109 protein-coding genes, 2 tRNA genes, 4 pseudogenes and 1 riboswitch (2 of these 116 cut by a window edge) are annotated in these 107,402 nt (G+C 71.6%); of the genes and pseudogenes, 38 read left to right on the top strand and 77 right to left on the bottom strand.

Going from position 1 to position 107,402, the window contains the following annotated elements; genetic code table 11:
* A protein-coding gene (locus ACH4S9_RS01210) for a glycoside hydrolase family 5 protein (RefSeq protein WP_385350443.1) crosses the window boundary here: on the top strand, positions 1-758 show its 3' portion. Its footprint begins 316 nt before the window's first position; only the last 758 of its 1,074 coding nucleotides appear in the window; its start codon lies beyond the left edge, outside the window; its stop codon occupies positions 756-758.
* A gap of 79 nt (positions 759-837) precedes the next feature.
* Here ACH4S9_RS01210 and ACH4S9_RS01205 read toward each other — a convergent pair whose 3' ends face one another.
* Both ACH4S9_RS01205 and ACH4S9_RS01200 read right to left on the bottom strand, forming a co-directional pair.
* A complete protein-coding gene (locus ACH4S9_RS01205; RefSeq protein ID WP_398369041.1) occupies positions 838-1,038 on the bottom strand; it encodes a hypothetical protein in 201 nt (66 codons plus the stop codon).
* A 129-nt stretch (positions 1,039-1,167) separates the two neighbouring features.
* Positions 1,168-3,108 carry a serine hydrolase domain-containing protein gene (locus ACH4S9_RS01200; RefSeq protein WP_398369039.1) on the bottom strand — a complete coding sequence of 647 codons (1,941 nt, stop codon included), beginning with the start codon at positions 3,106-3,108 and terminating at the stop codon, positions 1,168-1,170.
* Positions 3,109-3,324: 216 nt separating this feature from the next.
* Here ACH4S9_RS01200 and ACH4S9_RS01195 point away from each other — a divergent pair, with 216 nt between their 5' ends.
* Both ACH4S9_RS01195 and ACH4S9_RS01190 read left to right on the top strand, forming a co-directional pair.
* Positions 3,325-4,641, top strand: coding sequence for a sensor histidine kinase (locus ACH4S9_RS01195; protein WP_398369037.1), 1,317 nt, complete (start codon positions 3,325-3,327; stop codon positions 4,639-4,641).
* On the top strand, positions 4,605-5,252 hold the full coding sequence (locus ACH4S9_RS01190) for a response regulator transcription factor (RefSeq protein ID WP_311730774.1): 648 nt from the start codon (positions 4,605-4,607) through the stop codon (positions 5,250-5,252). Before ACH4S9_RS01195 ends, ACH4S9_RS01190 begins: the two co-directional genes overlap by 37 nt.
* Before the next feature lie 24 nt (positions 5,253-5,276).
* Here the strand turns inward: ACH4S9_RS01190 and ACH4S9_RS01185 are convergent.
* Together ACH4S9_RS01185 and ACH4S9_RS01180 are read right to left on the bottom strand one after the other, a co-directional pair.
* A pseudogene (locus ACH4S9_RS01185) lies at positions 5,277-5,664 on the bottom strand (alpha/beta fold hydrolase); the annotation flags it as partial.
* A 24-nt stretch (positions 5,665-5,688) separates the two neighbouring features.
* Positions 5,689-6,522, bottom strand: coding sequence for a 4'-phosphopantetheinyl transferase family protein (locus ACH4S9_RS01180; RefSeq protein WP_398369034.1), 834 nt, complete (start codon positions 6,520-6,522; stop codon positions 5,689-5,691).
* 181 nt (positions 6,523-6,703) lie between these two features.
* Here ACH4S9_RS01180 and ACH4S9_RS01175 point away from each other — a divergent pair, with 181 nt between their 5' ends.
* Entirely contained in the window at positions 6,704-7,615 is a 912-nt protein-coding gene (locus tag ACH4S9_RS01175; RefSeq protein ID WP_358847414.1) for an alpha/beta fold hydrolase, read from the top strand.
* Between the two features lie 303 nt (positions 7,616-7,918).
* On the opposite strand, the gene ACH4S9_RS01170 is transcribed toward ACH4S9_RS01175, so the two are convergent.
* The 22 genes and pseudogenes from ACH4S9_RS01170 to ACH4S9_RS01065 form a co-directional block, all read right to left on the bottom strand.
* On the bottom strand, positions 7,919-9,679 hold the full coding sequence (locus ACH4S9_RS01170; protein WP_398369032.1) for an acetyl/propionyl/methylcrotonyl-CoA carboxylase subunit alpha: 1,761 nt from the start codon (positions 9,677-9,679) through the stop codon (positions 7,919-7,921).
* Positions 9,680-9,729: 50 nt separating this feature from the next.
* Positions 9,730-10,659 carry an alpha/beta fold hydrolase gene (locus tag ACH4S9_RS01165; protein WP_361194111.1) on the bottom strand — a complete coding sequence of 310 codons (930 nt, stop codon included), beginning with the start codon at positions 10,657-10,659 and terminating at the stop codon, positions 9,730-9,732.
* 119 nt (positions 10,660-10,778) lie between these two features.
* On the bottom strand, positions 10,779-11,513 hold the full coding sequence (locus tag ACH4S9_RS01160) for a 2-hydroxychromene-2-carboxylate isomerase (RefSeq protein ID WP_398369029.1): 735 nt from the start codon (positions 11,511-11,513) through the stop codon (positions 10,779-10,781).
* A gap of 26 nt (positions 11,514-11,539) precedes the next feature.
* The gene (fabG, locus tag ACH4S9_RS01155) at positions 11,540-12,274 is read right to left on the bottom strand and encodes a 3-oxoacyl-[acyl-carrier-protein] reductase (protein WP_361194105.1); all 735 of its coding nucleotides are present in this window, start codon (positions 12,272-12,274) and stop codon (positions 11,540-11,542) included.
* A 31-nt stretch (positions 12,275-12,305) separates the two neighbouring features.
* Positions 12,306-13,307, bottom strand: a complete 1,002-nt coding sequence (locus ACH4S9_RS01150) for a 3-hydroxyacyl-ACP dehydratase FabZ family protein (RefSeq protein ID WP_398369027.1) — start codon at positions 13,305-13,307, stop codon at positions 12,306-12,308.
* Position 13,308: 1 nt separating this feature from the next.
* On the bottom strand, positions 13,309-13,563 hold the full coding sequence (locus ACH4S9_RS01145) for an acyl carrier protein (protein ID WP_311727235.1): 255 nt from the start codon (positions 13,561-13,563) through the stop codon (positions 13,309-13,311).
* Positions 13,564-13,599: 36 nt separating this feature from the next.
* A complete protein-coding gene (locus tag ACH4S9_RS01140) occupies positions 13,600-14,559 on the bottom strand; it encodes an ACP S-malonyltransferase (protein WP_398369026.1) in 960 nt (319 codons plus the stop codon).
* Positions 14,560-14,593: 34 nt separating this feature from the next.
* A complete protein-coding gene (locus ACH4S9_RS01135; protein ID WP_398369025.1) occupies positions 14,594-15,724 on the bottom strand; it encodes a beta-ketoacyl synthase N-terminal-like domain-containing protein in 1,131 nt (376 codons plus the stop codon).
* 131 nt (positions 15,725-15,855) lie between these two features.
* Positions 15,856-16,257, bottom strand: coding sequence for a hypothetical protein (locus ACH4S9_RS01130; RefSeq protein ID WP_352134308.1), 402 nt, complete (start codon positions 16,255-16,257; stop codon positions 15,856-15,858).
* Between the two features lie 2 nt (positions 16,258-16,259).
* Positions 16,260-16,667 carry a hypothetical protein gene (locus ACH4S9_RS01125; protein WP_352134307.1) on the bottom strand — a complete coding sequence of 136 codons (408 nt, stop codon included), beginning with the start codon at positions 16,665-16,667 and terminating at the stop codon, positions 16,260-16,262.
* Positions 16,667-16,993, bottom strand: coding sequence for a hypothetical protein (locus ACH4S9_RS01120; RefSeq protein WP_352134306.1), 327 nt, complete (start codon positions 16,991-16,993; stop codon positions 16,667-16,669). Before ACH4S9_RS01120 ends, ACH4S9_RS01125 begins: the two co-directional genes overlap by 1 nt.
* Positions 16,990-17,955 carry an alpha/beta fold hydrolase gene (locus ACH4S9_RS01115; protein WP_361194094.1) on the bottom strand — a complete coding sequence of 322 codons (966 nt, stop codon included), beginning with the start codon at positions 17,953-17,955 and terminating at the stop codon, positions 16,990-16,992. Before ACH4S9_RS01115 ends, ACH4S9_RS01120 begins: the two co-directional genes overlap by 4 nt.
* 36 nt (positions 17,956-17,991) lie before the next feature.
* Positions 17,992-18,783, bottom strand: a complete 792-nt coding sequence (locus ACH4S9_RS01110) for an SDR family oxidoreductase (protein WP_311727243.1) — start codon at positions 18,781-18,783, stop codon at positions 17,992-17,994.
* A gap of 7 nt (positions 18,784-18,790) precedes the next feature.
* Positions 18,791-19,852, bottom strand: a complete 1,062-nt coding sequence (locus ACH4S9_RS01105; protein WP_398369021.1) for a beta-ketoacyl synthase N-terminal-like domain-containing protein — start codon at positions 19,850-19,852, stop codon at positions 18,791-18,793.
* Positions 19,849-21,072, bottom strand: coding sequence for a beta-ketoacyl-[acyl-carrier-protein] synthase family protein (locus tag ACH4S9_RS01100; RefSeq protein ID WP_398369019.1), 1,224 nt, complete (start codon positions 21,070-21,072; stop codon positions 19,849-19,851). Before ACH4S9_RS01100 ends, ACH4S9_RS01105 begins: the two co-directional genes overlap by 4 nt.
* Positions 21,072-22,082 carry a hypothetical protein gene (locus ACH4S9_RS01095; RefSeq protein WP_398370476.1) on the bottom strand — a complete coding sequence of 337 codons (1,011 nt, stop codon included), beginning with the start codon at positions 22,080-22,082 and terminating at the stop codon, positions 21,072-21,074. Before ACH4S9_RS01095 ends, ACH4S9_RS01100 begins: the two co-directional genes overlap by 1 nt.
* 183 nt (positions 22,083-22,265) lie before the next feature.
* Positions 22,266-22,931 (bottom strand): annotated as a pseudogene (locus ACH4S9_RS01090) (alpha/beta fold hydrolase); the annotation flags it as partial.
* A 41-nt stretch (positions 22,932-22,972) separates the two neighbouring features.
* Complete coding sequence (locus ACH4S9_RS01085; protein WP_398369017.1) at positions 22,973-24,112, bottom strand: beta-ketoacyl synthase N-terminal-like domain-containing protein; 1,140 nt, start codon at positions 24,110-24,112, stop codon at positions 22,973-22,975.
* Positions 24,109-25,347 carry a beta-ketoacyl synthase N-terminal-like domain-containing protein gene (locus ACH4S9_RS01080; RefSeq protein ID WP_398369015.1) on the bottom strand — a complete coding sequence of 413 codons (1,239 nt, stop codon included), beginning with the start codon at positions 25,345-25,347 and terminating at the stop codon, positions 24,109-24,111. Before ACH4S9_RS01080 ends, ACH4S9_RS01085 begins: the two co-directional genes overlap by 4 nt.
* Positions 25,344-26,579, bottom strand: a complete 1,236-nt coding sequence (locus ACH4S9_RS01075; protein ID WP_352134299.1) for a beta-ketoacyl-[acyl-carrier-protein] synthase family protein — start codon at positions 26,577-26,579, stop codon at positions 25,344-25,346. Before ACH4S9_RS01075 ends, ACH4S9_RS01080 begins: the two co-directional genes overlap by 4 nt.
* 37 nt (positions 26,580-26,616) lie before the next feature.
* Positions 26,617-26,868, bottom strand: coding sequence for an acyl carrier protein (locus ACH4S9_RS01070; RefSeq protein ID WP_311727250.1), 252 nt, complete (start codon positions 26,866-26,868; stop codon positions 26,617-26,619).
* A gap of 343 nt (positions 26,869-27,211) precedes the next feature.
* Positions 27,212-27,871 carry a helix-turn-helix transcriptional regulator gene (locus ACH4S9_RS01065; protein ID WP_361188012.1) on the bottom strand — a complete coding sequence of 220 codons (660 nt, stop codon included), beginning with the start codon at positions 27,869-27,871 and terminating at the stop codon, positions 27,212-27,214.
* 452 nt (positions 27,872-28,323) lie between these two features.
* Between ACH4S9_RS01065 and ACH4S9_RS01060 the strand changes: the two genes are divergently transcribed.
* Positions 28,324-29,868 carry an MFS transporter gene (locus tag ACH4S9_RS01060; protein WP_398369012.1) on the top strand — a complete coding sequence of 515 codons (1,545 nt, stop codon included), beginning with the start codon at positions 28,324-28,326 and terminating at the stop codon, positions 29,866-29,868.
* Positions 29,869-30,031: 163 nt separating this feature from the next.
* Positions 30,032-31,534 carry a family 43 glycosylhydrolase gene (locus tag ACH4S9_RS01055; RefSeq protein WP_398369010.1) on the top strand — a complete coding sequence of 501 codons (1,503 nt, stop codon included), beginning with the start codon at positions 30,032-30,034 and terminating at the stop codon, positions 31,532-31,534.
* Positions 31,535-31,549: 15 nt separating this feature from the next.
* Here the strand turns inward: ACH4S9_RS01055 and ACH4S9_RS01050 are convergent, their stop codons facing one another.
* Complete coding sequence (locus tag ACH4S9_RS01050) at positions 31,550-32,032, bottom strand: Lrp/AsnC family transcriptional regulator (RefSeq protein ID WP_358844639.1); 483 nt, start codon at positions 32,030-32,032, stop codon at positions 31,550-31,552.
* Positions 32,033-32,125: 93 nt separating this feature from the next.
* Here ACH4S9_RS01050 and ACH4S9_RS01045 point away from each other — a divergent pair, with 93 nt between their 5' ends.
* Genes ACH4S9_RS01045 through ACH4S9_RS01035 form a run of 3 tightly spaced genes read left to right on the top strand, consistent with a single transcriptional unit; the run spans position 32,126 to position 33,919 of the window.
* A complete protein-coding gene (locus tag ACH4S9_RS01045) occupies positions 32,126-32,599 on the top strand; it encodes a rhodanese-like domain-containing protein (protein WP_358844638.1) in 474 nt (157 codons plus the stop codon).
* Between the two features lie 37 nt (positions 32,600-32,636).
* Entirely contained in the window at positions 32,637-33,749 is a 1,113-nt protein-coding gene (locus tag ACH4S9_RS01040; protein WP_398369007.1) for an ABC transporter substrate-binding protein, read from the top strand.
* Positions 33,746-33,919, top strand: coding sequence for a DUF6058 family natural product biosynthesis protein (locus ACH4S9_RS01035; RefSeq protein WP_385340438.1), 174 nt, complete (start codon positions 33,746-33,748; stop codon positions 33,917-33,919). Before ACH4S9_RS01040 ends, ACH4S9_RS01035 begins: the two co-directional genes overlap by 4 nt.
* Here the strand turns inward: ACH4S9_RS01035 and ACH4S9_RS01030 are convergent.
* From ACH4S9_RS01030 to ACH4S9_RS01020, 3 genes are all read right to left on the bottom strand, one after another.
* A complete protein-coding gene (locus ACH4S9_RS01030; protein WP_398369005.1) occupies positions 33,909-34,199 on the bottom strand; it encodes a hypothetical protein in 291 nt (96 codons plus the stop codon). The genes ACH4S9_RS01035 and ACH4S9_RS01030 overlap by 11 nt on opposite strands.
* A gap of 184 nt (positions 34,200-34,383) precedes the next feature.
* Positions 34,384-34,650 carry a hypothetical protein gene (locus tag ACH4S9_RS01025; RefSeq protein WP_385340399.1) on the bottom strand — a complete coding sequence of 89 codons (267 nt, stop codon included), beginning with the start codon at positions 34,648-34,650 and terminating at the stop codon, positions 34,384-34,386.
* Positions 34,651-34,802: 152 nt separating this feature from the next.
* Positions 34,803-35,123 carry a hypothetical protein gene (locus ACH4S9_RS01020; protein ID WP_385340394.1) on the bottom strand — a complete coding sequence of 107 codons (321 nt, stop codon included), beginning with the start codon at positions 35,121-35,123 and terminating at the stop codon, positions 34,803-34,805.
* Positions 35,124-35,355: 232 nt separating this feature from the next.
* Between ACH4S9_RS01020 and ACH4S9_RS01015 the strand changes: the two genes are divergently transcribed.
* The 5 genes from ACH4S9_RS01015 to ACH4S9_RS00995 all read left to right on the top strand — a co-directional run bounded on the left by ACH4S9_RS01015 (position 35,356) and on the right by ACH4S9_RS00995 (position 39,727).
* Positions 35,356-36,195 (top strand): Scr1 family TA system antitoxin-like transcriptional regulator, encoded by an 840-nt coding sequence (locus ACH4S9_RS01015; RefSeq protein WP_385340392.1) that lies wholly within the window; start codon positions 35,356-35,358, stop codon positions 36,193-36,195.
* Positions 36,192-36,413 carry a DUF397 domain-containing protein gene (locus ACH4S9_RS01010; RefSeq protein ID WP_385340390.1) on the top strand — a complete coding sequence of 74 codons (222 nt, stop codon included), beginning with the start codon at positions 36,192-36,194 and terminating at the stop codon, positions 36,411-36,413. Before ACH4S9_RS01015 ends, ACH4S9_RS01010 begins: the two co-directional genes overlap by 4 nt.
* A 113-nt stretch (positions 36,414-36,526) precedes the next feature.
* A complete protein-coding gene (locus ACH4S9_RS01005) occupies positions 36,527-37,543 on the top strand; it encodes a zinc-binding dehydrogenase (protein WP_398369002.1) in 1,017 nt (338 codons plus the stop codon).
* 106 nt (positions 37,544-37,649) lie between these two features.
* Complete coding sequence (locus ACH4S9_RS01000) at positions 37,650-38,453, top strand: LLM class F420-dependent oxidoreductase (protein ID WP_358844624.1); 804 nt, start codon at positions 37,650-37,652, stop codon at positions 38,451-38,453.
* Positions 38,450-39,727 (top strand): MFS transporter, encoded by a 1,278-nt coding sequence (locus ACH4S9_RS00995; protein WP_398368999.1) that lies wholly within the window; start codon positions 38,450-38,452, stop codon positions 39,725-39,727. Before ACH4S9_RS01000 ends, ACH4S9_RS00995 begins: the two co-directional genes overlap by 4 nt.
* A 29-nt stretch (positions 39,728-39,756) precedes the next feature.
* On the opposite strand, the gene ACH4S9_RS00990 is transcribed toward ACH4S9_RS00995, so the two are convergent.
* From ACH4S9_RS00990 to ACH4S9_RS00965, 6 genes are all read right to left on the bottom strand, one after another.
* Complete coding sequence (locus ACH4S9_RS00990) at positions 39,757-40,758, bottom strand: ABC transporter substrate-binding protein (protein ID WP_311727266.1); 1,002 nt, start codon at positions 40,756-40,758, stop codon at positions 39,757-39,759.
* A 79-nt stretch (positions 40,759-40,837) separates the two neighbouring features.
* Positions 40,838-41,398, bottom strand: coding sequence for an ABC transporter permease subunit (locus tag ACH4S9_RS00985; protein ID WP_311727467.1), 561 nt, complete (start codon positions 41,396-41,398; stop codon positions 40,838-40,840).
* Between the two features lie 627 nt (positions 41,399-42,025).
* Positions 42,026-42,796 (bottom strand): DNA-binding response regulator, encoded by a 771-nt coding sequence (locus ACH4S9_RS00980; RefSeq protein ID WP_311727267.1) that lies wholly within the window; start codon positions 42,794-42,796, stop codon positions 42,026-42,028.
* 56 nt (positions 42,797-42,852) lie between these two features.
* Entirely contained in the window at positions 42,853-43,665 is an 813-nt protein-coding gene (locus tag ACH4S9_RS00975) for a hypothetical protein (RefSeq protein WP_311727268.1), read from the bottom strand.
* 481 nt (positions 43,666-44,146) lie between these two features.
* Positions 44,147-44,575, bottom strand: a complete 429-nt coding sequence (locus tag ACH4S9_RS00970; RefSeq protein WP_358844620.1) for a hypothetical protein — start codon at positions 44,573-44,575, stop codon at positions 44,147-44,149.
* A 62-nt stretch (positions 44,576-44,637) separates the two neighbouring features.
* Positions 44,638-45,066 carry an ATP-binding protein gene (locus ACH4S9_RS00965; RefSeq protein ID WP_311727270.1) on the bottom strand — a complete coding sequence of 143 codons (429 nt, stop codon included), beginning with the start codon at positions 45,064-45,066 and terminating at the stop codon, positions 44,638-44,640.
* 152 nt (positions 45,067-45,218) lie between these two features.
* Between ACH4S9_RS00965 and ACH4S9_RS00960 the strand changes: the two genes are divergently transcribed.
* Together ACH4S9_RS00960 and ACH4S9_RS00955 are read left to right on the top strand one after the other, a co-directional pair.
* Positions 45,219-46,154, top strand: a complete 936-nt coding sequence (locus tag ACH4S9_RS00960) for a helix-turn-helix transcriptional regulator (RefSeq protein WP_311727271.1) — start codon at positions 45,219-45,221, stop codon at positions 46,152-46,154.
* Positions 46,120-46,371, top strand: a complete 252-nt coding sequence (locus tag ACH4S9_RS00955; RefSeq protein WP_398368995.1) for a DUF397 domain-containing protein — start codon at positions 46,120-46,122, stop codon at positions 46,369-46,371. Before ACH4S9_RS00960 ends, ACH4S9_RS00955 begins: the two co-directional genes overlap by 35 nt.
* Positions 46,372-46,443: 72 nt before the next feature.
* On the opposite strand, the gene ACH4S9_RS00950 is transcribed toward ACH4S9_RS00955, so the two are convergent.
* Positions 46,444-47,037, bottom strand: coding sequence for a lytic polysaccharide monooxygenase (locus ACH4S9_RS00950; protein ID WP_398368993.1), 594 nt, complete (start codon positions 47,035-47,037; stop codon positions 46,444-46,446).
* A gap of 183 nt (positions 47,038-47,220) precedes the next feature.
* On the opposite strand from ACH4S9_RS00950, the gene ACH4S9_RS00945 reads away from it, so the two are divergent.
* Positions 47,221-47,294, top strand: a tRNA-Lys gene (locus ACH4S9_RS00945).
* Here the strand turns inward: ACH4S9_RS00945 and ACH4S9_RS00940 are convergent.
* Together ACH4S9_RS00940 and ACH4S9_RS00935 are read right to left on the bottom strand one after the other, a co-directional pair.
* A complete protein-coding gene (locus ACH4S9_RS00940) occupies positions 47,256-48,710 on the bottom strand; it encodes a purine-cytosine permease family protein (RefSeq protein ID WP_398370474.1) in 1,455 nt (484 codons plus the stop codon). The genes ACH4S9_RS00945 and ACH4S9_RS00940 overlap by 39 nt on opposite strands.
* Positions 48,707-51,883 (bottom strand): SpoIIE family protein phosphatase, encoded by a 3,177-nt coding sequence (locus ACH4S9_RS00935; protein ID WP_398368991.1) that lies wholly within the window; start codon positions 51,881-51,883, stop codon positions 48,707-48,709. The genes ACH4S9_RS00940 and ACH4S9_RS00935 overlap by 4 nt, the downstream gene beginning before the upstream one ends.
* 236 nt (positions 51,884-52,119) lie before the next feature.
* Here ACH4S9_RS00935 and ACH4S9_RS00930 point away from each other — a divergent pair, with 236 nt between their 5' ends.
* The 3 genes from ACH4S9_RS00930 (at position 52,120) to ACH4S9_RS00920 (ending at position 56,855) form a co-directional block, all read left to right on the top strand.
* Entirely contained in the window at positions 52,120-52,800 is a 681-nt protein-coding gene (locus tag ACH4S9_RS00930) for a FadR/GntR family transcriptional regulator (RefSeq protein ID WP_358844614.1), read from the top strand.
* A gap of 212 nt (positions 52,801-53,012) precedes the next feature.
* Positions 53,013-54,893: a glycosyltransferase family 2 protein gene (locus tag ACH4S9_RS00925; RefSeq protein WP_398368989.1), complete on the top strand. Its 1,881-nt coding sequence runs from the start codon at positions 53,013-53,015 to the stop codon at positions 54,891-54,893.
* Positions 54,894-54,896: 3 nt separating this feature from the next.
* Positions 54,897-56,855, top strand: coding sequence for a galactose oxidase-like domain-containing protein (locus ACH4S9_RS00920; RefSeq protein ID WP_398368987.1), 1,959 nt, complete (start codon positions 54,897-54,899; stop codon positions 56,853-56,855).
* Between the two features lie 247 nt (positions 56,856-57,102).
* Here ACH4S9_RS00920 and ACH4S9_RS00915 read toward each other — a convergent pair whose 3' ends face one another.
* Positions 57,103-58,155 (bottom strand): glycoside hydrolase family 6 protein, encoded by a 1,053-nt coding sequence (locus tag ACH4S9_RS00915; protein WP_361187950.1) that lies wholly within the window; start codon positions 58,153-58,155, stop codon positions 57,103-57,105.
* A 205-nt stretch (positions 58,156-58,360) separates the two neighbouring features.
* Positions 58,361-58,497: riboswitch (cobalamin riboswitch) on the top strand.
* 36 nt (positions 58,498-58,533) lie between these two features.
* Here ACH4S9_RS00915 and ACH4S9_RS00910 point away from each other — a divergent pair.
* Both ACH4S9_RS00910 and ACH4S9_RS00905 read left to right on the top strand, forming a co-directional pair.
* On the top strand, positions 58,534-58,752 hold the full coding sequence (locus ACH4S9_RS00910; RefSeq protein ID WP_361187947.1) for a CbtB-domain containing protein: 219 nt from the start codon (positions 58,534-58,536) through the stop codon (positions 58,750-58,752).
* A gap of 15 nt (positions 58,753-58,767) precedes the next feature.
* Positions 58,768-59,559: a CbtA family protein gene (locus ACH4S9_RS00905; RefSeq protein WP_311727281.1), complete on the top strand. Its 792-nt coding sequence runs from the start codon at positions 58,768-58,770 to the stop codon at positions 59,557-59,559.
* Positions 59,560-59,589: 30 nt separating this feature from the next.
* Here ACH4S9_RS00905 and ACH4S9_RS00900 read toward each other — a convergent pair whose 3' ends face one another.
* From ACH4S9_RS00900 to ACH4S9_RS00890, 3 genes are all read right to left on the bottom strand, one after another.
* Positions 59,590-60,180, bottom strand: a complete 591-nt coding sequence (locus ACH4S9_RS00900) for a sortase domain-bontaining protein (protein WP_398368983.1) — start codon at positions 60,178-60,180, stop codon at positions 59,590-59,592.
* 5 nt (positions 60,181-60,185) lie between these two features.
* Complete coding sequence (locus ACH4S9_RS00895; protein WP_398368981.1) at positions 60,186-60,467, bottom strand: hypothetical protein; 282 nt, start codon at positions 60,465-60,467, stop codon at positions 60,186-60,188.
* Between the two features lie 123 nt (positions 60,468-60,590).
* The gene (locus tag ACH4S9_RS00890; protein ID WP_311727285.1) at positions 60,591-61,370 is read right to left on the bottom strand and encodes an HAD-IIA family hydrolase; all 780 of its coding nucleotides are present in this window, start codon (positions 61,368-61,370) and stop codon (positions 60,591-60,593) included.
* A 256-nt stretch (positions 61,371-61,626) separates the two neighbouring features.
* Here ACH4S9_RS00890 and ACH4S9_RS00885 point away from each other — a divergent pair, with 256 nt between their 5' ends.
* A complete protein-coding gene (locus ACH4S9_RS00885; RefSeq protein ID WP_311727286.1) occupies positions 61,627-61,791 on the top strand; it encodes an antitoxin in 165 nt (54 codons plus the stop codon).
* A gap of 15 nt (positions 61,792-61,806) precedes the next feature.
* Here ACH4S9_RS00885 and ACH4S9_RS00880 read toward each other — a convergent pair whose 3' ends face one another.
* Both ACH4S9_RS00880 and ACH4S9_RS00875 read right to left on the bottom strand, forming a co-directional pair.
* Positions 61,807-62,742: a hypothetical protein gene (locus ACH4S9_RS00880; RefSeq protein ID WP_385340365.1), complete on the bottom strand. Its 936-nt coding sequence runs from the start codon at positions 62,740-62,742 to the stop codon at positions 61,807-61,809.
* Between the two features lie 154 nt (positions 62,743-62,896).
* Entirely contained in the window at positions 62,897-64,123 is a 1,227-nt protein-coding gene (locus ACH4S9_RS00875; RefSeq protein ID WP_398370472.1) for an ROK family protein, read from the bottom strand.
* A gap of 67 nt (positions 64,124-64,190) precedes the next feature.
* Between ACH4S9_RS00875 and ACH4S9_RS00870 the strand changes: the two genes are divergently transcribed.
* Entirely contained in the window at positions 64,191-65,297 is a 1,107-nt protein-coding gene (locus tag ACH4S9_RS00870) for a Gfo/Idh/MocA family oxidoreductase (protein ID WP_398368978.1), read from the top strand.
* On the opposite strand, the gene ACH4S9_RS00865 is transcribed toward ACH4S9_RS00870, so the two are convergent.
* From ACH4S9_RS00865 to ACH4S9_RS00845, 5 genes are all read right to left on the bottom strand, one after another.
* A complete protein-coding gene (locus ACH4S9_RS00865; protein ID WP_358844603.1) occupies positions 65,284-66,141 on the bottom strand; it encodes a fumarylacetoacetate hydrolase family protein in 858 nt (285 codons plus the stop codon). The two genes, ACH4S9_RS00870 and ACH4S9_RS00865, sit on opposite strands and share 14 nt — an antisense overlap.
* A gap of 109 nt (positions 66,142-66,250) precedes the next feature.
* Positions 66,251-66,976 (bottom strand): YidC/Oxa1 family membrane protein insertase, encoded by a 726-nt coding sequence (locus tag ACH4S9_RS00860; protein WP_385340361.1) that lies wholly within the window; start codon positions 66,974-66,976, stop codon positions 66,251-66,253.
* 86 nt (positions 66,977-67,062) lie between these two features.
* The gene (locus ACH4S9_RS00855) at positions 67,063-67,389 is read right to left on the bottom strand and encodes a DUF6412 domain-containing protein (RefSeq protein ID WP_311727293.1); all 327 of its coding nucleotides are present in this window, start codon (positions 67,387-67,389) and stop codon (positions 67,063-67,065) included.
* A gap of 40 nt (positions 67,390-67,429) precedes the next feature.
* The gene (locus ACH4S9_RS00850; RefSeq protein WP_311727294.1) at positions 67,430-68,257 is read right to left on the bottom strand and encodes a class E sortase; all 828 of its coding nucleotides are present in this window, start codon (positions 68,255-68,257) and stop codon (positions 67,430-67,432) included.
* A gap of 85 nt (positions 68,258-68,342) precedes the next feature.
* Complete coding sequence (locus ACH4S9_RS00845; RefSeq protein ID WP_311727295.1) at positions 68,343-69,656, bottom strand: DUF445 domain-containing protein; 1,314 nt, start codon at positions 69,654-69,656, stop codon at positions 68,343-68,345.
* Between the two features lie 362 nt (positions 69,657-70,018).
* Here ACH4S9_RS00845 and ACH4S9_RS00840 point away from each other — a divergent pair, with 362 nt between their 5' ends.
* Entirely contained in the window at positions 70,019-71,326 is a 1,308-nt protein-coding gene (locus ACH4S9_RS00840) for a GDSL-type esterase/lipase family protein (protein ID WP_361187923.1), read from the top strand.
* Between the two features lie 24 nt (positions 71,327-71,350).
* On the opposite strand, the gene ACH4S9_RS00835 is transcribed toward ACH4S9_RS00840, so the two are convergent.
* The 4 genes from ACH4S9_RS00835 to ACH4S9_RS00820 all read right to left on the bottom strand — a co-directional run bounded on the left by ACH4S9_RS00835 (position 71,351) and on the right by ACH4S9_RS00820 (position 74,906).
* Complete coding sequence (locus tag ACH4S9_RS00835; RefSeq protein WP_358844599.1) at positions 71,351-72,016, bottom strand: DUF1707 domain-containing protein; 666 nt, start codon at positions 72,014-72,016, stop codon at positions 71,351-71,353.
* Between the two features lie 81 nt (positions 72,017-72,097).
* Complete coding sequence (locus ACH4S9_RS00830; protein ID WP_398368974.1) at positions 72,098-73,177, bottom strand: ATP-binding cassette domain-containing protein; 1,080 nt, start codon at positions 73,175-73,177, stop codon at positions 72,098-72,100.
* A gap of 45 nt (positions 73,178-73,222) precedes the next feature.
* Entirely contained in the window at positions 73,223-73,987 is a 765-nt protein-coding gene (locus ACH4S9_RS00825; protein ID WP_311727469.1) for an ABC transporter permease, read from the bottom strand.
* A 118-nt stretch (positions 73,988-74,105) separates the two neighbouring features.
* A complete protein-coding gene (locus tag ACH4S9_RS00820) occupies positions 74,106-74,906 on the bottom strand; it encodes an ABC transporter permease (protein WP_398368972.1) in 801 nt (266 codons plus the stop codon).
* Between the two features lie 299 nt (positions 74,907-75,205).
* On the opposite strand from ACH4S9_RS00820, the gene ACH4S9_RS00815 reads away from it, so the two are divergent.
* Complete coding sequence (locus tag ACH4S9_RS00815) at positions 75,206-77,494, top strand: transglycosylase domain-containing protein (RefSeq protein WP_398368970.1); 2,289 nt, start codon at positions 75,206-75,208, stop codon at positions 77,492-77,494.
* A gap of 60 nt (positions 77,495-77,554) precedes the next feature.
* Here ACH4S9_RS00815 and ACH4S9_RS00810 read toward each other — a convergent pair whose 3' ends face one another.
* Together ACH4S9_RS00810 and ACH4S9_RS00805 are read right to left on the bottom strand one after the other, a co-directional pair.
* Positions 77,555-77,857: a co-chaperone GroES gene (locus ACH4S9_RS00810; RefSeq protein ID WP_048831771.1), complete on the bottom strand. Its 303-nt coding sequence runs from the start codon at positions 77,855-77,857 to the stop codon at positions 77,555-77,557.
* A 146-nt stretch (positions 77,858-78,003) separates the two neighbouring features.
* Entirely contained in the window at positions 78,004-78,324 is a 321-nt protein-coding gene (locus tag ACH4S9_RS00805) for a DUF3618 domain-containing protein (protein ID WP_311727302.1), read from the bottom strand.
* Positions 78,325-78,476: 152 nt separating this feature from the next.
* Here ACH4S9_RS00805 and bcp point away from each other — a divergent pair, with 152 nt between their 5' ends.
* The 3 genes from bcp to ACH4S9_RS00790 all read left to right on the top strand — a co-directional run bounded on the left by bcp (position 78,477) and on the right by ACH4S9_RS00790 (position 80,247).
* Positions 78,477-78,944 carry a thioredoxin-dependent thiol peroxidase gene (gene bcp, locus ACH4S9_RS00800; RefSeq protein ID WP_311727303.1) on the top strand — a complete coding sequence of 156 codons (468 nt, stop codon included), beginning with the start codon at positions 78,477-78,479 and terminating at the stop codon, positions 78,942-78,944.
* A 151-nt stretch (positions 78,945-79,095) separates the two neighbouring features.
* Entirely contained in the window at positions 79,096-80,109 is a 1,014-nt protein-coding gene (locus ACH4S9_RS00795; RefSeq protein ID WP_398368967.1) for an HNH endonuclease signature motif containing protein, read from the top strand.
* Positions 80,110-80,162: 53 nt separating this feature from the next.
* Positions 80,163-80,247 (top strand) — tRNA-Leu (locus ACH4S9_RS00790).
* A 50-nt stretch (positions 80,248-80,297) separates the two neighbouring features.
* Here the strand turns inward: ACH4S9_RS00790 and rdgB are convergent.
* From rdgB to ACH4S9_RS00770, 4 genes and pseudogenes are all read right to left on the bottom strand, one after another.
* On the bottom strand, positions 80,298-80,900 hold the full coding sequence (gene rdgB / locus ACH4S9_RS00785) for an RdgB/HAM1 family non-canonical purine NTP pyrophosphatase (RefSeq protein WP_398368965.1): 603 nt from the start codon (positions 80,898-80,900) through the stop codon (positions 80,298-80,300).
* A 39-nt stretch (positions 80,901-80,939) separates the two neighbouring features.
* A complete protein-coding gene (locus ACH4S9_RS00780) occupies positions 80,940-81,401 on the bottom strand; it encodes a hypothetical protein (RefSeq protein WP_398368963.1) in 462 nt (153 codons plus the stop codon).
* 90 nt (positions 81,402-81,491) lie between these two features.
* Positions 81,492-82,223: a ribonuclease PH gene (gene rph, locus ACH4S9_RS00775; protein WP_311727308.1), complete on the bottom strand. Its 732-nt coding sequence runs from the start codon at positions 82,221-82,223 to the stop codon at positions 81,492-81,494.
* Positions 82,224-82,293: 70 nt separating this feature from the next.
* A pseudogene (locus ACH4S9_RS00770) lies at positions 82,294-82,551 on the bottom strand (glucose PTS transporter subunit EIIB); the annotation flags it as partial.
* Between the two features lie 314 nt (positions 82,552-82,865).
* On the opposite strand from ACH4S9_RS00770, the gene ACH4S9_RS00765 reads away from it, so the two are divergent.
* A complete protein-coding gene (locus ACH4S9_RS00765; RefSeq protein WP_398368960.1) occupies positions 82,866-84,116 on the top strand; it encodes a PTS transporter subunit EIIC in 1,251 nt (416 codons plus the stop codon).
* A gap of 94 nt (positions 84,117-84,210) precedes the next feature.
* Here the strand turns inward: ACH4S9_RS00765 and ACH4S9_RS00760 are convergent, their stop codons facing one another.
* The 8 genes from ACH4S9_RS00760 to clpS all read right to left on the bottom strand — a co-directional run bounded on the left by ACH4S9_RS00760 (position 84,211) and on the right by clpS (position 89,834).
* A complete protein-coding gene (locus tag ACH4S9_RS00760) occupies positions 84,211-84,963 on the bottom strand; it encodes an MBL fold metallo-hydrolase (protein ID WP_311727311.1) in 753 nt (250 codons plus the stop codon).
* 218 nt (positions 84,964-85,181) lie between these two features.
* Complete coding sequence (locus ACH4S9_RS00755) at positions 85,182-86,132, bottom strand: cysteine synthase (RefSeq protein WP_311727312.1); 951 nt, start codon at positions 86,130-86,132, stop codon at positions 85,182-85,184.
* Entirely contained in the window at positions 86,132-86,410 is a 279-nt protein-coding gene (locus ACH4S9_RS00750; RefSeq protein WP_311727313.1) for a MoaD/ThiS family protein, read from the bottom strand. The genes ACH4S9_RS00755 and ACH4S9_RS00750 overlap by 1 nt, the downstream gene beginning before the upstream one ends.
* Positions 86,411-86,519: 109 nt before the next feature.
* Positions 86,520-86,633, bottom strand: coding sequence for a putative leader peptide (locus tag ACH4S9_RS00745; protein WP_311727314.1), 114 nt, complete (start codon positions 86,631-86,633; stop codon positions 86,520-86,522).
* Positions 86,634-86,724: 91 nt separating this feature from the next.
* Positions 86,725-87,150 (bottom strand): Mov34/MPN/PAD-1 family protein, encoded by a 426-nt coding sequence (locus ACH4S9_RS00740; protein ID WP_398368957.1) that lies wholly within the window; start codon positions 87,148-87,150, stop codon positions 86,725-86,727.
* An 88-nt stretch (positions 87,151-87,238) separates the two neighbouring features.
* A complete protein-coding gene (locus ACH4S9_RS00735; RefSeq protein WP_311727317.1) occupies positions 87,239-88,696 on the bottom strand; it encodes an amino acid permease in 1,458 nt (485 codons plus the stop codon).
* A gap of 197 nt (positions 88,697-88,893) precedes the next feature.
* Positions 88,894-89,523 (bottom strand): DUF2017 domain-containing protein, encoded by a 630-nt coding sequence (locus ACH4S9_RS00730; protein WP_398368954.1) that lies wholly within the window; start codon positions 89,521-89,523, stop codon positions 88,894-88,896.
* Positions 89,523-89,834, bottom strand: coding sequence for an ATP-dependent Clp protease adapter ClpS (gene clpS / locus ACH4S9_RS00725; protein ID WP_311727319.1), 312 nt, complete (start codon positions 89,832-89,834; stop codon positions 89,523-89,525). The genes ACH4S9_RS00730 and clpS overlap by 1 nt, the downstream gene beginning before the upstream one ends.
* Before the next feature lie 107 nt (positions 89,835-89,941).
* Between clpS and ACH4S9_RS00720 the strand changes: the two genes are divergently transcribed.
* Together ACH4S9_RS00720 and ACH4S9_RS00715 are read left to right on the top strand one after the other, a co-directional pair.
* Positions 89,942-91,276: a nicotinate phosphoribosyltransferase gene (locus ACH4S9_RS00720; RefSeq protein ID WP_398368952.1), complete on the top strand. Its 1,335-nt coding sequence runs from the start codon at positions 89,942-89,944 to the stop codon at positions 91,274-91,276.
* Positions 91,277-91,626: 350 nt separating this feature from the next.
* On the top strand, positions 91,627-92,211 hold the full coding sequence (locus ACH4S9_RS00715; protein ID WP_311727321.1) for a nicotinamidase: 585 nt from the start codon (positions 91,627-91,629) through the stop codon (positions 92,209-92,211).
* 20 nt (positions 92,212-92,231) lie between these two features.
* On the opposite strand, the gene ACH4S9_RS00710 is transcribed toward ACH4S9_RS00715, so the two are convergent.
* Positions 92,232-92,543, bottom strand: coding sequence for a hypothetical protein (locus ACH4S9_RS00710; RefSeq protein WP_089512381.1), 312 nt, complete (start codon positions 92,541-92,543; stop codon positions 92,232-92,234).
* Between the two features lie 131 nt (positions 92,544-92,674).
* Positions 92,675-95,068 (bottom strand): immune inhibitor A domain-containing protein, encoded by a 2,394-nt coding sequence (locus ACH4S9_RS00705; RefSeq protein ID WP_385340337.1) that lies wholly within the window; start codon positions 95,066-95,068, stop codon positions 92,675-92,677.
* A gap of 331 nt (positions 95,069-95,399) precedes the next feature.
* Between ACH4S9_RS00705 and ACH4S9_RS00700 the strand changes: the two genes are divergently transcribed.
* The gene (locus tag ACH4S9_RS00700) at positions 95,400-95,702 is read left to right on the top strand and encodes a hypothetical protein (RefSeq protein WP_311727323.1); all 303 of its coding nucleotides are present in this window, start codon (positions 95,400-95,402) and stop codon (positions 95,700-95,702) included.
* A gap of 25 nt (positions 95,703-95,727) precedes the next feature.
* On the opposite strand, the gene ACH4S9_RS00695 is transcribed toward ACH4S9_RS00700, so the two are convergent.
* From ACH4S9_RS00695 to ACH4S9_RS00685, 3 genes are all read right to left on the bottom strand, one after another.
* A complete protein-coding gene (locus tag ACH4S9_RS00695) occupies positions 95,728-96,228 on the bottom strand; it encodes an RDD family protein (protein ID WP_311727325.1) in 501 nt (166 codons plus the stop codon).
* A gap of 67 nt (positions 96,229-96,295) precedes the next feature.
* A complete protein-coding gene (locus tag ACH4S9_RS00690) occupies positions 96,296-97,075 on the bottom strand; it encodes an RDD family protein (protein WP_398368949.1) in 780 nt (259 codons plus the stop codon).
* Positions 97,076-97,207: 132 nt separating this feature from the next.
* The gene (locus ACH4S9_RS00685) at positions 97,208-99,028 is read right to left on the bottom strand and encodes an RDD family protein (RefSeq protein WP_398368947.1); all 1,821 of its coding nucleotides are present in this window, start codon (positions 99,026-99,028) and stop codon (positions 97,208-97,210) included.
* A 425-nt stretch (positions 99,029-99,453) separates the two neighbouring features.
* Between ACH4S9_RS00685 and ACH4S9_RS00680 the strand changes: the two genes are divergently transcribed.
* From ACH4S9_RS00680 to ACH4S9_RS00670, 3 genes are all read left to right on the top strand, one after another.
* Entirely contained in the window at positions 99,454-100,416 is a 963-nt protein-coding gene (locus ACH4S9_RS00680) for a helix-turn-helix transcriptional regulator (RefSeq protein WP_385340330.1), read from the top strand.
* Between the two features lies 1 nt (position 100,417).
* Positions 100,418-101,467, top strand: a complete 1,050-nt coding sequence (locus ACH4S9_RS00675) for an NAD(P)-dependent alcohol dehydrogenase (protein ID WP_398368945.1) — start codon at positions 100,418-100,420, stop codon at positions 101,465-101,467.
* A 95-nt stretch (positions 101,468-101,562) separates the two neighbouring features.
* Positions 101,563-102,735 (top strand): abortive phage infection protein, encoded by a 1,173-nt coding sequence (locus ACH4S9_RS00670; RefSeq protein ID WP_385340326.1) that lies wholly within the window; start codon positions 101,563-101,565, stop codon positions 102,733-102,735.
* 28 nt (positions 102,736-102,763) lie between these two features.
* On the opposite strand, the gene ACH4S9_RS00665 is transcribed toward ACH4S9_RS00670, so the two are convergent.
* Positions 102,764-103,162 carry an SseB family protein gene (locus tag ACH4S9_RS00665; RefSeq protein WP_311727331.1) on the bottom strand — a complete coding sequence of 133 codons (399 nt, stop codon included), beginning with the start codon at positions 103,160-103,162 and terminating at the stop codon, positions 102,764-102,766.
* Between the two features lie 175 nt (positions 103,163-103,337).
* Here ACH4S9_RS00665 and ACH4S9_RS00660 point away from each other — a divergent pair, with 175 nt between their 5' ends.
* A complete protein-coding gene (locus ACH4S9_RS00660) occupies positions 103,338-103,862 on the top strand; it encodes an AAA family ATPase (RefSeq protein WP_311727332.1) in 525 nt (174 codons plus the stop codon).
* An 8-nt stretch (positions 103,863-103,870) separates the two neighbouring features.
* Positions 103,871-104,489, top strand: a pseudogene (locus ACH4S9_RS00655) (zinc-binding dehydrogenase); the annotation flags it as partial.
* Between the two features lie 32 nt (positions 104,490-104,521).
* Here the strand turns inward: ACH4S9_RS00655 and ACH4S9_RS00650 are convergent.
* From ACH4S9_RS00650 to ACH4S9_RS00640, 3 genes are all read right to left on the bottom strand, one after another.
* Entirely contained in the window at positions 104,522-105,709 is a 1,188-nt protein-coding gene (locus ACH4S9_RS00650) for an epoxide hydrolase family protein (protein WP_398368942.1), read from the bottom strand.
* A 96-nt stretch (positions 105,710-105,805) separates the two neighbouring features.
* Positions 105,806-107,176: an FAD-binding oxidoreductase gene (locus ACH4S9_RS00645; protein WP_398368940.1), complete on the bottom strand. Its 1,371-nt coding sequence runs from the start codon at positions 107,174-107,176 to the stop codon at positions 105,806-105,808.
* Between the two features lie 95 nt (positions 107,177-107,271).
* Positions 107,272-107,402: the 3' portion of a hypothetical protein gene (locus tag ACH4S9_RS00640; RefSeq protein ID WP_398368938.1), read on the bottom strand. It continues 79 nt past the right edge of the window; 131 of the gene's 210 nt are visible here — the last part of the coding sequence; its start codon lies beyond the right edge, outside the window — the gene reads right to left on this strand; it ends in the stop codon at positions 107,272-107,274.

Genomic DNA, 107,402 nt, shown 5'->3' with positions numbered 1-107,402 from the left:
TGCCCATCAACCCGTACACCGTCAACGGCGCGTACTGGAAGTCGTACCGCGGGGTCATCGACGCGGCCTCGGACAAGGGCTTCAAGGTCATCCTGTCCTACTGGGAGGGCACGGGCCCCCGCAAGGACGGCTTCATCGACGACCCCGCCACCTTCTGGCCCATGTGGAACACCGTGGTCGACGCGTACAAGGACAACAAGCGCGTCTACTTCGAGCCGATGAACGAGCCCCACGGCTACACCGACACCGAGTGGGCCGACATCGCCGCGAAGTGGCTGTCCACCTACCCCTCGGTGCCGCGCAACCAGGTGATCGTCAGCGGCGCCGGTTACAACGACCACGTGACCTCGGTCTGCGCCGACCCGCGCCTGGACGGCACCTATCTGTCGCTGCACCACTACGGGTTCTGGAAGAACTACGCCACGTATGACGAGTGGGTGGCCGACCTCAAGGTGCGCATCGGGGACTGCGCCAACCGGACCATCGCCGACGAGTTCGGCGCCCCGATGACCACCGGCCTGAACTACAACAAGCCGGCTCCGTCCAACAACTACATCAACTACGTCCAGGCCGTCACGGACACCTTCCGCGAGCTCAAGATGGGGTCCGTCTACTGGCCCGGCCTGCGCACCGACGACACCTACACGCTCCAGACCCTGACCGGCGACCCCGCCCGGCCCTCGCTGGCCACCACCAACCAGTCCGGCGCCGATCGGCTCGCCTGGGGCTGGGGACGCGGCAAGCCCGTCCGGCCCTGACAAGGTCTTCGGCGCGGACGGCGGTACCGGCCCCCCGCCGGTACCGCCGTCCGCGTCAAGCGTCCGAAAGGACGCTGCCTCAGCAGCAGTACACGTCGCCTGCCACTTTGGCTGCCGTGCCGGGCAGCCCGGTGAGCCAGGCGCCCTCCAGCTGACCGGCCGCCGTTCCGGTCTGCGAGGCAGCTGCCGTCGACGACGAGGCGGCGGCGGGAACGACCGCTGCGCTCAGGACCAGGACGCTTCCCGCGACAGTCGCGGCGATCTTTGCTGTGATGCTCATGGATGTGTCCCCCCTTATCAAGGGCTGTTCGGGGCTTCGGCATCCAGGGTGCCGAGAGCGTCCGCACCCGGCCTTGTCAGTCCGCGCAGGGGTGTTGTCGATTCGCGCACCCTTTTGACGCGACGGGCTTCAGCCCAGCAGGTGGTAGTTGCCCGCGACCGTCAGGAAGAGCACCGCGGCCAGCGCCACCGCGCTGTAGTGGATCCGGGCCGCCCAGCCCCACCAGCGGCGCCACCAGGCGATGACCGCGCACACCAGCACGGCCGCCGTGGTGGCCAGCGCCGCCTTCGCCAGGACCGGGACCAGCGTCAGCATGGGCGAGTCGCCGAGGAAGACCGTCTGGTTGAGGGCGTTGGGGTCGGCGACCAGGAGGGCGAAGCAGACGGTGGCGACGGCGAGGAGGGCGCCGGTGGTCCAGGCGAGCAGGCGGGCCAGCCGGGCGCCGGCGGGGGCGGGGGGGGCGGCGGAGCCGCGGCGGCGGGCGATGAGGGCGGCGATGGGCCAGGCGGCGACGGACAGCAGCAGGACGCCCAGGGAGCCGATGAGCAGCTGCTGGTGCAGGACCGGGGATTCGTACCAGGGCACCCGCTCGTAGCCCACGGTCGGGTCGGAGGCGAGGAAGAGCTTGCCGTCCTTGAAGGCGAGCCGCTCCTGGCCGCCCTTCTCCTGGAACAGCCCGTCGCCGATGCGCACCCAGTGCTGCTCGGTGACGTCCGGGTCGCGGCTGAGCGGGCCGGTGGTGGTGAGGGTGGAGTCCGGTCCGGCGGTGACCCGTACGGAGCTGGTGAGCGCGGCGGCGCGGGTGAGGTCGGAGTGGCTGGTGCGGGTGGAGCGGTAGAAGCCGGTGAACCTGCCGGTCTCGCCCATGCGGGCGGCGGCCGCGCGGCGCGGGGTGCCGAAGGTGTGGTCGGCCACGCGATTGACGAGTTCCTGGCCGGCCCAGGAGGCGCGGCCGTCCTCGCCGTCGCCGTTGTACGCGACGTAGACGCCGGTGTCCCGGTCGGGGAGCAGCGCGAGGTTGTCGTGGAAGCCGGGGATGTCGCCGTCCTTGACGAGCATGCGGATTCCGTCCCGACCACGCTCCTCCAGGATGTAGCCGATGCCGGGCAGCCTGGGGTCGTTGGCGAACTGGCGGCGCTGCATGGCCCGGGTCAGGGTCTCGCCGAGCACCCGGTGGCCGTCCAGCGCGCCGCCCGCGAGCTGGGCGAGCATCAGCCGCCCCATGTCGGTGGCGGTGGTGACGGCCGCGGCGCCGGTGGGGGTCCAGGCGCCGTACTGGCCCTCGGCGCGCACCTGCCGCTTGCCGTCGGGGCGGTAGCCCTCGGCGCGCGCGGTGGCGATCGCGGCGGGGTGCGGCTGGGCGAAGGAGGTGCGGGTCATCCCGAGGGGCCGCAGGATGTGGCGTTCGACGTACGCGGCGAAGGGCTCGCCCGAGGCCAGCTCGACCAGGTATCCGGCCAGCGCCACACCGTAGTTGTCGTAGCTGGACACCTCGCCCGGCGGGCGCACCCGGGGCGGCTGGTGTTCGGCCAGGCTGTCGCCGAGCCGCTCGGCGTCCTCGGGGCGGGCGGTGGCGCGGCCGATGATGCTGTTGTCGAAGCCGGCGGTGTGCGTCAGCAGGTCGCGGACGGTGACCGGGCGCCCCGGATAGCTGTCCTTGATGGTGAAGCCGGCCTTGTGGCGGGTGAGATACCGGTTGACGTCGGCCTTCAGATCCAGCCTCCCCCGCTCGACCTGCTGGAGCACGGCCATCGCGGTGAACACCTTGGCGTCCGAGCCCATGAAGAAACCCGTACGGCCGGCGTCCACCCGGGTGCCGCGGTCGATGTCCGCCACGCCGTACCCCTTGGCCAGCACCTGCCGTCCGCCGGAGACCACGACCACCGCGGCGCCCGGGATCCGGTACTCGTCGAGCTGCCTCTGGACGATGCCGTCGACCAGGGCCTCCAGGCTGCGCGGCCGCTGCGGGGAGCCGGGCGCGGCGGTGGCCGAGGCGGCCGTCACCAGCACGGTCATGAGGACGGCGAGCAGCAGGGACACCGCCGCGGTAACGCTGCGTCGAGTACTCATTTGCCGGCTCCTTCGCTCACAGAGGGCTCTCGCGTCGTATGACCACAAGTCAACTCAGCGCGCGGCGGCGCGCCGAGGGCCCTGTGTGGCGTCTTGTGGGGGACCTGACTACACCCCCCGAAACGCCACCGGAGTCCAGTGCTCCCAAGGGGTCGCCACGGGCAGACTGAAGGGCACACAGCGGCGGAAGGGCCGCCCCGAGGAGGGGGTTAGGACATGAGCATCGTGAGCGATGAGAGGACCGGCGGACGCCGGATCGGCGACGACGGCCCCTGGCCCGTCCGTGGAGTGCGCGCCATGGGCCGCGGCCTGGTACTGGCCGCCCTCGCCCCCTGGGAAGTGGTGCTCTTCTGTCTGATGGTGACCGCGATCTCCCTGCTGGGGATCGGCCTCGGGGTGTTCCTGGTGCCCGCCCTGGCGGTGGCCCTGCGGGGGACCACGGCGATCACCCGGCGGCTGGCCGGGCAGTGGTCGGGGGTCGGGATCGAGGACCCGTACCGGCCGCGGCCGGCCGCCGAGCCGGGCTTCAAGGGATTGGTACAGCGCAACCAGTGGATCCTCACCGACCCGGCGACCTGGCGGGACCTGGCCTGGACCCTGGTGAACCCGGTGGTCGGGCTGGCGATCGCGATCCTGCCGCTGGCGCTGGTCGGCTACGGCGTCTTCGGCCTGATCATGCCCCTGATCTGGGAGGACATCGCCGACGCGGGCGGCAACAACTGGTACGCGATGGTCAAGGTGACCGGTGACGGCTCCGCCCTGATGGCCGCCGCCCTCGGCATCCCCATCGCGCTGGGCGGCCTGGCCGCGGGCCCGCACCTGCTCCGGGTGCACGCCCAGTTCGCCAAGTCGCTGCTGGCCCCCACCGAGATGTCCCGCCAGGTGCGCCACCTCACCGAGACCCGCAGCGACGCCGTCAACACCTCGGCCGCCGAGCTGCGCCGCATCGAGCGCGATCTGCACGACGGCGCGCAGGCCCGGCTGGTCGCGATGGGCATGAACCTGGGCGTGGCCGAGCGGCTGCTGGCCAAGGACCCGGAGGCGGCCCGCGCCATCCTCGCCGACACCCGTCAGGCCTCCGCCACCGCCCTCAACGAGCTGCGCGACCTGGTCCGCGGCATCCACCCACCGGTGCTCGCCGACCGCGGCCTGGCCGACGCGGTCCGCGCCCTGGGCATGGACAGCCCCCTGGAGGTCGAGGTCAACGCCGAGCTGCCCGGCCGCCCCGAGGCCCCGGTCGAGTCCGCCATGTACTTCGCGATCTCCGAGGCCCTCACCAACGCGGCCAAGCACGGCGAGGCCCAGCGGGTCACGGTCGACCTGTGGTACGAGACGGGCCGGCTGCGCGCCCAGGTCAACGACGACGGCGTGGGCGGCGCGGACCCCTCCCGTGGCACGGGACTGCGCGGAATGGAGCGCAGGCTTGCTACTTTCGACGGTGTTCTTGCCGTGACCAGCCCCCAGGGCGGTCCGACGACACTGACCATGGAGCTGCCGTGCGTGTTGTCCTCGCCGAAGACCTCTTCCTCCTGAGGGACGGGTTGGTCAGGCTTCTGGAGGCTTACGACTTCGAGATCGTCGCCGCTGTGGACACCGGCCCCGACCTCCTTCAGGCCCTCGTCGAGAAACGTCCGGACGTGGCAGTCGTCGATGTACGACTCCCCCCGACGTTCACCGACGAGGGCCTTCAGGCTGCTTTGGAGGCCCGCCGGCAGATCCCCGGCCTCCCGGTCCTGGTCCTCTCCCAGTACGTGGAGCAGCTGTACGCCAAGGAGTTGCTGGCCGACGGCACCGGCGGCATCGGCTATCTGCTCAAGGACCGCGTGTTCGACCCGGACGAGTTCGTGGACGCGGTCCGCCGGGTGGCCGCCGGGGGCACCGCCATGGACCCCGAGGTCATCGCCCGGCTGTTCTCCAGCACCGCCTCCTCCGCCGCGGATCCGCTGGCCCGGCTGACCGCCCGGGAGCGCGAAGTCCTCGGCATCATGGCCGAGGGCCGCTCCAACGCCGCGATCGCCGAGCGGCTGGTCATCACCGAACGGGCCGTCATCAAGCACACCTCCAACATCTTCGCCAAGCTGGACCTGCCGGTCTCGGACGACGACAACCGGCGGGTCCTGGCCGTTCTGGCGTATGTGAAGTGACGGCTCGCGGGCCCGGACACCCTGCTACCCCGACGAGCCGTCCAGCACGAACTCACGCATCAGCTCGGCCAGTCGCTCCGGCTGGTCCTCGGGGATGAGGGTGTAGCTGTCGGCGATCTCCACATGGCGGGCGTGGGGCAGCAGCTCCGCCAGCCGGCGGCCGTGCTCGGGCGGCATGACCTTGTCCTCGGCCGCCCAGGCCACCAGCGCCGGGCGGTCGAAGCAGCGCAGCGCCTCGGCCCAGCGCAGCAGTTCGGCCCTGGGCGGCACCCCGAGGACGTACGTGCGCAGGTCGCGGCGGATCTCGGGGGAGGTCCACAGCGGCCGGAACCAGCCGTCCATCACCTCCGGCAATACCTGGCTCCAATGCCCATTGACTTGTGGTGAGTTTGAGACGGCGACACGCCGGGCGTCACGGCGTGTCGCGGTCTCAAACTCACCACAAACGCAATGCGCCGACCACCGGGCGCACGGCCGGCGTGTCGTCGGCGCGGAGCGCGACCGCGGCGGCGTAGCCGGGCGGGGCGGGTACGTCGGCGAGGGTCCAGCCGGGCGGGGTGGTGGAGCCGGGCGGGGCGAGATGGTCGGCGAGGCCGACGTGGTGGGCGCGGAGGCCGCCGGGCAGGCCGGTGCCGATGCCCTTGAGGTAGGCCTCCTTGCGCACCCAGCAGCTGAGGAACGCCTCTTCGTGCAGCGACTCGGGCAGCGCCTCGATGGCCGCGCGCTCGTCGGGGTGGAGCTGCCGGATGAGGCCGGTCAGCACCGTGCCGGTGCGCCGCGCGTTCCGGGCCTCGATGTCGGCGCCGACGGCCGCGTCGGCGAAGGCGTACAGCGCGGCGTCCTCGGCGTGGGACAGGGAGAACGAGAGCCGGGGCTCGCCCGCCACGGCGGGGCGGCCGTGCGGCTTGTCGCAGTCCGGCATGCCGCACTTCTCGCGGATCAGCTCGACTTCGGCGGGGGCGATGCCGAGATACGCGCCGAGGAGCGTCCGCAGGCCCACGTGGGAGGCGACATAGCGCTCCCGCAGGGTGTCGTCGCGGAATCTCGCGGCCCGCTCGCGCTCCCGGTCGTCCAGCATTCCGGCGCGCTCGGCGGCGGCAGCGGCGGACGGCGGGATGCGCAGCAGCCATACGGCCACCTCGGCGCCGGAGGGGCGGTCCGCGGGGCGGGGCAGCGCGCGGTCCGGGCCCCAGGCCGACTCGCCCGCCCTGTCGCCCGCCGTGTCTCCTGCGGTGTCGACGGCGGGATCCGCCGGGCCGGTGTACGACACGATTCCCTGTCTCCCCCCGCAGCGCTGAGCCTGACTCAACATCCTTGCCCCGGGTAGGCGTTGCGGCACGGGCGACACCCGGTGACTTAGGACACGTTCCCCTACCGGCGGGTACGATCACCTGGCGGCACCACTACGATCAAGCACAGTCCGTGCACTTTCCGTAATGGGGGTTTGCGACATGGCGACGGGATTCTGGGCGAAGGCGGCCTCCGCGCTCGCGCTCCCGGTGGCTCCGCTGTACGGCGCCTTCCTCTCGTATTTCATCTATCACCCACCCCGCAGGCCGTATCACAAGAAGCCCGCGGACGTGGGGCTGTCCACCACCGATGTCACCGTGCCACTGGACGGCGTGCGGCGCGGGCTGCATGTGTGGCTGTGCCCGGGCGACCCGGACCGGGTGGTGGTGCTCGGGCACGGCCTGGGGCTGAGCAAGTCCGCGAGCCTGGCGCAGGCCCGGATGCTCAACGAGGCGGGCTATACGGTCGCGATGTTCGACCACCGCAACCACGGCAAGAGCGGCGCGGACCGGGCCTGCTGGGGCATGAGCGACCGGCACACCGACGATGTGGAGGCGGTGGTCAGGCATCTGCGCGGGACGGCGGAGCACGCCTCGGCGCGCATCGCGGTCTACGGCTTCTCCATCTCCACCTTCCCCTCCTTCTACATGCTCAGGAGGGACGGGGAGAGCCCGGTGGACGCGATGGTCTTCGACAGCGGCCCGGCGCTGGAACTGCGGTCGCTGTTCGCCAACTTCGTCGCGTCCGGCGGGCTGCCCGTCCCCGGCCCAATGCGGAAGGGGCCGTCCCGGAAGGCCCTGGAGAAGGTGGCTTCCACGGCGGCCGTGGCGATGCTGCGGGTGCAGTGGCCGCCCGCGGCCAAGGGCGCGTACGAGCGCACGCCGATGCTCTTCCTGACCGGCGAGAGCGACACGATGATCCCGGCGGCGGGGGTACGGGCGCTGGCCGAGCGGTATCCGCTGGCGGAGGTGCACACCCTGCCGGACACCGAGCATCTCCAGGGCGTCAAAACCCACCCGGAGCTCTACGCGGAGACGGTCCTGGGGTTCCTGGAGCGCACGATGAAGAAGTGATGCCCGTTTCGGGCACGCCCACCGCCGGATCAACGGCGACTCGGGCGTGGGAAATTGGTCTCCCCCGCCCCCGTTACGCGGGGGAGACCAAGTTCACCGGTGATTCCACCAGTGCGGAATCACCGGCTCCATGGTCTGTCACGTGGACTTCGCGTCCCAGACCCATGGCACGAAGATGCCATATGGATTAACGGGCCCCCGTATCCGGCGCGGCCGGTGAGACGGGGGCCCGTTGGGCTGGGCGCGGCCGCACTCGGGCGTCGGCGGGCCCGGGGTGTCAGTCCTTGGTCTCAGCCCTTGGTCTCAGTCCTTGATTTCGCAGATGACGGCGCCGGCGGTGAGGGCGGCGCCGACCTCGGCGGCCAGGCCCTTCACGGTGCCCGCGCGGTGGGCGTTGAGGGGCTGTTCCATCTTCATCGCCTCCAGGACCACGACCAGATCGCCCTCGGCGACCTGGTCCCCCTCGGCGACGGCGACCTTGACGATGGTGCCCTGCATCGGCGACGCCAGCGCATCACCCGAGGCGGACGATCCGGACTTCTTCACGGGCTTGCGCTTGGGCTTCTTCGCCCCGCCCGCGTCCCCGGCGGCAGGCGCGGCGGCCACGGACAGGAACGCCGGGAGGGAGACCTCCAGCCGCTTGCCCCCGACCTCGACCACCACCGTCTCCCGCGCCACCGACTCTTCTGTCTCGTCGCTGGTGGTGGGGGTGTAGGGGGTGATGGTGTTGGTGAACTCGGTTTCGATCCACCGGGTGTGGATGGTGAAGGGGTCGGCGGTGAAGGCGGGGTCGGTGACCACGGCGCGGTGGAACGGGATCGCCGTGGCCATTCCCTCGACCTGGAACTCCGCGAGCGCGCGGGCGGCGCGCTGGAGGGCCTGGGTGCGGGTGGCGCCGGTGACGATCAGCTTGGCCAGGAGGGAGTCCCACGCCGGGCCGATCACACTGCCCGACTCCACACCGGCGTCCAGACGGACGCCGGGGCCGGTGGGCGGGGCGAAGGTGGTGACGGTGCCGGGGGCGGGCAGGAAGTTGCGGCCCGGGTCCTCGCCGTTGATGCGGAACTCGAAGGAGTGGCCGCGCACGGGCGGGTCGTCGTAGCCGATCGGCTCCCCGTCCGCGATCCGGAACATCTCCCGCACCAGGTCGATCCCGGTGACCTCCTCCGTGACCGGGTGCTCGACCTGGAGGCGGGTGTTGACCTCCAGGAAGGAGACCGTGCCATCGGTCCCTACGAGGAATTCGACGGTGCCCGCACCGACGTACCCGGCCTCCTTGAGGATGGCCTTCGACGCGCGGTAGAGCTCGGCGTTCTGCTCCGGCGTGAGGAACGGGGCGGGGGCTTCTTCGACGAGTTTTTGGTGGCGTCGTTGGAGGGAGCAGTCGCGGGTGGAGACGACGACGACGTTGCCGTGGGTGTCGGCGAGGCACTGGGTTTCGACGTGGCGGGGCTTGTCGAGGTAGCGCTCGACGAAGCATTCGCCGCGGCCGAAGGCGGCGACGGCCTCGCGGACTGCGGAGTCGTAGAGTTCGGGGACCTCGTCCAGGGTGCGGGCGACTTTCAGGCCGCGTCCGCCGCCGCCGAAGGCGGCTTTGATGGCGATGGGGAGGCCGTGTTCGCGGGCGAAGGCGAGGACTTCGTCGGCGCCGGAGACGGGGTCGGGGGTGCCGGCGACCAGGGGGGCTCCGGCGCGCTGGGCGATGTGGCGGGCGGCGACCTTGTCGCCCAGGTCGCGGATCGCTGCGGGCGGGGGGCCGATCCAGGTCAGGCCGGCGTCGAGGACGGCCTGGGCGAACTCGGCGTTCTCGGAGAGGAAGCCGTAGCCGGGGTGGATGGCGTCCGCGCCGGACTCGGCGGCGGCGGCCAGGACCTTGGCCTGGTCGAGATAGCTGGCGGCGGGGGTGTCACCGCCCAGCGCGTACGCTTCGTCGGCCGCGCGCACATGTACCGCGTCCCGGTCCGGATCGGCGTAGACCGCAACACTCGCGATCCCCGCGTCCCGACAGGCACGGGCAACCCGGACCGCGATTTCGCCACGATTGGCGATGAGCACCTTCTGCATGCTCTCTCATCCCTCTGTCAGAAGAACCGTCCGTCAGGGACGGTCGGTGGCTACCCCAGGGCCCGCTTGAGGAAATCCAGTACGACCTTCGCGTATGCCTCGGGATTGGTCTCCAGCCCGAGCAGATGCTCGGCCTTGGGCAGGACATGCGTCTCGGCCTGGGCATAACGCTCGGCGAGCGCGTCCACCGAGGAGGGCGGCACGATGGCGTCCCGCTCTCCCGACATGAACAGCAGCGGTATCTCGGCGAACTTCCCCGTCGCGGGCGGCGGCCACTGCGCCCGCACCAGGGCGGGAGCCAGCGAGCACAGCACCCCCGTCACCACCGACAGGGACGGCTCCCCGCTCAGCAGCCGCGGCACGGGCAGCATCCCGGCCTCCAGGTACTTGCGCAGCAGCGGCGGTACGTCATGGCCGGGGCCGCTGTCGCACACCAGCGCGTCCACGGAGAAGCCCTCGTGCGTCAGCGCCCACATGGACGAGAAGCAGGAGAAGGAGAAGCCGTAGACGGCTATTCGGGCCCGGCCGTAGCCCTGCCCGCCGCGCAGATGGGAGACGACGGCCGTGACATCGCTGGCGAACCGGTCGCCGAGGCCGAGCAGCGCCCGGTCGACGCTGCTGGCCCCGTGGTTGCGGTGGTCGAACAGGCAGACGGTGTAGCCCGCGTCGTGCAGGAACTTGGCGTGCCCGAGGCTGCGCGTCTTGCTCATCCCCATGCTGTGCCCGAGGACCACGACCTTCTGCCCGGACCCGGGGCACAGCCAGGCGTGGACGTACTTCCGGCCGGTGAAGGGGATCTTCAGCTCCGTGACGGGCAGGCCATAGTCGCTCGGATGCCCGTGCTGTGCCCGGCGGCGCGGGTGGAAGGCCCGATAGGCGAGCGAGGCCCCGTACAGCGGGGCCAGCGGCAGCGCCGCGGCCGACACGACGCGGGACTTCAGCGCGGGATTCCGTACCGGCGTCTGCCGTGGCTCGGACATCAGCGTCCTCCGTGCGGGGATGGGGGGTCCGTCGGGAATCAGAGCGGTCTCGTCTCGGTCGTCTCGGGCGGGTCGGGCGGGTCGAACAGGAGTGGAACAGGTCGGGCTGCGGCTCGGGGTCAGCCGCAGCCCCCGGCATGGCCCTGGTCGCCGGAGCGGGCCGCGGCAGGGGGCACCGCCCAGCGGTGGCCGGCGGAGTCCGCGCCGGGCTCGGGCGGGCGGGCGCGGACGGACTCGACGAAGGCGGGCAGCCGGTCCACCCCCCAGAACTTGTCGTAGCCGTGGAGGAAGAACGGCACGCCGAACGCCCCGTCCCGGCCCAGCGCGAGCAGCGCCGCGAGCCCCGGCCCCTCGCGCAGCTGCCGGTCCTCGGCCGCCCGCGCCAGCCGGTCGGCCGGCAGCCCCAGCTCCTCGGCGATGCCCGCGACCGTCGCCGGGTCGCAGATGTCGCGGCCTTCCTGCCAGCGCGCCCGGTAGACGAGCTCGATGTACCGGGGGCCGAGCCCGGCCTCCAGAGCCGGGAAGTACGCGAGGTGCGGCACCTCCCACACCGGGTCCTCGTCCAACGGCCAGGTGACGTCGAGGCCGCGGGCGCGGGCGAGCCGCCGTACGTCCTGGAGGATGTAGAGGTGCTTCTCGCGGGACATCGGGGTGTACGGGAACGTCTCGCCGTGCTCGTTCATCAGGCGCTCGCCGTCCGCGTCCGGCTCCCACCAAGGGTGCCACTGCACCGCTTGTGCGACATCCGGATAGCGGTCCATCAGATCACGGTAGGCGATCCAGCTGTACGGACTGCGGAAATTGAAATAGAAGCGCGGCGCCTTGCTCTTGCGGCGTTCGCGGACCATCGCCATCCCCCCTCCCTCTCCTTCCGGACGGCTCAGATGACGATGCCGCCGTCGACCTCGAAGACCGCGCCCGTCACGTACTCCGCCCCGATCAGGTACGCCACCATGTCGGCGACCTCCTCCGGGCGGCCGAAGCGGCCGAGCGGGATGCTCTTGCGCGCCTCCTTCTGCGTACTTTCCGACAGCGAGGAGGTCATATCCGTATCGATGAAGCCCGGCGCCACCACATTGGCCCGGATGCCGTAGCGGCCGACCTCTTTGGCGAGCGACTTGGTGAATCCGATGATCCCCGCCTTGGACGCCGCGTAGTTGCTCTGGGTGGCGTTGCCGTGGACCCCGGCCACCGAGGAGATGTTGACGATGCAGCCGGACTTGCGCTTCATCATCTCGAAGACCACCGAGCGGCACACGTGGTACGTGCCGTCCAGGTTGACGCCGAGCACCGCCCGCCACTCCTCGTCCTTCATCAGCAGCAGCGGATTGTCCTGCGTGATGCCCGCCGAGGTCACCGCCACATCGATGGCGCCGAGCCGCTCCTGGGCGAAGGCCACCAGCTCGCGCACCGAGTCGGCGTCGGAGACGTCCGCCTGTTTGCCGATCACCCGCCCGCCGCCCAGCTCCTCGGCCTCCTTCTCCAGCGTGCGGGCCGCGTCCGGGCTGGACCGGTAGCAGAACGCGACGTCGAAGCCGTCCCGGGCCAGCCTCAGCACGGTGGCGCGGCCGATGCCGCGCGAGCCGCCGGAGACCAGCGCGACACGCTTGGTCATGGGCTCGGTCCCGTTCGTGTGGGGCATCCGGTCACTCACCTCCCTTGGGGGCCGCGTCCGTCAGGTCCGCGGCGGGGCGCATCGTCATCACCAGCCGGCCGACCGTCAGGGCGGTCTCGTCCCCGACCCGGCTCTCGCCCTCGAACATGAAGGTCTCGCCGATCTGGCGGGTCAGCCGTACGCGGTGCTCGACGAGGTCGCCGGGGACGGCGGGGCGCAGCGGCGTGGCGTCGGTGATGCCGCCGAGCAGCATGACCTGGCCGCTGAGCACATCCGGATTGGGCCTGTCGTGGGCGACCAGCACCCCGGCGACATGGCACCAGGACTCGATCAGGGCCGTCCACGGGTAGTGGTAGTCCGCCTCGGCGGCGTCGGCGGCCTTGTCGGGGATTCCCTCGTACCAGGGCTCGTTGCAGGTCACCGCCTTCAGGCCGGTGGCGCGCTCGCCGGGCACCAGCTCGGTGACCCGGTCGATCAGCAGCATGGGGTAGCGGTGCGGCAGCACCCGCCTGATCTCACCGGCCGTGATCACCGTACGGTGCGGCGCCGGATCCCCGGCTAAGGAGGCGGCGCCGTCGGCCTGCGGGGCCTCCCGCTGCGCGCAGCGCCCGCCGTCGCGGGCGTAGCGCAGCCGGACGAGCGCGACGGGCCCCCGCCCGGTGGCCACGGCCACCCGGCAGCGCCAGGCCCCGGCGTCCCGCGCCCCGGTGTCCCGGGACCCGGTGTCCCGTGCCCAGGTGATGTCGCAGCTCAGCCGGTCGCCGGGGAACACCGGGCTGGTGAACCGGGACGACTCGACGGCCAGCAGGGTCCAGCGCTCGCCCGGCTCGGGCAGCGTGGCCAGCGCGCCGCGGTGGGCGTACTCGACGACGCACACCCCGGGGAAGACGGGGAATCCGGGGAAGTGCCCGGCGAACACCCGCTCCGCCGGGTCGATGAGGACCGTGGTCCGGGCCGGGCGGCCGCCCGGGGCCCCGGGGTCGACGACCTCCACCGTGCCGTCGACCGGTCCGCATGTTCTTGTGGTCGGCACCTCACTTCTCCAGCTTCGAGGCGAGCAGGTCATAGACCTTCCGAAGACAGGTGATCTCCTTCATCTCCTGCTCCTTCAGCTTCACCGAGTACTTCTTCTCCAGGACGACCATGACCTCCAGGGCCATGAGCGAGTCGACGCCCAGCTCCTTCACGAAGTCGGCGTCGTCGGTGACGTCTTCCTCCTCCACATCGAGGACGTCGGCGACGAAGGCGCGCAGCTCCTCCAGGTCCAGGGCGGCGGCGGTGTCGGCCATGCGGGTTCTCCTCGCGCTTCTCAAGGGGGGTTGGGTTCAGCCGGGGTCGGGGGTGTGGGTCAGTTTGGCCAGGGCGGCGGACGAGTCGACCGCGACGGTCGCCGCGCCCTTGGCGATGCGGCGGATCATCCCGGTCAGCTGGCGGCCGGGGCCGAGCTCCACGAACCGGGTGCAGCCGAGCTCGCCGGCCAGGGTCCGTACGCTCTGCTCCCAGCGGACGGGGCTGGTGAGCTGGCGCAGCTCCAGGTCGCGCCATGTGTCGCCGCCGGTGTGCGGGCGGGCGTCCACGTTGGCCACGACGGGCATGTGCTCGGCGGCGAACTCCACGGCGGCCAGCGCCGCCTCGAGCTCGGCCGCCGCGGCCGCCATGCGCGGGCTGTGGAAGGCGCCGCCGACCGCGAGCGGGATCACCTTGCCACCGCTCTCGACGGCCGATTCGCCGAGCCGGGCCACTCCGTCGGCGGTGCCCGAGACGACGATGGCGCCGGGCGCGTTGGTGTTGGCGACCCACAGCTCCTCGCCCGCCTCCCGGACCGCCTCGGCCAGCCCCTCCACGGTCTCCGCGTCGAGCCGGACCACCGCGGCCATGGTGCCGGGCGAGCGTTCGGCGCACCCGCGCATGGCCCGGCCACGGGCGGCGACCAGGCGCGCGGTATCGGCGAGCGGCAGCGCCCCCGCCGCGTACAGCGCGGTGTACTCGCCCAGGCTGTGCCCCGCGCACGCAACCACCTCGCCCAGTACGCCGGCGGCGGCCGCCTCGCGGTGGGCGAGGACCTCGGTGGTGAACACGGCGATCTGGGCCAGGTCGGTGCGGCGCAGCGTCTCGTCGTCGGCCTTCAGCAGCAGGTCCTCGACGTCGACCCCGGTGTGCTCGGAGATCCCGGCCACCAGCGACCAGGACCCGGTCTCCCGCCATGCCTCGCCCATGCCCTGCTTCTGGGCGCCCTGGCCCGGGAAGACCAGGGCGGTGCGCACCGCTGTGCTGTCGTCCGTCATCTCAACCAGCTCCTCGGGGTGGTCGCGCACGCGGTCACGTGGTCGCCTGCGGCCGGGTCCGCAGCAGGGCCGCGCCGACCACGCCGTCCCGGTCGACCGAGGTGATCAGGGCCAGGCTGCCGGGGGCGGTGTCCGGACGCTCGGCGAGCGCGAGCACGGCGGCGATCTGGAAGGCCGCCGAGGCGGCGTAGGTGTCGCCGATGGAGTCGGCGGCCGAGACGCGCAGCGGCTCATGGCCGCCGAGCACGTCCGCGAGGGCGGCGCGCTCCGCCTCCCCCTCCGCGCCCGGGGCCTGCGAGTCGGCGACGGCCCAGATCCGGCCGGGCTCCGCGCCCGTACGGTCGAGCAGCCGCCGCACCACGTCGGCGACCACCGTGCGGGCCCGCCCGGTGCCGCCCCCGGGGTCCGCGGCGAAGCCGAACTCCAGCCCCGCGACCTCGACCAGACCGCCCCGGCCGTGCTCGCGCGCGGACCCGTCCGGCTCCAGCAGCCACACCGCCGCGCCCTCGCCGAGCACGGCGGCGGTGTCGCCGTCGGCGCGGGAGTGCCACTCCAGCCAGGCGCGGGCGGAGGAGAACTCCTCGACGGCCCCGCACAGCACGGTGGTGGCCCGCCCGGCGCGCTGGAGCCGCAGCGCGTACTGGAGGGTGAGCAGCCCGGTGGCGCGGCCGCCCGCGATGGTGGTGTTGGGGCCCTTGAGCCCGTGCCAGATGGCGGTCTGGCCGGCCGCGCAGTTCATGACGGTGTTGGGGAACCGGGCCGGGTCCACGAAGAAGGGCCGCTCGCCGACCAGGGAGTCACGGGTGAAGTCCATGATGGACTGGGCGCTTCCGGTGCTGGTGCCCAGCGCCACGCCGGTGTTCTCGCCCACGCCGGGCAGGCGCTCGTCGGTGAGCAGCCGGCCGATGGCGGTCACGGCCATTCCGGTGGTCCGGTCCATGGAGCGGGTGCCCTTGCGGCCCAGGATCTGCTTGATGTGGAAGTCGGGCACGAGGCAGGCCTTGTCGAAGGGCACGGACCACTCCTCGGGGTCCAGCGGCTTCCCGGCCCGGCGGCCGGAGCGCAGCCCGGTGGCGAAGTCCGCGCCGTGCAGGCCCAGCGGAGATACGGCGGCCCAGGCGGAGATGACCGGGCCGCCGGTGGCAGTGGCGGTGGCGAAGACCATGGATCCGTGTACTCCTTCGGTAGAGGCTGGGGAGGTGTGCGGGCGGCCGGCGGGCGCGCTCTCGTACGCGGGCGCTGTCTCCCGCGCGGGCGCGCGTCCGTACGCGGGCCCCGTCTCGTACGCGGGCCCGGTCACAGGAACCACACCTGTTCGTACGACGCCCAGCGGGCCGCGAGCCCGCCTCCCTCGACGACGCGCACGCCGGGCAGCAGCCGGTCGGCGGCGGTGCGGCCGAGCGCGGTGAGGTCGGGCTCCTCGACCAGCACGGCCACCCCGGCGGCCACGATGTCCCGCACGGTGGCGCGCGGGTCGGGGAGGGTGTCGAGGGTGCGGCCGCCGATGCGGACCGCCGGTTCGTAGTCGGTGTCGAGGGCGTAGCTGACGGCGAGGCCGCGCAGCGCCAGGTCGGTGCCGCCGCTCTGCCGGTGCAACTCGGTGATCAGGGACAGTACGTCGGCGAACTGCCGCTCGACCGCGCCCCGGTAGGCCCGTTCGATCATCACCAGCCAGCGCGCCGCCGTCGCCTCGGGCATGGTCAGTGCACCCCCAGGGAGAGACATGTGCCGGCCACGGCCACATGCTCGGCGTACTTGAACATGGGGCGCCTGCGCACCTGCGGGATCTGGTCGGAGGTGCCGCGCTCCTCGGCGCAGAAGGCGCAGACGTACCAGTGCAGCCGGTCCGGGTGGTCGGTCAGCAGCTCGCGCACGACGCGGAGGGCGGAGGGGTACTCCCGCTCCCAGTCGCCGTAGTTGCGCGGCTTGGTGTCGCCGAGGCCCGTCCAGGTGAGCCGGGTGGCGTCGCCGCAGGCCCAGATCTGGACCCGGGCGCCCTTGGCGAGCAGCGCGGTCGTCAGCCGCAGGGCGGAGCTGACCAGTTCGGTCTGGTGGGGCGCGCCGAGGAGCTGGAGCAGGACATCGGTGGGCGGCGGCTTCCAGGCCATCAGTGCCACACCGCCCGCAGGCCGGGTGCCAGCAGCCGGTCCGCCACCTCGTCCATGCCGGCGAGGCGGGATCCGGGCAGCAGGTCCTCGGCGGGGAGGGCGCGCTGGGCGGCCGAGAAGCCGTCCACCCACAGCTCGCCGCCGCCGCGCAGAAAGGCCGCGACGCCGTGCGAGGCGCCGGGCAGCGCGGCGGTCACCCCGTTCTCGACGAGGAACAGCACCACGTGGTGGCCGTCCTGGAGCAGCCGTACGGCGTCGCCGACGAACCGTTCGCAGGGGGCCCCGGACTCGGGCCCGCCGCTCTCGACGAGCAGATGGTCAGTCATGAGTCACCCACCTCCGCGGCCTTCTCGGACGCGTCGAACGCCTCGGCCAGGAAGCCGAGGACCCGCTTCTCGTACTCCGCCGCGTCGAACCGCACCCCCCTCATGTGCGGGGCCCCGGCCGCCGTCCAGTACTCGGCGCCGGGGTAGTGGCGGGCGGTCCGCTCGACGGCCTCGGGGCGGACGAAGGTGTCCTCCGCGCTGCCGATGAACATCAGCCGGGTGTCGTACGCCGACAGGTCCGGCGGCCAGTCGGCGAGGCCGAGCATGCGCATCGCGAAGAACTCGAAGGCGCGCCCCTGGACGGCGAGCGTGAGCGGCCCGCGCAGCCAGCGCCGCATGGTCCGCCCGCGCAGCGCCGCGAAGTGGCGCAGCCCGGCCGGGACGTCGTACGCCGGGCCGCTGTCCGCGATGACGGCGGCCACCGGCACCCGGGAGCGGGGCACCACCTGGAGGGCGGGCCAGGTCGAGAAGGAGAAGCCGTACAGGGCGATGGCGCCGCCGCGCAGCCGGGGGTCGGCGGCGGTGGCGTAGAGCACGTCCCGCAGATCGCTGATGTAGCGCTCCGCCATGCGGCCGAGCGCCCGGTCGGCGCCGCTGTCCCCGTGGTTGCGCATGTCGTACGCGACGACGTGGTGGCCCGCCCGGTGGAGCAGTGCGATGTGGCCGAGCGTCATGGACCTGGTGCGGCCCATGCCGTGGCACACGACCACGGTGTGCGGCCCCGCGCCCGGCACCACCCACGCCCGCAGCGGGACGCCGTCGTAGGAGGCCACCACGGTCTTGTGGTGCGTGGGCAGCCCCTTGTCCGCCGGGGTGCGCGCGGGCCCGGCGGGGCGCGGGGGGTGGTAGAGCTGATACGCGTGCTTGGCCGCGGCGGCGAGGCCCAGCAGCGGCGCCACGGCGGCGCGCAGGGCGCCGCCCGGCCGCCGCGGCGGGGCGCCGCCGGTCTTCGCACTGGTCATCGTCGGTCCTCGGGCCACGGGATCACATCAGGCCGGTCAGGTCAGGATCTCGCCGCCGTCGACTCCGATCACATTGCCGGTGATCCAGGAGGAGTCGGTGCGGGAGAGCAGGGAGATGGCTTCGGCGACGTCCTCGGGCCGGGTCAGCCTGCGGTGCGGATTGAGCCCGCGGGCGTACTCGGCGAGCCGGCCGCTGTTCGGGATGCGCTCCATGGACGGGGTCGGCGTCACCCCGGCGCGGAGCGCGTTGACGGCGATGCCGGAGGGGGCGAGCTCCAGGGCGAGCTGGCGGACGTGGGACTCCAGGGCCGACTTGGCCGCGGACACGGCGCCGTAGCTGGGCATCACGCGCGCGCCGCCCGCGCTGGTCATCGCGTACACCTTCGCGCCCTCGCGCAGCAGGCCCGCGGTGAACAGGTCCTGCGTCCAGTAGACGAGGGAGTGGGCCATGACGTCGAGCGTCATGTTCATCTGGCGGGAGGTCACACCGGGCTCGCCCTCGGGTGCGACGAAGGGCAGCAGGGTGCCGAAGGCGAGGGAGTGCACCAGGATCCTGATCCCGGATCCGCCGGTCAGCTCGGCGAATCTGGGCAGCAGTTCTTCCCGGGTTCTGGCGGAGGCGGCGTTGGCGTTGAAGAAGTGCGCCTGGACGCCGTGGGCGCGCAACTCCTCCCCCGCGACGGCGGCCTTCTCCTGCCCCTCCGCGGTGTCGAAATGCACGCCCAGGATGTTGACGCCCTCGCGCGCCAGCTCCTGGGCCGTGGCCAGGCCCATACCGCTGGAGGCGCCCAGGATCAGGCACCAGGAACCCTCGAGTGATGTGATCATCAGCCGCTCACCCTCCGCCTTCTTCCGCTTGTGCTTCGGTACGCGTCGTTTCGGCTTGTGTCTCGGCTCGTGTTCGGGTTTGTGCTCCGGTGCTTGTTCCGGCCTGTGTTCCGGCCTGTGTTCCGGCCTGTGTTCCGGCCTGTGTTCCGGGGTCGCCCGGGGTGACCAGGCACACCGCGGCGTTCCCCTGCGCCGCCGCGGTGACGACCACCCGCGCCGGGCCCGCCCCCTCCGCCAGGGCGGCGGCGACCCGCGCCACCGGCTCCAGACAGCCGGCGCCCGCGGGCACGTACTCGGCCCGCTCCCCCAGCGCCGCCGCGACGGCCTCGCCGACCGGGGAGCCGTCGAGCACGGCCGTGACCGGAAGCGGGCCATCCGGCCCCAGGCCCCGGTGGCCGAGGGCCTGGAGCGCGCCGTCGATCAGCGCCCGGGCGTGCTCGGCGCCGCTCCCGGCGGCGGCCAGGGCCGGCGGCAGGAAGAACGAGCGGACCGCCACCCGGCCGTACGCCCGCCCGCCGCGCGCCGCGACGGCGGCCGCCGGCTCCAGCACCAGGGCGACCGCCCCGGCCTCGGAGGTCTCCGCCCCCGGCTCGCCCTCGGCCAGCACCTGCTCGGTGGCCCCGGCCAGCAGCCAGTGGGCCCGGCCGGCGGCCAGCGCGCGCCGGCCGCTCTCGATGGCTTCCAGACCGGCGACCCGGGGGCTGGCGAAGGTGAGGTTGAAGCCCTTCAGCTCGTGCTCGGTGGCCAGGCGGCTGCCGAAGAGGTTGATGGAGAAGTACGGGGCGGTGACCGGGCTCAGATCCTCGGCGCCGGTCTCCATGACCGTACGGTCCATCGCGTCGTGCAGCGCGGCGGCGGCGCTGTTGGTGCCGACCGCGGCGCCGCGGCGCTCGGCTTCCACACCGTCCAGGGCGTCCGGCCCGATCCCGGCCAGGGCCCGCTTGGCGGCGGCGAGGAAGTACTGGGAAGCGGTGGGCAGGTACTTGTAGCCGCGGGGGCCGAGCGCGGTCTTGAAGTCGAACCCCTCGGGGCGCACCGTGCCGACGCCCGACACCACCAGTTCGGTCATGCGCCCGCCTCCCGGAGCACGAGCGAGACGTTGTTGCCGCCGAAGGCATAGGCGTTGACCAGGCCGTAGGGCGCGGTCATGGGGGTCGGCCCGGTGGGCAGCGGCACCTCGCACCCGGGGTCCTGCCTGCCCACGGGCACGTTCGGCGGAAGCGTCCTGTGGTGCAGCACCAGGACGGCGGCCAGCGCCGCGAACGCGCCCGCCGCGCCGCCGGTGTGGCCGAGGAGCGCCTTGACGCTGTAGAGCGGGGTCCGCGGCGCGGCCTCGCCGAGCACCCCGGCCAGCGCCCGGGCCTCCACGACGTCGTTGAGCTCGGTGCCGGTGCCGTGCGGGACGACGAAGCCGAGCCCGCCCGCCCCGGGCGCCGCCTCCAGGGCCGGGTCCGTCTCCCGCAGGGCCTCGCGCATGGCGCGCTCGATCTGTTCGCCGCCGGGCTCGGGGGCGGTCGCGTGGTGGGCGTCGCAGCTCCAGCCGGCGCCCGCCAGGCGCGCGTAGACCGTCTTCGCGCCCCGCTCGCGCGCATGCGCCGCCGACTCCAGGACCAGCACGGCGGCGCCCTCGCCGAAGATCGTGCCGCGCCGGTCGGCGGCGAACGGGCGGCAGCGCTCGGGGTCGATCGCGCCCAGCCGGTTGAAGCAGGCCAGCGCGACCCGGGAGTACGCCTCGGTGCCGCCCGCGACGACCACGTCCGCCTCGCCGGAGCGGATCAGGTCGGCGGCGACGGACAGCGCGTAGCCGCTGGCGGCGCAGGCGTTGGTGAGGCTGGTGTTGGGGCCCTGGGCGCCGAGCCATCCGCCGACGGCCGAGGCCACCGGGAACGCGGGCGCCCAGCCGTCGTGGTTCGCGGGCTCGCCGGCCCGCCGCCGCTCGTGCAGATCGGAGTCGCCCATGCCGCTGCTGATCGAGACGGCCACCCGGCGCGGGTCCACCCCGGCCAGGCCGGTGAGCCCCGCGCTGTCGACGGCCTCGCGGGCCGCCGCGATGGCGAATTGGGATCCGCGCCCCAGCGGCAGCCCGTCCTGCTCCTCGGGCCCCGTCGGCAGATCGGCGTCGGGCACCAGATACATGTGCGGGTGGTCCATGTGCGCCAGCGGGTCGGGCACCTTCGTCGGCGCGCTGCGCGCGGTGTGCATGCCTCGCCACAGGGCCTCGGTGCCCGAGCCCAGACAGCTCAGCGCGCCCAGCCCGGTGACCAGTACGTCGGTCGCGCCGCCGGACATCAGCTGCCGCTTCCGGGTTGGCCGGCGAGCGCGCCGAGCACCCGCTGGTCGAAGGGGACCAGATGCCAGTCGCGGCGGTTCTCGATCACCGCGTAGCCGTGCACGATCCGGCCGGTCGCGGTGAGCGTGAGCCTGCCGTCGCGGACGACGTAACAGTCCATGCGGGAGGTGTAGGTGAAGTCCTTGAAGATCTCCTCCACGGTGTAGACCGTGTAGAGGTCCTCCTCCATCAGAGCCTCGTCGACGATCCGGAGGGCGGAGCGCGGCACGACCGGGATCCATTTGCGGTCGTCCAGCAGGGTCTTGATGGAGATGCCGCGGTCCAGCACGAAGCGGTCCTTGGCCTCTTCCATGAGCCGCAGATAGCCGGACATCTGGAGCCGCTCGGTGAAGTGGCAGTAGGGGTAGGTGATGTTCCACTTCCAGGCGTAGGCGTTGCGGCCCTCGGTGAGGGCGCCCAGCACCGCCGCCTCGTCGCCGCCCGCCGCGAGCACCGCGTCCGCCGCCACGCAGGCCCCGGCCTCCTCCGCCGCCCCCTCGTGGGTGCCGAGGCGCGCGACGGTGAAGCGGGCCAGCTCGGCGGGGGCCTCGGTGGGCAGGTCCAGATAGCTGTCCGTGCGCAGCGAGACCCGCACCTTGGAGGTGACGGCCTTCAGGGTGGAGCCGTCCCGGTCGACGCGGACGGTCACCCGGAAGCCGAGGGTGCCGTCCTCGGCCGAGGTGTCCGGCACCACCTCGGCCTCGGCCTCGTCGTCCATGTGGAACGCGTGCAGGATGCGGGTGTCCAGGCCGACGACGTCCAGGCCGAGGCCGTACTCCTCGTACAGCTGCCGGGCCGGCACCCCGCTCTGCGCGAAGTGGATCAGCACGGCCTCTTCCACCAGGTAATTGACGTGCTTGAACCCGATCCAGGTGCAGATATTGGAGCCCTCGTAGCGGGGTCGCAGCCGCACGGTGGTGGTGTCGGCGAGCAGGGCCTTGGTCAATGTCGGCTCTACCGCAGCTGTCATCAGGTGTACTCCATCGGGGGAAACATCAAGGGGGAAACCGTCAGCGAAACGGTCAACGAAACGGGGTCCGCCCGGCCGGGGGCGCCGGACGGTGATCGTGCGAAGGAAGCCGTTGACCGCTTCCGAGAACTCGGCCACGCGCTCGACCATCGGGAAGTGGCCGACGTCGGTGACGACGCGCACGTCGGCGTGGGGCAGCGACCGGCCGAGCGCCTCGGCCTCGGCGGCCGGGGCGGCCCCGTCCCGCTCCCCGCCGACGATCAGGAACGGGGTGCGCAGGCGCTCCACGGGCAGCCGCGGGGTCTCCAGATACATCCCGAAGAAGCGCATCCAGCCGTACGGGCCGACGTGTTCGCGGACCTTGAGCGCCATCTGGTGCCGTACGTCGGCGGCCAGCCGGTGCCCGGCGCTGACCGTCAGACCCTCTTCGATGATCCGGTCGAAGCTGTTGACGTAGTGCGACAGCGTGGCCCAGTCGAAGTCGTGCCGGCTCGGCCGGTAGAACGGGGAGACGAGGACGGCTCCGGCGGGGCGGGGCGCGCTGCGCGGTCCGGGCCCGGCGAGCCAGGCGAGCAGCGCGTTGGCCCCGAAGGAGTGACCGGCGATCACATCGGGGCCGCCGGGCACCCCGGCCACGGCGCGGTCCACCCAGTCGGTGACGGGGCGGTCCGGCCACCCGGGGCGCGAGAAGCCGCTCCAGGGCAGATCGGCCGCCCACACCTCCCAGTCCGGGTCGGCCAGTTCGGCGAAGCCTTCCCACACGGAGGCACCGCCGGCCAGCCCGTGCAACAGCAGCAGCCGGGCCGGGGCGGGGTCTTCGGTGGCGGCCGGGCGGATCAGCCGCACCATGCGGCTCGGTTCGGCGCCTTGAACCGGCGCGTCCGCGGTGTTCACGCGGCGGCTCCGCCGGGCTGCCGGGGGTCGGCGGAGGGCCGCCCGGGAGGGCCGAGCAGCAGCGCGGCCACGGCGTCCGCGGCGTCGTCGCCGCTGGTGACCAGCGCTTCGGCCCCCGCCCCAGCCCCAGCCCCGGCCCCGGTCCCGGCCTCGCCCAGCCAGCCGACCGCGGCGGCGCACTGGAGCACGCCGAGCGCGCCGGAAGCGCGGCCGAAGGCGGCGGTGAGGTCATGGCGGGGTACGGTTTCAGGGAGGGGGGTGGGGACGCCCCGGCACCCGGCTTCCGCGTCGCGGGGCGTGCCGTAGCCCTCGGGGGTGAACCAGACGCCCGGGGTACGGTCCCCCGGCACCAACGCCTCTACACACGCGGCGAGTTCGGCCCGGCGTTCGTAGCGGCCCAGGACGGCCGCGGGCGCGGCGCCGCGGTCGCGGGCCCAGGCGGCGCCCTCGACGACGAGCGCGGCCGCGCCGTCCAGCAGCGGCTCCTCGGCGGAGCTGTCCGCCAGGCCGTCCGCCAGGCCGTCGGACGAGCCGTGCAGCAGCCCCTCCACCACGGGGTTGCGCGTCTCGACCCCGATCACCAGCGCGCGGCGCACCCGCCCGGCGGTCACCAGCGTCGCGGCCCAGTGGACGGCGTCCAGCCCGGAGGTGGCGCCGTTGCACAGCATCAGGTTGGGGCCGCGCAGCCCGAAGTGGATCGCCGCCCAGGAGGCGATCACATTGCTGGAGGCGTTCGGCAGGCCCATGGGGCTGAGGCCGGCCACCGACTCCTTGGCGATGGCGGCGGCGGTGAGGCACGCCGTGTCCAGGTTGCCCAGGTTGGAGCTGGCGACCACGCCCACCGTCACGCCCGGCACGGTCAGCTCCCTGCCGTCGCCGCCGTCGCCGCGGATCAGGTCGGCGTCGCGCAGCGCGCCGAGCGCGGCGCACAGCGCCAGTTGGGTCGCGCGGTCCTTGTAGCGGTGGCCTCGGCGGCCGATGCGGGCGCCCGTGTCGTACGGCTCGAGCGGCGCGCGGGGCGTGCGGGGCGTGTCGGCGGGGCGCAGCAGCTCCCGGGGCGTGTCGGCGCCGGGCAGGGCCAGCCCTACACCCGTGACGACGACCTCCTGGGAAGTCCGCTGCGTCCGGGGGGTCATCTGCCCGTCCTCCCGCCCGCGCCGGCCGGAGATGCGGGAGATGGTTCCGCCCGCTCCACGATCGCCACCGCGTTGACGCCCCCGAACCCGAAGGCGTCGATCTGCGCGACGTTCAGCTCGGCGCCCTCCACCCGCTCCCGTACGAAGCGGAAGCCCGCCGCCTCCGCCACCGGCTCGGTCAGCCCCAGGGTCGGCGGCACCTGTCCGGTGGACAGCGACTTGAGCGCGACGATCAGGCTCAACAGCCCCGAACTCCCGGAGGTGTGGCCGGTCATGGACTTGATGGCGGTCATCAGGGGCACCCCGACGTCATGGCCGAAAACCTCGGCGATGGCCGTCGCCTCGGCCTCGTCGTTGAGCAGGGTGCCGGTGCCGTGCAGCAGGACCAGGTCGATCTCGCCGGGCTTGACCCCGGCCCGCCACTGCGCCTCGGTCACGGCCTCGGCGATCCCCCTGGGGTCGGGGGCGGTGACATGGCGGGCGTCGCAGTTCATGCTGACGGCCCGCAGCACCCCCAGCGGCGCGCCGGCGACCCCTGCCCGAGGCGGCTCTCCCCGCGGCACACCCTCCCGCTGCGGCTCTCCCCGCTGCGGCTCCTCCCGCCGCAGCACCACCGCCGCCGCGCCGTCGCCCATCAGCACCCCGCGCCGCGCGCGGTCGAAGGGCTGGACGCGCTCGGGCGGTTCGGCGTGCACCCGGTCCAGGAGGCCGAACATGGACTCGGTGAGGGTGTCGACCCCGGCCACCACGACGGTGTCCTCCGCGCCGGTGGCCAGCAGGTCGGCGGCCAGGGCGAGCGCGTACAGGGAGGCCGAGCAGGCGCCCGAGAAGGTGTAGCTGCGCTCCGCGCCGAAGCGCTCGCGCAGCGCGGGGCCGAAGTGCAGCCGGTCGGGGTCGAGGGGGGTGCCCTCGCACCACGCCAGCTCGGCCGAGCGCAGCTCCCGCAGTCCGGTGCCGACCAGGACCGGCACCCCGCTCAGGTCGTCGCCGAGGCCGGCCTGGGCGGCGGCCTCGGCGACGGCGCGCAGCAGCCACGCGGTGGCGCGGCCGGGGATGTCGCCGCCCTCGGCGGGGCGGTCGTCGATCTCGTACGCGTGGCGCGCCCGGTACCGGTCCCGGTCGAAGCCGCGCAGTTCGCCACGTCCGCTGGTGCCCGCGCACAGCGCCCGGAAGACCTCGTCGACGCCCTCGCCCACGCTCGCCACGGCGCCCGCGCCGGTCACCAGCTGAGTCATGACCAGTCCGCGTCGCGCTTGCCGAAGATCACGACCGCGTTGTTGCCGCCGAAGGCCAGGCCGTTGTTCTGCACGATCTTCACGTCGGCGTCGATGGCCCGGTTCGGCACGACATCGAGCCCGCACTCGGGGTCGGTCTCGGTGTGGTTGATGGTCGGCGGGATGAAGCCCTCGGTGAGCGCGAGGGAGCAGGCGATGGCGGCGAGCGCGCTGGCGGCCCCCATGGTGTGGCCGACCATCGACTTGACGGACACGGTGCGGGGTGGATCATCTTCGCCGAAAACCTGACGGATGGCGCGCGCCTCGGTCACGTCGTTGGCCTTGGTGCCGGTGCCGTGCGCGGAGATGAAGTCGACTTCCTCCGGCTTGACTTCGGCATTGTCCAGGGCGATCCGCATACAGCGGGCCACGCTGTCCTGGTGGGGTGCGACGGGGTGGTGCGCATCGCAGTTGAGGCCGTATCCGAGGACTTCCGCGTAGATACGGGCGCCGCGGGCGAGCGCCGATTCCAGGCTCTCCATCAGCAATATGCCCGCGCCCTCGCCGGTGAGGATTCCCTTGCGGTCCTTGTCGAAAGGCTGGCAGCGCTCGGGGGCGATGGTGCCCAGCCGGTAGAAACCGGTGAACGTCTTGCGGCACAGGGCGTCGGCGCCGCCGCACAGGGCGAAGTCCACATCTCCGCCGCGTATGGCGTCGAAGCCGTACCCGATCGCGTAGTTGCCCGCCGCGCAGGCGGTGGGCAGGGTGACGGCCTCCACCCGGGTGAGCCCCAGCTCCTGGGCGACCGCGGCGGAGAGCCGGCCCGCCGGGACGCGCCGGGCGATGACGCCGTCCATCTGCTCGGGCCCCTGGTCGACCTCCACCTCCACCAGGTGGTCGAGGTCCCTGGACTCCCCGTCGGTGGTGCCGACCGAGATCAGCGTGGGGACGTCCCGCAGGTCGTCCTCGGTCAGCCCGGCGTCGGCCACCGCCATCCGCGCCGCCGACACGGAGAACTGGCTGGCCCGGCCGAGGGTCCGGACGTCGAGGTGCCGGATCCACTCGCCGGGGTCGAAGTCGGTGATCTCGCACGCCGTGGCGTGGTCGAACCCCTCGGTGTCGAAAGCGGTGATCGGCTTCGCGGCGCTCTTCCCTGACCGCAGTCCGGCGAGGAACTCGGCGGTGCCGACGCCGATGCCGGACACCGTGCCGAGACCCGTAATCACGACCCTGCGGGCCGGCTCACCCTGCATATCGCCCTGCCTTCGCTTGAGTCCGCCACGGGGTCCGTTACCAGCCGGCCGCTTCGGAGACGACCTCGTAGACGCCGTCGAGGTTCACCATGCGGCTGAGCTGCGCCTGCGGGATGACGACGTTGAACTCCTTTTCGAGGGCCGCCAGAATCTCGATGGCCCGCAGCGAATCCGCGTCGTGCTCTTCCTTGAAGAGGCTGGTCTCCGTGACCTCGTCCGGGTCTATCTCCAGGATATCCGTGACGATTTCCTTGATTGTTTCCTGGCGCTCTTCGACGATGGCGGCCATTACCGCGCACCTCCATTTTTGGGCATGGGCAAAGCAAGCGAGGAACGTGCCCATGACGCTAAGCGCCGGTTCAGACCGCGACAACCCCGGAGTCCACTAGCTGTCATGTGCCCGGTCTCAGGTGACCGATTGGTAACCCCGGCTGTCATATACCTGCCGCGCCCGGCGCGGTCACAGGTGTTGCGCCCGGTTAATCGGCAGCAAGCTGCCAGTCGCCGCCAGTTAAGGAGGCGGTTCTAGGGACACCACTAGAGGCGGCCGCAAACCACCGGACGTCATGAAACCCGCGAGATCGAGCCAGCGGCCGAACCGCGGGTCCCCATGTCGGCCGCCAGTCGGGCCGTCAATCGGGGTATGACTCCATGAGCCCCGCGCGCGCGGCCCACACACCGGCCTGGAATCGGGATTCGACCCTCAGGTCCCGCATGATGTCGGCCACATAGCGCCGGTAAGTACGCACCGAAAGCCCCAGTTTCCGGGCCGCCGCGTCGTCCTTGTACCCCTCGGCCATCAGGATCAGGACCTCGCGCAGCACCCGCCCCCGCGCCCCGCCCTCGAAGGACAGCGGCCGCGAGGGGCGCTGCGCCGCGTCCCACATGCCGCACAGCAGCCGGTACAGCATGTCGGCCACGGTCGAGTTCTGGATCATCGAGGCCCGGGACCCGCCCGGCTCCCCAGGTGCGGCGTCGGGGGCGATGACCGCCGCGCCGTCCACCACCACCAGTTCCTGGCGCACCGCGCCGGACAGCCGCACGTCCACCCGGGGCCCCAGCTCCCCGATGGTCCGGTGCCAGCGGGCGCCCCTGATCACCGGCTGCGGGCAGAGCAGCCTGACCCTGACGCCCTTGTCCAGGAGCTGGGCGAGCGTCTGGGCGGTCAGGTTGGCGTGCTCGTCGGAGGCGATCTCGGGCAGCGCCCAGATCACGTCCTGTTCGGCCCGCAGCACCAGCCGGCCCACCCACCCGGCCACGGCCTCGCCGTCCACCGGCAGATCGGCCGTCACGGAGACGAGCGTTGCGCGTCGGTGGTGATGCACGGCGGACTCGAGCAGGCGCAATGCCTGCCCAAGAGTGTCTTCGAGGCTGTCGGCCCCCGTCTGCGGCTCCGCCCGAATCGCCCCCCTCACGCCCACTTCCCCCGCAATTCCTTCAATGGGCGTACCGTCGTCTGGTTGAATTCGAAATTGGCTCAAAGGACACCCCCCGGTTCCTTTTTCGGCACAGTAACGAGGGTCCACACCCAACCGCAAGGCATACCCCTGAGGGTATATAGGGCCAATCTTCGGCAGGAAAATGCCAGCGGTCAGGGTTCACTCAGGCCGAGATATGCCTTCCCGTGTGCTCAAGAGGCTGCGGCCCCGGCCCCCCATTGATAACTTCGCTTGAAGCCAGCACGAGTCCCTTGCCGTACGACGGCGGACCCATCTACCCCCGGGTCCCGAAAGGCGCCGCACACATGGCTGCACAGAACACCGCGACGACCGCCGCCGCGCCGGCCGACCCTTCCCGGTCGCCGACCGGCCGCCAATGGCTCGCTCTGTCGGTGCTCGTCCTGTCCCAACTGGCGGTGTGGCTGGACAACACCGTGCTCAACGTCGCGCTCACGACGTTGGCCGACCCGGACGACGGACTCGGCGCCAGCCCCAAACAGCTTCAGTGGAGCATCAGTTCCTACACGCTGATCTTCGCGGTGCTGCTGTTCACCGGCGGGGTGCTCGCCGACCGGTACGGCCACCGCAGGCTGCTGCTGACCGGCATGCTGATCTTCGGCGCCGCCTCCGTGTGGGCCGCCTACGCCCGCTCGGCCGAGGAACTCATCGTCGCCCGCGGCGTGATGGGCCTGGGCAGCGCGCTGATCATGCCCGCGACCCTGGCACTCATCGCCCAGGTCTTCGACGAGCGGCACCGCGCCATGGCCATCGCCATCTGGTCCGGCTCCAGCGGCATCGCCATCGCCACCGGCCCGATGATCAGCGGCGCGATCCTGGACCACTTCTGGTGGGGCGCGATCTTCCTGGTGAACGTGCCGATCGTGGTGCTGTGCGCGGTGGGCTCGTTCGTCTACCTCCCCGGTGCGGTCGCCAAGGTCCGCAAGAAGTTCGACCCGCTCGGCGTGCTGTTCTCCACCGCCGGCCTGTTCGCCGTCGTCTGGGGCGTGATCGAGGGCGGTCACCGCAACGACTGGACCGGCCCGGCCGTCCTCGGCTCGCTGGCCGGCGGGGCGCTCCTGGTCGTCGTCTTCGTCCTGGTCGAACTCCGCGTGTCGAGCCCCGGATTCGACGTCCGGTTGTTCCGCAACCTCCGGTTCACCGGCGCGAGCGTCGCGGTCATGCTGACCTTCTTCGGGGTGAACGGCTCGATGTACTACACGAGCTTCTATCTCCAGGGCGTCCACGGCCAGACCCCCCTGGAGTGCGGCCTCTCCATCGCCCCGGTCGCCCTCGGTGTGCTGTTCGGCGCCCCGCTGTCGGCCCGGCTGGTCCGCCTCCACGGCGCGCGGTCCGTGGTGACCTGCGCCATGCTGATCGCCACGGTGGGCTTCTTCGGCTATGTCTTCCTCGACGAGCACAGCGGCCTCGGGCTGTTCTGGGTCTTCCTCGTCCTCCAGGGCCTGGGCATGGGCGCCGCCGTCGCCCCCACCACCGAGGCCATCATGGCCGTCCTCCCCGCCGACCGGACCGGCGCGGGTTCCGCCGTCAACAACTCGATGCGGCAGATCGGCGGGGTGCTCGGGGTCGCGGTCCTCGGCTCCGTCCTGGCCGGGGTCTACCGGAACGAGATCACCCCGAAGCTGGACGACCTGCCTCCGGCCGCGGCCGGCGCCGCCGCGGAGTCACCGGAGGCCACCCGGGCGCTCGCCGACCGGCTCTCCATGCCCAGGCTGTCCGACTTCGCGGACGAGGGCTTCGTCCACGCCATGCATGTCGCGGCCATCGTCGGCGCAGCGGCGGCCGTGGTGGGCGCCGCGATCATCTGGTGGACCTTCCGCCGGCCCGCCTAGCTCCCATACACGGCGCCGAGCGCGGCTGACGGTACGCACTCGGGCCGTCGTCACCGAACGCGTCCGTTCTCTTGACGCCCGTCCGGCGCCGCCTCTACCTCCTGGCCGAAGTCACGTACAGCGTTCGTAATTTCGAACAGGCCGCCGCTGGAAGGGACTTGCCGTGCTCCGCACCCGCACCCACCGCTGGTTGATCCTCGGGGCCGCGCTCCTGGCCCTGCTCGCGCCCTTGGTCACCGTCCAGTCCGCGCAGGCCGCCGCCGCGGCCGACGGCAGGCCGTACACCAACCCGGTCAAGGCGCAGAAGGGCGCCGACCCCTGGCTGGAGTACTACAACGGCAGCTACTACCTGGTGACGACCTCGTTCACCGGCGAGCTCACCATGCGCAAGTCGCCCACGCTGGCCGGCCTTTCCACCGCGCCGAGCGTCCAGGTGTGGTCCGACTCCACCTCGGGCCGCAACTCCAACTTCTGGGCACCCGAGATCCACTTCCTCGACGGCAAGTGGTACCTGTACTACTCCGCGGGCAACCGAGGCTCCGCCTGCTGTGACACCCAGCGCACCCATGTGCTGGAGAGCGCGGGCTCCGACCCCATGGGCCCGTACACCTACAAGAACAGCCTCACCGGATCCAACCTCACCCCCGGCGGCTGGCTCATCGACGCCAGCGTGCTCTGGCACGGCGGCAAGCTGTACCTGGTGGGCAGCGGCTTCATCAACGGCAGCGCGCAGAGCCTGGTCATCGCGCCGATGAGCAACCCGTACACGCTCGCCGACTCCACCTTCACCATCATCTCCAGCCCCACCCTGAGCTGGGAGACCTCCGGCAGCCCGGTCAACGAGGGCCCCGAGCCGCTCTACCGCGGCGGCCGCACCTTCCTGACCTTCTCCGCCAGCTCCTGCCAGACCCCCGACTACAAGCTGGGCCAGTTGGAGCTCACCGGCGCCGACCCGCTGAACCCCGCCGCCTGGACCAAGAAGCAGACGCCGGTCTTCCAGCGCGATGACGCGGCCGGCGTCTACGGCCCCGGCCACAACGGGTTCTTCACCTCCCCCGACGGCACCGAGAACTGGATCGTCTACCACGGCAACAACACGGCCGGCGGCGGCTGCGGCAACGGCCGCACGACCCGGGCGCAGAAGTTCACCTGGAACGCGGACGGCACCCCGAACTTCGGCACCCCCGTCGCCCTGGGCACCACCCTGCCCGGCCCGTCCGGCGAGACGGCGACCACCCCGACCGCGTACACCCTGGTCAACCGCAACAGCGGCAAGTGCCTGGACGTATCGGGCGGCAACACCGCCGACGGCACCAACATCTTCCAGTGGACCTGCACCGGCGGCGCCAACCAGAAGTGGCGCGTCGAGGACATGGGCGACGACACCAGCCGCCTGGTGAACGTGGCCACCGGCAAGGTCATGGACACCGCCGACTGCTCCACCGCCGACGGCGCCGACATCCGCCAGTGGTCGTGGCTGAACAACAACTGCCAGAAGTCCCGGCTCGTCTACACCGGCGGCGACCACGTCCGGATCACCAACGCCAACAGCGGCAAGGTCGCCGACGTCGCCGACTGCTCCACGGCGGACGGCGCGGACGTACGCCAGTGGACCTGGCTGAACAACAACTGCCAGCAGTGGCGGCTCGTCCCCACGACCGCCTGACGCGGGTCCGGTGGGTCAGTCGCCGGACCCGCCGGACGGTACCCGGGCCACGACCGTCGTCACCGACCGGCTCGGAAGAGGGCTGGAGTAGACGACGCTCGTGGTGACGGAGCCCAGGGCGGCGATGCGGCCCGTGGTGCGTTCCAGGTCGCGCATCGATCGGGCGACGACCTTGAGGACGAAGCAGTCCTCGCCCGTCACATGGTGGGCCTCCACGATCTCGGGAGTGGTGTCGAGCAGGTCGTGGAACGGCTTGTAGTTGCCAGTGGGGTAGCGAAGACGGACGAAAGCCAGGATGTCGAGCCCCAGGGCCTCGGAGCTCACGATGGCCGAGTAGCCGGAGATGGCGCCGCTCTCCTCCAGCCGTCGGACGCGTTCCGTGACGGCGCTCGGCGACATGGAGACGCTACGGGCCAGCTCGGCGTAGCTGGCGCGGCCGTTGCGTTGCAGGGCTTCCAGGATGCGTATATCGGTTGTGTCAAGGGAATCAGCGGCCATAGCCGATGGATACCACGAATTGCACGGCGCGGTGCGGGCCGGACCGTTGATCTTGAGTTCTGGGGAATGGGCGGGGAGCCTAGCGTTGAGGACATGTCCAAGACCCTGATCAGCGCGGCCCTGCGGGTGCCGCCGACGGCACCCGCAGAGGCGGCCGCCTTTTTCGCCGCACGCCTTGCCTTCCAGGCCGATGTGTCCGATGTCCGCGCCTCACTGGAGTCCGGTGACCCGGGCTTCGTGCTCATCGACTCACGCGGGGACGAGGCGTGGGCGCAGGGGCATGTCCCCGGTGCGGTACATCTGCCGACCGCCGAGATACCGGCGCGCGCCGCGAACCTGCTGAACCCTGCCGTTCCGGTCATCACCTACTGCTGGGGGCCCGGCTGCGACGGCGCGACCCGTGCCGCGCTCGCCCTCGCCCGGCTCGGCTACCAGGTCAAGGAAATGATCGGCGGCATCGAGTACTGGATCCGTGAGGGTTTCCCGGTCGAGGGCCCGAACGGTGTGGTGCGGCGCGCGGCCGACCCGTTGACGGCGCCGGTCGGATCCGCTCACTGCGCTTGCTGATGCTGCTACCGAATCGTCGCTCAGGAGACGCCCACGCATGAACACGCCACCATCGCCACCTGGCTCGGAGCGGACCGACGGATCAGCCGTCCGGATCGGCGCTCTCGTTCCGCTGACCCGGCCCGGCTGGGTCGAGGCGGGCCGACACCTGCTCGCCGGCCTCGAGCTGTCCGTTCGCGAGGTCAATGACGCCGGCGGGATCGCCGGACGACCACTCGAGCTGGTGGTCCGGGACACCGCGGCCGATCCACAGAGGGCCGCGGCGGCCGTGGACGAACTGGCTCACCTCGGCGTGGCCGCGTTGGCGGGCGAGTATCACAGCGTCGTCGCTCGCGCCGCCGCCGCCAGGGCAGACGCCCTCGGCCTGCCGTTCCTCTGCTCGTCCGCGGTTCTCGACACGCTCACCGAACAGCCCACGGAATGGGTCGCACGCCTCGCCCCGGCGCAATCCCACGGCTGGCAGATCTACGCGGACTTCGTCCTCGGCGCGGGCCACAGCCGAATCGCCGTAGCAGCCGAGCCGAGCGTCTACTGGGCATCCGGGGCCCGCATTCTGCGGGACCACCTCGCTCCACGCGGCGGCACCCTCATCGAACTCGACATGCGCGCGCTCACCCCCGAGGCGGTGTGCGACGAACTCGTCGGCCATCGCGCGACAGCCCTCCTTCTTCTGGTCGGCCACCCGGAACCGGCCGTGCCGATCGTCAAGTCCGTCCGCCGCGACCAGCGCCTTGCCGAGATCTTGATCGGCGCTCCGGCCGGGCAACCGGAGTTCGCCGAATGGGCGCAGCTGCTGGGCGACGACGGAGCCGCGATCCCGTTCCTGCGCTACCTGCCCGAGCACCTCAGCCCACTCGGCGCACGGGTCGAGACGGCCCTCCGCGAGCGGCTGGCCGAAGCGCCCTCCTTCGTCGCCTTCGAGGGCTACGACACGGTCGCCGTCCTCACCGATGTGCTGCGCTCCCACGGCACGGACCGGGCGCGCATCGCGGAATCCTGGCCGCGCGTCGCAGTCGAAGGCACGCGCGGGCAGATCCGGTTCTCCCGCACGCCAGGCATCAACGTCTGGCAATGGGCTTGGGCGCCAGTCCAGGTGGTTGACCGAGATCCGGCGGAACCCGATCGCTTTCGGATCCTCCACATCGGCTGAGTACGTCGGAGGCGATCAGCGCGGCGTATCCCGTTTCAAACGAGCCGGATGCCGGTTCAGCGCCGTGGTCTGAGCGGCTGCACTCACTGATCGACGAACTCGATGCGCTGGAACCGGCGTTCACCACGTACGACCGTCTCCGGTTCGACAGCCTGGTCGCTACGGCGTGAATCGGATGGTTACGTGCGCCCAGCCGTCCGGGCTCACGTACTGCCATGCGCCGACTTCGTCCGCGGACAGCATGGCCTCGGAGTACAGGGCCCCGACCAGGAGTTTCCAGGGCTCGGCTCGCTCGCCGGATTCCTCGTGCGACCGGTCCCGTATCGACTCGTCGGCGGCCTTGAATACGGTCGTGCGGAGGTCCACGTACCGTGGCGTGTGTGCAGTACCTGTGGTGACCCCGATTTCGCTGATGAACGTCCATTCGGCGTGCCAGGGTCCATGTGGCATGGGTTGATCGTCCGCTCTGGCGAGGTGTTCGGTGAGTTCTGTCTGCGCGGGCCCCGAGTTTGCGGTGAGTATCGGACAGCGACACGCCATGGCGTCGGCGTGTCGCTGTCCGATACTCACCGCAAATTCAGCCGCCGAGCCCGCGCCCCTGCCGGGGTGTTTCCGTGGGGGACGGAAACGGTGGTCACCCGGCAGAGGGCGGCGTCCGCGCGGAGGCGATGCCTCGTTGACGCTGGGCGTGCAGCCGGGCGATGGCGCGTAGCTGCCGCCGTTCGTACGTGGTGGCGGGGCGTACGGATGCCTGGGGCGAGCGCCAGGTGAGGCCGGTTGGGCGGGTGAGGCATACGAACGGCCCGACGAAGTCGGTGATGGTCGCGGGCATGTCGTAATGCCGGTCGTAGACCACCATGCCGACCGCGAGGCTGGGCTGAATGCCGGTCCTCTTCGTCACTTCGGCCCCCGCCCCAGATGCTGGGCAATCTGTTCACTCAGGGCGGTGGACTGCTGCCACAGTTCTTCAAGAGTGGGGCGATCGTCGCCGCCCTGCCCCTGCGGTCCGTCGTCCTGCCCCTGCTGCGGTGGGGGCGTTGCCGGAGTGGTCATCTACGCCACCACCCTCACGCCATGGATGACGCGCGGGCCGATGTCGATTCCGTGCACAGCCAGCCATAGCGTCCGCCGCAGCCGACGCGCAGCGCGCTCCTCGCGTTGCGCGTGCGCGAGGACGTACGGCCGGACCATGGCGGGAGCGGGGTCGTCCGGCAGCTCGGAGAGGACGGGCTGTGCGGGTACGTGGGGCACTCGGGCCGGACGCGGCAGCGTCGGCGTGTGCTGGTGCGGCGCGGCGCGGTGACGGCCCGACGGCGGCAGCAGTAGACGTAGCAGCGCTTCGAAGATCCACGCGATAGCCTCTGACACGCTCATCAACCTCCCAGGGGTTGTGGGCCACGCCCCCGGGCCGCGGTGCATGCGGTTGCGGGGGTCTTGCGTGTGGCCGGTGGTGTGGCGACTGACTGCCCCGGATGCGCACCGGGCGTAGTCCATCGGTCACCAAGAGAACACGACGTCCCATAGACTTGGGGGACTTCAGCGCCGGGTCCAAAGTCTGCTGCGCGCGGTACCCCCGGTCGTGACTCCGTAACGGGAGGTCAGAGTGGTGGACGAGACCACCCCGTCCGAAGACTTCAGTCAGCCGCCCAACGCTCTTCAGCGCTTCGGAGCGGATGTGAGGCGCGTACGCCTCGGACGCAAACTCACGCAGAAGCAGTTAGGTAAAGCGACGGGCTACTCGGAGGCCTACGTCAGCACTGTGGAGTCGGGGAAGCAGATGCCCAGCGAGAAGTTCGCGAGAGGCTGCGACCTGGCGTTCGGAACAAACGGGCTGTTCGCTGGGCTGCTGAAGCGGATTGACGAGGGGGACCACCCCTTGTGGTTCGTCCCGTACCTCAACTTGGAGCAGAAGGCCTCGCGGATACTGGACTACTCCGCGAACCTCGTGATGGGCATCCTCCAGACCGAGGACTACGCGCGGGCCATCTTCCGTGCATCCCACCCTCGGGAGAAAGCGGAGGTGATTGAGGGCAGGGTTGCCGCACGACTGCGGCGTCGCGAGGTGTTCGAACGGGAAACTCCGCCGCTCCTGTGGGTCATCCTTCATGAGGCATGCTTGCGAACGGTCGTAGGTGACGCCAAAGTCATGGCGCGGCAGCTTGAGTACTTGCTGACGGCAGTCGCGTCACAGCAGGTAGACCTCCAGGTCATGCCGTTCTCGGCAGGAGCCCCTGCCACGAACGCCATGATGCCGTTCACGTTGCTGATGTTCGCTGACTCACCCACCGTGCTTTACTCGGACGGGCCGCAAGGAGGCAGGCTGTACGACTCGGCCAGGACGGTTGAGGCGGCCTTGGATAACTACGATCGGCTGAGGGCACATGCGTTGTCCCCGGGCGAATCGCTAGCCCTTATCAGGACCCTGTTGAAGGAGCACGGATCATGAGCGCTGACCTCGATTTCACCGTCGCCGAGTGGGTCAAGTCCTCCTACAGCGGGGGCGATGGGGGGCAGTGCGTGGAGTTCTCCCCCACCTTCGCCACGTCCGGTGTGATACCGGTCCGGGACTCCAAGGCCCCGAACGGTCCGGCACTCGTCTTCCCGGCGGACGGCTGGACGGCGTTCGTCACCGCCATACGGTGCGGGGAGTTCCCCGCCACCTGATCCGCCCGACAACTCCCTTCCGACGCACACGGCTTGTGATCTTTTCCTTGCCTCGGTCCCCGGCCCAGGCATAGCCTCCGGGCACAACGACCGTAATTCGGAAGGCAGTTCCCATGCGTACAGCTGTCATCACCGCGCCAGAACAGGTGGAAATCAGAGAGATACCTGTACCGGACGTGGGCGACTCCGAGGTGCTCGTACGCATCGCCGCGTGCGGGGTGTGCACCATGGAGGCCAACCTGTACGCCGGACGCATGACCGTCTACCCCGCCGCCGCCGGCCATGAGATCGCCGGGTGGGTCGAGAAGGTGGGCGACAAGGCCACCGGGCTCGACGACATGCCGGCCGTCGGCGACCTCGTCACCATCGACGGGCTCCCGCGCTGTGGCACCTGCCGCAGCTGCCGGGCCGGCCAGTCCGCCATCTGCGTCGCCCTCCAGGGCCACAAGCGCGAGGACGGCGCGATCACCATGGGCGCGGGGCTCGCGGACTACATCAAGGTGGACGCCTCGCGGGTGTGGTCCGTGGGCGACACCGACCCGGCCGTCGCCGCCATGGGCGAGCCGCTCGCCTGCGTGGTCCACTCGCTGCGCCGCGGCTCCTTTGGGGCCGGTGACCGGGTCACCGTGATCGGCGCCGGCTACATGGGCCATCTGCACCTCGCCGTGACCAAGGCGCTTCAGGCGCGCAGCGTGGCCGTGGTGGAGCGGGACGAGCAGCGCCTGGCCGCCATCGCGGCGGCCGGCGCGGACGCGGCCGTCACCCCCGACGACCTCGGCGAACTGCCCGCCGCCGACGTGGTGTTCGTGACCATCGCCTCCAAGGACGCCATCGCCGCCGCGCTGGCCGCGGTCGGCGACGGCGGCCGCATCGTGCTCTTCGGCGGCTCCCCCGGCGGGCCGCCCGCCGAGCTGCCCGGCTACGAGGTGCACCGCCGCCAGCTGACGGTCACCGGCTCCTTCAGCCATGAGCCGGAGGACTGGCGCGCGGCGGCGGAGCTGTTGCGCGGGGGCGCGCTGACGGGGCGGCTGGAGACGCTGGTCACGGCGCGGTATGCGCTGGACGAGGTCGAGAAGGCGCTGAAGCAGGCCGCGGAGACGCCGGTTTACCGGGTCGTCGTGACCCCGTAGCCCTGCGGACGGCTCTGGGGCTCCGCCCCAGACCCCGCTCCTCAATCGCCGGAGGGGCTGGATTTGGGGGCGCGGGGAGCAAAACCCACTTACCGAGAGGAACACCGTGCCGCAGAGAACCCTGCGCGTGGGCGTGCAGCTGCACCCCCAGCACACCGAGCTCGACCAACTCCGCACCGCCTGGCGCGAGGCCGACGCCCTCGGCGTCGACTCGATCTGGACCTGGGACCACTTCCTGCCGCACCACGGCGACCCGGCCGGCAACCACTTCGAGTGCTGGTCGCTGCTGTCCGCGATGGCCGTCGAGACCAGCCGGGCCACCATCGGCCCCCTCGTCAGCTGCACCGCGTTCCGCAATCCGCATGTGCTCGCCGACATGGCCCGCACCGTGGACCAGCTCAGCGGGGGGCGGCTGGTCCTGGGGCTCGGCGCGGGGTGGTTCGAGGCGGAGCACACGGAGTACGGCATCCCGTTCCCGGGGCCGGCCGAGCGCATGGACGCGTTCGCCGCCTCCCTCACGGCCGTCAAAGAGCGGCTGGGGAAGCTCAACCCCGGGCCCGCCGGGCCGCTTCCGCTGCTGATCGGCGGCGCCGGGCGGCGGCGCACGCTGGAGCTGGTGGCGCGCGAGGCCGACTGGTGGAACTGGTACGGCTGGGCCTCCGAGGACCCGGTCGCCGATTTCCGCGAGCTGAACGGCGTGCTGGACCAGTGGTGCGAGCGGGTCGGCCGCGACCCGGGCGAGGTGGCCCGTACGGTCATGGTCAACCCGGACCAGCTGCCGCTCGTGGAGGGCTTCGCCGAGGCCGGAGCGGTCCATGTGGTGCTGTCCCTGGCCGCGCCGTACGACCTGCGCCAGGTGGAGGAGCTGCTCAAGGTGCGCGAGGCGCTGGGCGCCGGGCGGGCTTCTTGACGGCAGACGCCGCGCCGCCCCGCGAGTCCCTGGGGCGGCGCTTTCGCCTGCTCATGGGCTGTCTGCTGCTGTCCACCCTCGGCAACGGCCTCTGCTTCCCGTTCACGGCCATCTACATCAGCGAGCTACTGGGGCTGGGCTCCCGTGCCGCGGGCGGCTACTTCATCGCGATGGCGGCGGCCAGCTTCGCGGCCGCGCTGCTCGGCGGGCCGCTCGCGGACCGGGCGGGGCCGCACCGGGTGGGGGCGCTGGGCGCCGCTGCGCTGGCGGTCGGGTACGGGATGCTGGCGCCGGTCGACGCGGTGGTTCCGGTGCTGATCTCGGGCGCGTGCGTCGGGGTGGGCTTCGGCCTGTTCTACGCCTCGATCGTCGGCGTCGTGGACGCCGCGGTCCCGGAGAGCGGGCGCCGTACCGCGTTCTCCGTCCGGCACATCGTGAACAACGTGGGGATCGGGGCGGGCTCGGTCGTCGCCGGGCTGGTGCTGCATGGGGCGCAGGCCCCGGTCGGGACGCTGCGCTGGCTGTATGTGGCCAACGCGGCGGCCGCGGTGCCGCTGATGGTGGCGATCTGGGCGCTGCGGCCGCGGGAGTCCGCCCAGGTACGGGAAGAGAAGAGCGAGCCGGGCGGCGGGCCGACCTACCGCACGCTGCTGCGCGGCCGCCCGATGGCGCTGCTGGTGCTGGCCCAGGCGCTGTTCGCGATCGTCGGCTTCACGCAGATCGAGGCCACGGTGCCACTGCTGCTGCACGACCACATGGGCGTCACGCTGGGGTGGGTGTCCGCGGTGGTGGCGGCGAACTCGTTCGCGCTGGTGGCGCTCCAGCCGCTGCTGCGACGCCGACTGGAGCGGCTGCCGGAGACGGTCGCGCTGGCCGCCGGTCCGGTGCTGTGGGCGGCGGCGTTCGGCTGCGGTCTCGGCGCGGTGCTCGCCGGGGACTCGGCCTCGTCCGTGGTGCGGTACGGACTGCTGCTGGCCTTCGCGGTGGTGTTCGCGGCGGGCGAGCTGATGTATTCCTCGGCGTTCTATCCGCTGTTGCTGCGCTGGTCCGGGGAGGCGGCGGTCGGCCGGGCGAGCGCGCTGGCGTCGCTGGCGTGGAACCTCGGCACGGCCTCCGGGCCGCCGATCGGGCTGTTGGTGATCGCGCACACCTCCGCGACGGGCAGCTGGGTCGCGCTCGCGGGCGGCGCGGCGGCGGCGTTCGCGGTGGCGGGCGCACTGCACCACCGGGCGACGGACCACCGGGCGACGGACCACCGGGCGGCGGGCGGGTGAGCTCCCGCCGCCCGGCCGGGTGTGGCTGACTACGCCTTGGGCAGATAGTCGTTGGAGTACGCCTCTTCAGGGGTGACCGTCTTCTCCAGCAGCCCCTGCTCGTACATGAAGTCCGCCATGCGGCTCCAGCTCTGCGGGTCGTTGGCACCCAGGTCGCCCGCGTCGTTCTGCATCATGGGCGTGGTGGCCTTGAGCACCGCGAGCGCGTTCTTGTGCCGCTTGGAGTCTCCCAGCCCGGGCACGTACTTCTCGCTGAGCTTGACGGTCTCCTCGGGGTTGTCGATGGCGTACCGCAGACCCCGCAGAGATGCCTCGACGAACTTCTTCATGTCGTCGCCGCGCTTGTCCAGCGTCTTTTTCTCGACGCCGATTCCCACCCCGACCAGCGGGTCGCCCTCCGCACCCCCGTCGAGCGTCAGGGCGCGGACCTCCTTGCCGGCCTCCTGGAAGGCGATGGCGTCATTGTTGAGGTAACCCATCACACCCTCGACCTTTTTGCCGGTCAGCGCCGCCTGCTGGGTGAAGCCGATGTTCTTCACGTCGGCGTCCTTGACAGAGAGGCCGCCCTCTTTCAGCAGGGCCAGCAGACCGAAATAGGTCTCGCCATAGGGACCGGGGGTGCCGATCGTACGGCCCTTCAGGTCCGTGGGCTTCTTGATGTCGGATTCCTTGGGGACGATCAGGCCCACGGGGTATTTCTGATAAAAGGTGGCGATGTCCACGATGGGGAGATTCTTGGAGCGGGCCTGGAGCATCTCGTCCCCGCCCGCGTAGACCACGTCTTCCTTGCCCGACTTCAGGGCTCCGAAAAGATCTTCCGCGGCACCGTGGTGACGCAGGGTGACATTCAGCCCGGCGTCCTTGTAGTACCCCTTCTCGGCCGCCACATAGAACGGGGCGAACTGGATGTTGGGCGTGTAGGTCAGCCCGACCGTGATGCTCTCTCCGACCTTGTCCCCCGCGTCCTTCGGCTTCTCGGCGCACGAGGTCAGGGTGGCCAGCGCCACCACCGACGCGAGAGCCGCCCCCATGACCCGGTGTCTCGGGGTGTGCCTCGTGGACGTCCTAACCAAACGCACGTACTTCTCCTCAATGAGTGGAAGATGTCGGTCAGCGCTGTACGAGCCGCTCGACCAGGCGAATCACGCCATAGAAGACTGCGGCGAGAAGTGCGAGCATGACGAGCGTCGAGAACAGCCCAATGGTGTCGGCCTCCTGCCGCTGGACCGACAGGAGCTGTCCCAGCCCCTCGCCGCCCATGACGAACTCGCCGACCACCGCACCGGTGATGGACAGGGTGAAGCCGTTGCGCACCCCCGTGAGGATGCTGGGCAGCGCGAGCGGCAGCTCGATGTACCAGAGCATCCCCCACCAGCCCACGCCGTCCACGCGCGCGGCCCCCATCACATCGGGGTCCAGCGAACGCAGGCCCAGTACGGTGTTCACCAGGATGGGGAAGAAGACCAGCAGCGCGCACAGCATGGCGAAGGGCAGCAGCCCGTAGCCGAACCACAGCGCGAACAGCGGGGCCAGGGCCACCGCGGGCACCGCCTGCGACGCGGCCAGATACGGCTGGAGCGCCGAGGCCGCGAGGTCACTGCGCGCGATGAGGTAGCCGAGCGGCAGGGCCACCCCGAGCCCCATGCCGCAGCCCGCCAGCGCCTCCCGCACCGTCTGCTCGGTGTACTTGGGCAGATCGCCGTGCAGCAACTCGTCGACGAAATGTTTCGCCAGGTCGTACGGCGCCGGGAGGTAGAACGTGTCCACGGCGCCGACGCGGATGGCGAGATCCCACACGATGAGCAGGGCCGCCCCGAATACGAGCGGCGGGAGCACCCCGCGGAACAGGGATCCCGCCGCGTTCCCGCGAACTCGGCGGCCATGCGCCCCTCGGGCGCTTTGACTTCCGCGACCCCTGTGCGATGCCTTTCCGCTGTTCTTGCCGCTGTTCTTGCCGGACTTTCGTACCTGTCCGGGACGGGGTGAATGCGGCGGGGCCGTCCCCGGTCCGCCATCGGCGCCCGCCGTGGCGGTCGCACCCCTTCCGCGCCCTTGCGTCATCCCCAAATCCCCTTGTATTACCGGCTGTTGCCAGATCTCCCGGCACGCCCGCGTGCAACCTATCGCCAGCCCGCTCCGGATCACAATGCGGTTGGGAAAAAGGAAATCGCTCCGTCATGAAAAAGAGCTTGACGGCGATCTTAGCCGGGCTCTTGACGGCGATCTTGACAGGGATGTTCCCGGGACTCTCCCGCAGGTTCTTCCCACCGGTTGTCACCGGTTGTCCACGCCGGTTCTTCACGCACCGCCGGAGAATCGGTCGAGGATGCCGAGCTCGGAGGCGCGCACACCGGCCTGAAAACGGGAGTTCACCTCGAGCAACTCCAGGATTCCGGTGACGTACCGGCGGTAGGTGCGCACCGAGATCGCCAGCTCGCGGGCCGCGGCCTCGTCCGTGACCCCGTCCCCCAGCCGCCGCAGCACCCGCCGCACCATCTCGGTGCGGGCTCGGTTGCCGAAGTCGAGGGGGCGGACGGCGGGCGCGGCGGTGCGCCAGATGTTGCCGAACATGCCGTGCAGCGCGGCGACGACGGCGGGGTCCTGGACGAGCGAGGCCTGCCGCCCGTCGGCCGAGTCCGTGCACACCAGGGCGGTCCGGCCGTCGGCGATCACGGCCGTGGGCAGCGCGACCGCCGCGATCCGGATCTGCGCGGGGCGCGCCCCGAGGCCGCCGCCCGGCCCGAGCGCGGGGCCGGGCTCGGCCAGGGGCCGGGTGCGCAGCACCCGTACGTCGACCGTGTCGCCGAGGCCCGAGACCAGGGCGTGCAGGGCCGCGTGGTCGGCGGCCAGCCGGGGGCTCGGCTCCGGAAAGGCGGCGTCGACGCTGCGCACGGCCTGGCCGGCGACCTCCTCGGCGGCGGCGAGAAAGGCGGCGTCCGCCACCCCCACCTCGGCGAACTGCGCGCTCCGGGACTGCCGGGCCCGGTGTTCGTGGACGGTGGACTCCAGGAGGGTACGCACCTCCCGCAGGGTGCGGTCGAGGACGTCCTCGCTGATCCGCTCCGTCATCGCTTGGTCATGCCTTCGTCATCCCGCCTCGCGACATGGTCAGGTCTCGAGTGCTCTCAGGGGTGGCCCGGCAGCAGCCCGGCCTCCACGGCCCGCACCCCCGCCTGGAACCGGGAGTGCGCGCCCAGCTCGCGCATGATCTCGGCCACGTACCGGCGGTAGGTACGCAGCGACACCTTGAGGTCGCGCGCCGCCACCTCGTCGGTGAGGCCGGCCCGCAGACACTCCAGGATCAGCAGCGCGGAGTCGGTGCACAGCCGTCCGGCCGGGCGCGGGGGCTCGGTGAGCGCCACGGCGTTCCCCCAGGCCCCGGCGAACATCAGATCCAGGGTCTGCACCGTGGCCGGGTCCTCCACGAGCGAGACCCCCGGCCCCGCCCGCTCCGGCTCCCGCCCCGCCCCGCGGTGCGGCTCGGGCTCCGGCCGTACGTAGCCGATCCGGCCGTCGACGAGCAGGGCCTCGGGTAACCCGCCGTCGGTCGTCCGCGCCTCGCAGCGCGGGTCGGTGCGCGCCAGCGCGCGGATTCGCGGGCCGGCCAGGGCGCGCGGCAGACACAGCAGCCGGACGGCGACGCCCTCACGGCCGGGGACGGGCGGACGGGCGAGCGCCGAGCAGACGGCCTCCTCCTGCTCCGGGTCTCCGGACAGGACGACGGCCACGGTCCGCTCGGCTCCGGCGATGAGCCGGACGGCCGCCTCGGCGACCGAAGGACCGCCGGGCCCGGCCCGCACCCACGACTGGCGGGCCAGATCCTGGCGGTGCCGGGACACCGCGGTCTCGATCAGGTCGTGCGCCGCCAGCAGCGCCCGCTCCACATGGTCGGAGCCCGCGGCGCCGGCCGCCCCGTGCTCGGGTGACGGCTCGGGCATCCTCGCAAGACCAACCATGACTTCCCCTGCTGGGCGAAGGTGACCTATTTATCGAATTTCGGGCCTGGTTCGAGAATTTCTGGTCGTGCAGTTGCTCGTGCCACTCCCGCCTCGCGTTCTTCTTGTTGCGCCACGCAGGCAGGAGCAATTGCCATGCAATTTCGCCGACGACACTAATTCGCACACAGCGACGACGTCAACGCAACGGGTTAGGTAAAGAGTTGGCAAATGACGGCGTGTCAGATCCTAGCGCATCGCATCGCGCGTGGAACGACACGCCGTCTGTCAGGAAGTTGCAGGCATCCCCGGCGCACGGCCACCGACCCGACACCGAGCGCATCCACGGGACCACACTGGGCGAGCGGCGGCGCGAGCCGCTGTCCGGTTGCTGCCAGCCGCCCGCCGGATGCCTGCTACCCCCGTCCGGGGGGTGAGACGCCGCCGGGCGCCGGGGGCCGACGCGTCGCGCCGCGTCCCGTCGCTACGAGCCGAAGCTGATGGGGCCGTGGAAATCCCGGCCCTGAATAACGGGCCCGGTGATACGGGCATCGCCCAAGACGGAATTGTGGACGGCGCCGGCCTCTCCGGACGGCGTTCCGTACCGGCTCATCCAGGCCGCCAGATCGCGGCTCAACTCCGGGTCCTGACGGGCCCGTTCGACCAGCAGCTCGGCCAGCCGGCGCAGTTGCTCCGGGTCGTCGTACGGAATCGTGACGGGCTCGCCGTCACCCGCCGGGTCCGCGCCCGGGTCGCCCGCGGGATCCGCCCCCGGGTCGGCCGCACCCCGCCGCAGCACCCTGCGGGACAGCGCGCTCAGCCCCTCCAGCGCCCGCCGGCCGGCCTCGCCGCCGGCCCCGGACACCACCGCGTTGACCGCCGCGATCAGCGCTCCCGCCGTCAGCGGATCCATCGGCCCCTCCCCGGTTCACGCGCCGCCATCGTCATCCACACAGCACGCTACCGAACGGCGGCTCACGGACCGACGGATTCCGCACGAAGCGTGAACCAGACCGTCTTTCCCGTGGTGTTGAGGTCCGTGCCCCATTCGTCGGCCGTCTTGCTCAGCAGGAACATCCCGCGCCCGCTCTCGGACAGGAAGTCGGGCTCCTTGACCACCGGCAGCGAGGACTCGGTGTCGCTGACGGCGGCCCATATTCCGTACGGGCGGTTCTCCAGGGTGAGCACGCAGTCGGGCGAGGCGGCGTGCTTATGGACGTTGGACAGCAGCTCGGTGACGCACATGGCCGCCGGGGTGATCAACTCCTCGCGGCCCCACTGGCGCAGCCGCGCGCCCACGACGCGGCGCACGTCCGCGAGCGTCTGCGGATGGACGCGCAGACGTAGCTCGTATCTCTCCCAGCCACCGCTGGGAGGTGCCCCCTGCGGGGTGTTCTCTGCCATGTCGTCCAGGGCCCTCCAGAGCACGGCGCGCTGCCGTGTCGCACAGGCGATCCTGTCCCATGTCCGTGCTACTCGCAATGTTTCGACCCACTCACGCAAGACTGGCATATGCCGCCTGGTCGTCGTAGTTGGCGATACGTCAGACTGGCGGTATGTCCTACCACCCAGTGCCCACCGTGCGGCGCAGGCGGCTGGGGTCCACTCTGCGGAAGCTGCGCACCGAAGCGGGGATGACGTTGGACGCGGCCGCCGAGGCGTTGAACGCGGCCCAGAGGGGGCGCGCGGACGCCCGCCGCTGGAGCGCCCCCAAGCTGTCGCGGATAGAGAACGCGAACGCGACGATCCGCGCCACCGAGGTCGCCACCCTGCTCGAGGCCTACGCGATCAGCGACGCCGAGGTGCGCGCGGCGCTGGAGAGGCTGGCCAAGGACGCCGGGAAGCGCGGCTGGTGGCAGACCTACCGCGGCGTGGTCGCCCCCGCGTACGCCGACTACATCTCGCTGGAGAGCGACGCCGAACGCGTCCGCGACTACGCCCCGCTGGTCGTCCCCGGCCTGCTCCAGACGCCCGACTACGCGCGGGAGACGATCGCCGCCAACGCGGTCGCCCGCACCGAGGCGGAGGTCGCCGCGCTCGCCGAGGTGCGGCTGGCCCGCCAGGCGGTGCTGACGCGCCCGCGCGCTCCGCTGCTGCTGTGGGCCGTGATCCACGAGGCGGCCCTGCACCGGCGGTTCGCCGGCCGCCCGGCCATCATGACCGAGCAGTTGCGGCGGCTGCGGGACGTGGCGGACTGGCCCACGGTCACGCTCCAGGTGATGCCGATCGACGCCGCGCCCAACCCGGGGGACGCGGGCGCCTTCACGCTCGTGGGGTTCCCCGGTCCGATGCCGGACGTGGTCACCCAGGAGAACCTGCGCGGCCCCGTGTACGTCGAAGGAGTCGACGACGTCAATGTCTTCGCCGACGCCTTCGGCCACATCGTCGACAGCGCGCTGTCGCCGGATGAGACGAAGGCCCTCCTCGACGGTCTCGTAGGAAAGAGGGCCCCACACCATGAACATCCCCGAGTTACCCGAGAACCCGCATGACGCGGCCCCGAGCCCGTATCCGCCCGCCGGCGCGGCCCGCCCGCGCTGGCGCAAGTCCTCGCACTCCGTGGGCGAGGGCCAGTGTGTCGAGGTCGCCGCGTGGGACGGCCTGGTCCGGCTGCGTGAGAGCGACGACCCGGGCGCGGTCCTCGGCACCGCCCCGGCCGTCTGGGCCGCGTTCGTACGCGGCGTGAAGGCGGGCCGGTACGACGTGTGAGACGGCGCGGGGCCCGACCCGAAGGCGGACGCTGACGGGCCGGGCCCCGCGGTGTTCAGACCCGTGGGCTCATCAGAACTGCACGTCCGAGCACGCGTAGAAGGCGTTGGAGGTGTCGGCGACGGTCCACACGGCGAGGATCAGGTGCCTGCCGGTCTTCCCGCTCGGGATGGTGCCCGCGTGGGAGAGCGTGGACGGCGGCCGCTGGCCGTTGTACGGGACGGTCAGGAACGGCGCGGAATCCAGGCTCGCGCGGGTGAGCTTCTGGCCGGGGTTCCAGCCGTTCTTGGTGATGTAGTACTTGAAGTCCGTCGTGGCGTGCGAGGCGGTGAAGCGCCAGGTGAAGGTGTAGCTCTGCCCGGCGGTGAGCTTGGTCGTCGGCCACTGGCCGCCACGCGGGTCGTCCAGCTGGGAGAACCTGCTGTTGCCGCCCGCGCAGATCGTGCCGTCGGCCGGACCGCCCGACGGGAAGCCCTTGGGGCCCTCGACGCTCTGCGGCTCGTACTGGATGTCGCCGCAGTTGGTGACGGTGCCGTTGGCACACAGCTTCTGGCGGCTGATGGGCGAGTCGGTGTAGGCGTGGCCGGCGGCGCTGCCGCCGGTGGTGAGGACGGAGATCGCCGCGAGCCCGATGCCGATCACAGCGGCGCTGATCTTCTTGCGCATGCTTCGCTCCTGAAGACGTGGGGAGTGCTTCGGCGAGCCGAGTGCATTGCGGTCTAGACCAAGTCGCAGAGTAGCGGCGAATTCTTAGTCATGTCCATACCAAGTCAGGGACATGTCCATACCAATGGAGCGCGCCCGGTCCGGAGCACCCCGCCAGGTCAGGTAGGATTCAATCGTCAGCAGGCGCCGCTAGCTCAGTTGGTTAGAGCAGCTGACTCTTAATCAGCGGGTCCGGGGTTCGAGTCCCTGGCGGCGCACCTTGGCTTAAGCCACTGACCAGGGGCTTCTCGGTTATCCGAGGGGCCCCTGTCGCATGTCCACAGCGGCGGCAGCCGGTGGAGGGCCAGATAGAGCACCGCGGCCACGGCCGCCGCCACGAACATGCTCAGATCGCCCCAGCCGGGGTGCGCCGCCGCGAGCGGGCCGGTGTACAGCCGCGAACTCCAGAACGGCACGGCCGCCAGCACCCCGCCGGCCCAGGCCACGATCCCCCACTCCAGCACCCGGCCGCGGTCGTACAGCTCACCGACCCGACGGCTGTCGGACCCGCCGCCGCGCAGGTAGTGGAGTATCAGGACGGTGACAAAGGGTGCGATGAAGTACGTAGTGAGATTGAGGAACGAGACGAACTTCGCCTCCGTACCGGCCGCGCCCCACAGCACGACCCCGTACGTCAGCAGGCTGACGCAGACCACCGCACCGACCCGGGACACCGGTACGCGCAGCGTCTGGAGGGAAAGCGCGCTGCCGTAGATGTTCAGGAAGTTCTGCGCGAAGGCCGACACCGCGATCGCGATCAGCGCGGGGGCGGCGAACGGCCCGGCCAGCCGGTGCAGTGCCACGATCGGGTCCGCGCCGTGGGCCCCGCTGCCCACCAGGACCCCCACCGTGCCGAGCCAGGAGATGGTGACGAAGTTGCCGAGCCCGGTGTACCAGGCCGCCCGCCGGGCGATCTCCGGGGTGTCCGGCAGATAGCGCGAGTAGTCCGAGGCGAACGGCGCCCAGGCCACCAGAAAGGCCAGGAACCAGCCCGCGAAGGTGATCCAGCCTCCGGCGCCGAGGGATCCGCCCGGGTGCCGGGCGGGATGCGCCGCGCCGCCGCCGCGCACCAGGGCCACCACGGTGATCAGCACGAACAGCGGGGTGAGGACATAGGCCAGCACCCGCTGAAGGCTGTTGATCATGTTGTAGCCGTAGACGCAGACCGCCGCCTGAAGCGCCAGGAGCGCCAGCGCGCACAGCCAGAACGGCACTCCGGTCAGCTCGGCGAAGGCCTTGCCCCCCAGGATCGCGGTGACGGCCGCCCAGCCGATCCCGGCGAACACGTTCACATAGGCCACGGGCAGGAAGTTGCCGTAGTAGCCGAGCGGTCCGCGGGCCTGGACCTGCTGGGGCACCCCGAGCCGCACCCCCATCCGGCTCATCATGGCGACCAGCGCAGATCCGACGAGGGCGCCCAGCAGGATGGCGACGATCGCGGCGCCGAGGCTCAGCCCGAAGCCGGTGGCGGCGAAGCCGAGGACCACGATGGGGAAGTTGAGCCCGGCGGCGAACCAGACGAAGAACTGCGACCGGGGCGTGCCGTGCCGCTCGTGGTCGGGGATATGGCCGGTGCCGAAGGGCTCGACCTTGGCGATCGCGTCCCCGTACACCGGCGCGGCCGGTGCGGTCATCCCAGCGCTCCCGTCTCCTGGGCCGCGGATTCCCGGATTCGGGGTTCCTCCCGGGCCCGGGGGCGGGCGGCCGGTATGGCCTGTTCCGTCCAGATGGACTTGCCGTGGGCGGTGTAGCGGGTGCCCCAGCGCTGGGAGAGCGCCGCCACGAGCTGGAGCCCCCGCCCGCCCTCGTCGGTGTCGGCGGCCCGGCGGATCCGGGGCACGGTGGCGCTGCCGTCCGAGACCTCGCAGACCAGCGCCCGGCCCCGGAGCAGCCGCAGCTGGACCGGCCCCTTCGCATGCCGGACGACATTCCCCACCAGCTCGCTGGCCAGCAGCTCGGTGGTCATGACCAGCTCGTCGAGGCCCCAGGCCGCCAGTTGCTCCCGGACGTACTCGCGTGCGTGGCCGGCGGCCACCGGGTTCGCTGGCAGCGGCCAGACGGCGACGTCCTCGGCGGGCAGCCGGTGGAGGCGGGCGATGAGCAGGGCCGTGTCGTCGGCGGTCAGCTGCTGGGCGGGCAGCATGGCGCTGATCAGGACGTCGCAGAGGCGGTCGAGACGCTCGCGGTCCGCGATGGGGTCCGGTGGCGGCCCCGCCGGACCCTCGTCCGTGTGCGGGGTATGCGCCGTGTGCGGGCCGTCGGCCGGGAGACCGGCGAGCCTCCGCCCGAGGCCGCAGGTCAGCACCTGGGAGCACTCGGCGATGCCCCGCTCGATGTCGCGGGCGGCGGACTCCACCAGCCCGTCGGTGTACAGCACCATCAGGCTGTCGCCGGGCAGCCGCAACTCGACGGTGGAGAACGGGGGCTCGGCGGCGCCCAGGGGCGGGTCGGGCGACAGGTCCAGGCTGTCCACCGACCCGTCCGGACGCACGATGAACGGCGGGGGGTGGCCGGCGCGCGCGAGCGAGCACACGCCGGTGACCGGGTCGTACACGGCGTACAGGCAGGTGGCGTAGGAGTCGTCGCCCAGGTCGCTCACGATGTCGTTCAGATGGGCGAGGACCTCCTCGGGGGGCAGTTCGAGGTCGGCGAGCGTGTGCACGGCGGTGCGCAGCCGGCCCATCGTGGCCGCCTCGGTCAGCCCGTGCCCCATCACATCGCCGATGACCAGGGCCACCCGCTCCGCGGACAGCGGGATGACGTCGTACCAGTCGCCGCCCACGTCGGTGCCGCTGCTGGCGGGCAGATAGCGGACGGCGGCGGTGAAGGCAGCGGACGGGGGCAGGGCCCGGGGCAGCAGCCCGCGCTGGAGCGCCTGGGCGCGGGCGTGCTCGGCGTCGTAGAGCCGCGCGCGGGCCAGGGCCTGGGCGACCATGCCGCTGAGCGCGGTGAGCAGGGTGCGCTCGTCCCCGCTGAGGTGGCGGGGCCAGTCGAAGGAGACCGTGCAGCAGCCGATAGGAGTGCCCGAGACGATCAGCGGCAGCATGGCCCATGCGTTCTTGTGCGCGATCGCGGGGTTCCCGGCAAGGTCGGGGAAGAGCTCTGCGTACTCGTCGGCCGAGGAGATGAAGCGTGGAACGCGCGAGCTGATCAGGTCAGTGACCGGACGGTAGCCGTTCAGCACCGGAACCCCGTCGAGGATGTGGAGGAAGTTCTGCGAATAGCCGACCGATCCGACCACCTGGAGCCGGTCGCCCTCGATCGCCTGGATCAACAGGCCCGAGGCGCCGAACGGCGGCAGGATGTGCGCGGCCACGACATCGACGACATCGCGCGTGGTTACCGCCTCGGCGAGGGCGCTCGTCAGCTCGCTGATCCGCGCCGCCTGCTCGGCGGCGGCGCGCTCGGCGGCCTCACGCCGCGCGGCGCGGGTCCGCCGGTCGGTGACGTCGGTGAGATAGGCCGTCAGCCCGTCGGGGACCGGGACCAGCCGGATGTGGTACCAGCGCTCGTCGGTGGGCCACTGGATGTCGAAACCCGCCGGCCTGCCGTCGGCGGCGGCCTGGCGGCAGCGGCCCTCCAGGCCGGGGACGGTGCCCGCGGGGCCGTCCCAGAGCAGCCGGCCGAGTACGTCCCCGGCGGGGCCGACCAGGCGCTCGGCCTCGACGTTGAGGAAGGTGATCCGCCACTCCCGGTTCACGGCCAGGAACCCGTCGCTCATGTACTGGAGCGCCCGGCCGACCGACTCCCGCGCGATCCGGCTCTCCGTGGTGTCCCAGACCCTGCCGATCATGCGGATGGGTTCGCCGTTCTCGTCGAGCTCCAGATGGGCGCGGCTGTGGACCCAGCCGGTGGTTCCGTCGGGGCGGCAGACCCGGTACTCGGCCTCGTAGATGCCGCGGGTCCGCAGCGACTCCTCGGTGGCGGCCATCACGCGCGGCACGTCCTCGGGGTGGACCAGGTCGATCCAGCTCTCGATCCGGTGCTCGTAGTCGTCGGGTATCCCGAGGAGGGTGAGCCCCGCCTGGTCCCAGACCATGTCGCCGGTGCGTATGCCCCACTCCCAGGAGCCGATCTTGACCGCTTCCAGGGCCAGCCGGAGGTCGGATCCGCCCGGCTGCTCCCGCCCCTGTTCCTGCCACCAGGGGTAGCGCTCGGTGTCCAGCGGGGAGGAACGGGCGAGGCGCTCCGCCGCCCAGGCGGCCACCGCCGCGAGGAAGCTCCGCTGTGCGGCGGTCGGCTCGCGGGGGCCGGTGAGCACGGACAGCGCCCCCAGCGGTGCCCCGGGGCCGGACAGCGGGACCGAGGCGACCATGGTGTCCGGGGGCAACCGCCCTCGCGAGAGGCGGACTGCGGCCCCGGGCTCGTCTGACGTGGGCGCATCGCAAGCGGCGGCGTCGGGGACGGGGGGCTCGGGGACGGGGGCGCCGGGGGCCGTAGCGGGCATCCAGACGAACCCGCCGTCCCGCACCGCGCGGACCGGGGCGAGCGAGGCGTCGTCCTCGCGGATCTCCTCCCACTCCCGGAAAGCGGGCCGGGGCAGCCCGGTGGCGAGCACCAGGCGCAGCGCACAGCTCCCCGCCGGCCCGCAGGACCAGTGCACCACTCCCGCCAGGCCGCCGAGCTCCGCCACCGCCTGGTCCAGGGCGTGCTGCACCACCTCGCGGTCCGTGAGCCCCGCGTCGACCGCCGAGAGCAGCGCGAGCCGCTCCTCGCTCCAGGTCCGGGGGCGATCCGTCGCCTTCGCCGCGTGCCACTCCTCCATCGAGACCTCACCCGGTGGCGAGGAGACCGGCTCCCGCACCACCCCGACAGCCGACGGGGGCCCGCGGTGACTGCGCCACGCGAGTCCCCTGGGGAGAACGTAAATGCCCTACTTATGCCAGTAGCGGCATGTATGGCCCATTCCAACACGCTCGGGCGACTTACGGAAGCGCCCCCAGATGGGACGGCCCTGCAAGGGCGCTCGCCGCGGTCCACCCGGCCGCGCGCCCCGCTAAGCTGATCGGATCGGAGGTGGCTGTGGCGGCGCACACTCGCGGCATGGCGAGCGACATCCAGGAGCGCATCAAGCGCCTGATCGTCGACCAGCGGTTGCCCTCCGGCGCCTCGCTGCCGACCGAGACCGAGCTGATGGAGCTGCTCGGCGTCAGCCGCAACTCCGTGCGCGAGGCCCTCAAGGGGCTCCAGGCCATGGGCATCGTCGAGATCCGGCACGGCTTCGGCACCTATGTCGGCCCGATGTCGATGGCTCCGATGATCGAGGGGCTTATCTTCCGCACCGTCGCCGGCCACTACCGCGGCGAGGACAGCCTGCTCCAGCTGCTGGAGCTGCGCGAGGCGGTGGAGACCGGGCTGATCGCGCGGCTGGCCGGGCGGATACCCCAGGCCGACCTGGCCGAGCTGGACGCCCTGGTCGAGCGGATGGAGTCGGAGGCCGCCGAGGGCGCGGTGCGCGCCGAGACCGACCGGGCCTTCCACGCCGCCCTTCACCGCGGGCTGGACAACCGGCTGCTCAGCGAGATGCTGGAGGCGTTCTGGGACGCCTTCCACCGGGTGCGCACCGATCTGGTCGACCGCCACGCCGACCCCAAGATCACCTGTCGGCAGCACCGGGAGATCCTGGAGGCCGTGCGCAGCGGCGATGTCGTACGGGCCGAGGCCGCGGTCCGCGATCACTTCGGCGACATCCGGGAGCGACTGGGCTCTCCGCACCACCCATGACCCGTCACCCATGACCCGTCACGGATGACCCGGCTCCCCGCCGGAAAAGTCTGATTCTCGCTGTTGCGTATTGCGCGGTAGTCGTTCTATGTCCGCATGGTCGGTTGCCTCCACTAATGTGCCTGTACGGCCGAGAGGGGCCGTTTCGGGGGAGAGGACACGAGAACGGGCTTCAGGCACGCGACCGGCTTTCGCGTGCGGGGGGAATGACCATGACGTCGACGCCGACCGGCGCCCGGCAGCATTCGTACGATCCGTCCACCACCGAACCGTCCGCGGCCGATCCATCAGCAACGATCCCGCTGCGCATCCCACGGCAGCACCGGGGCCGACCCCCATGGCGCCGGCCCCGGCCGCCGCTGCCGACGTACGACTACGAGCACTACAGCCGGCTCGCCGGCCCGCTCACCCGACCGAATGCCGAAGACGCCGCGAATTCAGCCAAACCGTATCGGGTGCGCTACCGCGGTCTGCTGGCCGACGAGCCGCACCGCATCCGCGCCTCGCTGCTGATCGGCGCCGCGCCCCTGCTCGCGCTGGGGCTGCTGCTGTGGCTGATGCGGCCCGCCCACTGGAGCAGCCGGGAGGGCGTCGGCCCGGTCATGGCCGTCATGGACACGGTGATGCTGGTCTCCATCGGGCTGATCGAGCTGTTCCGCACGCTCAATGTGCTCTCCAACGCGCATGCCACCCTGGTCGCCCGCGACCCGGTCCCGGTGGTGCCCGAGGCCGACACCAGGGTCGCCTTCCTCACCTCCTTCGTGCCCGGCAAGGAGCCGCTGGAGATGGTGACCAGGACCCTGGAGGCGGCGGTGCGCGTGCGCCACCGGGGAGCGCTGCACGTCTGGCTCCTCGACGAGGGCGACGACCCGGCGGTGAAGGCGGTCTGCGCGCGCCTGGGCGTACGCCACTTCAGCCGCAAGGGCGTCGAGAGGTGGAACCGGCCCAAGGGCCCGCACCGCGCCCGGACCAAGCACGGCAACTACAACGCCTGGCTGGACGCCCACGGCGCCGCGTACGACTACTTCGCCTCCGTCGACACCGACCACGTACCGCTCCCCAACTACCTGGAGCGGATGCTCGGCTACTTCCGCGACCCCGACGTGGCCTTCGTGGTCGGCCCGCAGGTCTACGGCAACTACGACACGGCCGTCACCAAGGCCGCCGAGAGCCAGCAGTTCCTCTTCCACGCCCTCATCCAGCGCGCGGGGAACGCCTACGGCGGCCCCATGTTCGTCGGCACCAACAACGCCGTGCGGATCAGCGCGCTCAAGGGCATCGGCGGGCTGTACGACTCGATCACCGAGGACATGGCCACCGGCTTCGAGCTGCACCGCCACCGCAACCCCGCCACCGGCCGCAAGTGGCGCTCCGTCTACACCCCCGACGTGCTCGCGGTCGGCGAGGGCCCGGCCGCCTGGACCGACTTCTTCACCCAGCAGCTGCGCTGGTCGCGGGGCACCTACGAGACGCTCCTCAAGCAGTTCTGGAAGGCGCCGTTCACCCTGCCGCCCGGCAGGCTCCTCAACTACACACTGATGGTGATCTTCTATCCGGCGTCGGCGCTCAACTGGATTCTCGCCGCCCTCAGCTGCGCGCTCTTCCTCGGCTTCGGCGCCGCCGGCCTCCAGATCGACCCCGCCATCTGGATGATGCTCTACGGCAACGCCTCCGCCCTTCAGATCGGCCTGTACGTCTGGAACCGGCGGCACAACGTCTCCCCACACGAGCCGGAGGGCTCCGGGGGCGTGGCCGGCATGGTGATGTCCGCGCTCTCCGCGCCGATCTACGCCCGCTCGCTGATGGACGCCGTGCTGCGCCGCAAGAGCCGGTTCGTGGTGACGCCCAAGGGCGACTCGGCGAGCCCCGACACGCTCTTCGGCACCTTCCGGATTCACCTTTTCTTCCTGGCGGTCTTCGGCGGGTCGCTCGCCTCTTCCTCCTACTTCGGCCACAGTCATCCAGCGATGACCGTTTGGGCATCGCTTGCCCTGGCTGTCACGGCCGCGCCGATCGTCGCCTGGCGGTGGACCGTCCGCCAGGGGAAACGGACCGAGAAGCAGACCGCCGATCCATCCCTTGGGGGACGATAAGACGTGAAGTACCGACCGAGTCGCCGCACCCGCCGCTTCGGGATCGGTGCGGCGGCTGTGTTCGTGCTGGCCGGAATGAACGGACCGGCCCTCTACCGGTTCAGCTCGGACAAATACCAGCGATACAAGATCAACCAACCGGAGTACAAGGCCAGGAACGGCCACTGGGCCGTGGTGAACATCCCCGAGGAATACCGGATCAACACGATCCACGCCGCCCTGCTGCACACCGGCAAGGTGCTGCTGGTCGCCGGCTCGGGCAACAACGCCAAGAACTTCGCCGCCAAGTCCTTCCGGAGTGTCCTGTGGGACCCGGAGACCAACACCTTCAAGAACATCCCCACCCCCGAAGACCTCTTCTGCGCCGGACACTCCCAGCTGCCGGACGGAAAGCTGCTGGTGGCGGGCGGCACCCAGCGCTACGAGAAGCTCAAGGGCGATGTCGAGAAGGCCGGCGGCCTGATGTTCGTCCACAACGAGAACCCGGACAAGCCGAAGACCTTCCCGTCGGGCACCCGCTTCACCGGCAAGGAGAACGGCAAGACCTTCGAGTCCAAGGACCCGGTCCTGGTCCCGCGCGCCAAGAAGACCCAGAACGACAAGACCGGCAAGGTCACCGTGACCGCCAGCACCGCCCGGGTCTATGTGGAGGCGCTGCGCAGGGGAGCGCGCTACCAGACCGGCACCGAGGACAACTACCGGATCGCGGGGCTGCGGGGCAAGGACCGGCAGAACTTCTACGGCATCGCGCAGAAGCTGTCCTTCGACAAGAAGGACTTCCAGGGCATCAGGGATGCCTACGAGTTCGACCCCGTCGCCGAGCGGTATGTGCCCGTCGACCCGATGAACGAGGCCCGCTGGTACCCGACCCTGACCACCCTTCAGGACGGCCGGGTGCTCTCGGTCTCCGGCCTGGACGAGATCGGCCAGGTCGTGCCGGGGAAGAACGAGGTCTACGACCCCAAGGCCAAGAAGTGGAAGTACCTGCCCAAGAAGCGGTTCTTCCCCACCTACCCGGCGCTGTTCCTCGCCGAGGGCGGCAAGATCTTCTACACCGGCTCCAACGCCGGCTACGGCCCCGCCGACAAGGGCCGCACCCCCGGCCTCTGGGACCTGAAGACCAACGCGTTCAAGGCCGTGCCCGGCATCAGCGACCCGGACGCCCTGGAGACGTCGATGTCCGTGCTGCTGCCCCCGGCCCAGCGGCAGCGGTACATGGTGCTCGGCGGCGGCGGGGTCGGCGAGGACCCCAAGTCCACCGCGAAGACCCGCATCGTCGATCTGAGCGAGGACCGGCCGCGCTTCCACGACGGGCCGAAGCTCTACTCCGAGGTCCGCTACCCCAGCAGTGTCATCCTCCCGGACGACACCGTCCTGACCACCAACGGCTCGGGCGACTACCGGGGGCGGGACGGCAGCAATGTGCTGCGGGCCGAGATCTACGACGCCAGGAGCAACACCGCGCGCGGCGTGGCCGACCCGCTGGTGGGCCGCAACTACCACTCCGGGGCGCTGCTGCTGCCCGACGGACGGGTGATGACCTTCGGCTCCGACTCGCTGTTCGGCGACGACGCCAACACCAAGCCGGGGACGTTCCAGCAGCAGATCGATCTCTACACCCCTCCCTATCTGTTCCGCGACGCACGGCCCAAGCTGACCGACACCGCGCCCCGGACCCTCAAGCGCGGGGCCAAGGCCACCTACCGCACCCCGCACGCGTCGGCGATCGAGCGGGTGCGGCTGATCCGGCCCGGCTCCTTCACCCATGTGACCAATGTCGAGCAGCGGTCGATCGCGCTGGACTTCGTCAGGAGCAAGGACAGCGTCACGGTGCGGATCCCGAAGGACTCGTCGCTGGTCCCGCCGGGGTGGTACATGCTCACGGCGGCGGACGAGGAGGGGACTCCGTCGAAGGCGGTGTGGGTGAAGGTGCCCGCCTCGAAGGACACCCCCGAACACTGACCGCCCCGATCCCCCGCCCGACAGCCGCGGCGCGGTGACTACGGGGCCGCCTGCGGCTGGATACTCCCCTTACCCGCCCCTTCCCGTAACCAAGGACTTCGCCCCTGGACCCCGGGGGCCGGGGCAGTGCCCCCCCCACTTGGCGGAGCCGCATATCGATGCCGCGGGAAGGGGCGGGTAAGGGGACAGCGCCGATATGCGGCTCCGCCGTGTGGCCGCGGGGACACGCCCAAGGCGGGCGTGATGACTATTTCGCGTTGCGCGCCAGGTCGAGGGCGTACCGCGGCCACCATCGGCCGGCGTGCGGGCCGCCCTTGCAGGTGCCGTCCGACTCGCCCGGACGCTTGATCCACAGATACGCGGCGACCGCGGCGTCGCCCGTGCGGACCGTGGGCGTCTCGCCCAGCGCCCGCCCCTTGGGGTTGCACCAGGCCTCGGGGTCCTCCTTGCCCGGCACCGGCCCCTTGCCGTTGCGGCTGGTGTCGATCACGAAGGGCTTTCCGCCGACCAGGGCGGAGAGCTTCCTGCCGTACGCCTTGTTGTCCGCGGTGGTCTGATAGTTGGCGATGTTGAGCGCGAAGCCGTCGGCCTTCTTCAGCCCGGCGCGCCGCAGCGGCTCGGCCATCCGGCGCGGATCCTTGATCCAGTGCGGATTCCCCGCGTCCAGATAGACCTTGGTGCGGGGCAGCCCCTTGAGCTTGTCCACGGCCCCGGTCAGCAGGTCGTAACGCTCCTCGAGGAACCGCCTGGGCGTGCAGCCGTCCACCGCGTGGGGCAGTGCGTCCGGCTCCAGGATGACCGTGGCGGCCCGGTCGCCGATGCCCCTGACCGCCTTGTCCAGCCAGGCGCGATACGCGTTGCCGTCGGCGGCGCCGCCCTTCGAGTACTGGCCGCAGTCGCGGTGCGGGATGTTGTAGAAGACCAGCAGCGCGTCACGCTCCTCCGACACGGCGGCCTCGGTGAACCCCCGCGCCTGGCCCTCCGGGTCGTCCACCCCCAGCCACTCCGCGACCGGCTGCGCGGCGATCTTCTGTATCAGCTTCGCCTCGCCGGTCTCCCCCTTCCTGCGGTACTCGGCGACCTGCCGGGCCGCGGCGCCGTCCGGGTTCACCCAATACGGCACGACATTCCGGGGCCGCTGTGCGGGCCTCGCCGCCGCGATCGCCTCCTCCTCGCGATCGGAACGCCCGGAACCCGACGAGCCGAAGCAGCCGGAGAGCGTCACGAGCGACAGCAGCGCCCCCACCGCCGCCCCGGCACGGACAGATCCTCGCCGACGGCCGGTGTAACTCCCGTACATCCACTCCCCCTTGGGTGCACGCTCCGGGGGACACCCCTCAGGCCCCCGGCAGGACAAGACCGGTCGAAACCATGCTTACACACCACACCGGCCCTCACGGGGTTATCCACAGCCCTTTGCGTGAATTCGCCCGTACGGCGCGAAGCGGCCCCTCCGGGACCGGTTGACAGGTACCCGTCCGCCTGGGACTCTCCGATGCGACAAGTCAACACAACGAGACGACGGTGTACAGGAACCCGGTGCGAATCCGGGACGGTCCCGCCACTGTGACCAGGAGTCGGCGCGCGCGAACGGCGCCGCACTTCCGGGAGTCAGGAACTGGCCGTCGTTCTCCTTCCTGCTGAGGGGCGTGGAAACCCCACTAGGAGGCAACAGCGGATGTCCCTGCACACGGCACGGCACACCGACCCCGCGGCCGTCTCGGCCGCCACCGCCCACACCCGCGACTGGCTGATCGCGGCCGGCGCGGTCATCCTCGCTCTCATCGCCCTGTACGCGGTCTTCATCGACAACGGCTCGCTGATCTCGGCGACGGGCGACTATCTGCACGAGTTCTCGCACGACGGCCGGCACCTCTTCGGTGCCCCCTGCCACTGACGGGTCCGGCACCCCATGGCAGACGGTCACGTTCCCGTACTCCCCCTGCTCCGGCGTGGCCTGGCGGCGGGCGCCCTCGCGGGCCTCGCCACCGGGCTGTTCTCCCTGCTGCTGGCCGAGCCCCTGATGGACCGTGCCATCCGGCTGGAGGAGAAACGCCAGGAGAGCGAGCACTCGCACGCCGCCGCGGCCGCGGCGGTCACCCACCACGAGGAGCTGTTCTCCCGCTCCACCCAGCACTTCGGCCTCGTCGTCACCGCCGTGGTCGTCGGGCTGGCGCTCGGCGTCTTCTTCGCGGTCGCGCACGCGCTCGTCCACCGCGGATCCGACACCTCCGCACGCCCCTGGCCCCGCGCGCTCACCCTCGCAGCGGCGGGCTTCACCGGCCTCTCGCTCCTGCCAGGCCTGCGCTATCCGGCCAACCCGCCGGGCGTCGGCGACGCGGGCACGGTCGGCGACCGCCAGGCGATGTGGCTCGCCGCGGTGGCGATCGGCGTGCTCGGCATGGTGCTCGCCCGGCTGGTGCACGTCCGGCTGACGGCGGCGGGCCGCGGTCCCGCCGTGGCCCAGACGGCGGTCGCCGCGACCGTCGTCGCGGTGCTCCTCGCCCTGTTCGCCCTCCCCGACAACCCCGACCCGGTCCCCGTCGAGTCCACACTGCTCTGGGACTTCCGGATGCTCTCGTTCGCCTCGCACGCGGTGATGTGGGCGGTCCTCGGCGCCACGTTCGGCGCCCTCGGCCTCCGCGCCCTGCGCGAGCGCGGCACGACGACTCACCGGCCGGACCCGGTCCCGACCGCGGCGTAACCCTCGGGCCCGGTGGGCGGGCTTCCCCGCCTACCGGCTCCCCGTCAGATACGCCGACACCACCACCGTTCCGCCGCGCGCCCTGCCGCCCGCGAGCAGCCGCAGCTCCGCGCGGCCCCCGGCCCGCGCCGCGTACACCCGCCGCGCGTCGAACCGCGTGGCGGTGACCATCGCGACGTCCTCGACCGTGAACTCGGCCACCGTCCCGTCCGCCCGGGACACCCGCACCGCGTCGCCGCGCCTGACCCCGCCGAGGCGGCGGAGGACCCCCGCGTCGGCCGGCCCGACCAGCACCGCCGCCCCCGAGGCGCCCGGCCGCGCCCCCATCCCGTACCAGCCCCCGCTCCCGTCCCGGCCCTGGCCGGCGACCGGCGCCGCGATCCCCGCCGACTCGACGACGACGCGCCGCGCCGCCGCGGCCGGCAGCGGGTGCCACGCCCTGGGCAGCGGATGCGTGGGCGGGCGCCCCACGGCCGCCACATCCCCCGTCAACGGCACCGCTCCGCCCAGGCCCTCCGCCGCGTCATGGCCCCACAGCCACAGTCCGAGCAGCAGCGCCGCCCAGGCCACCCCCGCGATCGCCCTCGCCCGGCCGACGCCGCCGGGGCGCTTCCCGTACACCGCCGTCAGCCCGACGCCGCGGCGACCGGGCGACGGCGGCGCCGCACCGCCATCCCGGCGACGGCCAGCGCCGTGACTCCGGAGAGCACCAGGCCGTACGCCTCGGCCCCGCCGAGGCCGCGGCGCGCCGCGTCGTCGGCCGGGGCGAGGTCCGAGTGGGCGCGGTGGACATGGCCGGGGCGTGCGGGGGCGGCGTCCTCCTGGTCCGCGACGGCGGGGCCGGCGATGGCCAGGACCACCGCCGCCGCACAGACGGCCATACGGAGCGTGAGGGCGAGCGGGCGCATGGTGAAACCTCCTGATACCACCGAGGCTCACGCGCACCGCCGGAAGCCGCATCCGCTGCGGCCCCCGGCTGCTCCGTACGGGTCAGACGCGCTCCGGTACGTTGCGGCGCGTTCCGGCGGGCGTCAGATCCGCTCGACCAGGTCCGCGATGGAGTTCACGACCGTGGACGGCCGGAAGGGGTGCCGGTCGATCTCATCGGGCTGGGTGACCCCCGTGAGCACCAGGAAGGTCTCCATGCCCGCCTCGAGACCGGCCAGCACATCGGTGTCCATCCGGTCGCCGATCATGGCGCTGCTCTCGGAGTGCGCGCCGATCGCGTTCAGCCCGGCCCGCATCATGAGGGGGTTCGGCTTGCCGACGAAGTACGGCTCGGCCCCCGTCGCCTTGGTGATCAGCGCGGCCACGGAACCGGTCGCGGGCAGCGCGCCCTCCGCGGAGGGCCCGGTCTCGTCGGGGTTGGTGGCGATGAAGCGGGCGCCGTTGTCGATCAGGCGGATGGCCTTGGTGAGCGCCTCGAAGCTGTACGTACGGGTCTCGCCGAGCACCACGTAGTCCGGCTCGACGTCGGTGAGGACGTAGCCGATGTCGTGCAGGGCCGTGGTCAGCCCCGCCTCGCCGATCACATACGCCGTGCCGCCGGGCCGCTGGTCGTCCAGGAACTGCGCGGTGGCCAGCGCGGACGTCCAGATGTTGGCGACCGGCACGTCGAGGCCGATCCTGGACAGCCGGGCGTGCAGATCGCGCGGGGTGTAGATGGAGTTGTTGGTGAGCACGAGGAAGGGCTTGCCGGACTCGCGCAGCCGCTTGATGAAGGCATCGGCCCCGGGCACCGGGATGCCCTCGTGCATCAACACCCCGTCCATGTCGGTGAGCCAGGACTCGATCGGCTTGCGCTCTGCCATTGCGGACTCTCCTGCCATGCGCCAGTAACGCGTGAGTGGGGACACCGGCCGCGCCACTGCGAGCGGTGCCGACGAGCCAAGCGTAGTCAGCCGGGCCCGGAGCGGACCGCCCCGGTCCCCTTCTGACCTCGGCAGACCCGCCCGCGGGGGCCGCGGCGGGCGGCCCGGCGCGACAGGGCCGGGCGGGCGGCCGATCCTGTTGGTGAGGGGCCGCGTTCCGACGGGCCTCTTCCGCTCCCCCGCGAAGGAGATTCAGATGGGCATCAAGGACAAGCTCAAGGAAGCGATCAACAAGGGCCAGGAGCGGGCGCGGCACGCCCCGCGCAAGAGCGGCAAGGGCGCCGCCGACCAGCCCCGGAGCAGCGCGGAGAAGCTGGACGAGGAGATGCGCCGCCGGGGCGGGCCGCCCCGCGGGCAGTAGCGGCCGCGCCGCGCCTCACCGCCTCAGCCGCCGGGCCTTGACCAGCAGCGCGGTGCCGGTGAGGACGAGCGCGCCGCTGACGACGGCGAGCCGGAGGAGCACGGGGCCCCGGCCCGTCGCGGCGAGTTCCGGCGGCAGATGGTCGCGACTGCTGCCCTCGCCGCGCGGGCCGGTGCCGCCGGAGGCCTCCTCGCGGGTGCCCACGGTGCGCCCGTCGGCGCCGGTCCTCTGATCGGCGCCGGGCTCGCGGTCGGCAGGGGGCCCGTCGGTGCGGGGCGCGCCGGTACGGGCCCCCTCCGTCTCGCCCGTCTCGCCCGTCTCCTCCGCCCCCGCGCCCCTCGCGTCCCTCGCGCCCTCGACGCTGAAGTCGTAGTCGTCGGACTGGCCGACCCAGTCCCCGTCGTCCGCGCGGCGCTGCATGGTGATGACGTTCGCGGTGACGGGGCCGGCCGGGGCGGCGCCGGTGAAGCGGGACCGCACCGCCACCTTCACGCTCCCGTGCGCGGGGACGGTGAACCCCTGGAAGGGGACGTCGAAGACCCCGATGTTCTCGTCCTCGTCGGTGATCTCGAAGGAGACGGGCCGCCATCTGCCGCCCTCGTCGGGGTCCAGGAACTCCATCCGGATGTGGCGGGGCCGCAGCGCGTGCCCGCGGTCGACGAGGATCGCGATGGGGTGGATGGCGCGGCACTCGGCGCCCGTGGTGTTGCTCAGCTCCAGGTGCCAGGCGCGCCAGCCGCCGCCCCGCGCGTACCGGGCCGGCCCGCCGTACAGCCGGGCGTCGATCGGGAAGTCGGCGCTCCCCCGCCGCCCGCAGAAGGGCACGGACGCGGACTCCGGCACGGACGCGGCGGCGTCCGGGGCGGGCCCGCACCACAGGACCGGCGAGGCGAGCGCGAGCACGGCGGCGGACTGGGCGGCTCGGACGGCGAGGGTGGAGGGCGAGCGCATGGGCGACCTCTGCGGCGGTGGTTTCCCGAGTGCCCTGCTGCATTCCACCCCGGGCGAGCGACACGCGGCGGCCCGGGCGGATTACCTCCGTTCGGCGGTCGGCGATTCCCCCGTTCAGCCCATCGCACCGTCCCCCTTTCAGATCATCGGCCGGTCACCCCACCGCGAACAATGGCGCCAGCACCAGCTGTGCCGCGCCCTCCACGACCGCCCCGCCTCCCCGGCCGACCACCTCCACCGGGACCGTACGCCCGCCTGCCCGCGCCGCGTCCGCGGCGAGCGTCTCGGCGACGCCGCGCGCGTACGGCTCGGGCGCGGCCAGCACGACGCGGCCGCCGAGCAGCACCCGGTCGATGTCGAGCAGCCGTACGAGGTTGGCGGCGCCGACGCCGAGCAGGCGCGCCGCCCGGGCCGGGTCGCCGTCCGCGACCGCGGCCAGGCACAGCGCCTCCAGGCAGCCGCGGTTGCCGCAGCCGCAGGGCGGCCCGTCCAGCTGGATCACCTGGTGTCCGAACTCCCCGGCGCCGGTGCGGGCCCCTCGGTGGACGGCCCCGCCGAGGACGAGACCGGCGCCCAGCCCGGTGCCGAGGTGCAGATACGCGAACGACTCGGGCGCCAACGCGCCGGGCGCGAACGACCCGGCGGCGGACCGCTGCCGGGCGCGGCCCACGGTGAGCCCCAGGGCGGCGGCGTTGGTGTCCTTGTCGAGGACGACGGGCAGGCCGAGCCGCGCGGCGAGCGCGTCCCGCAGCGGGAGCCCGTCCCAGTGGGGGAAGCCGGTGACGCGGCGCAGCACCCCGGAGCCGTGGTCGAGCGGTCCGGGCGCGGCGACCCCGACCCCGAGCAGCCCGTCGCGGCCGCCGTCGGCCCCGGCGAGCAGCGCCTCGACCTCGTCGGCGGCCACGGCGACCGCCTCCGCGGCCCCCGCGCCGAAGTCGAAGGGGGCCGTGCGCCGGGCGATCGGCGCGCCCGCGAGGTCGACCAGGACGGCCGTCAGCTCATCGCGGTCCAGATGCAGCCCGACCGCCCGCCGCGCGCCCGGGACCAACCGCAGGACCGCGGGCGGCTTGCCGCCGGTGGACGCCCGGCGGCCCGCCTCGGCGGCCAGCCCGTCCGCCCGCAGCCGGGCCGTGATCTTGCTGACGGCCTGCGGGGTCAGCCCGGTCTGCGCGGCCAGCTCGAGCCGGCTGACCCCGCCCTCGCCCGCGTCGCGCAGCAGGCCGAGGACGAGGGCCGCGTTGTGCCCGCGCAGGGCGGACAGATTGGCTCCCGGCCCGGGGTTGGCTCCCGGCCCGGGGTTGGCTCCCGGCCCAGGGTTGGCTCCGGGCCCAGGGTTGGCTCCGGGCCCGGGTTCGGCTCCGGGCCCGGCCGCCGAGGACATCGCGCTGTTCACGGCACCATTGTGGCCCGCGCTTGCGCTTCCGCAACACTGTTGTCAAAGTGGTTCCATGGCTGACACCGGCACCGGCACCCCTGGCTCCACCCCCGCACGCGTCGCCCTCATCGGCTTCGGTCTGGCGGGCTCCGTCTTCCACGGCCCCCTCATCGCCGCCACCGACGGCCTCGTCCTCGACACCGTGGTCACCTCCAGCCCGGAGCGGCAGCGGCAGGCCGCCGACGAGTACCCCGGGGTGCGCCTCGCCGCCTCCGCCGACGAGCTGTGGGCGCGCGCCGGCGAGCTGGACCTGGTCGTCATCGCCTCCCCCAACCGCACCCACGTCCCCCTCGCCCGCGCCGCCCTGGAGGCCGGGCTGCCGGTCGTCGTCGACAAGCCGCTCGCCGCCACCGCCGCCGAGGCCGAGGACCTGGCCGCGCTCGCCGAGCGCCGCGGCCTGCTGCTGAGCGTCTTCCAGAACCGCCGCTGGGACAACGACTTCCGCACGCTCCGCAAGCTGCTCGCCGAGGGCGCGCTCGGCGAGGTGCAGCGCTTCGAGTCCCGCTTCGAGCGCTGGCGCCCCCAGCTCAAGGGCGGCTGGCGCGAGTCCGGCGACCCGGCCGAAGTCGGCGGGCTGCTGTACGACCTGGGCAGCCACCTCGTCGACCAGGCGCTCACCCTCTTCGGGCCGGTCACCTCCGTCTACGCCGAGGTCGATGTGCGCCGCCCCGGTGCCCGCACCGACGACGACACCTTCATCGCCCTCACCCACGCCGGCGGCGTCCGCTCCCATCTGTGGATGAGCGCGATCACCGCCCAGCTCGGCCCGCGCTTCCGGGTCCTGGGGAGCCAGGCGGGCTACGTGAAGTACGGCCTCGACCCCCAGGAGACCGCCCTGCGCGAGGGCCTGCGCCCCGGCACCGGCACCCCCTGGGGCGCCGAGCCCGAGGCCGCCTGGGGCCGGCTGGGCGCGGGGGAATCACCCCTGACCGGCGGCGGCCTGCCCGTGCCGACCCTCCCGGGCGACTACCCCGCGTACTACCGAGCCGTCGCCACCGCACTCCGCGACGGCACCGCCCCGCCGGTCACCGCCGCCGAGGCCGCGGCCGCCCTCCGCGTCCTGGAGGCGGCCCGCACCTCGGCAGCGGAGGGCCGGGCGGTCCGGATCACGCGTCCTTGAACTCCTGGCGCTGCCGCCCCAGCCCGTCGATCTCCAGCTCGACGACGTCCCCGGCCCGCAGATACGGCTTGGGGTCCGGCTGTCCCAGGGCCACGCCCGCCGGGGTGCCGGTGTTGATGACGTCGCCCGGGTAGAGGGTCATGAACTGGCTGAGGTAGCGGACCACCTGGGCCACCGGGAAGATCTGGTCCGCCGTGGTGCCGTCCTGCTTCAGCTCGCCGTTCACCCACAGCCGCAGGGCCAGAGCCTGGGGGTCGGGGATCTCGTCGGCGGTGACCAGCCAGGGGCCGAGGGGGTTGAAGGTCTCACAGTTCTTGCCCTTGTCCCACTGACCGCCGCGCTCGATCTGGAACGCGCGCTCCGAGACGTCATGGGCGATGGCGTAGCCCGCGACCGAGGCGAGGGCCTCCTCGTCGGACTCGAGGTAGCGGGCCGTGCGCCCGATGACCACGGCCAGCTCCACCTCCCAGTCGGTCTTCTCGCTGCCACGCGGCACCAGGACCGTGTCCTCGGGGCCGACGACCGTGTCCGGGGCCTTCATGAAGAGGATGGGCTCCTCGGGGATCGCGGCACCGGTCTCCGTGGCGTGGTCGTGGTAGTTCAGCCCGATGCACACGATCTTGCCGATCCGGCCCAGCGGCGGGCCGATCCGGGAGTCCCCGGCGTCCAGCGCGGGCAGTTCCCCGGCCGCGACGGCCTCGCGGATCCGGGCGAGCGCCGCCCCGTCGGCGAGCAGAGTCCCGTCGATGTCATTGACCAGGCCCGACAGATCGCGCGGGGTGCCCGTCTCGTCGAGCACCGCCGGGCGTTCGGCCCCAGCGGGTCCGACACGCAGCAGCTTCATCCTGTTGACTCCCGTCAGTCGAGGGGGCGGTCCTGGCCGGTCGATCCTCCAAGAGCGCCGTCCGCTCCGCAAGACTCCGTTCACCTACTGGACCGTCACCAGCGGACCGTCACCTGCGGGACCGCTCCTTCACCGGCTCGCCGCTCCCCCGGACCGTGCGGTGCAGCAGCGCCCGTTCGACCGCCGTCCAGGTCGTGCTGGTGGCCAGGTAAAGACCCGCCGCGAGCGGCACCACGGCGGCGGTGACCAGGGTGCCGAACGACAGCAGGGGCAGCACCTTGGCCGCACCCGCCGCCATCCCGGCGCCCACCGGCCGGGCGTCCGCCGCGGCCTTCCGCGCGCGCAGGTACGTCCAGGTCGCGACCGCCGCGATCAGCGCGAACAGCGCGAGGTAGACCGGCCCGTGCGGCCCGGTCAGGTCCCCGCCCCACCGGCCGCCCAGCGGCGCGCCCGCCAGGGTGTGGTCCAGGAGGTCTCCGGCGCCGCTGCCGGTGGAGAACACGTGGTACATCACGAAGAAGACGGGCAGCTGAAGGAGCATCGGCAGACAGCCCGCGACCGGGGAGACCGACTCCTTCTCGTACAGCTCGGCCATGGCGCGCCGCAGCCGCTCCGGATCGCGCTTGTGGCGGCGGTTCAGCTCGGCCATCTTGGGCGCGAGCGCGGCCCGCGCCTTCTCGCCGCGCGCGGCCGCGCGGGCCAGCGGATGGAGCGCGGCGCGCACGCACAGCGTGAACAGGACGACCGCGGCGGCCGTCGCGGACGCCCCGAAGAACGGTGCGAGACAGTCGGCGAGCCGGGTCAGCAGCGTGCCCAGCGCGGCGAAAACAGACATGGGGAAGCCCTCCACAGGGTCTCGTCAGTCGAATGAGTCGGCGTGACGAGCCGCGTGGGCTCCGGCGATGAAGCTACGGGGAGAAGCTACGGGGAGAGGAGCGCCTGCGCGGCCGTCGGCAGGCGACGGCCGGGCGCTCGCGGCCGCGGCCGGCCGGAGGCGTCGGGATCCCGCTGGGCCAGGAACGCGGTGCGGCGCTCCCGGTCCCGTATCGCGGTGCGTATTCGCCCCGGCGGAAGCGGGGCGAGACAGCGCGCGGCCAGCAGCGCGCAGGTCAGCAGCGCGGCCGCGAGCGCGGCGGTCGCAGCGAGGGCGACGGCGCTGAGCAGGCCGGTGTGGGTGAGGAGCGATCCGGTCAGCAGGAACAGGAGCACGCCGAGGTGCATCCGCGCCACTTCAACGCGATGGACCATCAGCCTCCCCCGCCCTTCGGTTACTTCACTCTCGACGAGTCTAATCGCCGCCACCGACAGTGCGGGGCTCGGCCGCCTTCAGCCGGCCCCAGACCACCAGCCGGTACCGGGAGGTGTACTCCGGGGTGCAGGTCGTCAGCGTGATGTAGTGGCCAGGCTCGGTGTAGCGGTAGCGCGGATGCGTCGAGCTGTACGGCACCGCCGCGACGACCGTGCCGTCGGAGGGCGAGGTGCGCGCCAGGGTCCGCTCGACGACGTACGTATAGCGCGCGCCCGCGACCTCGACGCGGACCGTGTCGCCCGGGCGCACCTCGTCGAGGTGGCGGAACGGCTCGCCATGCGTGTTGCGGTGGCCCGCGAGCGCGAAGTTGCCCGCCTGCCCCGGCTGCGCGGTCTTCGGGTAGTGGCCCACGTACCCCTTGTTGAGCACCCCGGCCCTGCTGATGCCCTCGGCCACGGGGGCGGTCAGCCCGATGCGCGGGATGCGCAGCACGGCGTACGCCTGGTCCGGGCGCGGGGCCCGGTTTCCGGTGGCCGCCGGGGAGGTGCGGGCCGCCCCGCGGCCGGAGTCCGGAGCACCCGCCCCGGGCGAGGCCCCGTCCGGGGAGCCGCCGGAGGGGTCCTCGGCCGAGCCGTCCCCGGCCCCCGCCTCCGCCCCGCTCCGCCACTGCCGCTCCAGCGCGGCCACTTCCCGCTGAGCGCCCTCCCGCGCCTGCCGGTTGGTCCACCACAGCTGGTGGACGACGAAGAGCAGCATGACAAGACCGAGGGTGACGGTGAGTTCCGCCCCGGTCCACAGGACCCGCGCCAGGACGGCCCGCCGCGGGCGCCGCCCCCGCACGACCACCGGTAACCGCTGCCGTCGCACGCCGACCTCCCTCCGGTCGGGGCACGATAGGCCCTGCGGCCCGCACTCTCCATAGCGAGGCGCGCGGAAGCCCGAATCCGCCCCCCTACCCCCCGACCAGCCGCGAGATCGTATAGATCGCCAGCCCGGCCAGCGCGCCGACGACCGTGCCGTTGATCCGGATGAACTGGAGGTCCCGCCCGATGTGCGCCTCGATCTTCCGGGAGGTGTGCTCCGCGTCCCACCCCGCCACCGTCTCGGTGATCAGCGAGGTGATCTCGTCGCGGTAGGTGGTGACCACGTACACCGCCGCGTCCTCCAACCAGCCGTCGACCTTCGCCCGCAGCCGCTCCTCGGTGGCCAGCCGCGCGCCGAGCGAGAGGATCGCCGCCCGCGCCCGCAGCCGCAGCTCGCTGCGCTCGTCCTCCGCCGCCGCGACGATCATCGCCCGCACGGAGGCCCACGCCGAGGCGATCAGGTCCTGCACCTCGCCCCGCCCCAGCACCTCCGTCTTCAGCCGCTCCACCCGCGCCCGGGTGTCCGTGTCGGACTGGAGGTCGCCCGCGAAGTCGCTCAGGAAGCGGTCCAGCGCTCCGCGCGCCGGATGCGCCGGCATGTCGCGCATCTCGGTGACGAACCGGAGCAGCTCCTTGTAGACCCGCTCGCCGACCTTCCGGTCGACGAACCGCGGCGTCCAGCCCGGCGCGCCGCCCGCCACCGCCTCCATCACCGACTCGTTGTGCTCGACCAGCCAGTCGTGGGCGCGCACACACACCAGGTCCACGGCACGGTGGTGCCCGCCGTCCGCGACGATCCGCTCCAGCATCTTGCCGAGGCCCGGCGCGATCTCCTGCGCGTCGGCGCGCCGGGTGATCGCCTCGCCCACCACGGCCTGGACGTCGGAGTCGCGCAGCACGGTGAGCGCGCCGCGCAGGGCCGTCGCCAGTTCGGCCGTCACCCGGTCGGCGTGGGCGGGCTCGGCCAGCCAGGTGCCCAGCCGGCTGCTGATGCCGACGGACCGCAGCCGCATCCGCACCACGTCCCCGGACAGGAAGTTCTCGCCGACGAACTCGCCGAGGCTCACCCCCAGCTGGTCCTTCTTGGTGGGGATGATCGCGGTGTGCGGGATGGGCAGCCCCATGGGCCGCCGGAACAGGGCGGTCACCGCGAACCAGTCGGCCAGGGCGCCGACCATCCCGGCCTCGGCGGCCGCCGCCACATACCCGGCCCAGCCGCCCGCCCCCGCCGCCCGCGCCCAGGTGGCCAGCGCGTACACGACGGCGACGGCCAGCAGCAGCGCCGTGGCGATCGTCTTCATGCGGCGCACGCCACGGCGCTTCTCCAGGTCCAGGGGGCTGTCCGAGGAGAAGGCGGCCCTCGCGGCCGCGGGCGGCGGCTGGCCCGCCTCACCCGTCGTCATCCGGTCCATTCGCTCCACCCGGTCGAGCCGTCCCCTCGGTCATTGTCTCTTTCTGCCCCGATCCCGATCACAGTCGCCCGATCGCAGCCGCCCGATCACGGTCGCCCGATTTCAGCCGCCCGATTTCAGCCGCCTGATTTCAGTCGCCTATGAGTGGAACGTACGGGGGGTTCCCATCGTCTGAGTGGGCGAGCGACCCCGTACGCCAGGGGCAGGCCGACGGGCGAACGCGTCCCGCGCCATGGGATCATGGTGGACCGACCGGACCGCGTCGGCGTCGCTGTTCTCTCGCAGTTCCCGTCCACTTTCGGAGCCCAAGCTCCGTCTGCCCGAGGAGACACCCGTCCATGAGTGCGCCCCCCATGCCCAGACACACGGCCTACGCCGTGCTCGCTGGGCTGGCGGCTGTGGTGGTCCTCGTCTCGACCGCGATATTCGTCGGGGTCGGCAACAGCGACGGAAACATCGACGCCGCCACCCGCAACCCCCGCAGCTCCGCCGCCCCGGCCTCGGCCGGCTCCTGGGTGGGCACCTGGTCCACGTCCCCCGCGGCGGCCGAGCCGAACACGCTGCGGGGCTACGCCGGCATGTCGATACGGAACGTCGTCCACACCAGTGTCGGCGGCAGCCAGGCGCGCATCCAGCTGTCCAACCTCTACAGCGCCCGCCCGCTGACGATCACGCACGCCTCGCTGGCCCTGGCGGCCGCCCCCAGCAACCCCACCGCCACCGCGGGCACCATGCGCCGCCTCACCTTCGGCGAGCAGTCCTGGGTGACCATCCCGGCCGGCCAGGCCGTCACCAGCGACCCGGTGCGGCTGGACATCCCGGCCGACGCCGACCTGCTGGTGACCACCTACGCCCCGCGCGCGTCCGGCTCGGTGACCTACCACCCGCACGCCCGCCAGACCTCCTACCTGGCCCGCGGCGACCGTACGGAGGACACCGTCGGCGTGGCCTACACCGAGCAGAGCCCCTACTGGCGCTATCTGACGGCCGTGGACGTGTGGAGCACGGAGGCGCAGGGCGCCGTCGCCGTCCTCGGCGACTCCATCACCGACGGCATCACCTCCACCGCCGGCGCCAACCACCGCTGGACCGACTTCCTCGCCGAGCGGCTGCGCACCGAGTCCGGGGCGCCCCGCTACAGCGTGCTCAACTCGGGGATCAGCGGCAACCGCGTGCTGACCGACGGCACGCAGGTCCCGCCGAACAACCCCAGCGGCCTGTCCCGCTTCCGGCGCGACGTGCTCTCCCGTACGGGCGTCAGGGCCGTCGTGATCGAGCTGGGCGTCAACGACATACTGCGCACCCCGCACGAGACGGACCCGGACGCGATCGTCGCCGGGCTGCGGCGGCTGACCGAGCAGGCGCACGCCCGCGGGCTGCGCGTCATCGGCGCCACCCTCGCGCCCTTCTACGGCCACCGCGGCTACACCCCGCAGCTGGACGCCGTGCGCCAGCAGGTCAACGCGCAGATCCGGTCCGGCCGGGTCTTCGACGACGTGGTCGACTTCGACAAGGCGCTGCGCGACCCGATCTTCCCGCTGCGGCTGCGCCCGTCGTACGACTCGGGCGACCACCTCCACCCCAGCGACGACGGCTACCGGGCGATGGCGCGGGCGCTGGACCCGCAGGACCTGAAGGGCGGCGTGGCGGCCGCCCTCTAGACCGTGTCGGTCAGGCCCCGCCGCTCAGTCCTCGCCGCCCTCGAGCCGGAGCCGCTTGCGCTCCTCCTTGAGGCGCTTGCGCTCCTCCTTGCGCAGCTTGCGCTCGACGGCCACGCCCCCGAACAGCGCGAGTCCGGTGACGGTCACACGCGGCGAGTCCGGTGCGCCGTCACCGGCCCCGCTGTGGTCGAAGGCGCCCATGATGCCGACGCCGCTGACATGCACATCCAGGTCCGGCGGTGCCGTGACCTGGAGCCCGCCCATGATCGCGAAGCAGCGGATCACCGTGTCGCGGTCCTCGAAGCGGGCCTCGCGCAGATCGATCTCCCCGCCGCCCCAGAAGACGAAGGAAGTGAAGCGGCGCGCCACGGTCCAGGCGCCCTTGCGCTGGAAGCCGCTCATGATGGCGATCCCGGTCCGGGAGGTCGGCGGCGAGCCGATCCGCTCCGCCCAGCCGCCTTCGGCCGCGGGCGCGAGATCGGCGGCAGGGCGGCCGGGCACCGGGAGGTCCCGTACGAGCGGTTCGAGCTCCCCGTGGGTCCGGGCCCGGTACGCCGCGTCCAGCCGCTCGTCGAACTCCTCCATGGTGAGGCGTCCTTCGGCGACGGCTTCCCGGAGCACGTCGGCGATCCGCTCGCGCTCGGCGTCCGAGGCCCGCATCTCCAGCCCGGCCTGAGGTTGGGGTGTCATGTCCCCCGAGGATGCACCGCTCGTCATACCGACAGACTAACGGCGCGGGGCCAACAGGCCACGTCCAACGGACCGGGTCCTTCAGACCGGGTCGGCCGTCCGCCGCGCCGACTCCCCCTCCGTATCGCCCGCCGAATCGCCCGCCGTCCCGCCCTCCCCCACCCCCGGCCCGCGCCCCGCCGGATACAGCATCTTGGCGATCACGTCCTCGATGTCCGGCTCCCGCACCGACAGGTCGACCAGCGGATATCCCTCCGCCACCGCCGCCACGATCGGCGCCGCGCTGCTCCCGGCAGGGAACGCCAGCCACTGCCGGGGCCCCTCCACCTTCACCGTCCGCGAACCGGGCACCTCGATCGGCGGCAGCTCCCGCTCCAGGTCGACCACCAGCGTCCGCTCGCTCTCGCCCACCGCGTGCAGCCCGTCGAGCCCGCCGTCGTACACCAGCCGCCCGTGGTCGATGACCATCACCCGCCGGCACAACTGCTCGATATCGGTGAGGTCATGGGTGGTCAGCAGCACGGTGGTGCCCTGCTCTGCGTTCACCTCGCGCAGAAACTCCCGCACCTTCGCCTTGCTGACCACATCCAGCCCGATCGTCGGCTCGTCGAGGTAGAGCACCTCGGGGTCGTGCAGCAGGGCGGCCGCGATGTCGCCGCGCATCCGCTGGCCGAGGGAGAGCTGACGGACCGGCACGTCCAGGAGCTCGCCGAGTTCGAGGAGTTCGACGCACCGGTCGAGGTTCTCGCGGTACCGGGCGTCCGGGATCCGGTACATCCGCCGCACCAGCGCGTACGAGTCGCGCAGCGGCAGGTCCCACCACAGCGTCGTACGCTGCCCGAAGACCACCCCGATACGGCGCGCCAGCCGGGTCCGCTCGCGCGAGGGGTCGATCCCGGCCACCCGCAGCCGGCCGCCGCTGGGCACCAGGATCCCGGTGAGCATCTTGATCGTGGTGGACTTCCCGGCGCCGTTGGGCCCGATGTAGCCGACCATCTCCCCGCGCGCCACCCGGAAGCTGAGGCCGTCGACGGCGCGCACCTCGCGCCGCTCGCGGCGCAGCAGCCCGGCCCGGCGCCGCACCTGGAAGACCTTCTCGACCCCGTCGAGCTCGATGAAGTCGTCGGTGAAATCGTCGGTGGAATCGTTCGTCCCGGCCATCCCGGCTCCTCTCACTCTCCTCTCCCTCTTCTCATCCCTCACCCGTCAGCTGCCCGTGCTCCGATACGACCGCAGCCCCGCCCGCCAGGCCAGCCCGGCCAGCGCGCAGCAGCCCAGCGCGACCAGCGGGGCGCCGAAGCCGATCCAGCCGGGCAGGCCCAGCGGGTTCTCCCGGCGCAGGATGTGGAGCGCGGGCAGCCAGTTGACGAAGGCCAGCGGGATGACGAAGGTGACGCCGCGCAGCAGGTCCTTCGCGAACACCGTCGGCGGGTACTGGAGCAGCGTGTTGCCGCCGTAGGTGAAGGAGTTCTGCACCTCGGAGGCATCGTTGGCCCAGAACTGGAAGGCCCCGCCGGCCACGAACACCGCCCCGAAGATCGCACCCCCGCTCAGCAGCATCACCGGCACCAGCAGCACCCGGTCGGCCGTCCAGTCGATGTCCAGCCGGACCAGCGACCAGATGAGCAGCAGCAGCCCCTGGGTGATCCGGCCCAGCCTGCGCAGCGCGAAACGGTCGGCGGCGGCCTGCGCGAGGATCGGCACCGGCCGCACCAGCAGGGTGTCCATCGTCCCGTCGCGGACCCGGCGGCCGATCCGGTCCATGCTGCCCAGGGTCAGATCCGTGAGGCCGAAGGCGGTGCTGGTGGTGCCGTAGAGGAAGGCCACCTCGGGCAGGGTGAAGCCGCCCAGCGTGCCGACGTGCGAGAACATCAGCACGATGACGACGAAGTCGAGCCCGGTCGCCAGGAAGTTCCCGAGCGTCATGATCAGGAACGAGGTGCGGTACGCCATCGTGGAGCGCACCCACATCCCGATGATCAGCAGATAGGCGCGCAGCCCGTAGTAAGCGCGGGAACGAAGGGTCTCGCGGGACTCGCGGGAACGAAGGGTCTCCGGGGAGCGAAGGGGCTCCGGGGAACCAAGCGACTCAGCCACCCTGGACCACCACCTTCCGGGTGGCGACCGACTGAAGCGCCCGCCCCGCCGCGAACAGCACCACCGCCCACCCCGCCTGGAAGGCGAACGCCCGCACGAGCCCGGCCCCGCGGTGCTCCTCCAGAAAGACATCCGCGGGCACCTGGAGCATCGCCGCCCACGGCAGCGCCCGGGCCGCCTCGCCCAGCTGCCCGGGGAAGACGTTCAGCGGAAGGATCATCCCGGAGAAGAACAGACACAGCAGTCCGCTCATCATCGAGATCCCCGTGATGTCGAGCAGCCAGAAGGCGGTGAGCGCGACCAGATAGTGCATCGCGAAGCCGACGCAGACCGCGAGGGCGACCGACAGCAGGAACCAGGCCCAGGTCAGCGCCGAGCCGGGCAGGGTCAGCTCGAAGAACAGCGAGCCGAACACCATGGGCAGGATCCCGCGCCCCAGCAGCTGGAACGCGGCCCGGCCGAGATCCCCGGCCAGCCACCACAGCTGGAGATCCACCGGCCGGTAGAGATCGACGGCGATGTCGCCGGAGCGGATCCGCTCCTGGAGCTCGTCCTGGAAGCCCCCGCCCATCAGCGCCACGGTCGCCAGCAGCGCCTGGCCCAGCCAGACGAACGTCAGCGCCTGGGAGAGGTCATAGCCGCCCAGGTGCGGCCGCTGGTCCCACAGGGCCGTATAGGTGTAGGCGACGATGAAACCGAAGACCGTATTGGTGAAAACCCCGGCCGCGGTGGCGACCCGATAGGTCGCATAGCGCCGGAAGCCGGTCACCGCGACGGCCGCGTACAGCCGCATAGGGCCGCTCTCCCCTTCCCGCCCATTCCCGCTTGACACCAAAGCCCAGGAGCCTAGCCGCGCGGCCGGGGAGAGAGCCAGGCATTATTCACCCGGTCGGAGCACGGAACACCACCCGGATGGCGGGCGCAACATCATCCATTCCGCCGGTCACAGAGCCGTCACAGGTGTTAGCCACGGCCCCGGTCCGGAACGGATGATGCGACAGTGTTTTACGGGGCGTACCAGGCCAATCGCCCGACCGTGCACGATTCCGCCGCGGCGCAACCCTCGACGGCGGCCGAGGAGTCTCAAAGGACATGAGCGACGAGCCCCAACTGATCGACGGCGGCATGGGCGGCCCGGACATCACCAGCCCCCATGGCGTGGGCGACCCCAGGTCCGCGCGGACCAAGGGCAGAAAGGGCCGTCCCAAGCGCACCGGCTGGCGCCGGGCGCTCCCCACCTGGCGGATGGTGGTCAGCGGCCTCCTGGTGATCGTGTTCCTCGTCGCGGGCGGGCTCGTCACCGGCTATCTGCTCGTCGACATCCCCGCGGCCAAGGACATCGCCATCGCCCAGAGCAATGTCTTCCTCTACTCCGACGGCACCCCGCTCGCCCGCGAGGGCAAGATCAACCGGGAGAACGTACCGCTCAGCCAGGTGCCCAAGGCCACCCAGCACGCGGTGCTCGCCGCCGAGGACCGGGACTTCTACGCCGAGTCGGCGATCAACCCCGAGGCGATGCTCCGGGCCGCCTGGAACACCGCCACCGGCAAGGGCAAGCAGTCCGGCTCCACCATCACCCAGCAGTACGTGAAGAACTACTACCTGGACCAGGAGCAGACCGTCTCCCGCAAGGTGAAGGAGTTCTTCATCTCGATCAAGCTGGACCGGGAGGTGAGCAAGGACGACATCCTCGAGGGCTATCTCAACACCAGCTACTTCGGGCGCAACGCCTACGGCATCCAGGCCGCCGCCCAGGCCTACTACGGCAAGGACGCCAAGGACCTGGACCTCGGCCAGGGCGCGTACCTCGCGACCCTGCTCAACGCCCCCAACGCCTACGACGTGGTCACCCACCCGCAGAACAAGGACCGGGCGCTGGCCCGCTGGAACTACGTCCTGGACGGCATGGTCAAGAAGGACTGGCTGACCAAGGCCGCCCGCGACAGGATGACCTTCCCGGCCCCCGGCAAGGTCACCGCCCAGTCGGGCATGTCGGGGCAGCGCGGATATCTGGTCGAGGCCGTCGAGGCCTACCTCACCGAGAACGGCGTCATCGACGAGCAGACCCTGGCCCGCGGCGGCTACCGGATCACCACCACCATCGACCGGAAGAAGCAGAACGCGTTCGTCAAGGCGGTGCGCGAGAAGCTGATGAGCAAGCTCGGCGACTCCCGGAAGGTCGACTCGTACGTCCGCGCGGGCGGCGCCTCGATCGCCCCGAAGACCGGCCAGGTGGTCGCCCTCTACGGCGGCATCGACTACACCAAGCAGTTCGTCAACAACGCGACGCGCACCGACTACCAGGTCGGATCCACGTTCAAGCCGCTCGTGCTCGCCTCCGCGCTCCAGAACGGCTCCACCACGCAGGCCGGGGAGCAGATCACCCCCTACACGATCTACGACGGCACCAACAAGCGCGAGGTCGTCGGGCCCGACGGGCCCACCGGCTACAGCCCGGCCAACGAGGACGACGTCGACTACGGCGACATCGACGTCACCACGGCCACCGACAACTCGGTGAACTCCGTCTACGCCCAGATGGCGCAGGACGTCGGCCCGGCCAAGGTCAAGCAGACCGCCATCGCCCTCGGCGTCCCCAAGGACACCCCCGATCTGACCGCCTCCCCCTCCATCGCGCTCGGCCCGGCCACGGCCAGCGTGCTGGACATGACCGAGGCGTACGCGACCCTCGCCAACCACGGCGTCCACACCCCGTACAGCCTGGTCTCGAAGATCACCAAGGATGGCCAGCAGCTCGAACTCCCGTCGCACAAGACCGACAAGGCCATCACGCGCGCCGCCGCCGACTCCACCACCACGGTCCTCCAGAGCGTGGTGGACGGCGGCACCGCCACCGCGGCCCAGGCCGCCGGGCACCCCGCCGCGGGCAAGACCGGCACCGCGGAGGACGACAAGGCGGCCTGGTTCGCGGGATACACCCCGGACCTGGCGACGGTCGTGGCCGTGATGGGCCAGGACTCCGCCACCGGCACACAGAAGTCGCTGTACGGGGCGACCGGCCTGGCCCGCATCAACGGCGGCGGCTACCCCACGGAGATCTGGGCCGCGTACACCGCCGCCGCGCTCCAGGGGCGCACCCCGGCCGAGTTCGACCTGCGCCCCGAGGGCGGCACCGACGCCGACACCCTGCCGCTCCCCCCGGCCACCACCGATCCGGCCGTCACCACCCCGCCGGTCACCAGCGCCCCGCCGTCCACACTCCCGGCCGACCCGACCGCGGACCCGTCCCTGCCGACCCTCACCCCGCCGGCGAACCCGACCACCCAGCCGACGTACACCCCGCCGACGGGCCTCCCGGGGACGGCGGACCCGCCGACGACCGATCCGGTCGACCCCGGGCTCCCGGAGGCGGGCGGCTGAGGCGGAAACACGGAGGGTGGTGACCGAGGTCACCACCCTCCGCGCATGTCTCGCAGCTTTTCAGAGATACAGCCCCGTGGAGTCCTCGGACCCCTCCAGCCGCTCGGCCGCGACCGCGTGCAGATCGCGCTCCCGCATCAGGACGTACGCGACGCCGCGGACCTCGACCTCGGCCCGGTCCTCCGGGTCGTAGAGCACCCGGTCGCCCGGCTCCACGGTCCGTACGCTCTGCCCGACCGCGACCACCTCGGCCCAGGCCAGCCGCCTGCCGACCGCCGCGGTCGCCGGAATGACGATGCCGCCGGTCGAGCGCCGCTCGCCCTCCGGGATGTCGGTTCGGACCAGCACCCGGTCGTGCAGCATCCGGATGGGCAGCTTGTCATGGGACGTGTTCGTACTCACGCCCCTGACCGTACCTGGCCCGGCGGCACACCGGAGGCACAGGACGGGCAAAGCCTCGCCCACCGCCCCCGGGCCGCCCCCGGGCCGCCCCTCGGCCGCCCGCTGCGCTACGAACGGCGACGCCGCGATGACATCGCGTACAGCCCGGCGAGCCCCACCACCACGAGCGCCACCGGAATGATCCGCTCCAGCCGCGGCGCCCCCTCCTCGGAGACGAACTGCGCGCGCACGCCGCTGACCGCGCGGTTCACGGAGACATACGCCCGCCCCGCCGTCCGGTCCACGGCCGACATCGCCTTCGCCTTCGCGTCCCCGACGATGGTCTTGGGGTGCACCCGCTCCCCGATCTCGTCGAGCGTCGCGGCGAGCTGCTGCCGCCTGTGGGCGATGTCCGCCTCGATCTGCGCAGGGGTCCTGGCCTCCGACACCGCGCTGCCTCCGTCAATCTCGATGATCCGGTGATGGACAGTCTGTCAGCTCTCCCTGGCCCGCGCCCCACAGCACCCCCGATCGGCGAGCTGGCTAATGTCGGGTGGGTACACACCCGCGCCCCGCGCACGTGCCACGAGGAGACCCCACCATGAGCGAGCGCCTTCAGCCCGGCGACACCGCCCCCGCCTTCACCCTGCCCGACGCGGACGGCAACCCTGTCTCGCTCGCCGACTACGCCGGCCGCAAGGTCATCGTCTACTTCTACCCGGCCGCCCTCACCCCCGGCTGCACCAAGCAGGCCTGCGACTTCACCGACAACCTCGACCTCCTCGCCCAGCACGGCTACGACGTCGTCGGCGTCTCCCCGGACAAGCCCGAGAAGCTGGCGAAGTTCCGCGACAAGGAGAACCTCAAGGTCACCCTCGTCGGCGACCCCGACAAGGAGATCCTCCAGGCGTACGGCGCCTTCGGCGAGAAGAAGATGTACGGCAAGACCGTCACCGGCGTGATCCGCTCCACGGTCGTCGTCGACGAGCAGGGCAAGGTCGAGCGGGCCCTGTACAACGTCCGCGCCACGGGCCACGTCGCCAAGATCATCAAGGACCTGGGCCTCTGACCCGCCCCCGTCCCGGCGCCGCGGGGTCACCACCCCGTGGCGCCGTCGATCCGCTCCATCTCGTAGCCCCACGCGGCGCGGGTAACTCCTGGGCGGCCCATTCGTTACTCAGTGCGATGGCACTACGTATGGCCGTACAGGGAGGGTAGCCATGCGGATCGAACAGGCGATGCCTGACCCCTACGAACGGGAGCGGTTAACGGCCGCGGTCGCCGAGTCCAGGGGGTGGGCGGAGCTGATGCGCCGCCTCGGCGTCAAGGTGAGCGGCGGCCGACGACGTGCCCTTCAGCGCAGGGCGGCCGAGTACGGGCTCGATACCAGTCATTTCCAACAACAGAGCCCACGACGCAAGTTCCCCGACGAGGTAATAGCCGACGCGGTCGCGTCGTCGACCACCCTTCGCGAGGTCGCGGTCAAGCTCGGCGCTCCTCCAGCGACTGGCACGCTGTCGCACATCAGGCGCCGTATCGCGGCTGCGGGAATCGACATCGCCCACTTCCCTGGCCTTAACCGCCGACAGGCGGATTTGCCGTTCACCGCCGAAGAGCTTGGCACGGTCGCCTCGTCGGCCCGGAGCATCCGCGGTGTGGCCCGCGCACTCGGCGTACCGGACGACGGCCGATCACGGGCGGCGTTGGGGCGCATGCTCAAGGAGTCAGGCATCGACACGAGCCACTTCCGTAACTCGCGCCTCGCGATCCCGGAAGAGTCCCTTCGGGAGGCAGTTCTCAGGGCAAGAAGTTTCGCCGAGGTGATGCGGCTGCTCGGGCTTCCTGCGGACTACACAAATCACCGACGGGTGCGGCAGCAAGCGGTTCAATTAGGGCTCGACACTTCCCACTTCACGCGGAGGACCTGGAGCACAGTCCCGGCCGGAAAGCCGAAATCCGTAGCCGATGACGTGCTACGGCTGTTCCCGGAAGGGACGCCGCGCATGAACCGCCGCCGTCTGCATCAGGCACTCCAAGAGGTCGGCGTACCGTACTCCTGCATGTCCTGCGGCAACACCGGCGAGTGGCTGGGCAGGCCGATGACTCTGCAGATCGACCACGTCAACGGCGACTGGCTCGACAATCGGGCGGAGAATTTGCGCTACCTCTGCCCAAACTGCCATGCCCTTACCGACACCTGGTGTCGGCGTGGGAAGAAGAGCACCACCACCTAGCGCTCACCCCGATACCGTCACAGTCACCAGGCCGGTAGCATGGTCTGCGACTGGCGGCCGTGGCGTAATCAGGCAGCCGCGCGGCGCTTAGGCCGCCGTGGGAGAAATCCCGTGTGGGTTCGAGTCCCACCGGCCGCACCGCCGAAGGGGTGGCTCGCTGAACCGGCGAGCCACCCCTTCGACGTCGCTCACCCCATCAGATCCCGCACCAGCGGCGCGAGCGCCCGGAACGCCTTGCCCCGGTGGCTGATCGCGTTCTTCTCCTCGGGGGTCAGCTCGGCGCAGGTGCGGGTTTCGCCGTCGGGCTGGAGGATCGGGTCGTAGCCGAAGCCTCCGCCGCCGGTGGGTTCGCGGCGGAGGGTGCCGGGGAGGCGGCCGGTGACGACGCGTTCGGTGCCGTCGGGGAGGGCGAGGGCGGCGGCGCATTCGAAGTGGGCGGCGCGGTGTTCGTCGGGGACGTCGCCGAGCTGGGCGAGCAGCAGGTCGAGGTTGGCCCGGTCGTCGCCGTGGCGGCCCGACCAGCGGGCCGAGAAGATGCCGGGGGCGCCGCCGAGGACGTCCACGCACAGCCCGGAGTCGTCGGCGACGGCGGGGTGGCCGGTGGCCCGGGCCAGGGCGTGGGCCTTGAGGAGGGCGTTCTCGGCGAAGGTCACCCCCGTCTCCTTGACGTCGGGGACCTCCGGATAGGCGTCGGCGCCCACGAGTTCGACGTCGAGTGCGGCGTCGTCCAGGATGGCGCGCAGCTCGATGATCTTGTACGTGTTGCGGGTGGCGAGGATCAGGCGCTTCATGGCTGTCGATTATCGACGCTGTCGCGGCTGACGGCGCCGTCAGGGGGTACAGACCTTGGTCAGCTCGTCGGCCGCGTCCTTGACGGGGCTGAGGTCGGGGTCCTCGCCCTTGTCGATGGCGGTCTGGACGTTGTCCACGGCCTTCTGGAGGTGGTCGACGGCCTTGCCGACATCCGCGTCGCCGGTCTTGTCCTTGGCCTCGTCGATGTCCTTCTTGAGGGCGTCGAGGACGTTGTCGGCGTTCTGCGGGTCGGTCACCACGTCCTGGAGGTTGTCCACGCCGGTCGTTATGTCGACGGCGAGCTGCGCGCAGTCGATGGCCCTGTCGACCGCGCTGCACCCGACGGTGATCGGCACGGCGAGGGCGACGGCGGCGAGAGCGGTGAACGCGGTCGTACGGCGGTAGCGGTCGAAGCGGCCGAGGTGGTGGTGGCGCGGCGTCATGGACGGGTCCCCTCCCCTGGTGGCGGTGCGGGCGCACGCCGTCGCGTACGCCCGCATCCGCGTATTCGAGTATCCGTACCTGACTACACGCCACCGGCCGTCAGCAGGTTGCTTTTTGATGTTCTGCCGGCACCGGAATGGCGGGATTCACAGCTCGCCGGCGAGCGCCGCGCGCTGGATCCCGGCCAGTTCGCCGCAGCCCGCGACGGCCAGGTCCAGCAGCGCGTTCAGCTCCTCGCGCGCGAAGGGCTCGCCCTCGGCGGTGCCCTGGACCTCGACGAAGCGCCCGTCGCCCGTGCAGACGACGTTCATGTCGGTCTCGGCGCGCACGTCCTCCTCGTAGCACAGGTCGAGCAGCGGGATGGCGCCGACGATGCCGACGCTGACGGCCGAAACGGTGCCGGTCAGCGGCTGGCGGCCGGCCTTGATGAGCTTCTTGCCCTGGCCCCAGGCGATGGCGTCGGCGAGGGCCACATACGCGCCGGTGATGGCCGCGGTGCGGGTGCCGCCGTCGGCCTGGAGGACGTCGCAGTCCAGGACGACGGTGTTCTCGCCGAGGGCCTTGAAGTCGATGACGGCGCGCAGCGAGCGGCCGATGAGGCGGGAGATCTCGTGCGTACGGCCGCCGATCTTGCCGCGGACGGACTCGCGGTCGCCGCGGGTGTTGGTGGCGCGCGGCAGCATGGCGTACTCGGCGGTGACCCAGCCCTCGCCGCCGCCCTTGCGCCAGCGCGGCACGCCCTCGGTGAAGCTGGCCGTGCACAGCACGCGGGTGCCGCCGAAGGAGACGAGGACGGAGCCCTCGGCGTGCTTGCTCCATCCGCGCTCGATGGTCACCGGGCGGAGCTGGTCGGGCGTGCGGCCGTCGATACGAGACATGGGGCGAGCCTATCGGCAACGCCGGGGGCGGTTCGGCTCGGTTCTGCCGGGTTCAGGGCGATCGAGCCACTCACATGAGGTCTTCGATGTCGGCGGCGACGGGGTCCGCGTCGGTGCCGATGACGACCTGGATGGCGGTGCCCATCTTCACCACGCCGTGCGCGCCGGCGGCCTTGAGCAGGGCTTCGTCGACGAGGTCGGCGTCCTTGACCTCGGTGCGGAGGCGGGTGATGCAGCCCTCGACCTCGATGATGTTGTCGATACCGCCGAGCCCGGCGACGATCTTCTCAGCCTTGCTGGCCATGTCCACTCCTGTTGTCTCGGCTTGATCTTGGCTTGTCTCGGCCCTGGGGCGATACCGACGAGCGGGTTGTCATACGTTAACCATGTTTAGTCCCGGTTCGCTCGGCCATGTCCGGAAAAGCACCCCGAGACGGCGCAGTGGTCTACACCATTATCGCGATCACTTCCGGCCTCACCGCATCACCCTCCAGTGGTTCAGACCACACCGGAACGATAGATTCCGTTATCCCGCCCTTGCGTGCTAGAACAGGTCTACACCACTGTGGTGTAGACCATATGCGGGCCGTTCGGGGAGACCTCCCAGCGGTAGCTGGGGCCCGCCTCACCAGGAGGAATCCGATGAGTTCGGCCACCGCTACGGCCGCGCCCGCGAAAAAGCGGGGCGCCGGTCTGTTCCAGGGACTTCAGAAGGTCGGCCGCAGCCTCCAGCTGCCCATCGCGGTCCTGCCCGCCGCCGGCATCATGGTGCGGCTCGGCCAGCCCGATGTCTTCGGCGCTGACGGCCTCGGCTGGAACAAGGTCGCCGCCGTGTTCAACAACGCGGGCGGCGCGCTCACCGGCGCACTGCCGCTGCTGTTCTGCGTGGGCGTGGCCATCGGGTTCGCCAGGAAGTCGGACGGCTCCACCGCGCTGGCCGCCGTGGTCGGCTTCCTGGTCTACAGCAAGGTCCTGGAGGCGTTCCCGGTCGCCGACGCGGTCATCCAGAAGGGCCAGGACATCCCGGCCAAGTTCAACGACCCCGGCGTGCTCGGCGGCATCGTGATGGGGCTGCTGACCGCGGTGCTGTGGCAGCGCTTCCACCGCACCCGGCTGGTGGACTGGCTCGGCTTCTTCAACGGCCGTCGCCTGGTGCCGATCATCATGGCTTTCGTGGGGATCGCGGTGGGGGTCTTCTTCGGCCTGGTCTGGGAGCCGATCGGCGAGGGCATCGGCAACTTCGGCGAGTGGATGACGGGCCTGGGGTCCGCGGGCTCGGCGCTGTTCGGCGCGGTCAACCGCGCGCTGATCCCCATTGGCATGCACCAGTTCGTGAACACCGTGGCCTGGTTCCAGCTCGGCGACTTCACCAACGCGGCCGGCCAGGTCGTGCACGGCGACTACAACCGCTTCCTGGCGGGCGACCCGACCGCCGGAATGTTCATGTCCGGCTTCTTCCCGATCATGATGTTCGGTCTGCCGGCCGCCGCCCTGGCCATGGCCCACACCGCGCGCCCCGAGCGCCGCAAGGCCGTGCTGGGCATGATGGTCTCGCTGGCGCTGACCTCGTTCGTCACCGGGGTGACCGAGCCGATCGAGTTCTCGTTCATGTTCATCGCGCCGCTGCTGTACGTGATCCACGCGCTGCTGACCGCCGCGTCCATGGCGATCACCTGGGCCCTGGGCGTGCACGCGGGCTTCAACTTCTCCGCGGGCTTCATCGACTACGCGCTCAACTGGACCCAGGCCACCAAGCCATGGCTGATCATCCCGATCGGGCTGGCCTTCGCGGCGGTCTACTACGTGATCTTCCGCTTCGCGATCGTCAAGTTCGACCTCCCCACCCCGGGCCGGGAGCCCGAGGAGGAGGTCGAGGACCTCACCAAGGCGTAGCCCGCGCCCCGTACGTGGCCGAGGCCCCCGGAACCGACCGCGGTTCCGGGGGCCTCATGCGCGTACGGGGCCGCCGCCCGGGGTGGCCGCCGCCTCAAAGCTCGTAGACCGCGCCGGCCTTCGCCAGCTCGACCGGTCCGCCGAAGACCGCCTGCGCGTCCCGCTGGTTGATCTGGGGGTCCGTCCACGGCGGGATGTGCGTCAGCACCAGGGTGCCGACCCCGGCGCGCCGCGCGTGCTCCCCCGCCTGCCGCCCGTTGAGATGCAGCTCGGGGATGTCTTCCTTGCCGTGGGTGAACGCGGCCTCGCACAGGAACAGGTCGGCGCCCCGGGCGAGCTCCACCAGCGCCTCGCAGGGGCCGGTGTCGCCGGAGTAGACCAGTGACCGTCCGCCGTGCTCGATGCGGAAGCCGAACGCCTCCACGGGGTGGCAGACCCGGGCGGTGCGGATGGTGAAGGGGCCGAGGGTGAAGGTGCCCGGGGTCAGCGTGCGGAAGTCGAAGACCTCCTGCATGGACTTCTCGTCGGGCACGTCCTCGTAGGCCCGGACGAGCCGGCGCTCGGTGCCCTCGGGTCCGTAGACCGGGATCGCCTCGGCGCGTCCGCCGTCGTGCCGGTAGTAGCGGGCGACGAAGTACGCGCACATGTCGATGCAGTGATCGGGGTGCAGATGGGAGAGGAATACGGAGTCGAGGTCGTAGAGACCGCAGTGGCGCTGGAGCTCGCCGAGGGCGCCATTGCCCATGTCGAGCAGCAGCCGGTAGCCGTCGGCCTCTACGAGGTAGCTCGAGCAGGCCGATTCCGCGGACGGGAACGACCCTGAGCATCCGACGACGGTGAGCTTCATGAAGCAGGAACCTCCTCGGGGGGTCCCCATGCCGAAGGTCATGGGCGGGTGCAGGGGTCATGCGGTGCCCACGAGCGTAAGGCGCTAAAGCCCTGGTCGCTCCTCCACAGGCCCACGTTGTGGGCGGAATCACCAGGACGGCCGGGAACTGGCTTCCCGGCGGTCCCGGTCCGATCCACCCGCCCCCACAGCCCCAGCCCCCCGATTGCGGCCGCGGGCTACGCCCAGAGCTGGCCGTGCAGCGTCTCGATGGCCTCCTCGGTCGTGGCGGCGGTGTAGACGCCCGTCGACAGATACTTCCAGCCGCCGTCGGCGACGACGAAGACCACATCGGCGCTCTCGCCCGCCTGCACCGCCTTGCGGGCGACGCCGAGCGCGGCGTGCAGCGCGGCCCCCGTCGAGACGCCCGCGAAGATGCCCTCCTCGGCGAGGAGTTGCCGGGTGCGCGCCACCGCGTCCTCGGAGCCGACCGAGAAGCGGGTGGTCAGCACGGACTCGTCGTAGAGCTCGGGTACGAAGCCCTCGTCGAGGTTGCGCAGGCCGTAGACGACGTCGTCATAGCGGGGCTCGGCGGCCACGATCTGGATTCCGGGGATGTGCTCGCGCAGATAGCGGCCGACGCCCATCAGGGTCCCGGTGGTGCCGAGCCCGGCGACGAAGTGGGTGACCGACGGCAGGTCGGCCAGGATCTCCGGGCCGGTGGTGGCGTAGTGGGCGCCCGCGTTGTCGGCGTTGCCGTACTGGTAGAGCATCACCCAGTCCGGGTGCTCGGCGCTGAGCTCCTTGGCGACCCGCACGGCCGTGTTGGAACCCCCGGCGGCGGGCGAGGAGATGATCTCCGCGCCCCACATGGCGAGCAGCTGGCGCCGCTCCTCGCTGGTGTTCTCCGGCATGACGCACACGATGCGGTAGCCCTTGAGCTTGGCCGCCATGGCCAGCGAGATGCCGGTGTTGCCGGAGGTCGGTTCCAGGATGGTGCAGCCCGGTGCCAGCCGGCCGTCCTTCTCGGCCTGTTCGATCATGTGGAGCGCGGGGCGGTCCTTGATCGAGCCGGTCGGGTTGCGGTCCTCCAGCTTCGCCCAGATGCGGACGTCGGCGGAGGGCGAGAGCCTCGGCAGCCTGACGAGCGGCGTATTGCCGACCGCTGCCAGAGGGCTGTCGTACCGCATCAGACCCCGCCGCCCGCGACCGCCGGGAGGATCGTCACGCTGTCGCCGTCGGAGAGCTTGGTGGTGATGCCGTCGAGGAAGCGCACATCCTCGTCGTTCAGGTAGACGTTGACGAAGCGGCGCAGCTCACCGTTCTGGAGCAGGCGCTCCTGGATGCCGGTGTGCCGGGTCTCGAGGTCGGCGAAGAGCTCGGCGATCGTGTTCCCGCTGCCCTCGACCGCCTTCTGGCCGTCGGTGTAGGTGCGGAGGATGGTCGGGATGCGGACCTCGATGGCCATGTGTGTGGGCTCCTGTCGGAGGGCGGGATTCAGGCCCTCCCGGACGGCGTCCGGGGGGAGGGTCGGTGCGCGCGGCGGGCGCGCGGGCGGGGGCGTGACTCCGCGGCGGTCAGGCGGCGGCCGGGCGCGGACACATCGCGCTGGCGAGCCGGCACAGGTCGACGTGGAGGCGCGCCACGAGCAGCATGCCCGGCGTCTTCTCGCTCACATCATCGACAACCATGGGGTCATCGTATCGATTCCCCCTCCCGCTTCCCGAGAGCCGTCCCGCGATGCGGGCGGCCACCGACCACGATGCGAGATATGGGGCCGCCTCAGTAGGCCTCGACGACCTTGACCTCCTCCTCGGTCACCTCGCCGTCCACGATCCGGAAGGACCGGAACTGGACCGGGCCCTCGTCGTTGCCGCACTCGGCGGTGGAGACCAGGACGTAGTGCGCGCCGGGCTCGTTGGCGTACGAGATGTCGGTGCGGGAGGGGTAGGCCTCGGTGGCGGTGTGCGAGTGATAGATGACCACGGGTTCCTCGTCCCGGTCGTCCATCTCGCGGTAGAGCTTGAGCAGGTCGGTCGAGTCGAACTCGTAGAAGGTGGGCGAGCGGGCCGCGTTGAGCATCGGGATGAACCGCTCGGGGCGGCCGCTGCCGGCCGGACCGGCGATCACGCCGCAGGCCTCGTCGGGGTGGTCGGCGCGGGCGTGCGCGACGATCTGGTCATGGAGGGCCTGCGTGATGGTCAGCATGGCCAAAGAATAAGACGGGCTCCGGACCGTGAGATCCGGAGCCCGTCTGCCGAGACGAGGCCCGCCGCTACGTCGCGAGGCCCGTTCGCTACTGCGCCAGGCGCTCCGGCTCCGGGGCGGCGTCGGCCGCCCGCGGGTCGCGGTTCTTCAGGACCGCCCAGCCGACGGCCAGGCACACGGCCCAGACGGCGCCGACGTACAGCGAGATCCGGGCGTCCTTGTCGTAGGCGACGAGGCAGGTGACGAAGAGCAGGAAGATCAGCGCGACCCAGCTGAAGACCGCGCCGCCGGGGGCCGGGAAGGACGAGGCCCTCAGCCGTCCGGCGCGCACCGCGCCGCGGTAGCGGATGTGGCTGACCAGGATCATCGCCCAGGACCAGATGCCCGCGGCGGTGGCGACCGAGGTGACGTACCCGAAGGCCTTCTCCGGGACCAGGTAGTTCAGGACCACGCCGACGCCCATGAGGGCGACGGACAGGGTGATGCCGATGGCCGGGGTCTTGCGGGCGTTGAGCTTGCCGAACGCCTTCGGGGCCTCGCCGTTGGAGGCCAGGTCGCGCAGCATCCGGCCGGTCGAGTACATGCCGGAGTTGCAGGACGACAGGGCCGCGGTGAGCACGACGAAGTTGACGATGCCCGCGGCGAAGGGGATGCCGATCACCGAGAAGGCGTGGACGAAGGGGCTCTCGTCCGCCGAGAACTCGGTCCACTTGACCACGGCGAGCAGGACCAGCAGGGCACCCACATAGAAGATGAGGATGCGCCAGGGCAGGGTGTTGATCGCCTTGGGCAGGGTCTTCTCGGGGTTCTCGGACTCGCCCGCGGTGACGCCGACCAGTTCGACGGCGATGTAGGCGAACATGACGCCCTGGAGGGTCATGAGGCTGTCGCCGATGCCGTTCGGGAAGATGCCGCCGTGCGACCAGAGGTTGGAGACGGAGGCGGTGTCACCGGCGTCGGAGAAGCCGAGGGTGAGTACGCCGAGACCGATGACGATCATGCCGATGATGGCGGTGACCTTGACCATCGAGAACCAGAACTCGACCTCGCCGAAGATCTTCACCGAGATCAGGTTGACCCCGAACAGCACCACCAGGAAGACCAGCGCGCTGACCCACTGCGGGATCGACGGGAACCAGAAGTGGATGTAGATGGCGGCCGCGGTGAGCTCGGCCATGCCGGTGACCACCCACATCAGCCAGTACGTCCAGCCGGTGACAAAGCCGAAGAACGGGCCGAGGAACTCCCGGGCGTACTCCGAGAAGGATCCGGTGACCGGCCGGTAGAGGAGCAGCTCGCCGAGCGCCCGCATGATGAAGAAGATGACCACGCCGGCGAGCGCGTACATGAGGATGATGCTGGGCCCGGCCTTGGCGATGTTCGCCCCGGCCTTCATGAAGAGCCCGACGCCGATGGCGCCGCCGATGGCGATCATCTGGACCTGGCGGCTGCCCAGGCCCCGCTCGTAACCCTCTTCGGAAGTGGTACCCGCGGCCCCATCGCCGACAGCGTCGTCTCCAGGCCGATCGACCCGCACTGAGGTCATGGTTTGTACGCCTTTCTTCCTGTGGGGGGCTGGCGATCGTGAAGATTTATCACGGCGGCAACACTGATCGACACGGGTAGATGTGCGGTACACCACAGGAAGAAGCGGGCAAATAGGACCTCAGACGGCAAAGGCCCCCGCCTTGGTGACGCGATCGTTATCCGGACTTGAGCATCCTCTAAACGAACACGCAGTGATCAGGGCATCAGCGTTTCGACGAGGGTCTCCTGGAGGCCGCCGAGCCAGAAATACGCCATCACCATGGGTTTACGCGGATCGGAGTCCGGAAGCTTGAGCATTTCACCGCCGTCGTCCTCATCGGTGACCTCCAGCCGGGTGCCGATGGCCAGCCGCAGGTCGTTCAGGGCGCCGAGCCACTGCCGGGACTGCTCGGGCGAGAGCTCCAGCACGCCGGCCTCCGCCTCACCCCCCTCGGCCTCCGCCCCCGCCCCGGAGCCCTCGAGGGCGTCCAGGCCGCGCACCACCGCCAGGGCGTCCTCGCGCTTACGGGCCCGCAGGTCGTTCTCGGTGTAGCGGCGGAACTCGGCCGAGGCGTCCAGCGCCGCGGCCTCCTCGTCGGCCCCCCGCTTCTGCCCGGGACCGCCGTACGCGTCCGGGAACAGCCGGGCGAGCGCCGGGTCCGCGGGCGGCTTGGTGGGCCCGTCGGCGAACAGCGCGTCCAGCGGGTCGCGCCCCTCCACCGGCTCCGTGCCGGGCCCGATCAGCTCCAGCAGCTGAACGGCCAGGCTGCGCAGGATGGAGATCTCCACCTCGTCCAGGGCCACCGTGGCCCCGCCGCCGGGCAGCGGCTCGAAGTGCCCCGCCATCAGCGGTCCTGCTGGAGAGTCGCCCACAGGCCGTACCCGTGCATCGCCTGCACGTCGCGCTCCATCTCCTCGCGGGTGCCGCTCGAGACGATCGCGCGGCCCTTGTGGTGGACGTCCAGCATCAGTCGGTGCGCCTTGTCCTTCGAATAGCCGAAGTACGTCTGAAAGACATACGTGACATAGCTCATGAGGTTGACCGGATCGTTGTGCACCACCGTGACCCACGGAACGTCAGGTTCGGGTACCGCCGAAGGCGCCTCGCTGGACTGGGGCCGTTCGATCTCCACCGGTGTCGCACTCACACCCCCCATGCTGCCACCCGGCATGGCCCGTCGCATAAACACCCCCTCCGAACCGGCACCTCGTCCGGCACCAGAAATCGTCACTCTGACGAGTATCGGAGGTAGCATCATCCTCCATGAACACCGCTCACCTCGGGCTGCCGGTGGACGTGCCATCGACAGCGCTGTTCACCGACCGGTACGAACTGACCATGCTCCAGGCCGCACTGCGCGCCGGCACCGCCGACCGCCGCTCGGTCTTCGAGGTCTTCACCCGCCGCCTCCCCGAGGGACGGCGGTACGGCGTGGTCGGCGGCACCGGCCGGGTGCTGGACGCCGTGGAGAACTTCCGCTTCGACAGCGACGTCCTGGACTTCCTCGCCGACCAGCGGATCGTGGACGAACCGACGCTGGAATGGCTGGCCGGCTACCGCTTCCGCGGCGACATCTGGGGCTACCCGGAGGGCGAGGTCTACTTCCCCGGCTCGCCGATCATGCGCGTCGAGGGCAGCTTCGGCGAGGCCGTCCTGCTGGAGACGGTGATCCTCTCCATCCTCAACCACGACTCCGCGGTCGCCGCCGCGGCCTCCCGGATGTCCGTGGCCGCGGGCGGCCGGCCGCTGATCGAGATGGGCGCGCGCCGCACCCACGAGCTGTCCGCCGTCGCCTCGGCCCGCGCCGCGTACGTCGGAGGCTTCGCCTCCACCTCCGATCTGGCCGCCGGGTTCCGCTACAAGATCCCGACCGTGGGCACCAGCGCGCACGCCTTCACCCTGCTGCACGACTCCGAGCGGGACGCCTTCACCGCACAGGTCGCCTCCCTCGGCAGCGCCACCACCCTCCTGGTCGACACCTTCGACGTCGCCGAGGCGGTGCGCACCGCCGTCGAGGTCGCGGGCACCGAGCTGGGCGCGGTCCGGATCGACTCCGGGGACCTGCTGCTCCTCGCCCACCGGGTGCGCCATCAGCTCGACGAGTTCGGCGCCAAGAACACCAAGATCGTGGTCACCAGCGACCTCGACGAGTACGCCATCGCCTCGCTCGCGGCCGCGCCCGTGGACGCGTACGGGGTCGGCACCCAGCTGGTCACCGGCAGCGGGCACCCGACCTGCTCGATGGTCTACAAGCTGGTCGCCCGGGCCGAATCCGACGCCCCGGGGGCGCCGCTGCGCCCCGTGGCGAAGAAGTCCATGGGCTCCAAGACCTCGGTCGGCGGCCGCAAGTGGGCCGCCCGGCGGCTGGACGCGGACGGCATGGCCGAGGCCGAGGTGGTCGGCAGCGGCCCGGTCCCGCCGGGGCTCGCGGACCGGCAGCTGCTGGCCGAGCTGGTGCGCGAGGGCGAGGTCGTGGCCCGCGAGCCGCTGGACGCGGCGCGGGACCGGCACGTGGCGGCGCGGGCGGGGCTGCCGATGTCGGCGACCCAGCTGTCGCGCGGCGAGCCGGTCATCCCGACGGAGTACGCGATGGGGTGACCCCGGGGACCCCCGCCGGGGAACCGGGGCGGCGCGGCCGGAGACGGCCCTGCGCGGGGCCCTGATGCCGCGCCCGGGCAGGGCGCACGGCAGGGCGCAACGCGGCGCGCGGAGACGGCGTGCACACCGGCCGATGCGGCGCGTGCGCCTGGCCTCGCGCCCGGCCGCCGTATCGTGCCGGAGCACGATCCCACCGGCCCGATGGCCGCCCCCCGCCCACTCCCGCAAACCAGGCCGAGTCTCTACCCTCGGTTACATCCACAGCAGCCGGCAGACCACTAGCACACCAAACCGCTTCGGGCCGAGTCGCTTACCGGTCCTCATCTGATCCCAGCCGGAAGGCGCACGCCATGCACCGGGCACTGATCGTCGTCGACGTCCAGAACGACTTCTGCGAGGGGGGCAGCCTCGCGGTCCAGGGCGGCGCGGATGTCGCCGCCGCCATTACGGATCTCATCGGGGAGGCGACGCCCGGTTACCGCCATGTCGTCGCCACCCGGGACCACCACATCGACCCCGGGGACCATTTCTCCGACAATCCCGATTACGTGCGCAGCTGGCCGCCGCACTGCGTGGCGGGCACCGAGGGCAGCGGCTTCCACCCGAACTTCGCGCCCGCCGTGGCCTCCGGGGCCATCGACGCGGTCTTCGACAAGGGCGCGTACGAGGCGGCGTACAGCGGCTTCGAGGGCGCCGACGAGAACGGCATGCCGCTGGCGCGGTGGCTGCACGAGCGCGGGGTGACCGAGGTGGACGTGGTCGGCATCGCCACGGACCACTGTGTGCGGGCCACGGCCCTGGACGCGCGCCGTGAGGGGTTCACGACGCACGTCCTGCTGGATCTGACCGCCGGGGTCGCCCAGCCGACCACGGAGCGGGCCCTGGAGGAGCTCCGGGAGGCGGGCGTGGAGCTCTCGGGCAAGCCGGTGGTCTGACCCCGACTGACCCGTCCGGGCTATGCCGTCGCGGGCGGCCGCAGCAGCGCCGCGATGGGGTGCCACAGCTCCCCCACCCCGTACGGCGCCGTACGCCACACCAGGCCGTCCGGATGGTGCAGCACCGCCGTCACCTCGTCCGGTGTCGGCGGCGCGCTGTTCCCCCGCAGGTACACCGCCCGCAGTCCGAGATTGCGCAGCCTGGTCAGGGCGCGCTGGCGGTTCGCGGCGTGTACGAGCACCCGTACGCCGCCCTCGCCCAGCGGTCGCGGCAGGGTCAGTGCCACGACCACGCTGCCTCCCGGCAGCTTGGTGAATCCTCCGTCGGCCATGTGTCCATGTCCCCCGTGAGACGTCGTGTCAGCAAGAAAGGTCTAGGGGCATCTAAACGCGAACGGCCGCCGCCCGCTAGGGGGCGACGGCCGATGCCGCTCTGACCTGCGACGATGGCAGATCTATTGATCTATCTGGTGGACGGGGAGACCTGGACGGTCAGCGTGGAGGCGCCCGGGAGCTCCTTCAGGATGCTGATCTTGGTGTTGGTGTCAGCAACGCGCACCCCACCCGTCGGATTCGACTCGTACCAGTACGTACCCTTACGGTCATCGAAGACCGGTGTGCCCCGCTTTGCCGGAACCTTCGTCGCGACGCCGTTCTTGTGGAGCGTGAAGCCGTCCGTCGGGTACCGGCTGAAGGGCGAGTCGTACGCCTGGATCCGGTTGCGCATCAGCGTGCCGTCCGCCCAGGTGTGCGGGGTGGCGTGCGCGTCGACCGGCAGGATCCGGCCGGAACCGGCGTGCACGCCGACGTTGTTGTCCGGCTGCGAGGTGTCCCACTGCCAGATCAGCAGGCCGTTCTGGTAGGGGAAGTGCTCGACCCAGTCGGGCCGGCTGTTGAGCCAGCCGAAGTTGTACGGGCCGACCTTGAGCGTCTTGTCGTACGACACGTACTGGCGGTTCTCCGCGATGTAGTACTGCGGGTAGTCCTTGGAGAAGGACGCCCCGATGCGCGAGAAGCCGTTCGCGGTCCAGCCGTTGTCGTCGCCCTCGGCGCCGTCGGTGAGCACCGGCGCGCCGTCCGCCGTCAGGGTGATCGCGTCGGCCGCGAAGCCCGTCCCGGCCACGCCGCCGTCCGTCTGGTAGCGGAAGCGCAGATCGATCTTCTTGCCCGCGTAGGCGTCGAGCGGGAAGGAGAGCTTCTTGTACGCGCCCGAGGTCCCGGTCAGCGCGGGCTTGTCGCCGGCGTCGCGCGGGATGGACTTGCCGTCCGCCGTGCCGTCCACCGGCGTCCAGTTGGCGCCGCCGTCCGTGGACACCTCGGTGTAGAGGTAGTCGTAGTTGTCCTCGATCTCCCACCAACCCTGAAGGTCCAGGCTCGCCTTGGACTTGCCGGTCAGGTCGACCGACCGGGTCAGGGTGTTCTTGAGGTCGTCGCCCATGCCGCTCCACCACTGCTTGGAGCCCTCGGCGGGCTGCACGACCTCGGTGGTGACGGCCTTGTCGGGCAGCTGGACCACCAGCGCCTGCGGGTTCTTGGTGTTGTACTCGGCCACCCCGAGGGTGTGCCGGGACTTCGTCGCGGCCTTGGCCGTGTCGTAGTCCAGCCAGCCGAGCTGGAGCTTGTCCCAGGCGCTCATGTCGCCCGGCAGATCGCCGATGGCGTCCTCGCCGGTGCCCAGCCAGGAGCCGGAGGACATCAGCGACCAGAAGGCGACCGACGACTCGCCCCTGCCGGTGGTGTCGTACTCGTCCGGCAGGCCCAGGTCGTGACCGTACTCATGGGCGAAGACGCCCAGCCCGCCGTTCTCCGGCTGCATGGTGTAGTCGCCGACCCAGATGCCGGTGTCGCCGATCTGCGCGCCGCCGGCCTTGTTCTCCCCGGGGCCGGTGCGCCCCGCGTCGGTGCCGTACGCGTACCAGCGGTGGGCCCAGATCGCGTCCGTGCCCTGGGCGCCGCCGCCCGCCGACTCGTCCTCACCGGCGTGGACGATCTGGAAGTGGTCGATGTAGCCGTCGGGCTCGTTGAAGTTGCCGTCGTTGTCGTAGTCGTAGCGGTCCCACTGGTCGTACTTCGCCAGGTCCGCCTTGATCTCGTCGTCGCTGCGGCCGGCGGCCTTCTGGTCCTTGGCCCACTGGTTCACGCCGTCGCGGATCAGGTCCCAGGCGTTGGCGCAGTTGGTGTCGCCGCAGTAGTTGGAGCCGTACCGGGCCTCGTTCCAGTCGACCTTGACCCAGTCGGAGACCTCGCCGTCCACCGAGTAGCGGCCCGAGGACTGCTTCTCGTAGTACTTCTTCAGCGACTCCTTCCCCTTTTCGTCGGAGAAGTAGAGGTCCTGGAAGTGCTCGCGGTTGTAGTCCTTCTGCCAGGCCGTGCTGTTGTCGTTGGCACGGTCCGGCTCGGCGATCGTGTTGTGCGCCGGGCCCGGCTCGCCGCCGTACTTCTTCACCGGCGGCTCGGGGCCGTCCGGGCCGTCCGGGTCGTACATGGTGGTGTCGTCGACCTTGTCGCCGAACTCGACCAGGATGGTGAAGATCTTGTCGGTCTTCTCCCGGGCCAGCTCGACGTACTTCCCCTTGCCGAGCTTCACCACCTGGGACGCGCCGCGCCGGTCCGCCTTCGCGTCCCCGGATATCACCTGTTGCAGCGCCTCTTGCCGCTGCGCCTCCTGCTGCTTGCTGTAAGGCCCGGCCAGGTCGTGCTCGACGTCGGTCTTCGCGGGCGCGGGGTCGTGGCGTTCCACGCGCGTAGACGAACCGTCGTTCGCCTGGGCCGCTCCGGTCGACAGGGCCGCCGCGCCGAGCGCGGCAACGACGGTGGCGATGGCGGCCGATCTCACGGCCCTCCGTTGGCTGCTCACTCTTCTCCAGTCCTCCCCAGTGAAACCAGTGCGGGACATTTGACCGGAGAGGCAGGAGAAAAGACAGCCCTTGACTTGGGCAGACGAGACAAGTACGTTTCCCGGCCCACCCCTACCGCATTTCGGACGCCAACCGGCTTGGCCGTCTCACCAGTTGAAACGTCGTAGGGCCCCGTGCGCCCGTGCGCCCCCCATGCAACGGCGTCGTGGGTCAGGTCACGCTTACTCGCGTTCCTCCTCGGGCATTCAGCACCGTAGAGTCATTTTGCCGGTGCACACCCGTATGACTCATGCCCCCCGCATAGTCGTTGCCTCGAGGACGGATCCAGCCATGCCGCGTCCGACTCCTGCCCAGTTCGCCTACGGTTCGGCCACCGTCGTCTTGTCGACTTTCGCCATGCTGCTGCTGTCCCAGTCGCGTTCGGGTCTCGGGGTCACGGTGATCGCCGTGGCCGGGCTGGCGCTGGGGCTCCTCGTCGCCCTCACGGTGCCGATGCCCGGCACCCCGCGCGCCGGCCGCGCGGCGACAGCGCGGACGAACCGCACGGTGCCGGTACCCGCGCCGCGGACCCCCGCACACGCCCACGCCGAGCCCGTGGAGCCGCGGGTCAGCGAGCACTCGCTGCACGGCTGACGTCGCGCGGCGACGGCCGGTATTGCTAGGCCGCCACCACCACGGTTTTGGCCGCCTTGTCGTGCAGACACTGGCGCAGCGGCTGATCCCAGGTGCACCACAGAACGTTGAGCAGCCAGAACAGCGTGCCCACCAGCAGCGGGATCAACATCCCCGGCAGCACGTACACCACGGCCCGCACCCAGCCCTGGCGGCCCGGGACATCCCCGTCCGCCAGCATCGCCACCCGGATGCGCAGCGCCTTCTTGCCCAGCGTCTGACCGCTGCGGGCCAGCATCACGCCTTCGTATACGAAGTAGACCGCCATGGTGATCACCAGCGCGAGGGTCACCTTGCCGATGTCCTGCTCGCCGGGGTTGTCCATGGAGTACTTGAGCGCGCCGGTCGCGGCGAGCGCCACGGTCCAGATGGCGCCGAGGATCAGGGTGTCGACCAGCCGGGCGACGAAGCGCTGGCCGGGGGTCGCCGGCGGCGGCATTCCTACGGGGCGGTTGTACTGCGGATACGACAGCTGGTCGGGGCTCATGCCCCGATTACACCAGCAGGCCACGGACGGCGGATAGCTCGGGGCGATGGATCGCGGGGACGGTGGCTCAGGAGGGCACGGAGACGACGACCGTCTTGGCGACCTTGTCGTGCAGACACTGGTGGTACGGCCGGTCCCAGGTGCACCACAACACATTGATCAGCCAGAAGATGAAGCCGCAGCACGGCACGATCTCCGGCAGGGAGTACGTACCGGCGCGCAGCCAACCCGGCTGGCCGGCCGGGATCTCCCCGTTCTCCAGCATCGCGACGCGGATCTTCATGACCTTCTTGCCCACCGTCTGGCCGTACTTGGTCAGCATCAGCCCCTCATAGACGAAGTAGACGAGGGCGTAGACGATCGTCATGACGGTCGCCTCGTCGTTGTTGTTCACCGGGTCGTAATCGCCCACCAGCACGGCCAGGACCAGCCCGACCGGGATGCCCACGATCAGCGCGTCGATGATCCGGGCGACGAGGCGACGGCCGCGGTTCGCGAGCGGGGGCATGCCCGCGAGCGGGTCGGCGCTGCCGTGAGCACCGCCGTACGCGTCGCCGTAGGGCGAGCCGTACGAGGGCGGCGGCTGCTGCTTGGCGAACGACTCGCCCTCCGGCTGCTCGCCCGCCCCAGCCTGGCCCGGCCCCGGCTCGCTCGGACCCGGCTCGCCCGGCCCCGGCTCGCCCAGACCCTGTTCGCTCGGGCCCGGCTGATCCGGCCGTGCCTGCTCCGGCCCCTGCTGACCTGGCCCCGGCTGACTTGGCCCCGGCTGACTTGGCCCCGGCTCGCTCGGCCGGGGCTCATTGGGCCGGGGCTCGTCGGGCTCCGGCGTCGGCTGGTCGGTGCTCATGGCCCGAGTCGACCCCGGAGCCGGGACCGCCGCATCCGGCGCGCTCCGTTCGGGCGAGCGGGATGGACCGTACGAGTCAGCGCCCCGTGACCTCGGTAACCGACCCGGGCCCGTACACCGACGCGGGGCCGCTCAGCCGCGCCCCGCCACGAAGGTGCGCGCCGCCTTGTCGTGCCAGCACTGCCGCCATGGGCGGTCGAACAGGCACCACAGCACGTTGAAGACCCCGATCACCAGCAGCCAGAGCACCCCGTACACCAGCCAGCGGCGCAGCGCGGCGCCGAACGAGGGGCTGTCGTGCCCCTCGATGTCCAGGACCCGCACCCCGCACAGCTTCTTGCCCAGCGTGGCACCCCACTTGGCGGTCGGCAGCGCCTCGTAGATCAGCCCGACCACGAGCAGCAGGCCGAGCACCACCCCGAGGTAGACGCCCGTCGTGCCGTCCAGCCAGTAGACGGTGACGGTCTCGCCGGTCAGCTTGGCGCGCTCCACCTTCTCGTCGAAGTGGTCGCTCGCCTTGGTCCACAGCGGATACGCGGCCGCGCCGACGACACCGAGGAGTACGGCGGAGTCGATGATCCGGGCCAGGAGGCGACGGCCGAGGGCGGCGGGCCGCCCCTGGGCCTGGGCGGCCCGCTGGAAGGGGTTGTCGACGGGGGGCTTCCACGGAATGACGCCCTCCGGCGCACCGCCCTGCGCCCCGGGGGGCGGGGCGGCGCCAGGCGCGGGCTGCTGCGCGAGCTGCCGCACCTGCTGCTGCCACCCTGGCTGGGGCTGCGGCTGCGGCTGCGGGTGGGCCTGCGGCTGCGGCTGGGGCTGGGGCTGGGGCTGAGGGTGGGCCTGCGGCTGCGGCTGGTGCCGGGCCGCGGGCGCGCCGCCCTGAACGGGGACGCCGCCGCCGGGGACCCCGCCCGGGCCCTGCGCGGGAGCGCCACCGGGGAGCACGACGCCACCTTGTGGGGGCAGCGCACCCGGGCCCTGCGCGGGAGCGGCGGGAGCGGCCCCACCGGGCTGCCCACCGGGCTGCGCGGGGTTCGCCGCACCACCGCCCTGCTTCGGGGCACCGCGCCCGAGAGCACGGATCGTCATGGTGCCCTCGTCGCGCGTGGGCGCGCCGCCGCCCGCACCCGGTCCGGCCTGGCCGGGCCGGACCGCGCGGATGGAGATCGTGCCGTCCCCGCCGGTCGTACGCCCACCACCGGGCGTGTCCTCCGGGCCCGGCGGCTCCGCCGGGGGCAGCTCCGGGGCCCGCCGGGCGGGCGGCAGGGCCTGCGCGGACGCGGGCGGTTCGGCACCGCCGGCACCGCCGGGGCCACTGTCACCACCCGGACCGCTGACGGCCCGGCGCGGATCGGGCACCCCCGGCCTGGCGGGCCCGCCAGGCCCCGAGCCCCGGGGTCCCGCCCCGGCCTCGGCCGGGTCCGAGCCCCAGGAGACGCGGCGGTCCTGTTCGCCGCCGAAGCCGGACTGCCGGGACGCGTCCGCCTGCCAGGCCGACGCGGGCTCCGGCCGGGTGCCGTGCAGCCGCTGCGGGTCGTTCCAGTCCATGGCGGCCGGAGTCGCGCCGCCCACGCCCGGGAACGGCGGCACCGGCTCGGGCCCCTGCCCGCTCCGCGCGTCGGGCCGCACCTCCGGCCGCCCGTCCCCTCGTACGTCCATCTCGCCGCGCGGACGCAGCTCGGGCAGCGCCGCCCGGCCGCTGTCCCCGGCGGGCGGAGGCTCCTCGTCCAGATACATGGGGCCGGTCTCGTCCGGCAGGGGCGCGGTGACGTGCGTGTAGGTCACCCCGGGCGGCGGGGCGGGCATGGCCTCGCCCACACCCGGCGCGGGCCGGCTGGTGCCGGGCACCCAGGCGGCGCCGTTCCAGTAACGGATGTAGTTGGGGATGGACGGATCCGGATAAAAGCCAGGAATGGAGGTGCCGTCCGCGGATCCTGAGGTAGGGGCGCTCATGATCTCCGATGTCCCGTATCTGCTCGGCCGTGCTGTGCTGCGCCGCGCCTGTGAGGTGCGTCGCGGTGGGGGGCGACAAGCAGTCTGCCGTACAAGAGCCGCAGTGCAACACGGAGCGCGCTGTCAAGGTCTATCAGACCGGCCCGGGGGCCGTAGCCCTCATCGGCGGGCACCACTCTCCCGTGCGAGCGCGCCACCACCGCACAAGCGGACGTCTCCGCGCCGTACGAGCGGACCCCGCGCCGCACGAGCCGCCCCCGCCGTACGCCCGCGAGGCCGCGCCGTACCCCCGCGGGGCCCCGGCGGGGCCCGGACCGGCCGGGGGCCGGCCGACTGGTTCCGGCCTGCCTAGGTCCGGCGCCCCTAGGTCCAGCAGACCTACGTTGGCACGGCCGCACGCCTCTCGGGCCGCGAATACTTGAAACATGGACCGCAACACCGAGCTCAGTGAATTCCTGCGCACCCGCAGGGCTCGGCTGCGCCCTGAGGACGCGGGCGTGAGCCTGACCACCTCCGGCCCCCGCCGGGTGCCGGGGCTGCGCCGCGAGGAGCTGGCGCAGCTGGCCGGGGTGAGCACGGACTACTACACGCGGCTGGAACAGGGCCGCCATCTGAATGTCTCGGAGGCGGTGCTGGACGCCGTCGCCCGGGCCCTGCGCCTGAACGACACCGAGCGTGCGTACCTCTTCGAGCTGGCCAAGCCACGGCCCCGCCGCGCCCAGCGCCGCCGGCCGCCCCGCCCCCAGCGGGTGCGGCCCGGGGTGTACCGCCTGCTCCAGACGCTGGACGCGGCGGTCTCGCCCGCGTTCGTGCTCGGGCGCAGGAGCGATGTGCTGGCCTCCAACCGGCTGGCCCGTGCGCTGATCGTCGACTTCGACGCGCTGCCGTACCGCGAGCGGAACATGATCCGCTTCATGTTCCTCGACCCGGCGGCCCGCGAGCTCTATGGCGAGTGGGAGAACTACGCGTCGGAGATGGTGGCCGGTCTGCGGCTCCAGGCGGGCCGCAACGCCGATGACCCGGTCCTCACCGAGCTGGTCGGCGAGCTGACGATCAAGAGCCCGGAGTTCCGTACGTGGTGGGCCGACCACAACGTGCGGGAGAAGACCCACGGCGTCAAGATCTACCACCACCCGCTGGTCGGGGAGATGACGCTGTCCTACGAGAACGTGGCCTTCCCCGGCGATGCCGACCAGGCGCTGTGCATATACACGGTCGAGCCCGGATCCCCCTCGGAGGAGGCTCTGCGGCTGCTCGCCAACTGGACCGCACCCTCGCCCGACCGCCCCGCGGCCCCTTCATCCCCTTCCCTTTCCCCGTCCCCTCCCCCCACCCCTTCCGTATATCGGAACCCCACATCCGAGAACCCCACTCAGGGAGATCACTGATATGACCACCAGCGTCACCGCCTACGCGGCCCCGGCCCCCAAGGCCCCGCTGGAGCGCACCACCATCGAGCGCCGCCCGGTCGGCGAGCACGACATCCTGATCGAGATCGCGTACGCCGGCATCTGTCACTCCGACATCCACCAGGCCCGTGAGGAGTGGGGCACCGCCCTGTTCCCGATGGTGCCGGGCCATGAGATAGCGGGCGTCGTCACCGAGGTCGGCTCCGGCGTCACCAAGTACGCCGTCGGCGACCGGGTCGGCGTGGGCTGCTTCGTCGACTCCTGCCGCGAGTGCGAGAACTGCCTGGCGGGCGAGGAGCAGTTCTGCCTCAAGGGCGAGGTGGCGACGTACAACGGCAAGGAGTACGACGGCTCCCCCACCTACGGCGGCTACAGCACGCACATCGTGGTCGACGAGAACTACGCGGTGCGCATCCCCGACGGCCTCTCCCTCGATGTCGCCGCCCCGCTGCTGTGCGCCGGCATCACCCTCTACTCGCCCCTGGACCACTGGAACGCCGGTCCCGGCAAGAAGGTCGCCATCGTGGGCCTCGGCGGCCTCGGCCACATGGGCGTGAAGATCGCCCACGCCATGGGCGCGGAGGTCACCGTCCTGTCCCAGTCCCTCCGCAAGAAGGACGACGGCCTGCGCCTGGGCGCCGACCACTTCTACGCGACGAGCGACGAGTCGACTTTCGCCGAGCTGGCCGGCTCCTTCGACCTCATCATCAACACGGTCTCGGCGAACATCCCGCTGGACGCGTACCTCTCGCTGCTGAAGCGGGACGGCACGATGGTGCACGTGGGCGGCCCGGAGTTCCCGAGCTCCTTCCACCAGTTCTCGCTGATCATGGGCCGTAAGTCGATGGCGGGCTCGAAGATCGGCGGCATCCGGCAGACGCAGGAGATGCTGGACTTCTGCGCCGGGCACGGCTTCGGTGCGGAGATCGAGGTGATCACCGCTGACCAGATCAACGAGGCCTACGAGCGGGTCGTGAGCAGCGATGTGCGGTACCGGTTCGTGATCGACATCGCGTCGCTGAAGGGCTAGCCGACTGCGCTTTGGTCTGTGCAACTGCGACTTAAGTCGCAGACGCACAGACCTTTGGCCGACGACAGGGCGGGCCGAGGCTCCCGAAACTGGTGATGGGTCGCAGACAGCGGGCCCGGACACCAGGGGGAGACACAGTGCGGAGCAAGGGAATCAGCCGGGCGCGTTTTCTGGCGGGGGCGGGGGCCGTGGGGGCCGTAACGGCGTCGGGTGCGGCGGGGGCGCTGCTGACACCGGGCCGGGCCGAGGCGCGCAGTCGCCGCAGCCCGGCCGGCCTGACCTACCGGGGCGTGTCGTACGAGGTCATCGACGGCGACACACCGGCGACCAGCTGGAGCGCCGCGAGGATGCGCAAGGACATCCGGACCATCGGAGACGAGCTGCACGCCAGTTCCGTCTCGGTCTTCGGCACCGGTATCGACCGGCTCAAGGCCACCTCTTCGGAGGCGGCGGAGCGCGGGCTGCATATCTGGCTCCAGCCGCGCCTGGCGGACGTCTCCCATCAGGACATCCTCGACCACTTGGCGGAGACCGGCAGGCACGCCGAGCACCTGCGGCGCCAGGGCGCGCGGGTCCATCTCAGCGTGGGCGCCGAGTTCGTGCTGTTCGTCCCGGGCATCGTGCCGGGTGACAACGCGCTTGAGCGCGTCAAGAACATGCTCAGCGGAAACTTCGACCCCGAGAAGATGGTGCGCCGGCTGCGCGAGTTCACCGCGCGGGCCGCGAAGGTCGGCAGGTCCGTCTTCAAGGGCCGGATGACGTACGGCGCGGCGCAGGACGAAGAGGTCGACTGGGACCTGTTCGACATCGTCAGCGTCAACTACTACTCATACTTCCCGGACCGGGCCGACTACGTCCGCGAGCTCACGCCGTTCCTGCGCCGGCGCAAACCGGTCGTCATCTCCGAGTTCGGCACCTGCACCTTCAAGGGCGCCCCGGAGCAGGGCGGCATGGGCTGGTACGTGGTCGACTACGACAAGGATCCCCCGGAGATCATCGGCGATCCGGTGCGCAGCGAGCGGACGCAGGCCACGTACCTCACCGACCTGCTCGATGTCTTCGAGTCCATGAACCTCTACGCGGCCTTGGTGTACCAATTCGTCGCACCCGACAACCCGCACCGGGCCAGCCCGCGCTACGACCTCGACCTGGCGAGCTACGGCATCGTCAAGCCGATCTGGAAGACCTTCGAGGACGCGACGCCCCGCTGGCACTGGGAACCGAAGGAAGCGTTCCACGCAGTGGCCCAGCACTATGCCCGCCACTGAAGCGAAGGGCCGGTGTGCCCGTCCCCGCTCACCCAGCGGGACGCGTCAGCAGGGTCCGTACGCCACCGCCCGTGAGGGTCACCTCTTCCGGCGCGCCCGCGTCGATGGTCAGCGAGAGCTCGTCGGAGGGCCAGCCCTGGGCCAGGGCGCCCAGCGGCACCCGGTGGTAGCGGTGGATCTGCGGCAGGGCCTGGTGCATGCGGTCCGGGGTGGTGAAGACCGGCACGAGCTGGGCGCCGTCTTCCTGTTCGAGCACGGGCAGGGTCACGGCCCCTGGGTCCGTGTCCTCTGTGGCATCGGCGGCAGGGAGCAGCACTTCGCTGTTGGCAAGGGTGTCCAGCGCCGAATCGTCCGCGCGGGCGGCCGCCAGTTCGCCGAGGGCGTGTTGGGTGGCGGAAACGGTGTTGTCATCGGGGAGGTCGGTCATGATTCCGTCCAGCGGTCGGGGTGACATATGTCCGGGTTCTGGAGGCGAGTACCCGACCCCGTGGCGCTGACACATCCCGCGTCGGTGCGCTGCGCGCAGACCGGGCACTCGACCATACGTTCGAATACAGGCGATCCACAGCGTCGGCGCCCGCACGGCGCTAGCGTTGGGGCCCATGATCGTATGGCTCAATGGCACCCACGGCGCAGGCAAGACGACGACCAGTGCGCTCGTGCAGCAGCTGATCCCGGATTCACGGGTGTTCGACGCCGAGAAGGTCGGCGAGACACTCATGAACATCACGCCGGGGCTGCCCGTGACGGACAACTTCCAGAACTGGCCGCCGTGGCGGCCGCTCGTCGTCGAGACCGCCCGCCGCGTGCTCGACTACACCGGCGGCACCCTGGTGATGCCCATGACCGTCCTGGTCGAGGAGTACTGGCGCGAGATCAGCGCGGGCCTCGCCCAACACGCCATCCCGATCAGGCACTTCGTCCTCCACGCCGACCAGGACACCCTCCGCGGGCGCATCGCGGGCGACACCGTCGTCGGCCCCAACTCCCCGTTCCGTCTCCAATACCTCGAGCCCTACGCCGAGGCGGCCCGCACATGGCTCCACGACGAGGCCGAGGTCGTCGACACCACGCACCTCACACCCGCCCAGGCCGCCCTACAGATCGCAGAGGCCGTCAAGGGCTGAGGCCCGGCGCCATGTGCCGGGCCGATCAGGAGAACTTCTGCCGAGCCTTCCCGACCCTGACCTACGACGGGCGTCTGGGAACCGCTGCACGCCCTCGGTGTGGGGCCGGGGACCCGCGTCGCCGTGGCGGGACTGGGCGGTCTGGGCCATCTCGCGGTCAAGATCGCCGTGGCGCTCGGCGCCGACACCTCGGTTATCAGCCGCTCAGCGGACAAGGGCGACGACGCTCGCCGGCTCGGCGCCCACGGTCTCATCGTCTCCACGGACCCGGAGCAGATGGCTGACGCCCGCGACCGGTTCGACGTTGTCATCGACACCATCTCCGCCCCGCACGACCTCGGCCCTTACCTGGGCCTGGTCGCCATGGACGGAACACTCAGCCACCTGGGACACCTCGGACCCGTCACCGTGGAGACCACCGACCTGCTCGTGGGGCGCAAGAAACTCAGCTCCGCGGGCAGCGGCGGCAGGCTCGCGACCGCCGCCATGCTCGACTTCTGCGCCGCACACGGCATCACCGCCGACATCGAGGTGCTCCCCTCATCGCAGGTGAACGAGGCCCTCGACCGTCTCCGGCGCAACGATGTGCGCTACCGCTTCGTACTCGACATGTCCGATCTGGGGTGAACGGCAGCGCGGGCTCCGGGCTGCCGCACCGCTCATCGGCCGAGGTCGCGGAAGAACGCGCGGATGTCCGCGACCAGCAGGTCCGGCTGTTCCATCGCCGGGAAATGCCCGCCCCGGTCGTACTCCGTCCACCGCACGATGTTGTTCGTCCGCTCCGCGATATGCCGCAGCGGAATGAAGTTCTCGCGGGGGAAGACAGCGAGGGCGGTCGGGGTGGTGGAGGGCTCCGGGGGCGCGCCCCAGTAGGGGGAGTGGGCGCGCTCGTAGTAGATGCGGCTGGAGGACCCGGCGGTGCCGGTGAGCCAGTAGAGCATGACGTCCGTGAGGAGCTGGTCGCGGTCGACGGCGTCTTCGGGGCTGTCGCGGGAGTCGGTCCACTCCTTGAACTTCTCGGCGATCCAGGCGAGCTGACCGACCGGTGAGTCGGTGAGCCCGTAGGCCAGGGTCTGGGGGCGGGTGGACTGGATGTCGGCGTAGCCCTGGCGGTCGCGGGCCCACCGCTGGTGCAGTTCCCAGGAGGCGAGGGTGCGGGCGCGTTCGGCCGGGGCGAGGGTGGCCAGGTGGGCGGGGTCGGGTTCCTCGCCGGCGGAGGAGCCGGGAATGAGGTTGAGGTGGACGCCGATGACGCGGTCGGGGTGGAGGCGGCCGATTTCGCGGGAGATCGCGGAACCCCAGTCGCCGCCCTGTGTGCCGTATCGCCGGTAGCCGAGGCGCTCCATGAGTTCGGCGAACGCGGCGGCCACCCGGTGGTACTCCCAGCCGGTGTCGTGTGTCGGTCCTGAGAAGGTGAAGCCCGGGATGCTCGGCAACACCAGATGGAACGCCTCGGAGGGGTCGGCGCCGTGGGCTCTCGGGTCGGTGAGCGGGCCTGCGACCTGGGTGAATTCGGCGAAGGAGCCCGGCCAGCCATGCGTCATGATCAGCGGGGTGGCGTCCGGTTCGGGTGAGCGGATGTGGGCGAAGTGGATGTTCGCCCCGTCGATCGTGGTGGTGAACTGCGGCCACTCGTTCAGTCGGGCCTCGGCGGCGCCCCAGTCGTAGGTGTGGCGCCAGTACCGTACGAGCTCCCGCAGATAGTCGCGCGGGATGCCGTACGCCCAGCCCACTCCCGGGAGTTCATCGGGCCAACGCGTGCGATCGAGTCGCTCGTGCAGATCGTCCAGGTCGGCTTGGGGGATATCGATATGGAAGGGGCGAATGTTCTCGGTCAGGCTCGTCATCGCGACGCATGCTAGATCCGCCCGGCTTCCGAAGCGAAGGATATTCGCGCGCGTGGGCGCGGGCGCGGCCCCGCCCGCGCCGCGACAGCGCTGACCTCACACGAACAGCTTGCCCGGATTCAGCAGGCCCAGCGGGTCGAAGACCTGCTTGATGCCGCGCTGCAACTCCACCCCCACCGGGCCCAGTTCCCGCGCCAGCCACTCGCGCTTGAGCACCCCCACCCCGTGCTCCCCCGTGATCGTGCCGCCCAGTTCGAGCCCCAGCGCCATGATCTCGTCGAAGGACTCCCGCGCGCGCCGCGACTCGTCCGGGTCGGTGGCGTCGAAGCAGACGGTCGGGTGGGTGTTGCCGTCACCGGCGTGGGCGACGACGCCGATGGTCAGGGCGTACTTCTCGGCGATGGCGGCGGTCCCGTCGATCATGGCGGCGAGCCGGGAGCGCGGCACACAGACGTCGTCGATCATCGTGACGCCCTTGACCGCCTCCAGGGCCGGGAGGGTCAGCCGACGGGCCTGGAGCAGCAGGTCGGACTCGGCCGCGTCCTCGGCGGGGACGACCTCGGTGGCGCCCGCGGCGGTGCACAGCTCGCCGACGGCGGCGAGGTCGGCGGCGGGGTCCGGGGTGTCGAAGGCGGCCAGGAGCAGGGCCTCGGTGGAGTCCGGCAGGCCCATGTTGGCCATGGCGTTGACCGCGCGGACGCTGGTGCGGTCCATGAGTTCGAGCAGCGAGGGGGTGTGCCCGCGCTCCATGATCTGGCAGATGGCGTCGCTGGCGGCCGCGGTGGAGGGGAACTCCGCGGCGAGGACGAGCTGCTCGGGCGGGGCGGGCTTGAGGGCGAGCACGGCGCGGACGACGATGCCGAGGCTGCCCTCGGAGCCGACGAACAGCCGGGTCATGTCGTAACCGGCGACGCCCTTGGCGGTGCGGCGGCCCGTCTTCAGCAGCCGGCCGTCGGCGAGCACGACGTCCAGGCCCAGCACATATTCGGCGGTGACGCCGTACTTCACACAGCACAGGCCGCCGGAGGCGGTGCCGATGTTGCCGCCGATGGTGCACTGTTCCCAACTGGACGGGTCCGGCGGGTAGTAGAGGCCGCGCTCCATGACGGCGCGCGACAGGACAGCGTTGACCACGCCCGGCTCGACGACCGCGATCCGGTCCACCGGGTTGATCTCCAGGATCCGGTCCATCTTGATCAGGGAGAGGACGATGCAGCCGTCGGAGGCGTTGGCGGCCCCCGACAGACCCGTACGCGCCCCCTGGGGGACGACCGGGACGCGCAGGAGGGCCGCGGTGCGCATCACATGCTGCACCTGCTCGACGCTGCGCGGGAGGACGACGACGGCCGGGGTGCCCGCCTCGCAGAAGCTCGCCATGTCGTTGGCGTACGAGCTCGTCACGTCGGGGTCGGTCACGACGGCCTCGGAGGGGAGGCCCTCCCGCAGCATCTCGATCAGATCAGCCATGGCTCCAGACTCGCACCCGGCCGTCCGGGAGGGAAGATCGGCGCGGCGGGTGGGTCCGGGAGCGGGCGTTTCGGCGGATGCCCGGGCGACGGGCCCTAGGGCTGTTCCTGAGCCGTCAGGGCGGGCAGGTCCCGCGTGCCGCCCTCGACGGCACCCATCTGGCCCTCCACCGCGTCGGCCGCGTCGGGCACCGGGACAGCAAGCACTCCCAGCGCGCCCGACGCGG

The organism is Streptomyces sp. NPDC021225, from assembly GCF_044332865.1.
Classification (GTDB): Bacteria; Actinomycetota; Actinomycetes; order Streptomycetales; family Streptomycetaceae; genus Streptomyces.
The sequence above is the reverse complement of the archived record's forward strand: the minus strand, read 5'-3'. Positions and strand labels throughout refer to the sequence as shown.

Excerpts from the sequence above, each read along its gene's own strand:
- ACH4S9_RS01205 (WP_398369041.1), bottom strand. The coding sequence starts at position 1,038 with ATGAGCATCACAGCAAAGATCGCCGCGACTGTCGCGGGAAGCGTCCTG.
- ACH4S9_RS01200 (WP_398369039.1), bottom strand. The coding sequence starts at position 3,108 with ATGAGTACTCGACGCAGCGTTACCGCGGCGGTGTCCCTGCTGCTCGCC.
- ACH4S9_RS01195 (WP_398369037.1), top strand. The coding sequence starts at position 3,325 with ATGAGCATCGTGAGCGATGAGAGGACCGGCGGACGCCGGATCGGCGAC.
- ACH4S9_RS01175 (WP_358847414.1), top strand. The coding sequence starts at position 6,704 with ATGGCGACGGGATTCTGGGCGAAGGCGGCCTCCGCGCTCGCGCTCCCG.
- ACH4S9_RS01170 (WP_398369032.1), bottom strand. The coding sequence starts at position 9,679 with ATGCAGAAGGTGCTCATCGCCAATCGTGGCGAAATCGCGGTCCGGGTT.
- ACH4S9_RS01165 (WP_361194111.1), bottom strand. The coding sequence starts at position 10,659 with ATGTCCGAGCCACGGCAGACGCCGGTACGGAATCCCGCGCTGAAGTCC.
- ACH4S9_RS01160 (WP_398369029.1), bottom strand. The coding sequence starts at position 11,513 with ATGGCGATGGTCCGCGAACGCCGCAAGAGCAAGGCGCCGCGCTTCTAT.
- fabG (WP_361194105.1), bottom strand. The coding sequence starts at position 12,274 with ATGACCAAGCGTGTCGCGCTGGTCTCCGGCGGCTCGCGCGGCATCGGC.
- ACH4S9_RS01145 (WP_311727235.1), bottom strand. The coding sequence starts at position 13,563 with ATGGCCGACACCGCCGCCGCCCTGGACCTGGAGGAGCTGCGCGCCTTC.
- ACH4S9_RS01140 (WP_398369026.1), bottom strand. The coding sequence starts at position 14,559 with ATGACGGACGACAGCACAGCGGTGCGCACCGCCCTGGTCTTCCCGGGC.
- ACH4S9_RS01135 (WP_398369025.1), bottom strand. The coding sequence starts at position 15,724 with ATGGTCTTCGCCACCGCCACTGCCACCGGCGGCCCGGTCATCTCCGCC.
- ACH4S9_RS01130 (WP_352134308.1), bottom strand. The coding sequence starts at position 16,257 with ATGCCCGAGGCGACGGCGGCGCGCTGGCTGGTGATGATCGAACGGGCC.
- ACH4S9_RS01125 (WP_352134307.1), bottom strand. The coding sequence starts at position 16,667 with ATGGCCTGGAAGCCGCCGCCCACCGATGTCCTGCTCCAGCTCCTCGGC.
- ACH4S9_RS01120 (WP_352134306.1), bottom strand. The coding sequence starts at position 16,993 with ATGACTGACCATCTGCTCGTCGAGAGCGGCGGGCCCGAGTCCGGGGCC.
- ACH4S9_RS01115 (WP_361194094.1), bottom strand. The coding sequence starts at position 17,955 with ATGACCAGTGCGAAGACCGGCGGCGCCCCGCCGCGGCGGCCGGGCGGC.
- ACH4S9_RS01110 (WP_311727243.1), bottom strand. The coding sequence starts at position 18,783 with ATGATCACATCACTCGAGGGTTCCTGGTGCCTGATCCTGGGCGCCTCC.
- ACH4S9_RS01105 (WP_398369021.1), bottom strand. The coding sequence starts at position 19,852 with ATGACCGAACTGGTGGTGTCGGGCGTCGGCACGGTGCGCCCCGAGGGG.
- ACH4S9_RS01100 (WP_398369019.1), bottom strand. The coding sequence starts at position 21,072 with ATGTCCGGCGGCGCGACCGACGTACTGGTCACCGGGCTGGGCGCGCTG.
- ACH4S9_RS01095 (WP_398370476.1), bottom strand. The coding sequence starts at position 22,082 with ATGACAGCTGCGGTAGAGCCGACATTGACCAAGGCCCTGCTCGCCGAC.
- ACH4S9_RS01085 (WP_398369017.1), bottom strand. The coding sequence starts at position 24,112 with ATGACCCCCCGGACGCAGCGGACTTCCCAGGAGGTCGTCGTCACGGGT.
- ACH4S9_RS01080 (WP_398369015.1), bottom strand. The coding sequence starts at position 25,347 with ATGACTCAGCTGGTGACCGGCGCGGGCGCCGTGGCGAGCGTGGGCGAG.
- ACH4S9_RS01075 (WP_352134299.1), bottom strand. The coding sequence starts at position 26,579 with ATGCAGGGTGAGCCGGCCCGCAGGGTCGTGATTACGGGTCTCGGCACG.
- ACH4S9_RS01070 (WP_311727250.1), bottom strand. The coding sequence starts at position 26,868 with ATGGCCGCCATCGTCGAAGAGCGCCAGGAAACAATCAAGGAAATCGTC.
- ACH4S9_RS01060 (WP_398369012.1), top strand. The coding sequence starts at position 28,324 with ATGGCTGCACAGAACACCGCGACGACCGCCGCCGCGCCGGCCGACCCT.
- ACH4S9_RS01050 (WP_358844639.1), bottom strand. The coding sequence starts at position 32,032 with ATGGCCGCTGATTCCCTTGACACAACCGATATACGCATCCTGGAAGCC.
- ACH4S9_RS01045 (WP_358844638.1), top strand. The coding sequence starts at position 32,126 with ATGTCCAAGACCCTGATCAGCGCGGCCCTGCGGGTGCCGCCGACGGCA.
- ACH4S9_RS01040 (WP_398369007.1), top strand. The coding sequence starts at position 32,637 with ATGAACACGCCACCATCGCCACCTGGCTCGGAGCGGACCGACGGATCA.
- ACH4S9_RS01030 (WP_398369005.1), bottom strand. The coding sequence starts at position 34,199 with ATGCCACATGGACCCTGGCACGCCGAATGGACGTTCATCAGCGAAATC.
- ACH4S9_RS01020 (WP_385340394.1), bottom strand. The coding sequence starts at position 35,123 with ATGAGCGTGTCAGAGGCTATCGCGTGGATCTTCGAAGCGCTGCTACGT.
- ACH4S9_RS01010 (WP_385340390.1), top strand. The coding sequence starts at position 36,192 with ATGAGCGCTGACCTCGATTTCACCGTCGCCGAGTGGGTCAAGTCCTCC.
- ACH4S9_RS01005 (WP_398369002.1), top strand. The coding sequence starts at position 36,527 with ATGCGTACAGCTGTCATCACCGCGCCAGAACAGGTGGAAATCAGAGAG.
- ACH4S9_RS00990 (WP_311727266.1), bottom strand. The coding sequence starts at position 40,758 with ATGGGGGCGGCTCTCGCGTCGGTGGTGGCGCTGGCCACCCTGACCTCG.
- ACH4S9_RS00980 (WP_311727267.1), bottom strand. The coding sequence starts at position 42,796 with ATGACGGAGCGGATCAGCGAGGACGTCCTCGACCGCACCCTGCGGGAG.
- ACH4S9_RS00975 (WP_311727268.1), bottom strand. The coding sequence starts at position 43,665 with ATGCCCGAGCCGTCACCCGAGCACGGGGCGGCCGGCGCCGCGGGCTCC.
- ACH4S9_RS00970 (WP_358844620.1), bottom strand. The coding sequence starts at position 44,575 with ATGGATCCGCTGACGGCGGGAGCGCTGATCGCGGCGGTCAACGCGGTG.
- ACH4S9_RS00965 (WP_311727270.1), bottom strand. The coding sequence starts at position 45,066 with ATGGCAGAGAACACCCCGCAGGGGGCACCTCCCAGCGGTGGCTGGGAG.
- ACH4S9_RS00960 (WP_311727271.1), top strand. The coding sequence starts at position 45,219 with ATGTCCTACCACCCAGTGCCCACCGTGCGGCGCAGGCGGCTGGGGTCC.
- ACH4S9_RS00955 (WP_398368995.1), top strand. The coding sequence starts at position 46,120 with ATGAACATCCCCGAGTTACCCGAGAACCCGCATGACGCGGCCCCGAGC.
- ACH4S9_RS00950 (WP_398368993.1), bottom strand. The coding sequence starts at position 47,037 with ATGCGCAAGAAGATCAGCGCCGCTGTGATCGGCATCGGGCTCGCGGCG.
- ACH4S9_RS00940 (WP_398370474.1), bottom strand. The coding sequence starts at position 48,710 with ATGACCGCACCGGCCGCGCCGGTGTACGGGGACGCGATCGCCAAGGTC.
- ACH4S9_RS00930 (WP_358844614.1), top strand. The coding sequence starts at position 52,120 with ATGGCGAGCGACATCCAGGAGCGCATCAAGCGCCTGATCGTCGACCAG.
- ACH4S9_RS00925 (WP_398368989.1), top strand. The coding sequence starts at position 53,013 with ATGACGTCGACGCCGACCGGCGCCCGGCAGCATTCGTACGATCCGTCC.
- ACH4S9_RS00915 (WP_361187950.1), bottom strand. The coding sequence starts at position 58,155 with ATGTACGGGAGTTACACCGGCCGTCGGCGAGGATCTGTCCGTGCCGGG.
- ACH4S9_RS00910 (WP_361187947.1), top strand. The coding sequence starts at position 58,534 with ATGTCCCTGCACACGGCACGGCACACCGACCCCGCGGCCGTCTCGGCC.
- ACH4S9_RS00905 (WP_311727281.1), top strand. The coding sequence starts at position 58,768 with ATGGCAGACGGTCACGTTCCCGTACTCCCCCTGCTCCGGCGTGGCCTG.
- ACH4S9_RS00895 (WP_398368981.1), bottom strand. The coding sequence starts at position 60,467 with ATGCGCCCGCTCGCCCTCACGCTCCGTATGGCCGTCTGTGCGGCGGCG.
- ACH4S9_RS00890 (WP_311727285.1), bottom strand. The coding sequence starts at position 61,370 with ATGGCAGAGCGCAAGCCGATCGAGTCCTGGCTCACCGACATGGACGGG.
- ACH4S9_RS00885 (WP_311727286.1), top strand. The coding sequence starts at position 61,627 with ATGGGCATCAAGGACAAGCTCAAGGAAGCGATCAACAAGGGCCAGGAG.
- ACH4S9_RS00880 (WP_385340365.1), bottom strand. The coding sequence starts at position 62,742 with ATGCGCTCGCCCTCCACCCTCGCCGTCCGAGCCGCCCAGTCCGCCGCC.
- ACH4S9_RS00875 (WP_398370472.1), bottom strand. The coding sequence starts at position 64,123 with ATGTCCTCGGCGGCCGGGCCCGGAGCCGAACCCGGGCCCGGAGCCAAC.
- ACH4S9_RS00870 (WP_398368978.1), top strand. The coding sequence starts at position 64,191 with ATGGCTGACACCGGCACCGGCACCCCTGGCTCCACCCCCGCACGCGTC.
- ACH4S9_RS00865 (WP_358844603.1), bottom strand. The coding sequence starts at position 66,141 with ATGAAGCTGCTGCGTGTCGGACCCGCTGGGGCCGAACGCCCGGCGGTG.
- ACH4S9_RS00860 (WP_385340361.1), bottom strand. The coding sequence starts at position 66,976 with ATGTCTGTTTTCGCCGCGCTGGGCACGCTGCTGACCCGGCTCGCCGAC.
- ACH4S9_RS00855 (WP_311727293.1), bottom strand. The coding sequence starts at position 67,389 with ATGGTCCATCGCGTTGAAGTGGCGCGGATGCACCTCGGCGTGCTCCTG.
- ACH4S9_RS00845 (WP_311727295.1), bottom strand. The coding sequence starts at position 69,656 with ATGACGACGGGTGAGGCGGGCCAGCCGCCGCCCGCGGCCGCGAGGGCC.
- ACH4S9_RS00840 (WP_361187923.1), top strand. The coding sequence starts at position 70,019 with ATGCCCAGACACACGGCCTACGCCGTGCTCGCTGGGCTGGCGGCTGTG.
- ACH4S9_RS00835 (WP_358844599.1), bottom strand. The coding sequence starts at position 72,016 with ATGACACCCCAACCTCAGGCCGGGCTGGAGATGCGGGCCTCGGACGCC.
- ACH4S9_RS00830 (WP_398368974.1), bottom strand. The coding sequence starts at position 73,177 with ATGGCCGGGACGAACGATTCCACCGACGATTTCACCGACGACTTCATC.
- ACH4S9_RS00825 (WP_311727469.1), bottom strand. The coding sequence starts at position 73,987 with ATGTGGGTGCGCTCCACGATGGCGTACCGCACCTCGTTCCTGATCATG.
- ACH4S9_RS00820 (WP_398368972.1), bottom strand. The coding sequence starts at position 74,906 with ATGCGGCTGTACGCGGCCGTCGCGGTGACCGGCTTCCGGCGCTATGCG.
- ACH4S9_RS00815 (WP_398368970.1), top strand. The coding sequence starts at position 75,206 with ATGAGCGACGAGCCCCAACTGATCGACGGCGGCATGGGCGGCCCGGAC.
- ACH4S9_RS00810 (WP_048831771.1), bottom strand. The coding sequence starts at position 77,857 with ATGCTGCACGACCGGGTGCTGGTCCGAACCGACATCCCGGAGGGCGAG.
- bcp (WP_311727303.1), top strand. The coding sequence starts at position 78,477 with ATGAGCGAGCGCCTTCAGCCCGGCGACACCGCCCCCGCCTTCACCCTG.
- ACH4S9_RS00795 (WP_398368967.1), top strand. The coding sequence starts at position 79,096 with ATGCGGATCGAACAGGCGATGCCTGACCCCTACGAACGGGAGCGGTTA.
- rdgB (WP_398368965.1), bottom strand. The coding sequence starts at position 80,900 with ATGAAGCGCCTGATCCTCGCCACCCGCAACACGTACAAGATCATCGAG.
- ACH4S9_RS00780 (WP_398368963.1), bottom strand. The coding sequence starts at position 81,401 with ATGCGGGCGTACGCGACGGCGTGCGCCCGCACCGCCACCAGGGGAGGG.
- rph (WP_311727308.1), bottom strand. The coding sequence starts at position 82,223 with ATGTCTCGTATCGACGGCCGCACGCCCGACCAGCTCCGCCCGGTGACC.
- ACH4S9_RS00765 (WP_398368960.1), top strand. The coding sequence starts at position 82,866 with ATGAGTTCGGCCACCGCTACGGCCGCGCCCGCGAAAAAGCGGGGCGCC.
- ACH4S9_RS00760 (WP_311727311.1), bottom strand. The coding sequence starts at position 84,963 with ATGAAGCTCACCGTCGTCGGATGCTCAGGGTCGTTCCCGTCCGCGGAA.
- ACH4S9_RS00755 (WP_311727312.1), bottom strand. The coding sequence starts at position 86,132 with ATGCGGTACGACAGCCCTCTGGCAGCGGTCGGCAATACGCCGCTCGTC.
- ACH4S9_RS00750 (WP_311727313.1), bottom strand. The coding sequence starts at position 86,410 with ATGGCCATCGAGGTCCGCATCCCGACCATCCTCCGCACCTACACCGAC.
- ACH4S9_RS00745 (WP_311727314.1), bottom strand. The coding sequence starts at position 86,633 with ATGGTTGTCGATGATGTGAGCGAGAAGACGCCGGGCATGCTGCTCGTG.
- ACH4S9_RS00740 (WP_398368957.1), bottom strand. The coding sequence starts at position 87,150 with ATGCTGACCATCACGCAGGCCCTCCATGACCAGATCGTCGCGCACGCC.
- ACH4S9_RS00735 (WP_311727317.1), bottom strand. The coding sequence starts at position 88,696 with ATGACCTCAGTGCGGGTCGATCGGCCTGGAGACGACGCTGTCGGCGAT.
- ACH4S9_RS00730 (WP_398368954.1), bottom strand. The coding sequence starts at position 89,523 with ATGGCGGGGCACTTCGAGCCGCTGCCCGGCGGCGGGGCCACGGTGGCC.
- clpS (WP_311727319.1), bottom strand. The coding sequence starts at position 89,834 with ATGGGGGGTGTGAGTGCGACACCGGTGGAGATCGAACGGCCCCAGTCC.
- ACH4S9_RS00720 (WP_398368952.1), top strand. The coding sequence starts at position 89,942 with ATGAACACCGCTCACCTCGGGCTGCCGGTGGACGTGCCATCGACAGCG.
- ACH4S9_RS00715 (WP_311727321.1), top strand. The coding sequence starts at position 91,627 with ATGCACCGGGCACTGATCGTCGTCGACGTCCAGAACGACTTCTGCGAG.
- ACH4S9_RS00710 (WP_089512381.1), bottom strand. The coding sequence starts at position 92,543 with ATGGCCGACGGAGGATTCACCAAGCTGCCGGGAGGCAGCGTGGTCGTG.
- ACH4S9_RS00700 (WP_311727323.1), top strand. The coding sequence starts at position 95,400 with ATGCCGCGTCCGACTCCTGCCCAGTTCGCCTACGGTTCGGCCACCGTC.
- ACH4S9_RS00695 (WP_311727325.1), bottom strand. The coding sequence starts at position 96,228 with ATGAGCCCCGACCAGCTGTCGTATCCGCAGTACAACCGCCCCGTAGGA.
- ACH4S9_RS00690 (WP_398368949.1), bottom strand. The coding sequence starts at position 97,075 with ATGAGCACCGACCAGCCGACGCCGGAGCCCGACGAGCCCCGGCCCAAT.
- ACH4S9_RS00685 (WP_398368947.1), bottom strand. The coding sequence starts at position 99,028 with ATGAGCGCCCCTACCTCAGGATCCGCGGACGGCACCTCCATTCCTGGC.
- ACH4S9_RS00680 (WP_385340330.1), top strand. The coding sequence starts at position 99,454 with ATGGACCGCAACACCGAGCTCAGTGAATTCCTGCGCACCCGCAGGGCT.
- ACH4S9_RS00675 (WP_398368945.1), top strand. The coding sequence starts at position 100,418 with ATGACCACCAGCGTCACCGCCTACGCGGCCCCGGCCCCCAAGGCCCCG.
- ACH4S9_RS00670 (WP_385340326.1), top strand. The coding sequence starts at position 101,563 with ATGGGTCGCAGACAGCGGGCCCGGACACCAGGGGGAGACACAGTGCGG.
- ACH4S9_RS00665 (WP_311727331.1), bottom strand. The coding sequence starts at position 103,162 with ATGACCGACCTCCCCGATGACAACACCGTTTCCGCCACCCAACACGCC.
- ACH4S9_RS00660 (WP_311727332.1), top strand. The coding sequence starts at position 103,338 with ATGATCGTATGGCTCAATGGCACCCACGGCGCAGGCAAGACGACGACC.
- ACH4S9_RS00650 (WP_398368942.1), bottom strand. The coding sequence starts at position 105,709 with ATGACGAGCCTGACCGAGAACATTCGCCCCTTCCATATCGATATCCCC.
- ACH4S9_RS00645 (WP_398368940.1), bottom strand. The coding sequence starts at position 107,176 with ATGGCTGATCTGATCGAGATGCTGCGGGAGGGCCTCCCCTCCGAGGCC.